This window comes from Nocardia colli (genome assembly GCF_008704205.1).
In the GTDB taxonomy this organism is placed as follows: domain Bacteria; phylum Actinomycetota; class Actinomycetes; order Mycobacteriales; family Mycobacteriaceae; genus Nocardia; species Nocardia colli.
Window position 1 is genome coordinate 172,382 of record NZ_VXLC01000016.1, and the last position, 114,490, is coordinate 286,871.

Below are 114,490 nucleotides of genomic sequence, written 5' to 3' on the forward strand. Positions count from 1 at the left end.
GAACTTGCGCTTTACTTCTTCGGCGCTGGTGGCCTCGGGGGTGCCTGAGCCGGTGGAACTATCAGATTCCGTCATCGCCGTCGTCTCCTCGTGGTGGCGGCCGGGAGTCCGCGCGCTGGGAGGCTGCGGTGCCGGCCGATTCGTGTCGAACGGTTCGACGTTAGTCGGGGGAGGGGGGTGATGTCAGTTCGATATCGGGGCGCGTCGGGGTGGCTGTGTTGCAACGCATAGGCAGGTCAGTCGAGGGGTTGGGCGGTGGTGCCGCCGAGGGGGAGCTGGGGGAGGCCGAGCTTGCGGTGGTCCCAGCTGCGGATGCGGTCGGGGACTACTCGGATGGCGGAACGCTTGTGCAGCATGGTTTCGACCATGGGGCGGACGTCTTCGCTGTAGGGGCCGGTGTAGCGCTCCCAGACGCTGACGCCGACGGCGAACAGTTTGTCGGGGTCGTCGACGATTTCGGCGTGGCCTTCGATGGCGACGCCGCGGAGCTGGTCGTAGGTCTGGCCGGCCTCGATCATGCAGGTGATGCGGGGGTCTCGGCGCAGGTTGACGGCTTTTTGCGATTTGGTTTTGGTTTCGAACCAGAGTTCGCCGTCGATGAGGGCGTACCACATGGCGGTCAGGTGCGGGGTGCCGTTGGGGCCGATGGTGGCCAGGGTGGCGACGCGGCTGCGCTCCAGGAACTCGCTGATCTCGGTGTCGGACATGACGATCTGTGCCCGTTGGTTGACTCCCATGGGCTCACTCTAGAACGTCATTTCTGTAACGTGTTATAGGCGCTTGTGTAGGGCTTCGGCGGCGGCGACGAGGTCTGCGGCCCAGCGTGCGCCGGGTCGGCGGCCCATGCGGTCGATGGGGCCGGAAACCGAGACTGCGGCGATGACGGTGCCGCCGGCGTCGCGGACGGGGGCGGAGACGCTGGCTACGCCGGACGCGCGTTCGGCGGCGCTCTGGGCCCAGCCGCGCTTGCGGACCTCGGTGAGGGCGCGTTCGCCGAAGACGGCGTCGGTGAGGATGGTGCGCTGCAGGTCGGCGTCGGCCCAGGCGAGCAGGACCTTGGCGGCGGAACCGGCGGTCAGGGGGAGTCGCGCGCCGACGGGGACGGTGTCGCGCAGTCCGACCGGCGGCTCCAGGGCCGCGACACAGATGCGCGCATTGCCGTCCAGGCGATACAGCTGGACGCTTTCGCCGGTGATCTCGCGCAACCGGGGCAGGATGGCCGACGCGGCCTCCAGGAGCGGATCGGTGGCCCCGGCGGCGAGCTCGGCGAGGGCGGGGCCGGGACGCCACATTCCGGTGTTGTCGCGGGCCAGCAGGCGATGCACTTCGAGGCCGACGGCCAGGCGATGTGCGGTGGCGCGGGGCAGGCCGGTGCGGGCGCAGAGCTCGTTGAGACCGCAGGGGTGCTCGGCGACGGCGTACAACACCGCCACTGCTTTGTCGAGGACGCCGATGCCGCTATGCTGTCTCATAGAACGATACTAGCGTCTCGGATGTTGGGAAATCCACTGCCACGGCGATCGCGGCGACGAATCTCCCAGGGGGCATCCGACCTCGCACATAGCCGAAAAACTTGTGCAGCCGCCGCGCTCCCAGCCCGGACCGCGACCGGATGCTTGTCGAAAGGTGATCCAGAAATGGCAGAGCCACGCACCATGGCCGAAAAGGTGTGGGAGCAGCACGTCGTCGCCCACGGTTCCGGTGAGGGCGTCGGGCGCGAACCCGACCTGATCTACATCGATCTGCATCTCGTGCACGAGGTGACCAGCCCGCAGGCGTTCGACGGGCTGCGCGCGGCGGGCCGTCCGGTGCGCCGGCCGGATCTCACGATCGCGACCGAGGACCACAATGTCCCGACGGCGGACATCGATAAGCCGATCGCGGACCCGATTTCGCGCACCCAGGTGGACACCCTGCGCCGTAACTGCGCGGAATTCGGTGTGCGCCTGCATCCGATGGGCGATCTGGACCAGGGCATCGTGCACGTGGTCGGCCCGCAGCTGGGCCTGACCCAGCCGGGCATGACGGTGGTGTGCGGGGACAGCCACACCTCGACGCACGGCGCGTTCGGCGCGCTGGCGATGGGCATCGGCACGTCCGAGGTCGAGCATGTCCTTGCCACCCAGACACTCTCGCTGCGCCCGTTCAAGACGATGGCGATCACGGTGGACGGCACGCTGGCCCCGGGCGTGACGAGCAAGGACCTGATCCTGGCCGTGATCGCGAAAATCGGCACCGGCGGCGGCCAGGGCTATGTGCTGGAGTACCGCGGCGAGGCGATTCGCGCCATGTCGATGGAAGCGCGAATGACCATCTGCAACATGTCCATCGAGGCGGGCGCCAGGGCGGGCATGATCGCGCCGGACGAAACCACCTATGAATTCCTCGAAGGACGCCCGCACGCCCCGCAGGGAGCCGACTGGACGGCCGCAGTGGCCGCCTGGGAAGCGCTGAAGACCGACGAGGGCGCGACTTTCGACGCCGAGGTGCACATCGACGCGGCCGAGCTGACCCCGTTCGTCACCTGGGGCACCAACCCGGGACAGGGCGCGCCCCTCGGCGAATCGGTGCCGGACCCCGCCCAGATCGCGGACGAGACGGCGCGCGAGTCGGCGGCGAAAGCGCTGCGGTACATGGATTTGGAGCCGGGCACTCCGCTTCGCGATGTGGCGGTCGACACGGTATTCGTCGGTTCGTGCACCAACGGACGCATCGAAGATTTGCGTGCTGTGGCCGAGGTTTTAAAAGGACGCCGGGTCGCGGACTCGGTGCGAATGTTGGTTGTACCGGGCTCTATGCGGGTTCGCGCCCAGGCCGAATTAGAAGGACTGGGTGAGATTTTCACCGCAGCGGGCGCCGAATGGCGGCAGGCGGGCTGCTCAATGTGCCTGGGAATGAATCCGGATCAGCTCGAGCCGGGCCAGCGCTGCGCCTCGACGTCGAACCGTAACTTCGAGGGCCGGCAGGGCAAAGGTGGCCGTACGCACCTGGTTTCGCCGCTCGTCGCGGCCGCAACGGCGGTGCGCGGAACCCTGTCCTCACCTGCGGATCTGGACTGACCGGACGCGATACCCCAACCGACTCAGGAGAATCAATGGAAGCCTTCACCGTGCACAAGGGGATCGGCGTACCGTTCCGCCGTTCCAATGTCGATACCGATCAGATCATCCCGGCTGTGTACCTGAAGCGGGTGACCCGCACGGGATTCGAGGACGGACTGTTCGCCGCGTGGCGTAACGATTCGGACTTCATTCTGAACAACGAGCCGTACAACCGGGGCAGCGTGCTGGTAGCGGGACCGGATTTCGGCACCGGATCCTCGCGTGAGCACGCCGTATGGGCGCTGTCGGACTACGGCTTTCGGGTGGTGATCTCGTCGCGCTTCGCCGACATCTTCCGGGGCAATGCCGGTAAGGGCGGCCTGTTGGCGGCTCAGATGTCACAGAACGATGTCGAAATGCTCTGGAAGTTGCTCGAGGAACAGCCCGGACTCGAATTGGTTGTGGACCTCGAGGCGCGCACCGTGACCGCCGGAACCGCCGTGTTGCCGTTCGATATTGATGACTACACACGGTGGCGTCTGCTCGAAGGATTGGACGACATCGGGCTCACGCTGCGCCGCAGCGACACCATCGCCGAGTTCGAAAACGCAAGGCCAGCATGGAAACCCACTACCCTCCCAGCACGTATTTCGCAGTCCTAAACACCCTTGGGTGTTAGCTGGATGGCACCGGGGCCGATAGCTGGACGTGTGCTAAACCACATGAATTTTGGCGTGGCACATAGACTCTTGCCCATTGTGGGTTTACCGTGGTACCTAGTCGGTCCGACGACGGGCCATTAGTCTGCGGAGGATTCAATGAACAAGGCGGAACTGATCGACGTTCTGACCGAAAAGTTGGGTACTGATAGGCGCACGGCCACCGCGGCAGTCGAGCATGTGGTCGACACCATCGTGCGCGCGGTGCACAAGGGGCAGAGCGTCACAATCACCGGATTCGGTGTGTTCGAACAGCGCAAGCGTGCGGCTCGAGTTGCCCGGAACCCGCGCACCGGCGAAACCGTCAAGGTGAAGCCCACTTCGGTGCCTGCGTTCCGTCCGGGCGCTCAGTTCAAGGCCGTGATCGCGGGTAAGCAGAAGCTCGCCCAGAGCGGTCCCGCCGTCAAGCGCGGCGTGAATGCCCCGGTGGCAGCGAAGAAGGCAGCCGCCAAGAAGACGGCGGCCAAGAAGACCGCCGCCAAGAAGGCCACCCCCACGAAGGGCCCGGCCAAGACCACGGCGAAGAAGGCTGCCAAGAAGGCACCCGCAAAGACCGCTGCTCGCAAGACGACTGCGGCCAAGGCGCCCGCCAAGAAGACGGCCGCCAAGTCCGCTGTGAAGAAGGCGCCGGCCAAGAAGGTCACGGCCGCCAAGAAGACGGTGGCCAAGAAGACCGCCGCCAAGAAGACGGTCGCCAAGAAGGCTCCGGCCGCCAAGAAGACCGCCGCCAAGAAGGCTCCGGCTCGCGGTCGCCGCTAGATACTGCGCCAGTACGGTATTGGCGCCGGATGACCGGCCGTAAGGCCCAATCATCCGCTGTACCGATCGAACACGGCCCCGGAAGTAAGCTTCCGGGGCCGTTTCGTATGTCTATACCCAGCTTTCAGCCGGGAACGATCAGGGCTTCACGAAGTCCGCGTTGAGCGACCGGTCCAGATGGTCGGCGGCGACCAGCCGGCCCTCGACGAAGGACAGCACCCACACACTGCCCTTGCGGTTGCGCGCGGACGGCAGCGTGATGCCGTCGCGCTCGGCCCACCAGTCGAGCAGATCGGGAATCACCTTGCCCTGACTACAGATAACGGGCACCCCGGTATCCGGCACCAGCTCGACGACCCGCTTGCGTGTCTCGTCCTGCGCTGCGGCATAACCGGTTTCGGACAGCAGCGGTTCCAGGACGATCTCCGCGCCGAGCTTCTCCGCCAGCGGCGTCACGGTCTGCACGCAACGCACCGGATCGGCCGAATGGATCCGAGATGCCCCGAACGCCAGCAGATTCGGCACCAGGGCCTGCGCCTGGGCCTGCCCGGACCGATCCAGTGGACGCAGCGGGTCCGGACCGGAGAAGCGGTCGCGCCGACCAGCTTTCGCGTGCCGGACCAGCAGCATCGTGCGGGTGTCGGCGGGCAGCCGGGTGAACGCGCGCAGTACCTGCCGATCCATCGGGTAGGACAACTGCTCCATCACCCGATCCAGCGGATACCAATTCAGCACGTCCACTTCGTCATTCGCGGTGAACGCGCCCCCGGCCACCTCGGCCGCCCAGTAGTCCACCCGCTTCAGCTTGCGGTGTCCCGGAACGGGATAGGTGACGTGGCCGAGGTAGCGACCGAGCGTGCAGTCCAGCCCGGTCTCCTCGCGCACCTCGCGGACCGCGGCGAGCACCGGCGTCTCACCGGGATCGAGCTTGCCCTTGGGCAGCGACCAGTCCTGGTATTTGGGGCGGTGCACGACCGCGATCTCCAGCGCGCCGTTCGCCGCCCGCCGCCACACCACCGCGCCCGCGGCGTGAATGTTGGCGGTAATACGGGGATCCCAGAAGGGACCCCCTTCCATCTCGTACCCCGTAGCACCACTCACTGCTGTTCGGGCCTCCGCAGGCGCATCAGGAACTCTTGGTGGTCACGGACTTTGACGTTGTCGTCGCCCGCCCGCTCGGGCCGGGCCAGCCAATTGCCCTCCGAGGTGAGTACCCAGCAGCGAGTGTCGGGATGCAACGCGGAGTCGAAAACCTGACCCAGTTGTTCGGTCAACCGAGGATCCTTCACCTGCGCCATGACTTCCACGCGCCGGTCGAGGTTGCGGTGCATCATGTCGGCGCTGCCGATCCAGTACTGATCCTGGGCCTGGAAGTGCATCACCCGCGAGTGCTCGAGGAAGCGGCCGAGGATCGACCGGACTTCGATGTTCTCGCTCATCCCCGGCACGCCGGGGCGCAGCCCGCAGATGCCGCGCACCACGATCTGTACCGGCACCCCGGCCAGCGAGGCCCGGTACAGCGCGTCGATGATCTCCTCGTCGACGATCGCATTGGCCTTCAACCGGATTCGCGCGTCCTTGCCCTGGGTGGCCAGCTCGGTCTCGCGCTGGATCCGCTCGATGATGCCGGCCCGCACGCCGTGCGGCGCGACAAGCAGGTTGCGGTAGTTCTCTTTTCGCGAGTAACCGGTCAGCGAATTGAACAGGTCGGTCAGGTCCGCGCCGATTTCCGGTGCGGCGGTGAGCAATCCGACGTCCTCGTAGAGCCGCGCGGTCTTCGGGTTGTAGTTGCCGGTGCCGATGTGGCAGTAGCGGCGGATGGTCGCGCCCTCGCGGCGCACCACCAGGCAGGTCTTGCAGTGCGTCTTGAGGCCGATGAGGCCGTAGACCACGTGCACGCCCGCCTGTTCCAGCGCGCGTGCCCATTTGATGTTGGCCTGCTCGTCGAACCGGGCCTTGATCTCGACCAGCGCGACGACCTGCTTGCCCGCCTCGGCCGCGTCGATGAGCGCGTTGACGATCGGCGAGTCACCGGAGGTGCGGTAGAGCGTCTGTTTGATCGCGAGCACCTGCGGGTCGGCGGCGGCCTGTTCGATGAACCGCTGCACGCTGGTGGAGAACGAGTCGTACGGGTGGTGCACCAGCACGTCGCCCTCGCGCAGCGCGGCGAACACGTTGCGCGGGGTCTCCCGCTCGCCGAACGCGGGCGGGGTGGCGGGGACGTAGGGCGCGTCCTTGAGGTTGGGCCGGTCGACTCCGTACACCTGCCACAGGCAGGACAGGTCGAGCAGGCCGGGCACCTGGATGACGTCGCCGGGATCGACATCGAGTTCGCGCAACAACAATTCGAGCATGTGCTCGGTCATGTCGTCGGAAACCTCCAGGCGCACCGGCGATCCGAAGCGGCGGCGCGCGAGTTCGCGTTCCAGGGCCTGCAACAGGTCCTCGTCGCGGTCCTCGTCGACCTCGAAGTCGGCGTTGCGGGTGATCCGGAACGAGTGTTGCTCAACCACTTCCATGCCGGGGAACAGCAGATCGAGGTGCGCCGCGATCAGTTCCTCCATGGGCAGGAACGCGGCGATGGTCGACCCGGCGTCGGTGCGGCGCACCCGGACGAACCGATCGACGTTGTCCGGCACCTTGACTCGGGCGAAGTGCTCGCCGCCGGTGGCGGAATCCTTCACCGTCACCGCGAGATTCAGGCTCAGGCCGCTGATGTAGGGGAACGGATGCGCCGGATCCACCGCGAGCGGGGTGAGCACCGGGAACACCTGATCCTGGAAGTGCCCCGAGAGGCGTTGGCGCTCATCGTCGTTCAGGTCGGTCCAGTCGATGATCGCGATGCCCTCGGCGGTCAGCGCGGGCAGCACGTCGTCCAGGAAGACGCGCGCGTGCCGTACGGCGATCTCCTGCGCGCGGGCGGCGATCAGTTCCAGTTGCTCGCCGGGCGAGCGGCCGTCCGCGGAACGCACCAGCAGGCCGGTCTCGGCGCGGCGCTTGAGGCCGGCGACCCGGACCATGTAGAACTCGTCGAGGTTCGAGGCGAAGATGGCGAGGAATTTGGCGCGCTCCAGCAGGGACAGCGACGCGTCCTCGGCCAGGGCCAGAACTCGGGCGTTGAAATCGAGCCAGCTCAACTCACGGTTGAGGTAGCGATCACGTGGCAACTGTTCGATGTTCGCATCGGTCGGCACCGGGGTCGCCGCGGGTGGCGGCGTCGGAAGCAACTGCTGCTTGACGGTCTCTGTCTCGCTCATGCCGTCACCTCGCTGGGGATCGACCCCGACACGCGCGATGCGCGCTGGCGGTTGGATAGCTCGCTTCGCTCACTCACGCCAACGATCATCCCCTACGAACCGGGTGGTGTGGAGCCCGACACTATGATTGACGTGAGCGTCACCGCACTCTGGCGATCTCCTAGCACACTCGGCGAACCGGCTGGTGAACGCGATCTGGCCAGCCAATGTCGTGCAACGCGACTCTGGTCGCATTCCCCGCGCCGAGCTCAATCGCCAGGTCCAGGTCGTCGGCCGTGTCGACATCGAGCCGTAAACCGGGCCAATCACCGGTCAGGTCGACCGCGCCGGCGGCGATGTGCTTGCCCGCCGAACCGGGGCCGAATCGCGGTTCCAGGCCGGCGACCGGGTCGCGGACAAGTAGCGCGGCGGTGCCGGTGCCCGCGTGATCGACCACGATCGAGCGCAGTCCGCGCGGCGCGACGCTCAGCACGTCGGCGAGTTCTTCCGGGCGCAACGCGGGCAGGTCGGCCTGCAACGCGAGCAGATCGACCGGTCCGTGCCGGTGCCGCAGCCCGGCCGCTGCATCGGCCAGGGCGCTGTTGAGCGGGTCGTGCTCGCCGATCAGCGGCTCGGGATGCACCGCGGCGCCCATCGACAGGGCCAGGTCGGCGACGGCCGGATCCGGGGTGACGACGGTAACCGAGACGATGTCCGGAACGGCCGCGGTGGCGGCCAGGGTGTCGGCGAGCATGGCGAGGACCAGCCGGGCCCGGTGTTCCGGGCGCAGCCGGTCGGCCAGTCGGCTCTTGGCCTGATCGAGGCTCTTGACCGCGATCACGGCATGCACGGCGTGCGGGCGCATGCGTCCAATCCTTCCATGGCATATTGGGCAGATGACGAGGGCGGCAGTACTGGGCGCGGGATCTTGGGGGACCGCGTTCGCAAAGGTCTTGGCGGACGCGGGAACCGACGTCACCATCTGGGCGCGACGAGCCGAGGTCGCCGAAGTACTGCACACTCACCATCGCAATCCGTCCTACCTCACCGATATTCCGCTGCCCCCGCTGGCGGCCACGCACGACCCGGCCGTCGCGCTCGACGGCGCCGACATCGTGGTGCTCGCGGTGCCGTCGCAGTCGTTGCGCGCGAATCTCGAAGAGTGGAAGGGCTTGATCGCCCCGGACGCGTCGCTACTCAGTCTGGCCAAAGGCATCGAGAACGGCACATTGCTGCGGATGAGTCAGGTGATCGGCGAGGTCACCGGGGCCGACGCGAGCCGGATCGCGGTGCTGTCCGGGCCGAACCTGGCGCGTGAGATCGCCGTCGGGCAGCCCGCGGCCACCGTGATCGCCTGTTCCGATGCCGAGCGGGCGGTCGCGTTGCAGCACGCCAGCGCCACCGGATACTTCCGGCCCTACACCAACACCGACGTGATCGGCTGCGAGGTCGGCGGCGCGTGCAAGAACGTGATCGCCCTCGCCTGCGGCATCGCCTCCGGAATGGGCTTGGGGGACAACACCGTCGCCAGCATCATCACCCGCGGCCTCGCCGAGATCATCCGGCTCGGGGTCGCGCTCGGCGCCGAGCCCGCCACGCTCGCCGGCCTGGCCGGGGTGGGCGACCTGGTCGCCACCTGCACCTCGCCGCTGTCGCGCAACCGCTCGTTCGGGCATGCGCTGGGCACCGGAGGTTCGATGGAGACCGCGCAGGCGGCGACGCACGGACAGGTAGCCGAGGGAGTGAAGTCGTGCACGTCGATTCGCGCGCTCGCGGTGAAACACGACGTCGACATGCCGCTGACCACCGCGGTGAACCAGGTCTGCCACGAGGGCATGGCGGTGCGCGAAGCGGTCGGCAATCTGCTCGGCCGACGGATCAAGCCGGAGTAGTCCCAGCGGTGTGGCGTGCGCGCCGCGACGGGTACGGTTCGGGGCATGAGTAACCGGATCCGGGTGGCTGTGGTTTTCGGCGGGCGGAGCAACGAGCACGCCGTCTCCTGTGTGTCGGCGGGCAGCGTGCTGCCGAATCTGGATCCGGAGAAGTACGACGTGGTGCCGATCGGCATCAGCACCGAAGGCGCCTGGGTGCTGGCCGATTCGAACGTCGCGGCGCTCGGTTTCCACGATCGCTCGCTGCCGTCGGTGGACAGCACCGGCACGGCGTTGACCCTCACCTCCGGCCCGAGCAACTCGGGTGCGCTTGTCGCACTCGACGATCCCGGCGCCGCGCTCGGCGGGGTCGACGTGGTGTTCCCGCTGCTGCACGGGCCGTTCGGTGAGGACGGAACGTTGCAGGGCCTGCTGGAGCTCGCCGGTGTGCCGTATGTCGGCGCGGGCGTGCTGGCCAGCGCGGCGGGCATGGACAAGGAGTTCACCAAGAAGCTCCTTGCGGCCGAAGGCCTGCCGATCGGCAGGCAGGTGGTGCTGCGGCGCGGCACCGACACATTGAGCGAGGCGGACCGGGCCGCGCTCGGGCTGCCGGTGTTCGTGAAACCCGCGCGCGGCGGCTCGTCGATCGGCATCACGAAGGTCACCGACTGGTCCGCGTTGGACGCGGCCATCGCCACGGCGCGCGCGCACGATCCCAAGGTGCTCGTCGAGGCGGGCATCGTCGGGCGCGAAGTCGAGTGCGGCGTACTGGAATTCCCGGACGGCCGGGTGGAAGCCAGTGTGGTGTCGGAGATCCGGATCCCGGAGGAGTCCACCACCGCGACGAACCCCGAGTTCTACGACTTCGAGACCAAGTACCTCGACGACGTCTGCGAATTCGACGTGCCGGCCAAGCTGGACGACGAGGTCTCCGACAGCATCCGCGAACTCGCGGTGCGGGCGTTCCGCGCGCTGGACTGTCAGGGGCTGGCCCGCGTCGACTTCTTCATCACCGCCGACGGCCCGGTGATCAACGAGATCAACACGATGCCCGGCTTCACCCCGATCTCGCAGTACCCGCGGATGTGGGAAGCGACCGGCATCGACTACCGGGACCTGGTGTCCACCTTGATCGAAACGGCGATCGCGCGCGGCACCGGACTGCGCTAGCGCCTCAGTTGGGCAGCGGGCCCGGGTCGAGCGGGGTGGCCGGGAGGGTGGCGGTGATGGTGTCGGAGACCGCTTGCAGCGGGGTCGGGCCGGAGCCGTCGGGGACGGTCAGCGCGATGTAGGTCTCGCGGTCGACGGCGAACCAGGTGCTCGCCTTGGCCGTTTGGTCGCGGGCCTCGAACCATTGGACGCCGTTCACGATCTGCAAGGCCGAGGCGCGGTTGAACTCGAGCGGGCGATCCAGGCCACAGCGCAGCACGATCGGATCGCCGCCGTCACTGCGCTGCCAGGCGCGGGTGGCCGGCGGGGAGGGCTCTACCAGCGTGGATTTGGTGTAGTCGCCGAGTTCGGTCGGCAGCGCGGGGAGCAGGTTGGTGCAGGCTGGTCCGCCCGCGGCGGGCGCGGGGACCGGGCCGAGGACCAGCGGTTCGCGTTCGACGGGGGCGCGGGCGGCGAGGATCGCGAGCACCAGCACGGTGACCACCAGCACGACCGGCAAGGCGACGGCGGTGGCGATGAGTGCGGGGGAGTACTGGCGAGTGCTCGGGGCCGAGTCGGTGCTCGGAGTGGCCGCAGGCTCGGTATCGGTAGGCGTTTCCGCCTCCGCGATCTGTCCGGCCGTCTCCTTCGCCGAATCGTGGTCCGACGATTCCGCCGCCATGCTTACCGATCCTTCCTGTCGCGCTGAACGGGCGGCGCCGTGACCGGCCCGATAGCAGTCGATTGCCCTGAAAAGGGTACCTTCGGGTCGTTTCCAGTCGGCAGCGCGTCTGAAAGGACCGGTCATCAGCGAGCACACGGGACCGAGGACGGTGCGTGAACTGGGCGAGTTCGCGCTGATCGAGCGGATCAACCGCGGCCGGGTCCAGGCGGCGAGCGTGCTGCTCGGCCCCGGCGACGACGCCGCGCTGGTCGCCGCGCCGGACGGCCGGTTCGTGGTGACCACCGACATGCTCGTGCAGGACCGGCACTTCCGGCTCGACTGGTCGAGTCCCGAGGACATCGGCCGCAAGGCGATCGCGCAGAACGCGGCCGATGTGGTCGCCATGGGGGCCTGGCCGAGCGCGTTCGTGGTCGCCCTCGGCTGCCCGGCCGATACTTCCCTGGACGTGATCGACGGCCTGACCGAGGGAATGTGGGCCGAGGCGACCCGGGCGGGTGCGTCCATCGCGGGCGGCGACCTGGTGCGCAGCCGCGATCTGGTCATCTCCGTCACGGCGTTCGGCGATCTGCGCGGTCGCGCGGCGATCACGAGAGCCGGTGCGCGCGTAGGGGACACGGTCGCGGTCGCGGGCCGGCTCGGCTGGTCCGGTGCGGGCCTCGCGATCCTCACCGCCGGCGCGGAATCCGGCGACTTCGCCGAAGCGCTTGCCGCGCACCGGGTTCCGCAGCCGCCCTATCCCGCGGTGCTGGATGCGCTCGATGTGAACGGCCTGAACGCGCTCACCGACGTATCCGACGGCCTGCTGGCGGATCTCGGCCACATCGCCCAGTCATCCAGTGTCGCTATAGATCTGGATTCGGCGGCGTTGCGCGACCCGGCGCTCGAGCGACTGGCCGCGCAAATGGATGCCGATGCGGCGCAATGGATTCTGACCGGCGGCGAGGATCACGCGTTCGCCGGCACGTGGTCACCGGACTGTGACCTACCCGCCGGCTGGGTGCCGATCGGGCGCGTGTGCGCCGGTCACGGCGTCACGGTCGACGGCGCACCCCGGCCGGGCAGCGCCGGCTGGGAATCGTTCGGTGGGGCGGGCTCGGCGGGCGCGAGCCAACCACGATAAGTTGTGCGGTCATGGGCGCGAAACCACTGTCGGAAATCATCGATCCGGGATGGGCGAAGGCACTCGAGCCGGTGGCGGAACGCATTTCCGCCATGGGCGAGTTCCTGCGCGAGGAGAACGCGGCAGGCCGCGGATATCTACCCGCCGGTGAGAACGTGCTACGCGCCTTCCAGCGTCCGTTCGACGCGGTGCGCGTGCTGGTCGTCGGCCAGGACCCCTACCCGACCCCCGGCCACGCCATGGGCCTGAGTTTCTCTGTCGCGCCCGATGTTTCGCCGGTGCCGCGCAGCCTGTCGAACATCTTCGCCGAGTACACCAAGGATCTCGGTCACCCGACGCCGTCCTGCGGCGACCTCAGCCCCTGGTCCGATCAGGGCGTGCTGATGCTGAACCGGGTGCTCACGGTAGCCCCCGGCCAGCCCGCGTCGCATCGCGGCAAGGGCTGGGAGGCCGTGACCGAGCAGGCGATTCGCGCGCTGGTCGCGCGGGACGAGCCGCTGGTCGCGATCCTCTGGGGTCGCGACGCGTCGACGCTCAAGCCGACCCTGGCCGAGGCCGAGATCCCCTACATCGAATCCGCGCATCCGTCACCGCTGTCGGCCTCGCGCGGCTTCTTCGGTTCCCGCCCGTTCTCCCGAGTGAACGAACTGCTCGACGAATTGGGCGCCGAACCGGTTGACTGGCGCCTGCCGTGAGCCGGCGTCTGTGTGTGAGTTACCTAGATTGATTCGAGTGAGGAGCTTTTCTATGCCCAACACCACCGTTCGCGGCGCACTGCGCGGCACCACCGCCACCCTGGCCCTCTGTGCTGCCCTTGCCGGTGGCGCCGCCACCGCGAGTGCGGCGGGCCTGCCGCTGGAGCCGGCCACCGAGACCAGCTCGGCGCCCGCGAACACCCCGTCGACGCAGATCGGCGAGGAATTCACGTCGAACGGCTCCTCCACCATCTCCTCCTCGGTCAACGCCAAGGTCGCCTGCCTGCTGCAGCGCACGCTCAGCGCCTCCGGCAAGTGGGACTGCTGACCGGAACCGGCGTTCGGGAGGCTCGCCCGCGAACCGTGACCGGTTCTATGCGATCCTCGGTTCGTGAGTAATGCGAACAATCTGCTCGACCCCGCGCCCTTACGGCTGCGCGGTTCGGGTGGGCTAGAGCTGGTCGCCGATCAGTTCGGCCCGGTCGACGGTCCGCTCGTCGTCTTTCTGCATGGCGGCGGGCAGACCAGGCACTCGTGGAAACAAACCGGCGCGAAGCTCGGCGCCGCCGGGATGCGCGTCGTCACGCTGGACGCGCGGGGACACGGCGACAGCGCCTGGTCCGCAGACGGCGACTACCGCCGCGACACCATGGTGCGCGACCTGCTGCTCGTGCTCGAACAGCTAGGTGCGCCCGCGGTCGTGGTCGGGGCGAGCATGGGCGGCATGACCGGCCTGCTCGCCACCGCCGTCCCCGGCGGCGAGGCGATCACCGCGCTGGTCCTCGTCGACATCGTGACCAGGCCCGAGCAGGCCGGGGTCGCGCGGGTGATCGACTTCCTCGGCAAGCACCGAGACGGCTTCGACTCGCTCGAACAGGTCGCCGACGCGGTCGCCGAATACCTGCCACACCGGCCGCGGCCGAAGAACACCGACGGCCTGCTGCGCAATCTGCGTCAGCGCGACGGCCGCTGGTATTGGCACTGGGATCCGGACATGCTGGCCCAGCGCGTCGAAGACCCGTCGGATATGACCGAACAGATGGAATCGGCGGCGCGCAAGCTGACGATTCCGGTGCTGCTGGTGCGTGGCATGCAATCGGATGTGGTGAGTTCCGAAGGAGCAGCGGCCTTTCAGGAGCTGGTGCCGCACGCGCAGCTGGTCGAGATCGGCGACGCGGCGCACACCGCCGCCAGCGACGACAACGACTCCTTCACCGACGCGGTCGCGAAATTCGTTGTGCAGACCGCGCCTTAGCAATTACGCGTAGTTCGGCTTGCGCTTCTCCACGAACGCGTCGACGCCCTCACGGCCGGTCGCGCCGTTGGCCGCGGCGGCGATCGCATCGCGTTCGCGGTCGAGCTGATCGCCGAGCGTCGACGAAGACGACAGCGACAGCAGCGTTTTGATGCTCGAGTAGGTGGAACGCGGTCCGGCGGCGAGGGCTCGGGCCAGGGTCAGCGCCTCGGCCTGTACTTCCTCGTCGGCGACCAGCCGGCTGAGGATGCCGAGCCGGACCGCCTCGTCGGCGTCCAGAATCGCGTCGGTGAGCAGGATTTCGCGGGCCCGGCCGAGTCCGACGATGCGCGGCAGCGTCCAGGACATGCCGCCGTCGGGGCTGAGGCCGATGCCGGGGTAGGCCGGGCGCAGCTTGGTGCCCGGCCCGCCGAGCGCGATGTCGGCCGCGCAGACCAGGCTCATGCCCGCGCCCGCCGCCCAGCCCTGCACGCCGACGACCACCGGCACCGCGGTCGCGTCGAGCGCGCGGACGAAGTGGTGCAGATCGGTGGCCAGGCCGTAGATGTGGGCGGCCCGGTCGGCCGCGGCCGCGAAGCCGCGCACGTTGCCGCCCGCGCAGAAGTTCGCGCCGGTGCCGGTCAGCAGGACCGCGCCGACCTCGGGGCCGATCGAGCGCAGCGCGGCGGTGCCCGCGACGATCCCGCCGAAGTCCATGGACGTGCCGTTGGCGGCGGTCGCGATGGTGATCTGCAGAACGCCGTCGACGGTGCTGACGTACCCGGCTTGCTCGGTGGAGGTCATGATCAGCACCCTATCGCGTGCACATGTCCGGCCCGGACGGGTGCGGGGGAGCCTGATTCTCAGTGCCAGGGGCCGGGCGCGCGCAGCATCCTGACCTCGATCGACGGCGAGAACGCCTCGACGCGACTGGTGCCGTCCAGCGCGAATCCGTGCTTGCGGTAAAAGGATTGGGCGCGCGGATTCTGCTCGAACACCCACAGCGAGTACTCCGCTGCCGGATCGACCGAGGCGTAGAGCAGGTCGCGGGCGACGCCCGTGCTGTACCAGTCCGAGCGGACGTAGAGCGCGTTCAGCTGGAGTGCGGGCTCGGGCGGATCGTCGAGGGTCGCGCCCGCACTGGCGAAGCCGATCACCCGGGTGCCGACGAGCGCCACCCACGTGCGTCCGGGGTGCCTGACCCGATTGCGCTCCCATTGCTCGGCCCGTCGATCGACGTCGAAGGCGTCGAGCACGTGCGCGGGCACCAGGTCGCGGTAGGCCTCTCGCCAGCAGGCGATGTGGCATTCGGCGAGACTGTAGGTGTGCTCGGCGGCAAGTGGGGCGATGCGCCAGTCGGACCTGGTCATGGGGTCCTTATCAATGACTACGCCCCGGACCACCCGTGATGGGTGCCGGGGCGTGCGTCAATTCTCGTACTCGGGTCGGCCGTGGCAATCAGCCGCGGACGACCTTGCCCGCCTTGAGGCAGGAGGTGCACACGTTCATGCGACGGGTGTTACCCGGCGCAACCTGGGCGCGAACGGTCTGGATGTTCGGGTTCCAGCGACGGTTGGTGCGCCGGTGCGAGTGCGAGACCGACTTCCCGAAGCCGGGGCCCTTGGCGCAGACGTCGCAGACGGCAGCCATAGTCGCGAACTCCTTCATGTCATGTGGAGGACCGTCGCCCGCGGGCAACATGTCCGGAAACAATGTTTGACGTACCCCTGCCGATGGACATCGGCCAGCGCAAACCGGCAACGGCCACGCGAGGCAACCCTGCAAGGGTAGCGGGACCGCCCCCGATCCACCAAACCGGGTGCGCTCCGGACGTAGCTGGAACACGTGGTGGGTACCAGCAGTATGTCAGTCTCGCCCGCTAACCTTGCGGGCGGTGCTGGTGGCGACAAGTAAAGGGGTGACGGGTGCCCGGAGTGCGGGATGTGATGGACGGCACGGCGTTGCTGCGCTGGGGCCGGGCCTGCCTCGACGGCTTGGCGAACCGGCGCGAGGAGATCAACGCACTCAATGTCTTCCCGATCCCGGATGCCGATACCGGTACCAATCTGCTGGCGACCATGCGGGCCGCGATGGATGCCGTGGCGGCGCGCGGTCCGGTGGACGCGCTGACGACGCACGATGTGGCGGCCGCGATGGCGCGCGGCGCGACCATCGGTGCGCGCGGGAACTCCGGCATCATCCTGTCCCAGGTCTTGCGCGGCATCGCCGAAGCGGTCCGGCACGAACCGTTGACGGCCACGACCCTGCGCGATGCCTTGAACCGCGCCTCGGTGTTGGTGCGCGAAGCATTGAGCGAGCCCATCGAAGGGACCATCCTCACCGTTCTCGACTGCGCGGCGGCCAGCGCGACCGCATGCCCGGACACCTCGCTCGCCGATGTGGCGTTGGCCGCGGCCGACGGTGCCGCCAAGGCGCTCGGTGACACGCCCTCCCAGCTCGGCGTGCTGCGTGCGGCCGGAGTGGTGGACGCGGGCGCGCGCGGGCTCGTCGTACTGCTGGACAGCCTGGTCGCACTCACGCTCGGTGAGATCCCGATCCGGCCGGAGTACCACCCGCCCGACCCCGTCGCCGTGCGCTCCGCCGAGGGCAATGCCGAAACCGGTTCGGCGGAACCGCAATACGAGGTGATGTACCTGCTCGCCGACACCGACCAGGACCGGATGGCGCGGCTGCGCACCCGGCTCGCCGAACTCGGCGACTCGGTGGTGGTCGTCGGCGACGGCGATCGATCTTGGTCCGCCCACGTGCACTGCGCGGACGCGGGCGCGGCGGTGGAGGCCGGTCTCACCGCCGGAAAGCTCAGCGGAATCCGCATCGAGAGCTTCGCGCCGGCCAAGCACGCGACGCCGCACGACATGACCCCGGGACACCTCGTCACGCACACGACGATGGACTCGGAGAAGGAAACCGACGGACCCGCCGACCGTGGCATCCTGGCCGTGGCCGCCGGTGACGGCGCCGCCGAACTGTTCGAGGACGCCGGCGCCGTGGTGCTGGCCGGCGACGGCGTGGTGACCGCCGCCGCCCTGCTCGCCGCGATCCGCGCCATGCCGAACCGTGAGGTCCTGGTCCTGCCCAACGGCGCGCTGCCCGCGCACGACCTGGTCGCGGTCGGTGTCGCCGCCCGTGACGCGCATCGCGACGTCCTCCTGCTGCCGAGCGCGTCCATGGTCCAGGGCTTCGCCGCGCTGGCCGTGCACGACCGCGGCCGGATCGCCGTCGACGATGCCTTCGCCATGTCCGAGGCGGCCGCGACCACCCGGTGGGGTTCGCTGCGCGCCGCACCGGAGCGCGCGCTCACCATGGTCGGAACCTGCGAAGCGGGCGACGGCCTCGGCCTGGTCGGCCACGATGTGGTGGTGATCGACCACGATGTGCGCGCGGCGGGCCTGACCCTGCTGGATCGGATGCTCGCCTTCGGCGGCGAACTGGTCACCCTGCTGATGGGTGCGGCGGCGCCGGACGGCCTGGCCGGCGAACTCGCGGCACACATCGGCGAAAGCTTTCCCGGCGTGGAGGTCACCGTGTATTCCGGTGGGCAGCACGGGGATCTGGTGCAGATCGGAGTGGAGTAGATGGCGACCCTGAGTGATCGGCTCGACCATATTCTCGGCGTGAAGGCGGCGGGTTCGCTGGTCGACGCGTTCGACATGCACACGGTGGAGGACCTGCTCCGGCACTACCCGCTGCGTTACGCGACGCAGGGGCAGCCGCTCACCGAGGAGGAGCCGGAGGACGGCACGCACATCACCGTGATCGGCCGGATCACCAAGGCCGAGCTGCGGCCGATGCGCAACCGGCGCGGGTCGTTGCTGAAGGTGGTGCTGGACACCGGATCCGGCACCGGCCGGGGCGTCGACGTCACCTTCTTCAACGGAGACAAGGTGAAATACGTTGTCCGGGAGGGTCTTCGGGCGATGATGTCGGGCACGGTCAGCTACTGGCGGCCGGGCCAATGGAACCTGAACCATCCGGGCTACCTGATCCTGCCGGAGAACGACGACGAGTCGGTCGGCGCGGTGAAGACCGTGCGCGGCGGCGGTGACCTGCGCGGGCTCGCGCAGAGCGCGAAAGGCGCCGAGGGCGTGGACACCTCGTTCATGGAACGCGAGTTCATCCCGGTCTACCCGGCCACCGCGAAGGTGCAGAGCTGGGACGTGCTCGCCTGCGTGCGCCAGGTGCTCGATCAGCTCGATCCGATCGACGACCCGCTGCCGGACGACCTCCGGGCGGAGCGTTCGCTGCTGAAGATCTCCGACGCGCTGCGCCTGATCCACCTGCCGGAGCGCAAGACCGACATCGAACAGGCCCAGGAGCGTTTGCGTTTCGACGAGGCGCTGGCGTTGCAGCTGGTGCTCGCCGAGCGCAGGCACGAGGTGTCCGGCCGGGCCGCGCGCCCGTGTCCGCCGCGACCCGACGGCATCGCGGCCGAGTTCGAGAAGCGCCTGCCGTTCGAGCTGACCGCCGGGCAGAAGCAGGTGGTCTCGGAGATCTCCGCGGACATGTCGCGTACCCATCCGATGCACCGGTTGTTGCAGGGCGAGGTCGGCTCGGGCAAGACGATCGTCGCGCTGGAGGCGATGTTGCAGATCGTCGACGCGGGGCAGCAGTGTGCGCTGCTCGCGCCGACGGAAGTGCTTGCCGCCCAGCACTATCGGTCGCTGCGCGGGATGCTCGGCGATCTCGGTAATGCCGGTGAGCTCGGCGCGGGGGAACACGCGACCAAGGTCGTGCTGGTCACCGGTTCGATGTCCACCGCGACCAAGAAGGCCGCGCTGCTGGAGGCGATGACCGGCGAGGCGGGCATCGTCATCGGGACGCACGCGCTGATCCAGGACAACGTCGAGTTCTTCGACCTCGGCATGGTCGTGGTGGACGAACAGCACCGCTTCGGCGTCGAGCAGCGGGATGCGTTGCGCGCCAAGGCGAAAGCCGGCACCAGTCCGCACCTGCTGGTGATGACCGCGACGCCGATCCCGCGCACCATCGCCATGACCACCCTGGGCGATCTGGAGACCTCGACGCTCACCGAACTTCCGCGCGGACGTTCGCCGATCACCTCCAAAGTCGTTCCGCGCAAACAGCATCCGAACTGGGTCGACCGCGCGTGGGAGCGCATCGTGGAAGAGGTCAAGGCCGGTCGGCAGGCCTACGTGGTGTGTTCCCGCATCGGTGACGACGAGGAAGGCACCGGCAAGACGCGCAACGGCAAGGCGAAGGCCGCGGAGCCGGAGAAGGAGGGCCCGACCACGCAGGCCGCGCTCGACGTCTTCGAGATGCTGAGCGCCGGTCCGCTGTCCGAACTACGCGTCGGCCTGCTGCACGGGCGGCTGCCCGCGGACGAAAAAGACCAGGTGATGCGCGCTTTCAACGACGGCTCCGTCGACGTGCTGGTCTGCACGACCGTCGTCGAGGTCGGCGTGGACGTGCCGAACGCGACGGTCATGGTGATCGTCGACGCGGACCGCTTCGGCGTCAGCCAGCTGCATCAGCTGCGCGGGCGCATCGGCCGGGGCAAGCACCCCGGATTGTGCCTGCTCATCACCGATTCCGCGCCCAGCGGTTCGGCGATGGCCCGGCTGGACGCGGTCGCCGCCACCACCGACGGCTTCGAACTCGCCGTGCTCGACCTGCGCACCCGGCGCGAGGGTGACGTGCTCGGCGCGGCCCAGTCCGGCACCGCCCGCTCGCTGAAGCTGCTCTCGCTGCTCGACGACCTCGAAGTCATCACCGCCGCACAGGAACTCGCCCGCGAGGTGGTCGAGGCCGATCCCGGCTTGCAGAAGCATCCCGGCCTGGCGAGCATGATGCACGCCGCGGTCGACTCCGAACGCCTGGAGTACCTGGCCAAGTCGTAATCGACCGGCCCGCAGCCGAATCGGATCATCCGGTCGAGACGGCGGTGATGTGGGTGAGCGAACACCGCCAACCCTGCTCGGTCTCGACGAAGACGTCCGTCGTCCACTCGTCGGCGTCGAACCGCTTGCCTTGGAAGTGCGCGGTATTGGTGGCGCGCACGGTCAGTACCGCGACATTGCCGCGGTATTCGAACGTGGCGGCGTCGCTGGTTCGTTGCATCGCCGAGTGGCTGAGCGCACCGGTCTCGACCAGCGTGAGGAACCGCGCGGCCGGCGTGATCCCGTTTTCCGAGACCATGATCCAGTCGTCGGTCATGTAGTCGGCGATCCTGGCCGCGTCGTTGGTGACGATGGCCGCCATCCACTCGTCGAGAAGCGCCACGAGGCGGTCCTTGATCGTGTCGTCCGTGCCGGTGGGGTGTGTCGTTGCCATGATTCGCACGGTAAACCCGGTGGTGCGGCCGCGGCTTGGACGAATGGAATGCGTGAAGGCCGGGTACCCGCCTGCCCGGTGCCCGGCCTCCGGTCGCGTTATGCGGCAACAGGTTCGGCCGCCGGGGCCGCCGCGGTCTCGCCGCGTGAGTTGACGGTCCGTAAACCGATGACCGCCGCGCTGAGGGTGATGAACCCGCCGATCAGCAGTGCCAGCCGGAACCCGGAGGTCATCGCGTCCAGCGGCGGGTGTCCCGCGGTCAGCTGCGCCGCGGTGTGCGAGGTGGCAACGGCGGTCAGCACGGCCAGGCTCAACGCGCCACCGATCTGCTGCCCGGTATTGAGCAGTGCCGCGGCCAGTCCGGCCTGCTCGGCGGGCACGCCCGCGTTCGCGGCGGTGGTGTTCGCGACGAACACGACGCCCAGCCCGATCGACATGAACACCATCGGCGGCAGCACATCGACCAGATACGAGCCATCGGTGGAAATCCGCGACAGCCAGATCAACCCGAGCCCGGAGACCACCGACCCGACGACGATGAGCGGCCGCGTCCCGGTCTTGCCGATGATCTTCGCGGTCACCCCGGCGGCCGCACCGATGGTGAGGCTGATCGGCAGGTAGGCGTTGCCCGCCTGGAACTCCCCGAACCCCAGCACCTCCTGCAGGTAGAGCGTGACGAAGAAGAACATCGCGAGCATGCCCGCGGCCAGGGTCAGGTGGGTCAGGTTGGCCGCCGCGAGACCCTTGACCCGGAAGATCGACAGCGGAACCAGCGGATCCGACGTCACTCGCTCGTTGAACACGAAGCCGATCAGCAGCGCGACCGCCACGCCCAGTTGCAGGATCGTGCGCACATCGCTCCACCCGTACTCCGGCGCCTTCACCAATCCGTAGACCAGCAGCATCAGTCCGCCGGTCGCCAGCGCGGTGCCGAAAACATCGAAGCCGCCGCGGATTTCATTGCGCCGGTCGTTCGGCACCAGGAACGGGACCACGGCCGGCACGAGCAGGCACACCGGGGTGTTGACGTAGAAGACCCAGCGCCACCCGGGTCCCTCGGTCAGCACGCCGCCGAGGAAAACCCCGGCGGCAGAGGCGAGCCCGGCGGTGCCGCCCCAAACACTCAGTGCGGTAGTGCGATCGGATCCCACCCGGAAGCTGGTGGTCAGAATGGACAGGGCGGCCGGCAGCATCAGCGCCGCGCCGACCCCCTGCGCGAAGCGGGCGCCGATCAGCAGCCCGCTGCTCCCGGCCAGCCCGCCGATCGCCGACGCGACGCCGACCAGGATCGTCCCGGCGATCAGCACCCGCCGCCGCCCGAGCAGATCGGCCAGCCGGCCGCCGAGCAGCATCAGCCCGCCGTAGGTCAGCAGATAGCCGCTGGTGATCCATTGCAGCGTCGGTATCGACAGGCCCAGCTCGTGCTGGATGGTCGGCAGCGCGACATTCACGATCGAGCCGTCGACGAAGTCGAGGAAGGCGACCAGGCACAGCAGCGCCAGCGTGAGCTTGCCGCGGCGGGTCGCCAGAAACGACGGTGATTCGGTGGGTGCACTCACTCCGATGTCCTCTCTCGGTCCGGACGAGGTTTCATCCGTTGCCAACCCGAGAGCGCCGGGCCGGGCAGGACGTGACATGAGGAGAGCTGGATCACATTTCCCGCGCACGCGTCACTTTTCACCGGGCTGTCTCGCTCTCAGTAGCGACACCGGCACGAGGAGCGGCGATGATCGGCAACGTGGACGAGGACGCGACGAGCGTGTTCGCCGACCACCGGGAACTGCTGTTCTCCGTGGTCTACAACATGCTCGGCAGCGTCGCCGACACCGAGGACGTCCTGCAGGACACCTGGCTGGCCTGGGCCTCGCGGAATCGGGCGGACGGCACCGAGATCGAGCATCCGCGCGCGTATCTGGTGCGGGTCGCGGTCAACCACGCGCTCGGCCGGCGGGCCGCCATCAACCGCAGGCGCGAAACCTATATCGGCCCATGGCTACCCGAGCCGCTGGTCTCCGACGAGCCGACGGTCCCGGACGACGCGGTCGATTCGGCCCTGCGCGCCGAATCGGTCTCGATGGCGATGCTGGTCGTGCTGGAGACGCTCACCCCGCTCGAGCGCGCGGTGTTCGTGCTGCACGACGTGTTCGGCTATCCGCACGCCGACATCGCCGACATGCTCGGCCGCAGCACCGCCGCGATCCGGCAGCTCGCGCACCGTGCGCGCGAGCACGTCCACGCCCGCAGGCCGCGTCGCCAGGCCGACCCGTCGGTGCAGCGGAAGGTGACCGAGAAGTTCCTGGCCGCCCAGCTCGGCGGCGACCTGGCCGGGCTGCTCGCGCTGCTGGCGCCGGACGTGACGTTCTGGTCCGACGGCGGTGGCAAGCTGCCGGCGGCATTGCGCCCGATCCACGGCGTGCGCAAGGTGGTCCGGCTGATCACCAGTCCCGTTGTGCTCGGCGATGTTTCGGCCATGAACATCCGCTATCGATGGGTCAACGGCGATCCGTCGGCGGTGGTGTTCACCGGTGACGCGCCGCTGGCAGTGGTGGTGCTCGACATCGATCCGGAGACCGAGCAGATCCGCGGCATCTACGCCGTGGCCAACCCGGACAAGCTCGCCAGGATCGACTTGCCTTAGGGGCCTGTCGATTACCTGCCGGGTAATCGACACCGCGCACCGGGCGCGCGACGATCGCCGGGTGATCGAGGTCGGAATTCTGTTGCCGAGCCGGGAAACCGCGATGACCGGGCGGCACGACGCGCGGAGTCTGGTGCGGCTCGCGCTGCTCGCCGAGGAGGGCGGATTCGACTCGGTGTGGACCGGCGATTCGCCGTTGGCGCGTACCCGGGTCGATCCGCTCACCCTGCTCGCCGCCGTCGTGGCCGCGACCGCGCGGATCCGGGTGGGTACCGCGGCCTGGACCTCGACATTGCGGCATCCGGTGCTCGGCGCGCACTCGGCCGCCACCGTCGATCAGCTCGATCCGGGCAGGCTGGTGCTCGGTCTGGGCGCGGGATTTCCGTTACCGGAGAGCCGGGCCGAGTTCGAGGCGATCGGTGTTCCGTTCGACGAGCGGGTCGGGCGCTTGGACGAGACGGTGCGAATATGGCGCGCGGCCTGGGGCGGTGCGCCTGACTTCGACGGAAAGTACTGGCAGATAGCCGATCTGGCGCGTGCGCTGCCGGCCGCTACACCGAGCGGGCCACCGCTCTGGCTGGCAGGCAGTGATACGCCGAGGGTGCTGGCCCGGGTCGCGCGCCACTATGACGGCTGGCTGCCGTACCTCCCGGATCCTGCCGCGTATGCCCGTGCGTGGCAGACGATTCAGCAGCAGGCGACCCGCGCGGTGACTCCCGCGATGTACGCGACCATCGTGCTCGATGCCGACCCGGCGCGGGCGCGAGCTGAGCTGGAAGGTTATGTGCGCCAGTACTACCGCCGATCGCTGGCGGAAATGTCCACCATCCAAGCCTATTTCGGCGGCACCGCCGAGGACTGCGCCGAGTGGCTGACCCGTTACCTCGACGCGGGCGCCACCCACCTCGTCCTGCGGCTCGGTTCCCTGAACGTGCGCCGCCAGCTCGACCTGGTCGCCGAGCACCTGCTGCCCGCGTTGCGAGCGCGCGCCGCGGCGTGACTCGGTTCAGTGCCCGACGCGCGGATAGGGCAAATCGGTGCTGGTGTTCTCGGTGACGGCGAGGGGGCTGCCGATGTGCGGAAACGCGCGCTGCGGGCAGGACACCCGTTCGCACACCTTGCATCCCGCGCCGATCTGCACCGCCGTCGCCGGGTCGTCGAGCTGGAGTCCGGACGAATACACCAGCCGGTCCGCGTATTCGATGTCGCAGCCCAGGCCGATCGCGAAGTTCTTTGTCGCGGTGCCGAATCCGTGCGGCGCGGTCATCGCGGTGCGCGCGATCCACAGGTACCGCCGCCCGTCCGGCATCTCCGCGACTTGCGGCAGGATCCGGCCGGGATGCGCGAACGCCTCGTGCACCACCCACAGCGGGCAGCTGCCGCCGACCCGGGAGAAGTGAAAGGCGGTGGCGGACTGGCGTTTCGAGATGTTGCCCGCGCGATCGGTGCGGACGAAGAAGAACGGCACCCCGCGCTGCCCCTGCCGTTGCAGGGTGCTCAGCCGGTGGCAGATGGTTTCGAAGCCGACCTCGAAGCGCAGGGCGAGCAGGTCGATGTCGTAGTGCAGTTCCTCGGCCGAGCGCAGGAACCGCCCGTACGGCAGCACCAGCGCGCCGGCGAAGTAGTTGGCCAGTCCGACCCGGGCCAGGGTGCGGGATTCGCCGGTGAGCGAGGGAGTTTCGGCGAGCACCCCGTCCAGCTCCGTCCCGTACAGCAGGAACGCCAGGGTGGTGGCGATCTGAAAGGCGCGCTGCCCCGGGCGAAGTCGCCGGGCCAGGGTCAGCGTGCGGCTGTCCGGATCGTATTGCCGCTTCGGGATGGACGGGTCCGCGCCGTCGCCGCGGACCAGCACGGTGACCCCGGCGCGTTCCTCGGCGACCCGGGCGAGCTGGCGATCCAGCGAGCCGATGGTCAGCCCGGACTGCTCGAACAGCTGCTCGGCGGCGAGATCCAGCTGCGGGATGTGATTGTGGTGGTCGTAGAAGAAGTCCCGCACGTCCTCGTAGGGCATGGGCAGGCCGGGCGCGCCGGTCGGCGCGGATACCCGGGCGGAGAGCAGGTCGAGCTGGTCGGTGGCGGCACGCAGCCGGCGATGCATCGCGACGACGATCCGGGCCACGTCGGGCTGTCTGGTCGCCAGCTCCTCCACCTCGGTCAGCGGCGCGGTGTGCCCGCCCGCGGCGTCGATCAGCACCTCGTGCAGGTCGGACACGAGGCGGGCGTCGGAGTCCGCGGCGAAGAACTGGACGTCGAGGTCGAAGGTGGAGTTGAGTTTCAGCAGCACCGGGATGGTGAGCGGTCGCTGATCGCGTTCCAGCTGGTTGAGATAGCTGGGTGACAAATCAAGCGACTTGGCCAGCGCCGCCTGGGTGAGTCTGCGTTCCTCGCGCAACCGCCGAAGGCGCGCGCCCGCATACATCTTCCGCACGGAAAGATCGTAGACCTGGACATTCGCAATCATCGCAATATCGGCACTTCTTTCGTCCGGAAGTATGCCGCTGCGAGGTATTTTGCCGGAGATCGCGGCTGCGTAGCGTGCGAAGGGCGGTTGCCGGGGTTCGTTGACTGCCAAGGGGTTCCGAACCGAGCAATTGCTTGGTTCAATCGGGAGGGCGTTGCGCACTACGCGATTCGCCCGCCCCGCAGCAGAAAGTGAGCCCGCCCATGCCGACTCCCGACGAACTCGTCCGCGATATGTGCCGCAGCTGGTCCGACCCGGACCCCGACCGCATCGCGTCCTTCTTCGCCGAAGACGCCGTGTACCACAACATTCCGATGGAACCGGTGGTCGGCCGCACCGCCATCCGGGACTTCCTCACGGGCTTCCTGACCACGTTCGAGGGCGTCGACTTCGACATCCATCACCAGATCACCTCCGGCAACCTGGTGATGAACGAACGCACCGACACGCTCCGCACCGCGGGCCGGGCCATTCCGCTTCCGGTCACCGGCGTCTTCGAGGTAGCCGACGGCGCCATCGTCGCCTGGCGCGACTACTTCGACATGGCCGCCATCAACAGCGCGTTCAACCTGGAAGGCTGATCGGCTTTTCATCTGGGGAATCCGTAGCAACTGGTCGGAACCGAACCGCCGCGACACGCGTCGAAGGTGGATAGGGGCGATTCATGGAGTGGGTTCACTAGGTGCAAGGAGGGGTTGGGATGGATCGTTGTCCCGGGTGTCATACGGCGTGGCGACGAGGGCTGAGCTCCAGGTCGCGGCAGCAACCGGTCGCGCGGGCCGAAGAGCCGTGTGCGCGGTACATCTCGCGCAGGCGGCGGCCGAGTCTGCGACCGGAGCCCGAATCCGAGTGAGCTGCGGTTCAGCCCCCTCCGTGCGACGAAGGGGGCTGAACGTCAGCGAACCATCAGGGCGATCAGCGAACCGACGCCGCCGCGGCAACCATGTTGCGCAGTGACGCCTCCACCTCGACCTGACCGCGGGTCTTCAGACCGCAGTCCGGATTGACCCACAGCCGTTCGGCGGGAACGGCTTTCAGGGCCGCCCGCAGCGAGGTGGTGATCTCCTCCACGCTGGGCACCCGCGGCGAGTGGATGTCGTAGACACCCGGCCCGACGCCGAGATCGAAGCCCGCCGCGTTGAGGTCGTCGAGCACCTCCATGCGCGAACGGGCCGCCTCGATCGAGGTCACGTCGGCGTCCAGCCCGGCGATCGCGTCGATCACCTCGCCGAACTCCGAGTAGCACAGGTGGGTGTGCACCTGGGTGGCATCCGAGACGCCGGAGGTGGCGACCCGGAACGACTGCACCGACCAGTCGAGGTAGGCCTGCTGATCCGCCTTGCGCAGCGGAAGCAGCTCGCGCAGCGCCGGCTCGTCCACCTGGATGATCCGGATGCCCGCGGCCTGCAGGTCCACCGTCTCGTCCCGGATGGCCAGCGCGACCTGCCGCGCCGAGTCGCCGAGCGGCTGATCGTCGCGGACGAACGACCAGGCCAGGATGGTGACCGGCCCGGTGAGCATGCCCTTGACCGGCTTGTCGGTCAGCGACTGGGCGTAGCTGCTCCAGTCGACGGTCATCGGCGTCGGCCGCTTGACGTCGCCGAACAGGATCGGCGGCCGCACGCAGCGCGAACCGTAGGACTGCACCCAGCCCAGCTCGGTGGCGGCGAAGCCGTCGAGCTGTTCGGCGAAGTACTGCACCATGTCGTTGCGCTCGGGCTCGCCGTGTACCAGCACGTCCAGGCCCAGCTTCTCTTGCAGCGCAATCACATCGGCGACCTCGGCGCGCATCCGGCGGACGTACTCCGCCTCGTCGATCTCGCCCTTGGTGAACGCGGCCCTGGCCAACCGGATGGCCGAGGTCTGCGGGTAGGAGCCGATGGTGGTGGTCGGCAGCGTCGGCAGCTGGAGCCGCTCCTGCTGCAACACGCGGCGTTCCTCGGCGGGCGCGCGCCGGATCGCGTCCGGGCCGAGCGCGGCCAGCTTGGCCCGCACCTGCGCGTCGTTCAGGCGCGGGTCGCTGTGCCGGGTCGCCAATGCCGCACGGGTGTCGGCCAATTCGGCGCCGATCGCCTCGGTGCCTTCGGCCAGCGCGGTGGCCAGCAGCCGGACCTCGGCCACCTTCTCGGTGCCGAACGCCAGCCAGGAGCGCAGCCGCTCGTCCAGCTTGGTCTCCGCGGCCAGCGTGTACGGCACGTGCAGCAGCGAGCAAGAGGTCGAAACCGCCACCGACGCAGCCGAACCGAGCAGCGTGCCCAAGGTGGACAGCGCGGCGTCGAGGTCGGCGCGCCAGACGTTGCGCCCGTCGACCACGCCCGCCACCAGCAGCTTGCTCGCCAGCGCAGGCACGCCGGCCACATCGGAAACGGTTGTGCCGGAGGTGAAATCGAGCGCGATGCCCTCGATGTCGGTGCCCGCCAACGCGGTCAGCGCGGCGTCGGTGTGGCCGAAGTAGGTCGCGACCACGATCGCCGGACGCTCGGATGCCGCCGACAGCTCCGTGTAAGTGCTTCGTACCAGGGCGAGTTCGTCGTCGGTGAGGTCGGTGACCAGCACCGGCTCATCGATCTGCACCCAGCCGATGCCGGCCTCGGCCAGCTGCCGGAGCAGGTCGCGGTAGAGCGGAACCAGCTCGGCGAGCCGATCCAGCGGCGCACCGCCGGTGGCCTTGGCCAGCTTCAGGAAGGTGATCGGGCCGACCACCACCGGGCGGGCGGGCGCGCCGAGTTCCAGTGCCTCGCGCACCTCGTCGAGTAGCTTCTCCGGGTTCAGCGCGAACACGGTGTCCTGGTCGATCTCCGGGACCAGGTAGTGGTAGTTGGTGTCGAACCACTTGGTCATCTCCAGCGGTTCGACCGTCTCGTTGCCGCGCGCGGCGGCGAAGTACCGGTCCAGCGGATCGGCGATCCCGGCCACCCGCGGCGGCAGCGCGCCGAGCAGCAGGGCGGTGTCGAGCACCTGGTCGTAGTACGAGAAGGTGCCGACCGGGATCGAATCCAGGCCTGCGGCCAGTAATTCGGTGAGCTGGGCGTGGCGCAGGTCGCGCGCGACAGTATGGAGCTGTTCGGCGTCGATCTTGCCGGCCCAGTAGGCCTCGGTGGCCCGCTTGAGCTCACGCCGCGGTCCGACCCTAGGTAGCCCGAGAACCGTTGCGGTGAACGGTGTCTGATTTACAACAGTCACGTTGTCTCTCCAGTGCTGGTGTCGTAGGCCCTCGCCATACGGGCTCACGCGGCTACCGGAGATATGTCAGGAGATTCCGACAACAGAGCCCCGACACATCACGTACTGGTAGAACCGCGCGCCCAGATCCACGAGGCGGTGGCCGTCGGATACGGCGTACCCGACACGGCTGGCAGGTCTTCGGACTCACAGGCACCGGCCTCTCGGCCGACCTACTGGCCGTCGCTTCCCGGGTCTTGCACCCAGTGCGTGTGACGGCGGTCGTTCCTGCTTACCGCTGCGGGACAGTCCCGGATTCCCACCGGGTTCCCTCTCGCCCGTCCACCCTTTCGGGGCGGACGAACTCGGCTCCGCGACACGACGACGGGGCTCCATCTCGTACGCGCGCGGTGAACCAGCTGCACCGTCCAGCATAGGGGGCGCGACGGGACCGTGGTGCGGCCGGGCGGAGAAGGCGGCGAAGGCGGATCGTCCGGTCGCCACTGTCTGGTCATTTGTCCAAGTCTGTGAGGAACCCCACGGAAGTCTGGTGTAGCCCGAATTTCCGAAATATGTCTAAAGTTGTCACCCTCGGGGGAGGGCTCCGGCGTGGGGATCGAAAGCAGGAGTGCTTGTGGTGACTGAACGGTCGGTATCGATCGTCATTCCAACGTATATCGGGACGGTCCAGAGTCGTGACCTCCTGGATGTACAACTAGACGCCTTGACGCGTCAAGACTACTTGGGGGAATTCGATGTTCTGATAGCCGACAACGGCTCGCCTGTCAATGTGAGGGCTCATATTGAAAGCCACGCGGTGAGGGATCGGCTGAAGCTCCGATATGTTGACGCGTCAGGTGCCTCGGGTGCCGCTTTTGCGCGAAATGTCGGAGCCGCGCAGGCCACCGGCGAGACGTTGCTGTTCTGTGATCACGACGACCGTGCGCATCCGAATTGGATCAGCCGCATGATCGCGTTCCTGGACGAGGGCTACGACCTCACTTGTTCTGCGATCGAGGGCGATTCGCTCAACGCGGAGCACCCGCGGCACGTCGCCAACATCCCGGCGCCTGACCAATTCCAGCCGCCTGGCGTTTATGCGCCTGTGATCGTCGGGACGAGCATGGCGTGCCGCGCCGAGGTCTATCGTAAGCTCGGCGGACAAGACGTCAGCTACGTCGCGAACGAGGATCTGGAATTCGGCTGGCGCGCGCATCGGGAGGGGTATCGGCTCGGCTATCTCGCCGAGGCGCTCGTCGCCTATCGGTATCGCCAGGGGTTCCGGCCCGGCTATCGGCAGGGACGTAGCAGAGGTATCGGTTTGGCGCGGCTACATGGCGAATTTCCCGGGAATGGTTTACCGGAGATTCATCTGCCGGAAGTTATGTTACGGATGATTCGGCTTCCTTTTACCCGCGGATTAGTTCCCGAGGAGCGCGGATTGATGATCGGGCTAGCGGTCGGTCAGTTCCGCGGCGGGCTGCGGCACCACACGATGCACTGGATCTGAGGATGTGACGGCCCGATGAACGCATCTTCGCAACGCTGCTAGACCTCGTTGTGAAGATGCTTGCGAAGGGCCCTTCCGTGTCTGTGAGGGGGGCGGGTCCGGGTACCTTAGGCCAATGTTCACGAAAGTCTTGGTAGCCAACCGCGGCGAGATCGCCATCCGGGCCTTCCGTGCGGCCTACGAACTCGGCGTGGGGACGGTAGCCGTCTTCCCGTACGAGGACCGCAACTCGGTCCATCGGATGAAGGCCGCCGAGTCCTACCAGATCGGCGAGGAGGGACACCCGGTCCGGGCGTACCTGTCGATCGACGCGATCGTCGACGCGGCCAAGTCGGCGGGCGCCGACGCCGTCTACCCGGGATACGGCTTCCTGTCCGAGAATCCGGATCTGGCGGCCGCCTGCGCCCGCGAGGGCATCACCTTCATCGGTCCGTCCGCCGAGGTGCTCGAGCTCGCCGGAAACAAGGCGCGGGCGATCGCGGCGGCAAAGGCGGCCGGGCTGCCGGTGCTGCGCTCCAGCGCGCCGTCCGCGGACGTGGACGAGCTGCTCGCCGCGGCGCACGAGCTGGACTACCCGATCTTCGTCAAGGCGGTGGCCGGCGGCGGCGGGCGCGGCATGCGCCGGGTCGCCGACGCCGAGCACCTGCGCGAGTCCATCGAGGCCGCGTCGCGCGAGGCCGAGTCGGCGTTCGGCGATCCGACCGTCTTCCTCGAGCAGGCCGTGGTGAACCCGCGCCACATCGAGGTGCAGATCCTGGCCGACCAGCACGGCAACGTGATGCACCTGTTCGAGCGCGACTGCTCGGTGCAGCGCCGGCACCAGAAGGTGATTGAGCTCGCGCCCGCGCCGAACCTGGATCCCGAACTGCGCGAACGCATCTGCGCCGACGCCGTGGCCTTCGCCAAGGAGATCGGCTACAGCTGCGCGGGCACCGTCGAGTTCCTGCTGGACGAGCGCGGCAACCACGTCTTCATCGAGATGAACCCGCGCATCCAGGTCGAGCACACGGTGACCGAGGAGATCACCGATGTCGACCTGGTGCAGTCGCAGCTGCGCATCGCGGCGGGGGAGACCCTCGAACAGCTCGGCCTCAGCCAGGACACGGTCAGCATCCGCGGCGCCGCGATGCAGTGCCGGATCACCACCGAGGACCCGAACAACGGCTTCCGCCCCGACACCGGCCGGATCACCGCCTACCGCACGCCGGGCGGCGCGGGGATCCGCCTGGACGGCGGGGCCAACCTCGGCGCGGAGATCGGCGCCTACTTCGACTCGATGCTGGTGAAGCTCACCTGTCGCGGGCGCGACTTCCCCGCCGCGGTGTCGCGCGCCCAGCGAGCGCTGGCCGAGTTCCGAATTCGCGGAGTTACCACCAACATTCCGTTCCTGCTCGCGGTGCTCGACGATCCGGACTTCCGGGCCGGGCGGGTCACCACGTCGTTCATCGATGAGCGGCCGGAGTTGCTCAACCAGCGTGGTTCGGCGGACCGCGGAACCAAGATCCTGACGTATCTGGCCGATGTCACCGTGAACAAGCCGCATGGGGAGCGGCCGACGACGGTGTATCCGCATGACAAGTTGCCTGCCATTGATCTGTCGGTGGCGCCGCCGGACGGGTCGCGGCAGCGGTTGTTGCAGCTCGGGCCTGAAGGTTTCGCGCAGGCGTTGCGGGCGCAGAAGGCCGTGGGGGTCACGGACACGACGTTCCGTGACGCGCATCAGTCGTTGCTGGCGACTCGGGTGCGGACCAATGGCCTGCTCGGTGTCGCGGGGCACGTCGCGCGGATGACGCCGGAGTTGTTGTCGATCGAGGCGTGGGGTGGCGCGACTTACGATGTGGCGCTGCGGTTTCTGTATGAGGATCCGTGGGAGCGGTTGGCCGCGTTGCGCGAAGCGGTGCCGAACATCTGTTTGCAGATGCTGCTGCGCGGCCGGAACACGGTGGGCTACACGCCCTATCCGGAACAGGTGACCCGGGCGTTCGTGTCCGAGGCGACCGCGACCGGGATCGATATCTTCCGGATCTTCGACGCGCTCAACAACGTTGATCAGATGCGTCCGGCGATCGATGCGGTGCGGGAAACCGGTACCGCTATCGCCGAAGTCGCGATGAGTTACACCGGAGACCTGGCCAATCCGGATGAAACCCTTTACACCCTCGACTATTACCTCAAACTCGCTGAGCAGATGGTCGACGCGGGCGCGCACATCCTCGCGATCAAAGACATGGCCGGGCTCCTGCGCGCTCCGGCGGCGGCGAAGCTGGTGACCGCGTTGCGCTCGAACTTCGATCTGCCGGTGCATGTTCATACTCACGACACTCCGGGCGGGCAGCTGGCCACCTATCTCGCGGCGTGGCAGGCAGGTGCGGATGCGGTCGATGGTGCGAGTGCGGCGATGGCCGGAACGACCAGTCAGCCAGCGCTGTCCGCGATCGTCGCCGCGGCCGCGCACAGCGACTACGACACCGGGTTGAACTTGCAGAACGTGTGTGACCTGGAGCCGTATTGGGAAACCTTGCGCAAGGTCTACAAGCCCTTCGAGTCCGGGCTGCCCGCACCGACCGGACGCGTCTACACCCACGAAATCCCCGGCGGACAGCTCTCGAACCTGCGTCAGCAAGCCATCGCCCTCGGCTTGGGTGACCGGTTCGAGGAAGTCGAAGCGAAATACGCTGCCGCAGACCGACTGTTGGGCCGCCTGATCAAGGTCACCCCGTCGTCGAAGGTCGTCGGTGACCTCGCCCTCGCGCTGGTGGGTACCGGTGTCGACATCGAAGACTTCGCCGCCGACCCGGGCCGTTACGACATCCCGGACTCGGTGATCGGTTTCCTGCGAGGCGAACTCGGCACTCCCGCGGGTGGCTGGCCCGAACCGTTCCGCAGCCGCGCCCTGGCCGGACGCGGTGCAGCCAAACCGGAAACCCCACTCACCGCCGCCGACGAAGCAGGACTCGCGGGCACGTCGGCCGAGCGTCGCGCGACCTTGAACCGACTCCTGTTCCCCGCCCCGACAGCGGAATTCAACGCACACCGCGAAAAGTACGGCGACACCATGGGCCTGTCGGCCAACCAGTTCTTCTACGGCCTGCGCCACGGCGAAGAACACCGCGTCCAACTGGAGAAGGGCGTAACCCTCCTGATCGGCCTCGAAGCCATCTCCGAGCCCGACGAACGCGGCATGCGCACCGTCATGTGCATCCTCAACGGTCAACTGCGTCCCGTCGCCGTCCGCGACCGCTCCATCGCCAGCGAGATCCCCGCCGCCGAGAAGGCGGACAAGGGCAACGCCGGCCACATCGCCGCCCCGTTCGCCGGCGTCGTGACCTTGGCTGTCTCCGAAGGGGATTCGATCGCGGCCGGCGACACCGTCGGCACTATCGAGGCGATGAAGATGGAGGCCGCCATCACCGCGCCGCGGGCGGGCACCGTCGGCCGGGTCGCGATCGGTCAGGTGCAGCAGGTCGAAGGCGGCGACCTGCTGATCGAGCTGGCCGTGCGCGAGTCCGAATGACCCGGATCGTCGCCGGAACGGCAGGCGGGCGGCGGCTGCGGGTGCCGTCCGCCGGCACCCGTCCGACCTCCGACCGGGTCCGGGAGGCCGTGTTCAGCGCGCTCGACGCGCGGATCGACTTCGACGGTATCCGGGTGCTCGACCTGTACGCGGGCTCGGGCGCGCTCGGGTTGGAGGCGTTGTCCCGCGGCGCCGAGCACGCACTGCTGGTCGAGGCCGACCGCAAGGCGGCCGAGGTCGTGCGCGGCAACATCGCCGATGTCGGGCTGCCCGGCGCGGAACTGCGGGTCGCGACCGTGGCGAGCGTGCTGGCGCTGGGCGGTGCGGGCGAATTCGATCTGGTGCTGTCCGATCCGCCGTACGCGGTCGAGATCGATGCGGTACTCGGCGACCTGCGGGCACTGGCCGATGGCTGGTTGCGTCCCGACGCCCTGGTCGTCGTCGAGCGGGCCCGCCGATCGCCGGAAATCGAATGGCCGGCGGGCTATTCGGCGATGAAACCGCGCAGGTACGGCGAAACCCGCATCGAAATGGCGACTTTCGAGTAGCGGGTGTGGTCTCGAGCACCCTCCGTGCCGTGCGCGCGGTCTCGCACGATAGCGTCTGACCATGGCAGGAGCATTGTGCCCCGGGTCCTTCGACCCCGTGACCAACGGTCACATCGACGTCTTCGCGCGGGCCGCGGCCCAGTTCGACGAGGTCGTTGTCACCGTCAATATCAACAAGAACAAGCAGGGCATGTTCACCGTCGACGAGCGCATGGAGATGCTGCGCGAGGCGACCGCCCACCTGCCCAACATCCGGGTGGAGTCGTGGTACGGCCTGACCGTCGACTTCGCCAGGGAGCAGGGCATCACAGCCATCGTGAAGGGGCTGCGCGACGCGACCGACTTCGGTTACGAGATGCAGATGGCCCAGATGAACAAGAAGCTCTCCGGCGTCGACACCTTCTTCATTGCCACCAACCCCGCCCTCAGCTTCCTGTCCAGCTCATTGGTCAAGGAGGTGGCGACCTTCGGCGGCGACGTCACCGACATGCTCCCCCCATCCGTGCACAAGCGCCTGCTCGCCCGGCTGGCCGAGCGCAAGAGCTGACCCTGGACAACAATCAGCCCCGGTCCCAAAGGCATTGGGACCGGGGCTGATTCCCCTCACTCGACGAGGCTCAGAAGACCAGGCCGCGCAGGGCCAGGAAGCGCATGCCGCCGACGACCGCGGTGATGCCGAGGATGGCCGTCGCCTCCGCGGTGCCGCCGATGGTGGGCGCCCAGACGTCCAGGGCGGCCAGTCCGGCGGTGGTGATGGCGAGGCCGACCAGGGCCAGGCCGCCGCCCTCCCACTGCGCGGTGAACCAGCCGACTCGGCCGCTTGCGTGGAAGGTGAGCTGACGGTGCAGCTCGTTGGCGATCACGGTGCTGACGATCGAGCCGACCACATTGGCGACCAGCGGGCCGATGCCGTGCATCGCGAAGAACAGCAGCACGTAGGCGATATTGCTGGAACCGCCGACCAGCGCGAAGCGGATCAGCTGGGCGAAGGCGCGGTCGCCGCGCAGGTAGGCCATCAGCTGCTCGAACCGGGCCGACACCGGCGGTGCCGTCAGCACCGGGTATGGGCCTACCCACGGCATGAAGTAGCTGGTGGTGCTAACTCCCGCCGATCTCTGTAGATCCAGAACAGTCATGGTCTTTCCGATCGAACATGAGCCTTCGTTGGGGACAACAGCGACGGTGATCGCTTCCTTCCCACCGACTCTTGATAGGTTCCGCTGGTGCGATGTGTTCAGTATTTACTGAACATTCAGAACCTGTCAACACTCGGCGGACCGGCTGGGCCCTTCCCTCTGGCTTCCTCAATCCCGCGGTCCCGGTGGGGGCCACGCTCGGGATGAAGACCTTGTCGATCTTCCTATCGACGATAACACGAAGCGGAGACAGATCCTCCACTTGATTTGTGTGGCGTACGAGACACTGCGACGACACACCGGAGGGTGACTCGGCACAGGCCGTGATGAGGGGCACACTGGGGCTCGGCGGACAGTTCGCCATAGAGTCGTAGGAGAGTGGGGTAGTCAGCATGTATCGCGTATTCGAAGCCCTCGACGAGCTGGTCGCCATCGTCGAGGAGGCGCGTGGCATCCCGCCGACCCGCAGCTGCATCGTGCCGCGCGGCGACGTGCTCGAACTGCTCGACGATGTGCGCGACGCACTCCCGGGCGAGCTCGACGATGCCCAGGACGTGCTCGACATCCGGGACAAGATCGTCTCCGACGCCCGTTCCGCCGCCGAGGTCACGGTGACCAGCGCCAATGAGCAGGCCAGTCACACCATCGGCTCGGCGCGCGAAGAGGCCGACCGCATCCTCGCCGACGCGAAGGCGCACGCCGACCGGATGGTCGCCGAGGCGAGCGCGCACGCGGACCACCTGGTCAGCACCGCGCAGGCCGAGGCCGACCGGGTCGTCGCCGACGGCAACGCCGAGTTCGAGGCGGTCACCGGCCGGGCCCGGCTGGAATCCGAGCGAATGATCGAGGCGGGCAAGGCTTCCTACGATCGTTCCGTCGCCGACGGCGAGGCCGAGCGCGATCGCCTGGTCGCGCAGACCGAGGTGGTGCGCGCCGCGCACGCCGAATCCGCGCGGGTGATCGACGGCGCGCACGCCGAGTCCGACCGGATGCGCGAGGAATGCGACGTCTACGTCGACTCCAAGCTCGCCGACTTCGAGGAGACCCTGAGCAACACCCTGCGCACCGTCGGCCGCGGCCGGCACCAGCTCCGCTCCGGCGCGGGCGCTATCGACTACGCGGCCGACTACCGGCGCTGACCGGCTGCCGCATTTGGGTCGAGGAGGGCGCTCGCGTATCGTGGTGTGGTTGCCCATTCCCCTCGATAGTGAAGTGAGTTCGTGATGTCCGCCGGTTCCAGTTCTGCCCCGCGTAAAGGCTCGGCCCCGCGCCGAGAGCCCGACGCGGCCTTCGTGCTGGACGTTCGCAGCCTCGGCCGCAGGGCCGGGACGATGCGTGAGTTCCAGCGCACCATCACCACTGTCGAGCGGATCGGGCTCGATCTGGTCGCGGTACCGGTGGGTGCCGAGCTCGAACTCGACCTGCAATTGCAGGCGGTGTCGGAAGGCGTTCTGGTCACCGGAACGGCCTCCGCACCGATCGAGGGCGAGTGCTCGCGCTGCCTCGAGCCGTTCACCGACACGGTGAGCGTGTACCTCACCGAGCTGTTCGCCTACCCGAACAGCACGACCGAGCAGACCACCGACGACGATGACTCCTATCGCATGGTCGACGACACGATCGACCTCGAACCGGTGATCATCGACGCGGTCGGCATCGAGCTTCCGCTCCAGCCGCTGTGCTCGCCCGACTGCGCCGGACTGTGCGCCGAATGCGGCGTCCGGATGGCGATTGCGGGATCCGAGCACTCGCATGAGATACTTGACCCTCGCTGGGCCGGGCTGGCGAAATTCGCCACTGCATCGCCCGGCAACGGCAGCCCCGACCAGGGTGCGGCCACAGCAGCAGACCAGTCAGCCGAAATGGCAAGCAATATGACAGAGGAGAAGTAGTCGTGGCCGTTCCCAAGCGCCGGATGTCCCGTTCCAACACCAGGTCGCGGCGCAGCCAGTGGAAGGCCACCGCGCCGACCCTGATCACCTGCCCGAACCGCGCCTGCGGCGAGAAGACCCTGCCGCACATCGCGTGCCCCTCCTGCGGCACGTACAAGGGCCGTCAGGTCACAGCAGCTGTCTAACAGTTCAACCTGTCGTATTGACGTGACTGACGAACCCGACTCGTCCAGTGGACACGCGAGCTTGCTCGCGGCGCTCGGCGTCGAGGTGCAGCCGGAGCTGCTGCGCCTGGCGCTGACGCACCGGTCGTACGCCTATGAGAACGGCGGCCTGCCGACCAACGAGCGCCTGGAATTCCTGGGCGATTCCGTACTCGGCCTGAGCATCACCGAGCGGCTTTACCACGAGCACCCGGACAAGTCCGAGGGCGAACTGGCGAAGCTGCGGGCGAGCGTGGTGAACATGCACGCGCTCGCCGAGGTGGCGCGTCAGCTCGGCGAGGGCGGCCTCGGCGTGCACCTGCTGCTCGGCAAGGGCGAAGAGCTCACCGGCGGCCGGGACAAGCCGAGCATCCTTGCCGACGGCATGGAGTCGCTGCTCGGTGCGGTGCACCTGGAGCACGGCATCGACGTCGCGCGTGAGGTGGTGCTGCGGCTGTTCGCCGACCTGCTCGAGCGCGGTCCTCGGATGGGGGCCGGCCTCGACTGGAAGACCAGCCTGCAGGAACTCACCGCCGAACGCGGTCTCGGCGTGCCCAGCTACGAGATCACCTCGACGGGCCCCGATCACGACAAGGAATTCACCGCGACCACCGTGGTCGGCGGCCGGGCCTACGGCCAGGGCGTCGGTCGCTCCAAGAAGGAAGCCGAGCAGAAGGCCGCAGGCACCGCCTACCAGGCGTTGACCGCGGAATCCTGAATCGTGCCAGAACTTCCCGAGGTAGAGGTCGTGCGGCGCGGCGTCGCCGAACACGTGGTCGGCCGCGTCATCGAATCGGTCGCGATCAGCCATCCCCGCGCGGTGCGCAACCATCTGGAAGGCGCCGCGGATCTCGCCGCCCGGCTGACCGGCCTGAAGGTCGAGTCCGCCGAGCGGCGCGGCAAATTCCTGTGGCTCACCTTCGACGAGCCGGACACCGCGCTCGTCGTGCACCTCGGCATGAGCGGGCAGATGCTCGTGCAGGACGCCGACGCACCGGTGGAAAAGCACGCGCACATCCGCGCGAGCCTCAACGACGGCACCCAGCTGCGCTTCGTCGACCAGCGCACGTTCGGCGGCTGGGCGCTCGCGCCACTGGTCGAGGTGGACGGCACCCTGGTGCCCGAGCCGGTCGCGCACATCGCCCGCGACCCGCTGGATCCGCGTTTCGACGCCGAATCCGTGGTGGCCAGGATGCGGGCCAAGCAGGTCGACATCAAGCGCCTGCTGCTCGATCAGAGCGTCATCTCCGGCATCGGCAACATCTACGCCGACGAATCCCTGTGGCGGGCAAAGCTGCACAGCCTGCGCATCGCCTCCGGACTGTCCCGCCCGGCCCTGCGCACCCTGATCGCCGACGCGGGCGCGGTCATGGCCGAGGCGCTCGCGGCCGGCGGCACCTCGTTCGACGCGCTGTATGTGAACGTCAACGGCCAGTCCGGCTACTTCGAACGCTCGCTCGCCGTCTACGGCCGCGAAGACGAGCCGTGCCGTCGCTGCGGTGCGCCGATTCGGCGGGAAAAGTTCATGAATCGTTCCTCGTATTCTTGCCCGCGGTGCCAACCGAAGCCTCGCCTCCGTTAGCGAGGGCAAGCTACCTTTCTTGTAGGCGGTTCGGGAAGTGGGTCCGGCCGTGAAGGAAGGACACATGCGCAAGCTCACGTATTACGTAGCGTCGACCATCGACGGATACATCGCCACCGAAGAGGGATCGGTCGACTTCTTCCCGGTCGGCGGCGACCACGGGCCTGCGATCACCGCGCAATATCCCGAGACCCTGCCGACCAAGGTGCGGGAATCGATGGGGATCGACAAGCGCAATCGCTACTTCGACACCGTGCTGATGGGACGCAAGACGCACGACTTCGGCGTGCGCACCGGCACCTCCAGCCCGTACGCGCACCTGAAGCAGTACGTGGTCTCGACCACGCTGCCGGAGAACCCCGATCCCGACGTCGAGCTGATCGCGTCCGATCCGCTGGCGAAGGTGCGAGAACTCAAGCGCGACAACGGTCTCGGGATCTGGCTGTGCGGCGGCGGCGAACTGGCGCAGGAATTGCTGCCGGAGATCGATCAGATCTTCCTCAAGCTCTACCCGGTCCTGCTCGGCCGGGGTAAGTCGCTGTTCGGCTCCGGGCCGCGGCTGCCCGACGCGGCCAAGTTCCGGGTGATCACCAGCCGGGTGTTCGAGGACGGAGTGGCCTTCATGAAGTACAGCAGGATGCGATAACCGCTGTGGCGGACGACGATTCGATCGCCGCGGACCCGGCCGCCACGCCGGGCCCGGTGGAGGTGCTGCGCGAGATCGGCTTCTGGCTGGAACGCTCGCGCGCCGAAACGTATCGGGTCAAGGCGTACCGCCGCGCCGCCGATATCGTCGCCGAGCTGTCCGATGCGGAGCGCGACGCGCACCGCACCGCGCGCAGCTGGCGCGACATCGCCGGGATCGGGCCGAAGACGGCCGCGGTCATCGAACAGTCCTATTCCGGCACGGTGCCGCAGCAGCTGCTCGACCTGCGCAAGGCGGCCAAGCCGATCGGCGTGCCGGGCAAACCGCTGCGCGCGCGGCTGCGCGGCGACCTGCACACCCACTCGGACTGGTCCGACGGCGGCAGCCCGATCGCCGAGATGATGGGGGTCGCGGCCGCGCTCGGCCACGAGTACTGCGCGCTGACCGATCATTCGCCGCGGCTGACCGTCGCCAACGGGCTGTCCGCGACCCGGCTGCGCAAGCAACTCGACGTGATCGCCGAGCTCAACGACCGGCTGGCGCCGTTCCGCATCCTCACCGGCATCGAGGTGGACATCCTCGACGACGGCACCCTGGACCAGCAGGCCGACCTGCTCGCCGAGCTCGACATCGTGGTGGCCAGCGTGCACTCGCACCTGCGCGCGGACAGCGCGACGATGACCAAACGCATGGTCTACGCGGTGGCCGACCCCAACGTCGACGTACTCGGCCACTGCACCGGCCGGCTGGTCGAAGGCGGGCGCGGCACCCGCCCGGAGTCCACCTTCGACGCGGAACTGGTCTTCGAGGCGTGCCGGACCTACGGCACCGCCGTCGAGATCAACAGCAGGCCGGAACGCCGCGACCCGCCGTCGCGGCTCATCCAGCTGGCCGTCGAGATGGACTGCCACTTCGCCATCGACACCGACGCGCACGCCCCCGGCCAATTGGACTGGCAGGGTTACGGTTGCGAACGCGCCCTCGCCAACGGCGTTGCGGCCGAACGGGTGATCAACACCTGGCCGATGGTTGACCTGCTGGCCTGGACCCGATCGCCCGGCGCCTGATGGCCGCCGGGTTAACTGTTGCCGAATAGTCCTGCTGTTTCGGCGACTTCCGCCGCTCGCGGCTGAAAATGGTTGCCAGACAGAGTGTGTGGGGGTGGACTGACCGTTGGGCGACTTTCCGGTCGAGATCGTGCTGGCGCTCATCGGTATCGCGGTGCCGATCGGCGCGTTCCTGTACGAGTTCGTGTTCGTCGGGCGCAAGCGCCTCGGCTACCGCGTGCAGATGGACACGCCCGTCACGGGTGAGGTCGAGTCCGTGTTCCCCGGCGTGCTGCCGCAGCTGCGGCCCGCGCGCGACGGCGCGAGCCCGGATCTGAAGGATCTCTCGGTTGTCCTGGTGCGCATCGAGAACAGCGGCGCGACCACCATCGACACGAGCGACTATCGAGCGCCCGACCCGGCCCGTATCGGCCTGCATCTGCGGTTCCCGCAGCGCCTGGTGATCGGCATGGCGGTCACCGAACTCAGCGATCCCGGCCTGGCCGACAGCCTGGACGGCGACTCCGGCATCGCGGTGCGTGAGGACATGGCCGGGCACATCGGCGTCATCGATCTGCCCAAGGTGCCGCTGAATCGTGGTGAGCACTACAAGATCCTGGCCATCCTGCAACGCTCCGAGGGCGCGGGGGAGTACCCGGTTCCGGTGCTGACCGGCGGCATCAAGGGCGGGCGCATCCTCGAAACCCGAAGCCGGACCGGCGTTCCCCGAATGATGGTGGGGCTGACCGTCTTTCTGGTGCTGGTGATCGCGGTGCAGCTCATCGTCGCCGCACTAGAGCCCGATCCGACGCCACTGGAGTGCGCCGCGGGCAAGCTCACCGTGATCGGCTCGTCGGCGTTCGCGCCGGTCGTGCAGCAGGCCGCCGATCAATACGGGAAGCGTTGTACCGGGGCGGAATTCGCGTTCGGCTTCGAGGGCACCGAGCGCGGGCTGGACCGGCTGGCCGAAGCGGGCAAAGACAATTCGAGTCTGCTGGCGATCAGCGACGGACCGAAGGGCAGCGGGTATCCCGGGTTGGTGCAGCGACCGCTGGCATTGTCGCTGTTCAGCGTGATCGTCAACCAGGGCGTCGGGGTGCGCAACCTCGCCGACGCGCAGATCCGCGACCTGTATCTAGGCCGGATCGGCAACTGGCGCGACGTCGGGGGCCCCGATCTTCCGGTGGTGCTGGTGAATCGGATTCCCGGCTCGGGTACTCGGAATACGTTCGAGCGCAGGCTACTCGGCACGGGCCAGCCCGATCGGCCGCACGTGAGCTGCACCGCGATCAAGGGCACGACGATCTCCGCCGCGGCGCATTGTGACGTCCAGGTGACCAAGGACATGCAGAAGGCGGTCGGCGAAATCCCCGGCGCCATCGGCTATTCCGAGTCCTCCGAGGCGGTGGAGGCAGGTCTGCCGGCCGTCACGATCAACGGCGTCACCGCCGGCCGGGACGCGGCGATAGATCGCTCCTACCCGTTCTGGGGTGTCGAATACGCCTACAGCTACGGCGAACTGCCCGGTGACTCGCTGGCCGCCGCGTTCCTGCACTTCCTGGTCGACCAGACCGGCAAGGACGTGCTGCGCGCGCACGGCAACGCGCCGTGCGCCGAACTGCCCGATCCGGCCCGCTGCCTACCGGATTCCTGAGCCGCGTCACACTTCCGGTCGCCGTCTCGTCTTGGTGATGTAGGACAACACCGAGGAAAGGACGACAACGTGTCACGGATGAAGCTGGCCAAGGTTGCGCCGGAGCTGTATCAGGCGTGGTTCGCCGCCGAGGGCGCCATCCGCCGCGGCCCGCTGGACCCGGTGGTCCGGGAGTTGGTCAAGATTCGCGCCTCGCAGATCAACGGCTGCGTCTACTGCATCGATATGCACACCACCGACGCCCGGCTGGCCGGGGAAACCGAGAAGCGCATCTTCCAGCTCGACGCCTGGCGGGAGTCCGCGCTCTACACCGACGCCGAACGCGCCGCCCTCGCCTACGCCGAAGCGGTGACCAAGCTCGGCGACCACGGCGTCAGCGACGAGGTGTGGGCCGGCGTCGAGCAGCACTTCGACGAGGGCGCCGCGGCCGGTCTGGTGGCGGTCACCGCGATGATCAACCTGTGGAACCGCATCGGGGTTCCGTTGCGGATGCAGCCCGACATCGACTGATGCGCAAGCGCATTCGCGGACGGGCGACCAGACCCCGGTCGCCCTCAGTCCGTCGGCGGCAGGATCGGCCGGGTGAAGTAGTCCTCGACCGGCAGCGGCCCGGTGTAGCGGCGACACGGGCAGCGCACCCACTCCCAGGTGGCCGGCGCGATCGACCGGCGCTCCTCGGCGTGGCACTCGCCTGCCTGCGCGTCGTGGATGGCGAGGTCGTGTCCGCACCCGCATTTCGCCACGCTGCGCGGCGTTTTGCCGCCGATGGCCCCGCGGTGGCCGAATCGTCCGACTGCCCAGCCGGCGCCGAGGATTCCGGCGCCGACCGCCAGAGTGATGGGATCGAACATAGGTTAATTGTACGTATACGTATACGTATGCGCGGCTGATCGCCGAAGGGCCCCGATCTGTCGGTGGTATCGGCGAAGATGGCAGGTATGACGGAACTATCGCTGCGTGAGCTGAATCGAACCCTGCTGGTGCGTCAGATGTTGGCGCAGCGGGTCGCGATGACCCCGTTGGAATTGGTGCGCCATCTGGTGGCGGTGCAGGGGCAGGAACCCAATTGGCCCTACGTCGGGTTATGGACCCGGCTGACCGACTTCGCGCACGACGACCTGGCCGCGCTGCTGCGCGAGCGAAAACTGGTGCGTTCGGCCATGATCCGGCGCACCGTGCACCTCGCCGACGCGGACGACTTCCGCTGGCTGCGCCCCACGGTGCGCCCGGTCGTGCACGCCGCGTTGCAGGCGGCCTACTACCGCGACGAGATCGAGGGCATTGATCTGGACGAGCTCGCCGCCGCGGGCCGGGAGCTGCTGTCCGGCCGCATCCTGTCCCGCAGCGACCTCGGGCTGCGACTCGGCGAGCGCTTTCCGGACCGGCACACGCGCAGGCTCGCCGAGTCGGCGGAATTGCTGGTCCCGATGGTGCACAGCCCGGTCACCGGCGCCTGGGGCAAGTGGCGCAACCGCTCGGTGACCGTCGCCCTGGCCGACGAATGGATCGGCCGGCCGATGGCGACCGAGCCGCAGGCGGAAACCCTGATCCTGCGCTACCTGGCCGCGTTCGGCCCGGCCACGGTCGCCGACATGCAGGCCTGGGCCGGGGTCACCCGGCTCGCCGAGGTGGTCGACGAGATGCGTACCCGCCTGCGCGTTTTCACCGACGATCAGCATCGGGTGCTGTTCGACCTGCCGGACGCCCCGCTGGCCGACCCGAATCTGGCGGTGCCGGTGCGGTTTCTGCCCGCCTTCGACAACGCGCTGCTCGGCCACAAGGATCGGCGCCGGATCATCAGCGACGAGGATTACCAGCGGATCGCCAGGGAGGCGTCCGGGGGCGTGCCGATGTACCTGGTCGACGGCTTCGTGCACGGCCGGTGGTCCTTGGACGACAGCACGATTCGGGTTACCCCGTGGCATCCGTTGTCGGCGGCCGAGGCGGAGGAGCTGCGCGTCGAGGCCGAGCGCATGCTCACCTTCGTCGTCCCCGGTCAGGACGGAAAGGTCGTCATCGAAGGCTGAGCGAATATCCAGGCCCGTAGACAGATTCGATGGAAACTTGTAAAAGCCTCTCCCACCTGGCGATTACGGCTATTGATCAGCAACATATTTAACTGCATGGTTTGAGGGCACGTCGGTGAGGTACATCACTGGCGGCCCCCCTGATCGCGCGGCTAGCGACCAGGCCAACCAAGCCCTACGGACCGGCGGTGCAGCAACGCTTCACCTCCGCCGCGGTGGCCACCAGCTCGGCGCCCTGCGTGCGCTTCGAAGCGCTGGGTGTGCGCGAATTGCTCACGGTTGTGCCCAAGCAAATGGTTGTGTCCTGCACGGTGTGCCCTTTGGAAGGAGGGTCATGAGCGAGTTTCCCATGGCGGTTTCGCGCCAGGTTTCGACCTCGGACTTGCTGTCTATCGATCACAGCGGGTCCCGATTCCGCATCGCGATGGTTGTTCCGCCGTACTTCGATGTGCCACCCAAGGCATACGGAGGCGTCGAGGCCGTCGTCGCCGATCTGGTCGACTCGCTGGTGGCGAGAGGACACGAAGTGACCCTGCTCGGTGCGGGGGAGCCGGGCACCAAGGCCGCCAGGTTTATTCCGCTATGGGACGCCATCTGCCCTGAGCGGCTCGGCGAGCCGTTCCCGGAGGTGTTGCACGCGTTGCGGGCCCGCCGGGCGATCGAGAAGCTCGCTGCCGCAGGCAGTATCGACCTGGTGCACGAGCACACGTTCGCGGGCCCGCTGAACGCGCCGGCGTATAGGACCCTTGGCTTGCCGACCGTGGTCACCGTGCACGGGCCGGTCGAGGGCGAATGCCATGAGTACTACCGGGAAATGGGCGACGACATCTCGCTCGTGGCGATCAGCGACCGGCAGCAGGAGCTGGCTCCGGATTTGAATTGGGCTGGGCGAGTGCATAATGCTCTGCATCCCGAGGAGTGGCCGTTCCGTGCCGAGAAGGACGACTACGCGCTGTTCCTCGGCCGCTTCAACGAGTGCAAGGCGCCGCATCTGGCGCTGGAGGCCGCGCACGCCGCGGGCATGCCGCTCGTGCTCGCGGGCAAGTGCAGCGAGCCGCCCGAGATCAAATACTTCGAGGAGCAGGTACGCCCGTTGCTGACCGACCAGGACCACGTGTTCGGCCTCGCCGACGCCACGGACAAGCGAAAGCTGCTGGCGGGAGCGAAATGTCTGCTGTTCCCGATCCGCTGGGAGGAACCGTTCGGCATGGTGATGATCGAGTCCATGGTGTGCGGCACCCCGGTGGTCGCGTTGCGCGGCGGCGCGGTGGCCGAGGTGATCGTCGACGGGGTGACCGGTCGAGTCTGTGACGACCCGGCCGAACTCACCGCCGCCATCGCTGAGGTGCAGGCCATGGATCCGGCGGCATGTCGCGCGCACGTCGAGGCGAACTTCGGCGCCGACACGCTGGGCCGCGGATACGAACTGGTCTACCGCAAGCTGATGCGGGCGCAGAAGCGAAACGGATTGCGCCGGTACAAGGATCAGGCCATCCCGATGCCCGCCACGGCCAGCGGTCTCGCGTGACGGCGGATACCACCGCCGCGCTCAGCCCCGCTCCACTGAATTCCGGTGAGCCAACGGGATTCGGCGGGGCGGGCTCGGTGACGCTGGTGGAGGGCGGCACCTTCTGCCTGTCGAACCGGCTCGGCGATGTCGAGCCGGGCCGTCCGCACGGCCTGTTCTTCCGGGACGCGCGGGTCATCTCCCGGTGGGAGCTGCTGGTGGACGGCCATCTGCCGGAACCACTTTCGGTGCTCAGCCCGGAGGCGTTCGCGGCGCGGTTCGTGCTGCGCAGACCACCGACGGCCGGGCTGGCCGACAGCACGCTGTTGGTGGTGCGCGAGCGGATCGTCGCCGACGGCATGCACGAGGTGCTGACGCTGGAGAACATGGGCCGCGAGCCCACGGCGGTCACCCTCGAATTGCATGTCGACGCGGACTTCGTCGACCTGTTCGCGGTCAAGGAGGGGCGGGCCGGCAACGGCCGGTCCGAGGTGACGGTGGCCGAGGGCGAGCTGCTGTTCCATGATCGGGTCGATCGGATGCGCGGGCTCTCGGTGTCCGCGACGATCGAACCCACGGTATTGCCGGGCACGTTGATGTGGCGGGTGGTCGTGCCCGTCGGCGGGAGCTGGCAGACCGAGATCACCGCGCAGCCCACGCTCGGTAATCAGCGGTTCCAGGCGCCGCTGGCCCCCGGCGAGCACTATGGGGTCAGCGCTCCCGGCCGCAAGATCGCCGCCTGGCGGCACACCGCCACCGACATCGGGGCGTCGCTTCCGGAGCTGAGTCAGGTGCTGCGGCGCACCGAAAGCGACTTGGGCGCCTTGCAGATTCACGACGACTCCGGTGTGAACAGACCGTTCGTCGCGGCCGGCGCGCCCTGGTTCATGACGCTGTTCGGCCGCGACAGCCTGCTCACCGCGTGGATGGCGTTGCCGCTCGAGGTGGACCTGGCGCTCGGCACGTTGCAGCAATTGGCGGAACTGCAAGGGCAGACGGTGAATCCGCTGACCGAGGAGGAGCCGGGGCGGATCATGCACGAGATGCGTCGCGGCCCGGCGGGCGGGCTGGTGCTCGGCGGCAACATCTATTACGGAACCGTCGACGCCACACCGCTTTTCGTGATGCTGTTGGCCGAATGCCTGCGCTGGGGCGCGGATCCGGCGGCGATCAGCGAGCTGCTGCCCGCGGCCGACGCGGCGCTGGACTGGATCAGGGACTACGGCGATCGGGACGGCGACGGGTTCGTCGAATACTGCCGCGCCACCGATCGCGGCCTGGTCAACCAGGGGTGGAAAGACAGCTGGGACGGCGTCAACGACCTGGAGGGCCACGTCTCCGAGGCGCCGATCGCGCTGTGCGAGGTCCAGGGTTACGTGCATGCCGCGCTGCTGGCCCGCGCCGAACTCGCCGACGCCTTCGACGACCCGTCCCGCGCGGCCGAACTGCGCGATCAGGCGGCCGAACTGCGCGGCAAGTTCGCCGAACAGTTCTGGCTGCCCGAGCGCGGGTGGTATGCCATCGCACTCGACAAGGGGAAGCGTCGCGTCGACGCGCTGACCAGCAATGTGGCGCACTGTCTTTGGTCCGGCATCGCCAGTGACGTGCACGCCGCCGAACTGGTGCAACGACTTTCGGGACCGGAGATGGACAGCGGCTTCGGCCTGCGCACCCTGTCCTCGGACATGGGCGCCTACAACCCGATGAGCTACCACTGCGGCTCGGTGTGGCCGCACGACACCGCCATCGCGGTGGCCGGCCTGCTGCGCTACCGGCACGTGCCCGGCGCGGTCGACCTCGCGACCCGCCTCGCCACCGGATTGCTCGACGCCGCAGCGGCTTTCGACGGCAGACTACCCGAGCTGTACTGCGGGTTCCCGCGCTCGAGATTCCCGGCCCCGGTGCCCTATCCGACCTCTTGCTCACCGCAGGCCTGGGCGAGCGCGGCACCGCTGCTGCTGGTGCGGGCGTTCCTCGGCCTCGACCCCGACGTGCCCAACCGCACGATCACCGTGCGCCCGCTGGTGCCGCCGGAGTGGGGCCGAATCACCTTGTCCGCCTTGCGTCTCGGGCCGATCACCGTCGATCTCGAGGTAGAGGGCGCGCAGGTCACCGCCGCCCGCCTACCCGACGATTGGCAACTGGTCACCAGATGAATACCTTCATTTCGGTCATGCTGTTCACGCGGATAGACGACGCAGGCTGGAGGCGCACCATGCAGACATCGCTGGATATGCGGGACCTGTGGAGCTCACAGCACCGCGACTGCACCATCGAACCCCTCGACCTGGACATGGACCTCGCCCAGTTCGTCCGCAGCACCCACGCCGGCCACGGCCCCGACTGCTGCCAATACCTGGCCGCCTCGGCGTACTACTTCGACCACGCCGAAGTGGGCTGACGCCAACGTTGGCCGGTCGAGTCTGCGGTCAAGCGTGACGAAAGTCTGACGCTGCGGCGTGGTCAGCCCCGCGCGGAGCCTGGACCAGGCACGATCGGGGCATGACGTCAGCTCCAGCGAAAGTGATCGTGGTTGTCGCCCGGGCCGGGCGGCTGTCGAAAGGGCAGGGGTGAGTGGCGTGCGGGTGTTGCTGACCGGGGCTGCCGGGTTCATCGGGTCGCATATTCGGCGTGCGCTGGACGCTGCGGGACACGAGGTGATTTCGCTCGATCTGATGGTGTCCGCGGCGCACGGTCCGGCTGCATCGACTCCCGACGGCATCGAGCGGGTGGATGTTCGTGATGGAGCGGCGCTCGATGGGGTGCTGCGTGGCGTCGATGTGGTCTGTCATCAGGCCGCGGTGGTCGGTAACGGAGTGAGTGCGCAGGATGCGCCTGCCTATGCGAGTCATAACGACTTCGGGACCGCGGTCTTGCTGGCGGCGATGGATCGGGCCGGGTGTCGTCGGCTGGTGCTCGCGTCCTCGATGGTCGTGTACGGCGAGGGCCGGTATCGCGGCGAGCGTTGCGGCGCAGTCGAAGTCGGTGTTCGCCGGATCGAGGACCTGGATGCCGGGATGTTCGAGTACCGCTGTCCGGACAGCGGCGAGATACTCACCTGGGACTCCGTGCACGAGGATGCGCCGTTGCGCCCGCGCAGCTTGTACGCGGCGAGCAAACTCGCGCAGGAGAATTACGCTTCGGCCTGGGCCGCGGTGACGGGGTCGTCGGTGACCGCTCTGCGCTATCACAACGTCTACGGCGACGATATGCCCAGGGACACACCCTATTCCGGGGTCGCGGCGATCTTCCGGTCCGCGCTGGAGGCAGGGCAGCCGCCGCAGGTGTATGAGGATGGCGGGCAGACAAGGGATTTCGTGCACGTCACCGATATCGCCGCGGCGAACCTCGCCGCGGTCGAGCAGCCGCTGCCCGGTTTCGTCCCGCTCAATGTCTCCTCCGGACGTCCCATCACGATCCGGGAGGTCGCGGTCACGCTGGCCGCGGCGCGCGGCGGGCCGGACCCGGTGGTGACCGGACGCTATCGGCCCGGCGACGTGCGACATGTGGTCGCGGATCCGGACAAGGCAAGGCGCGCTCTGGGTTTCGCCGCGCGAGTGGATCCGGTCACCGGTCTCACCGAGTTCGCGTTCGCGCCGCTGCGCAGCAGCGCGGGGGTGTGCGCGCCGACCTTGTGATCAGTTGCCGGACAGGGGCAGGCGAACCTCGAAACGGCTACCCGTAGGCCGATTCTCGGCGGTGATATCGCCGCGGTGCGCCTCGACCAAGCCGGCGGCGATCGCCAATCCCATTCCGCTGCCGGTGGGTACGCCGTCCGCGGCGACCGGCGAACGGGCCGCGGTGCCGCGGTAGGCGACCTCGAAGATGCGCGGCAGATCCGCCTCGGCGATGCCGGGCCCGGTGTCGTCGACCCTGGCCCACGCCTGACCGTCGGCGGCGCCCGCCGAGATGGCGACCTCGCCGCCGGGCGGGGTGTGCGCGATGGCGTTGGACACCAGGTTGGTCAGCACCCGGCCGAGCGCCTGATCGTTGGCCGCCACGACGATTCGGGAATCCGGCTGCTCCGCCCGCAGTTCGACCTGCGCGCGTTCGGCGGTCGGGCGGTTCGCGGCGAGCACCTCATCGATCAGCTCGCGCAGATCGACCGGTTCCAGCTCGAGTCGCAGCGCCCCCGCGTTGATCTTCGACATCTCGAACAGGTCGTCGACCATCCGGGAGAGCCGGTTGGTCTCGATACCGATCTGCTCGGCATAGGAGGCCACGTCGGCCTGCCCGCTGACCACACCGTCCGACAGCGCCTCGGCCATCGCCCGAATCCCCGCCAACGGGGTACGCAGATCGTGGCTCACCCAGGCGACCAGCTCACGCCGTGACTTTTCCGACGCCCGTTCCTGCTCACGGATCTGTTTCTCCCAGACCATCTTTCGCGCCTGCTCGCGGCCGAGCAGGACCGCGGCGGGCACAGTGACCGCCGCGACGATACCGAGCACCACCGCGGTGCGCTGGAGCTGCTCGGTGAACATCAGGCCACTGACGCCGATGACGCCCGCGAGGGTGGACAGCGTCGGAATCAGCACCAGCACAGCCATACTCGTGGTCACCGAGCGATTACTGGTGGCGCGCAGGATCACCGCGCCGATCAGCACCACCGGCAGCGAGCAGGCCAGCGAGTACAGGATCAGCTGGGTGGTGTCCTCAGGCATCGACGGCTCCGTTTCCCGGTTCGGTTCGCGCCCAGGCGTATCCGCGACCCCACACCGTTTCGATGCGGTGGCGGGCGCCGAGTTTCGCGCGTAATCGCTTGATGTGCACGGTGACCGTGGACAGGTCGCCGAAGTCCCAGCCCCACACCTGGGCGAGCAACTGCTCGCGGCTGAACACCTGCTGCGGATGCTGGAGCAGGAAGACCAGCAGATCGAACTCGCGGGGCGTGAGGTCCACCGGAGCGCCGTCCACCAGCGCGAGCCGGAAAGCGGGCCGCACCTCGATCGCGCCGTCGCGCAACGCCGGTGGCGCGTCGTCGCGCACCACCTGCGCGCGCCGCAGCACCGACGCGACCCGCAGCGCGAGCTCGCGGGGGCTGAACGGCTTGGTGACGTAGTCGTCGGCGCCCGCCTCCAGCCCGAGTACTCGGTCGTCCTCGTCGCCGAGCGCGGTGAGCAGGATGACCGGCGTCTGCGGGCGCGGCCCCGAGCGGATCGCGCGGCAGATCTCGATGCCGTCCGGCGCGGGCATCATCACGTCGAGCACGGCCAGGTCGATCTGCTCGTCCGTGTCCGCCAATGCGGCCAAAGTGGCTGGGCCGTCGGCGGTTTCGCGGACGGTCAGCCCGTCGCGTTCGAGGTAGCGCCGCACCACGTCCCGGACGACGGGATCGTCGTCGGCGATCAGGATGGTCATCGTTTCACCAATTCGTCAGGATCGAGTGGGCCAGCACCAGGGTGCCGAGGCCCTGCACCGCGAGCCAGCCGCGGGCGGTGGACCGGGGTAGGAACGCGGTGGCGGCGAGCAGCCACATATCGAACGGTAACCAGATGCGTTCGGTTTCCGCCTTACTCAGCCCGCTGATGTCCGCGGCCAGGATCGCGCACAGGGCCGCGGCCACGAGCAGCGCCGCCGGATCGAGGGTGCGCAGCACCCGCGGGGACACCGCGCGATGCAGCGCAGCGGCGGTCGCGAGGCCGACCGCACAGACCGTCGCGGCGAGATTGCCCCACCACCAATACGCGTACGACCGATTCTTGGCGACGCCTTGGTAATAGCGTTCTACCACCAGGTGATAGCCGTCGAGCCACCAGAATCCGGACAGTGTGAAGGCAGCGACGACCACCAAAGCGCCGGCCAGCGCGGGCAGCAGCGGCCGGACGGTCCGGCCCGCGATCAGGACGGCCACCGCGGGTATCGCCATCAACGTCAATCCATAACTGAGGTAGATGCCGAAGGCGAACAGCATCCCCGCCGCGACCGCCGCGACCTGACTGCCCGCGGGCCGAGCGGCGAGCGCGAGCAATGCGACCGCCCACGCGGTGACGCCGGCGAACATCGCGTCGGCGGAGACGGCGATCCAGACCGCGGCGGGCGCCAGGGTCAGAAACGGTAGGGCGGCTCGCGCCCGATCCTCGGCGCCGAGCGCGCGCAGCGCGACCGCCACCGCGACCACCGCGCTGGTGCCGATCAGCATGCAGGCCAAGGCCGCCCAGGTACTGCCACCGAGACCGATACGATCCAGCAGCACGAAGAACAGCAGTGCGCCCGGCGGATGTCCGGATACGTGGGTGGTCCACGAGTCCGGCTGGAAATCGAGGATGCGATCGGAGAATCCGCGCAGCATCGCGCCGATGTCGGTGACGCCGCCGACCTCGTGCAGGTATTCGTTCGGATCTTTGAACCGGTCGGTGAAGCCGCGATGCCAGCCGTCGACCATGGCCAGCGCGAACGTCCAGCCGACCGCGGTGACCCACGCCAGCGCCAGCAGCCGCCGCCAGGTCAACCGTTGGGCCAGCGCCGGACCTTGCACGGCAATGAAGGCCGCGATGACGATGGCAGGACCGGTGCCCCAGCCGATGTGCGGAACCCAGGAACCGAAGATCGGCGCGGCGGCCGCATAGAGTTTGCTGGTCCATTGCGCACTGGCGATTCTCGGGATGATGAACGCTGTCGCGACCAGTGTGGCGGCGAGGCCGGCACTGATCAGGTCACCGCGGACACGGACACGCGGCTGGGCTGCGACCTCGGAGACGTCATGCACGGCTATCACGATAGGTGGACCATCGGGCGGTTACCGCTGTTCCGACCGCTTTTTCTGACGACGTCACTGTTTCGTCACAGGTTTTTCGGCCGTGCGGGGACTCCGACGGCTTAGCGTCATTCTCGTGACTCGAACCCAGGGTGATCCGGACGGAGTGACCGTGGTGATTCCGTGCCGAGACGAAGCTGATGCGTTGCCCGATGTGCTTGCCGCCATCCCCGCGGGGTACCACGCGCTGGTCGTGGACAACGGATCGACCGACCAGACGGCGGCCGTCGCCCGCGCTCGTGGCGCCACGGTGGTGCACGAGGGCAGACCGGGCTACGGCGCCGCGGTCCAAACGGGCATCGCGGCGGCGCGCACCGACCTGGTCGCGGTGCTCGACGGGGACGGATCGATGGATCCCGGCGAGCTGCCCCGCCTGGTCGAATTGGTCCGTGGCGGAGCCGATCTCGCGGTCGGACGCCGACGCCCGACGCGCGCCGGGGTCTGGCCTTGGCACGCGCGGCTCGGCAATCTGCTGATCGCTCGTCGGCTGCGGCGCAAATACGGTCTGCCCGTGCACGATATCGGCGCGATGCGAGTGGCGCGGCGCGGGCGGATGCTGTCGCTCGGGCCGCTGCACCTGCGTTCCGGGTATCCGCTCGAGCTGCTCGTCGGTGCCGCGGGCGCCGGTTGGCAGGTGGTCGAGCGGGACATCGCCTATCGGCCACGAGCCGGGGGAGTGTCGAAGGTTTCGGGGTCCTGGATCGGGACGGCGCGGGCCACCAAGGATTTCCTGGCGGTGCTGCGATGAGTCCCTGTGCCGCAACGCTGTTGGTGATCGCCAAGGCGCCGATCGCCGGGTTCGCCAAGACTCGATTGACCCCGCCGTTGACGCCGCGGGAAGCCGCGCGGGTGGCCGCCGCGGCACTGCTCGACACCCTCGATTCGGTGCTGCGTAGCGACGTCGCCCATCGGGTGGTCGCGTTCACCGGAGACCTGGCAGCCGCCGAGTGCAGTCGTGAATTGTCTACCGCGCTGGCTCAATTCGAGGTGATCCCGCAGCGTGGCGACGGCTTCGGTGCGCGGCTCGCCAACGCCCATGCCGACGCCGCAAGGTTCGGTGCACCGGTTCTCCAGATCGGCATGGACACACCGCAGATCGGGTCGGAGGTGCTGACGGCGGCCGCGGTCGAACTCGTCGAGGGGGAGACCGCACTGCTCGGTCCGGCGGACGACGGCGGCTGGTGGGCGCTCGGTCTACCGAGTGCACAGCCTGCCCGGGTACTCGCCGACGTTCCGATGTCTACCGATCGGACCGGGGCGCTCACTCGGAAGGCAGTGCAGGACTGCGGATATCGGGTCGATCTTCTGCCGCAGTTCAGCGACGTCGACACCTTTGCCGATGCGTTGCGAGTAGCCGCGGAGTCCAGCGGCCGCTTCGCCCGCACCTTCGACGAGCTACGCGACCGCGGGTTGGTGCTGCGATGAATTGCCTGGATCCCATGGGTTTCGCGGGTCGTGTTCAGCGTGGGGCAGTCCAGTCGTCGCGGCGGAACAGCGGCCGCCCGCCGCGCGCATGGTCTGGTGTGATCAGGACAGTTTGCGACGCCGTTACGCGACCAGGGATTGGTGCTGCGACCGAGTGGGCCGCCTCAGCTGGGTTTGTGCGTCGGGTGCGCATTGTCGGCGGCCTTGCCTGCGTGGATGCGGTAAATAACCGACGCGAGCACGGGCTGGTGTGGCGATGATCGGCGCGGATTTCGACATCTTCGATCGTGCGCTGGCCGGTGAAAGATGTTGGATGCGTGCGGCGGACGGCACCCGGCACCGGTTGCCGACCCGGCGATGGCTCGGGCTCGCCGGCGGTGACAGTGGGGCCGATCGGGCGCTCACTCGCTGCTGCGACGGGCCGACTTTAGATCTGGGTTGCGGACCCGGACGACTGGTCGCGGCCCTGCTGCAACGCGGGGTGCTTGCGCTCGGCGTAGATATCTCGCCAACGGCGGTGGCTATCACCAGGTTTCGTGGTGCGCCCGCGTTGCGGCGGGATCTGTTCGGGCCGTTGCCGGGCGCGGGTCGGTGGTCGTACGCACTGCTGGCCGACGGCAACATCGGGATCGGCGGCGACCCGAGGCGGATCCTCGCGCGCACCGCGGAACTGCTCGCGCCGAATGGCCTGGCGATCGTCGAATTCGGGCGTCCCGGTAGCGGTTCGGTGACCCGGCAGATGCGGCTGGAGTCCCGGTCACGAGTCGGGTCCTGGTTTCCGTGGGCCTCGGTGGGGATCGATCACGCGGAATATCTCGCGCACGCCAGCGGGTTCCGGGTGCTGAACACCGCCGAGGTCGGCGGCAGGCACATCGCCTGGCTGCGCCGCCATCGCGCTGCGGCGGTGATCGCATGACCGGCCGTGTTGCGTTCGGTCGCCCGGCTACCTTCGGTGGTGTCCGATGAGCTTGCACGAAACCATCGAGCGCAGCAGGACTTCCGCGGCACGGTGGTTCCACGTATCCGACGCCCGTGGCCCCGAGGTGGCCAGCCGGGTGGGCATCGCGCTCGGCTCGGCCATCCTGATCTGCTTCGTCACCGGCCTGCTGAGCCACTGGATCCAACACCCGCCGACCTGGTTCTGGTGGCCCGCCCACCCGGTATGGCTGTACCGCCTCACCCAAGGCCTGCACGTCATCTCGGGCGTATCCGCGATACCACTACTGCTGGTGAAGCTGTGGGCGGTCTACCCGAAACTGTTCCAGCGCCCCGTGATCGGCTCACCACTGCGCATGCTGGAGCGCGGATCGATCGCCCTCCTGGTCGGCGCGATCATCTTCGAACTGTCCACCGGCCTCCTGAACATCGCCCAGTACTACCCCTGGAAGTTCTTCTTCCCCGCCGCCCACTACGCAATGGCCTTCGTCGCAATAGGCGCACTGGCAGTCCACCTGGCAGTAAAACTCCCGATAATCCGAGACGCGTTAACCCGCCCACTCGACTCGGACCGGGCCGACGCCACCGCCACCATCAACGGCAACACCACTGCCACCACCGCCGCAGGCACCGCAAGGACCACCGTCGCCGCCACGGCCGCCCCCGACGGCGACGAGACCGCCACTGCCACAACCAACCACGACGTCAACGCCAACGCTATCGCCCACACGGCCGCGGTCGGCAGTATGGCCGCCGCCGCTGGCGACGCGGGTGCCGCGGATGCCCCTGGTGATGTGGGTGCCGCTGACGGCACGGCCGCTGCAGGCAATACGGCCGCCCCTGGCGACACGGCCGCCGCAGGCGATACGGGCGCCCCTGGCGATACGGATGCCGCTGGCGGCACAGGCGCTGCTGGCGGCACGGGTGCCGCTGGCGACATGGGCGCTGCTGGCGACGCGGCCGCTGCAGGCAATACGGCCGCTCCTGGCGATACGGATGCCGCTGCCGGCACAGGCGCTGCTGGCGACACGGGTGCCGCTGGCGACATGGGCGCTGCTGGCGGCGCGGGCGCTGCTGGCGATGCGGGCGCTGCTGGCGACGCGGCCGCTGCAGGCAATACGGCCGCCCCTGGCGATACGGATGCCGCTGGCGGCACAGGCGCTGCTGGCGATACTGGTGCCGCTGGCGACACGGCCGCCTCTGGCGGCATGGGTGCTGCTGGCGATGCGGGTGCTGCTGGCGATGCGGGTGCTGCTGGCGGCGCGGGTGCTGCTGATGGCACGGCCGCTGCTGACGGTACGGCCGCCTCTGGCGATACGGGTGCCGCTGGCGATACTGGTGCCGCTGGCGACACGGCCGCCTCTGGCGATACTGGTGCTGCTGGCGGCACGGCCGCGGCTGACGGCACGGGCGCTGCAGGCAATACGGCCGCCCGTGGTGACATGGCCGCCTTAGGCGATACGGGCGCGGCTGGCGACACGAGTGCGGCTGGCGACATGGGCGAGGCTGACGGCACGGCCGCTGCTGGCAATAAGGCCGCCCCTGGCGACATGGCTGCCTTAGGCGATACGGGTGCCTCTGGCGGCATGGCCGCGGTTGGCGACACAGCCGTCGCCTACGACGCGGCCGCAGCCACCGATGTGGTCGGTGCTCGTGTTTCGCGCGGTGCGCATCGCTACGTCGGTAATCGTGTCGATGGCGCTGGGCGGAGGCATGTTTCGCGGCGGACGGTGCTGACCGCGGCGTGGGTTTCGGCGGGTGTGACGGGGTTGGCGGTTGCTGGTCAGACTGTTCCGTTTCTGCGTTGGGCGGCGGTGCTTGCGCCGCGTAGTGGGGAAGGGCCGCAAGGGGTTCCGGTCAATCGGTCGGCCAAGGCGGCGGGTGTGGTCGAGTTGGCGCGGGCTGCGGATTATCGGCTGACCGTGGCGGTCGGGGATCGGCGGCGCAGCTTCAGCCGGGACGAACTGCTGGCTATGCCGCAGGTGCATGCTCGGCTGCCGATCGCTTGTGTCGAAGGGTGGAGTGCGTCTGCCGACTGGTCCGGCGTTCGGTTGCGGGATCTGCTTGCCGCCGTCGGGTCCTATCCCGGTGGCGACGTGCGCTTCCGTTCCTTGGAGACCAGTGGCATCTATGCCGGTTCGGTTCTGCCGCAACGGCATGTCGTGGACCCGGACACGCTGGTGGCGCTCGCCTTGAACGGTGAAACGCTCGACGTCGACCACGGCTACCCGTGCCGGCTGATCGCGCCGAGCCGTCCCGGAGTACTGCAAACGAAATGGCTTTCGACGATCGAGGCACACGCATGAACGCGATCAGAATCCTGCTACTACTGGCCGGGCTGTGGCTCGGCTGGTACGGCATCTCCTTGCTGCTCGACTTCCCGCGCGCCGACCTGTGGTCGGTCGCACTGTGGTTCGCCGCCGGAATCCTGTTGCACGACGGGGTATTCGCCCCGCTCTGTGCCGCCGTCGGCGTGACCGCTCGCCGCATTCTGCCCGGAACCTGGTGGGGACCGATGGCCTGCGGGGCGGTATGCACGGTGGTGCTGGTCGCGATCGCCGCCCCCGTCATCGATCGCGGACACGCCATGCCGGACAACCCGACGGTCCTCGACCGGAACTACCCACTCGGTCTCGCCGTGGCGCTCATCCTGATCTGGGCACTGGTAATCGCCGCCGCGGCAGTAAGACTCGCCGACCATCACCGATCCCGCGCCGAAACCCCGAGGAGCACACCATGACCACCTACGACGACCTGCGCGCAGTGTTCATCAACTGCACGCTCAAACGTTCGCCGGAAGTCAGCAACACCCAGGGCCTCATCGATATCAGCGCCCGCATCATGGAAAAGAACGGCGTGCAGGTCTCCCACATTCGCGCGGTCGACCACGACATCGCCTTCGGCGTGTGGCCGGACATGACCGAACACGGCTGGCCCACCGACGAATGGCCCGCACTGCAACGCCAGGTGATGGCCGCCGACATCCTGGTGATCGCCGGCCCGATCTGGCTGGGCGACAACAGTTCCGTCACCAAACAGGTCATCGAACGGCTCTACGCGAACTCCTCGATCCTCAACGACCGCGGCCAATACGCCTACTACGGCCGGGTCGGCGGCTGCCTGATCACCGGCAACGAGGACGGCGTCAAACACTGCGCCATGAACGTCCTCTACAGCCTCCAGCACCTCGGCTACACCATCCCGCCGCAGGCCGACGCGGGCTGGATCGGCGAGGTCGGCCCCGGCCCCTCCTACCTCGACCCCGACTCCGGCGGCCCCGCCAACGACTTCACCAACCGCAACACCACCTTCATGACCTGGAACCTCCTGCACTTCGCCCGAATGCTCAAGGACGCCAACGGCATCCCCGCCCACGGCAACCAACGCTCCGAATGGGACGCCGGCTGCCGCTTCGACTTCGAAAACCCCGAATACCGCTGACCCCCTTACCGAACGGGACATGGCGGCGGAGAAGTGCGAGTGGTCGCACGGTCATGTCCCGTTCGGGCGGTGTTCATCCTGCCGGTCTTGATGCTGGTGCAATTCGTCCGGTCGATCGACCTGAGTGACGTGGAATCGGCTGGGCCGCGGCGGTGGGAGCCGGTCGTGCCGCAGAGCAGGCGTACGGCGGGGAGCCGGGAACGTCGTGCTGCCCGCGTCGATGCCGAACGCGCCGCGCTGCGGTCGAAGAACGCGGCGGACGAGGACTGAATACGCGCCGGGCGTCCGGTCCGGTGAGCGGACCCGGTGGCGGCCGACCTTGGTGTAGCCCTCCGTCGCGGTCGTACGATCGAGACGTGGCTATCGCTCAGTTGAGTCTGATCACTTTGAACTGTGCCGACAAGGAGGAGCTGGCGGTGTTCTGGGCCGCGTTGCTCGGAGGGGAGATCGTTTATCGTGCAGATGATTTGGCCGTAGTGCAGACCGAACGGGGGTCGCTGTGCGCGCTGAAGGTACCCGACTATCGGCCGCCGACCTGGCCTGGCGGCGACACCCCGAACAACATCCATTTCGAACTCAAGGTCGACAACATCGAGGACGCGCAGAAGGCGGCCGTGGAGCTGGGCGCCCGCGTCGCCGAGGTCCAACCGGATCCGAACACCTGGCGGGTGCTCCTCGACCCCGCCGGCCACCCGTTCTGCCTGGTCCCGCACGCCCCGTTGCTCCCACTGGGCCCCCGCCCCGAGAAGGACGACGCCTGAATTACTGTTCAGCGGCGCATCACGGCCGGTCGACCGAGTTCTCGGAGCTTCGAAACCAGCGAGGGCCGGTGACGTGACGTCACCGGCCCTCGTCGGACTTGCTCAGCTCACCCGCGGAGCGGGTACTTCTGGTCGAGATCGAGGTTCAGCTGGACTACGTTGACCCGCGGTTCGCCGAGGAAACCGAGGTCGCGACCGCTGGTGTGCGCGTCCACGAGTGCCCGCACCTGATCCGCAGAGATGTTGCGGGCCATGGCAACTCGCGCGATCTGGAGGTCCGCGTACCTGGGCGAGATGTGCGGGTCCAACCCGCTACCACTCGCGGTGACTGCATCGGTAGGCACCGGGGTGTCGACGGAGGCATCACCGAAGATCGGGACGATCCGTCCGGCCGAGTAGTCCTCGCCGGGCTTGGCGCACTCGACCTGAACACCCTTGTAGGTGGACAGGAACGGCGTCGCCGGGCACGCCTCGTTGACGCTCACCACCTGGGTGGGATGCGAGACCTCACCGGTGGCGTCGCGCGGCCCGATCACCGAGAGCACCGCGCCGACACCATCTTTGGTGCAGAACGGGCGGGCGCCGTCGACCCCCTCACGGTCGCCGACCTCCTTGCTGCGCCCGCACACGGTGGACAGCAGGCTCAGCTTCACCTTGGCCGGATCGGCATCGAGCGTATCCACGATGCTTTCCGGGCCGAGGTTGCTGGCCGCGGTGGCCATCGGGTCGTAGCCGGAGCTGCCCGCCGCGGACGGCCTGCTCTGGAAGTACTGCACCAGCGCCTTGCCGTCCGGATCGGTGAAGGACTGCCCGATCAGCCTGGAGCCCACCGTCTTTCCGTCGACCGTGATCAACGAGCCGTCCGCCTTGTCGTGCAGGCCGGGTATCTGAGCGACCGCGAAAACCGCCAGGGGATAGACGATTCCGGTGATCACGGTGAGCACGAGCAGCGCCCGCAACGCGGCGAAGTGCTGCCGGATCCAAGTTGAAAACTGCATGTCAGGACATCCCAGGGAGGAGTTGGACGACGAGGTCGATGATCTTGATGCCGATGAACGGCGCGATGATGCCGCCGAGGCCGTAGATCAACAGGTTGCGGCTCAACAACTTCGACGCGTTGGACGGCGTGTAGTTCACCCCGCGCAGCGACAGCGGGATCAGCGCCACGATGATGATCGCGTTGAAGATGACCGCGGACAGGATCGCCGACTGCGGGCTGTGCAGCCGCATGATGTTCAGCGCGTCCAGCCCGGGGAACAGCGCGATGAACAGCGCGGGCAGGATGGCGAAGTACTTGGCGATGTCGTTGGCGATGGAGAACGTGGTCAGCGCACCGCGGGTGATGAGCAGCTGCTTGCCGATCTCCACGATCTCGATCAGCTTGGTCGGATCGGAATCCAGGTCGACCATGTTGCCGGCCTCTTTGGCCGCCGAGGTGCCGGTGTTCATCGCGACCCCCACGTCGGCCTGGGCCAGCGCCGGTGCGTCGTTGGTGCCGTCGCCGGTCATCGCGACCAGCCGGCCGCCGTCCTGCTCCTTCTTGATCAGCGCCAGCTTGTCCTCCGGCGTGGCCTCGGCGAGGAAGTCGTCCACGCCCGCCTCGTCGGCGATCGCCTTGGCGGTCAACGGATTGTCGCCGGTGATCATGACGGTGCGGATGCCCATCCGGCGCATCTCGTCGAAGCGCTCCCGCATGCCCTGCTTGACCACGTCCTTGAGGTGGATGACGCCGAGCAGCCGCGCGGTGCCGTCGCTGACCTCGCCGACCACCAGCGGCGTGCCACCGGAGGCGGAGACGCCGTCGACGGTCACGCCGGCCTCGCTGGGCACGTTGCCGCCCTGTGCGCGAACCCATTCGATGACCGCGCTGGCCGCACCCTTGCGCAGCTGGTGCCCGTCGTGCAGGTCGACGCCCGACATCCGGGTCTGCGCGGTGAACTCCACCCAGGTCGCGCCCTTCAGCTCGCCGGGCGTGCGCTCGCGCTTGTTGAACGCCTGTTTGGCGTACACGACGATGGAGCGTCCCTCGGGCGTCTCGTCGGCGAGGCTGGACAGCTGCGCCGCGTCGGCCAGCTCGTCGGCCGAAATGCCGGGCATCGGAACGAATTCCGAGGCTTGGCGATTGCCGAGGGTGATGGTGCCGGTCTTGTCCAGCAGCAGCGTGTTCACGTCGCCGGCCGCCTCGACCGCGCGGCCGGACATGGCGAGCACGTTGCGCTGCACGAGCCGGTCCATGCCGGCGATGCCGATGGCCGAGAGCAGCGCGCCGATGGTGGTCGGGATGAGGCACACCAGCAGCGAGACCATGACGATCCCGGTGATGCCGTTGACGTCCAGCGCCGAAGTGTCCGGCACGCCAGGGTTGTTCGCCTTGGAGAAGATCGCCAGCGGCTGCAGGGTGACCACCGCGAAGACGAAGATGATGGTCAGCGAGGCGAGCAGGATGTTGAGCGCGATCTCGTTCGGCGTCTTCTGCCTGCTCGCGCCCTCGACCAGGGCGATCATCTTGTCGATGAAGCTCTTGCCGGGCTCCTGGGTGATCTTGACGACGATCCGGTCGGACAGCACCGTGGTGCCGCCGGTCACCGCGGAGCGGTCACCGCCGGATTCCCGGATCACCGGCGCGGATTCGCCGGTGATCGCCGATTCGTCCACGGAGGCAATGCCTTCCACGACATCGCCGTCACCGGGGATGACCTGTCCGGCCTCGACCACGACGTGGTCGCCGCGTTGCAGTTCCGGTGCGGCGACACCCTCCTCGACGACCTGACCGCCGGGCGTCCAATTCACCAAACGCCGTGCGACGGTGTCGGTCTTGGCCTTGCGCAACGTGTCCGCCTGCGCCTTGCCGCGGCCCTCGGCCACGGCTTCGGCGAGATTGGCGAAGATCACGGTGAGCCACAGCCACACCACGATCGCCCAGGCGAAGAAGGTGGGATCGGCGATCGCGAGCACGGTGGACCAGACGGCGCCGAGCTCGACGATGAACATCACCGGATTGCGCCACATGGTGCGCGGGTCCAGCTTGCGCACCGCGTCGGGCAGCGAGGTCAGCAGCATCTTCGGATCGAGCGCACCGCGCGGTACCCGGCCGGACTTCTGCGCCAGCTGCCTCTTCGACTCGTTGAACTCGTCCGGAACAGTGACTTCGGTAGTGGGACTGGTCATTTCAGTGGATTCCTTCAGCGAGCGGCCCGAGCGCGAGTGCGGGCAGGAAGGTGAGCGCGACCAGGATCACGGTGGTGCCGACGACCATGCCGATGAACTGCGGCCGGTGCGTCGGCAGTGTGCCGATCGACTCGGGGGTGTTGCCCTGCTTGGCCAGCGAACCGGCGAGCGCGAGCACGAAGATGATCGGCAGGAACCGGCCGAAGACCATCGCGAGGCCGAGCGCGGTGTTATACCACTCGGTGTTGCCGGACAGGCCGGCGAACGCGGAGCCGTTGTTGTTCGCCGCGGAAGTGAAGGCGTACAACACTTCCGAGAGCCCGTGCGGTCCCGTGTTGGCCATCGAGGCGCGCTGCCCGGGCATGGCCATCGCGATCGCGGTGCCGATCAACACGATCAGCGGGCTGACCAGGAAATAGGAAGCGGCGAGCTTGATTTCGCGCGGCGTGATCTTCTTGCCGAGGTATTCCGGTGTGCGCCCGACCATCAGGCCCGCGACGAACACGGTGATCACCGCGAGGATGAGCATGCCGTAGAGCCCGGAACCCGTTCCGCCCGGCGCCACTTCGCCGAGCTGCATGTTGAACATCGTCATCATGCCGCCGAGGCTGGTGTAGGAGTCGTGGAACGAGTTGACCGCGCCGGTGGAGGTCAGCGTGGTCGCGCCGGAGAAGGTCGCGGAATCGGCTACGCCGAAACGGGTTTCGACGCCCTCCATGGACGCGCCGATCGCGGTCGGCACGGTGCCGTGATGCGCGAGCTGGAAGACATTGCTCAGCGTCACACTGATCAGCGCGATCGTGCCCATCACCGCGGCGATGGCCACGCCCTGCTTCTTGCTGCCGACCATCCGGCCGAAGGTGCGCGGCAGGGAGAAGCTGACGATCAGGATCAGGAAGATCTCGATCCAGTTGGTCCAGGTGGTGGGGTTCTCGAACGGGTGCGAGGAGTTGGCGTTGTAGAAGCCGCCGCCGTTGGTGCCGAGCTCCTTGATCACCTCCTGGCTGGCCACCGGGCCGCCGGTGATGGTCTGCTCGGTGCCGTTCAGCGTCTGCGCGACCTGGTCGTGCAGGTGGAAGTTCTGGATCACGCCGCCCGCGACCAGCACGATCGCGAACACGAACGCGATCGGCAGCAGGATGCGGAGGGTGCCGCGCACCAGGTCGACCCAGAAGTTGCCGAGATCGCCGGTGTGCCTGCGGGCGAACCCGCGCACCAGCGCGACCGCGACGGCCATGCCGACGGCGGCGGAGACGAAGTTCTGCACCGCGAGCCCGGCCATCTGCACCAGGTGGCCCTGGGTCGACTCACCGGAGTAGTTCTGCCAGTTCGTGTTCGTCACGAAGCTGACCGCGGTGTCCCAGGCCAGCGCCGGGGTCATCTCGGTGCCGGGATCGTTCAGGTGCAGCGGCAGCTTGCCCTGGAGCAGCTGCAGGAAGAAGAGGAACAGAATGCTGACCGCCGAGAACGCCAGCACACTGCGGGCATACACGCCCCAGGTCTGTTCCACTTCCGGCTGAACGCCGATGGCCTTGTACAGAACGCGCTCCGCGCGCGAATGCTTGGTGTTGTTGTAAACCCGGTACATGTAGTCGCCGAGCGGCACATGCACCAGGGCGAGCGCGATGATCAGGGACGCGATGAACGCGATCCCCGCCGTAGTCGTGTTCACCTAGAACCTCTCGGGGAAAAGCAGCGCCGCGACCATGTACACCGCGACGGAGATGGCGAGAACCAAACCGATCAGGTTCGCGATCACAGCTTCTCCACCCCTCGCTGGATCAGCCCCAGCAGGGCGAAGATCGCCACGGTGAGCACCGTGAACACCACGACAGACATGATTAACCAACCTCCATCAAGCGCTCGTGTTGTGGAGCGCGCCTTGGCGAGTCAAGTCTTCTCTCAGGCGCTAGCCGAGGTTGTTTACGACTCCTTTGCGCGGCGAATGGTTGCCTTTGCGTTTCGTTTACACCCCGGCTTCGGATAGCTGAAAGGATGCCGTCAAAGAGTGCGGCGGAACCGTCAACACACCGTAAAGATCGGCGCGATCTTCATATGCAGGGGTAGTAGTGGAGGGCCGGCCAGGCGGACCACCTCCAGCGCAACCGGTTGTTCGTATCGGTTGGAGAGAGGATCGAAATGTCGGCTGTCGCCGTTGCCGTCATCGTCGGATTCGTATGTTGCGCGCTGGTCATCCGCGCGCTGGGGGCGAGAGGCGAGGACCGGCGCGTGCAGAGCGTTGTCGAGGACGACCGGGTGCCTGCTTGGCGCACCGCCGATCGGGCGTCGTTCGATGCCTGAGGATCGGGCGCACCGCGCCGATACGTCCGCGGGGTACTCGGATCAGGGCTCGCGACGCGCAATGATGAACGAGTGAAACGCGGGCAACTCCGGATCTACCTCGGTGCCGCGCCGGGTGTCGGCAAGACCTACGCCATGCTCGGCGAGGCCCACCGGCGGATCGAGCGCGGCCGTGACGTGGTGGCCGCGGTAGTCGAAACCCACGGGCGGGCCAAGACCGCCGCCCTGCTGGAGGGCATCGAGCGGATTCCACCGAAGCTGGTGGAGTACCGCGGCACCGAGCTGCCCGAGCTCGACGTCGAGGCGGTGTTGCGCCGGCATCCGACGGTGGCGCTGGTCGACGAGCTGGCACACACCAACGCGCCCGGCGGCAAGCACGAAAAGCGTTGGCAGGACGTCGAAGAACTCCTCGACGCGGGCATCGACGTGATCTCCACGGTGAACGTGCAGCACCTGGAAAGCCTCAACGATGTGGTCGAGCAGATCACCGGCATCCAGCAGCGCGAGACCGTGCCGGACGCCATCGTGCGCGGCGCGGATCAGGTCGAGCTGGTCGATCTGACCCCGGAAGCGTTGCGGCGCAGGCTGTCCCACGGCAACGTGTACGCGGCGGACAAGGTGGACGCTGCGCTGCGCAACTACTTCCGTCCCGGAAACCTCACCGCACTAAGGGAATTGGCGCTGCTGTGGCTGGCCGATCAGGTCGACGCCGCGCTCTCGAAGTACCGGGCCGATCACAAGATCACCGATCTGTGGGAGGCCCGCGAGCGGGTCGTCGTCGCGGTGACCGGGGGACCGGAGTCGGAGACGGTGGTGCGCCGGGCCAGCCGCATCGCGAGCAAGGCCAGCGCCGAACTGGTCCTGGTGCACGTCGTGCGCGGCGACGGGTTGGCCGGTGTGTCGACCGAACGGTTGAACCGATTGCGGGAACTGGCAGGCAGTTTGGACGCCTCGCTGCACACCATCACCGGCGACAACGTGCCGACCGCGCTGCTGGAATTCGCCCGCGAGGTGAACGCGACCCAGCTGGTGCTGGGCACGTCGCGCCGCTCGCGGTGGGCGCGGATGGTCGACGAGGGCATCGGCTCCACGGTGGTGCAGCAGTCGGGCAAGATCGACGTGCACATGGTCACGCACGAGGAAGCCCATCGTGGCCTGCGCAAGGGTTCGCTCATGCCGCGCCAGCCCATCCGGGCCTGGCTCGCGGCGGTGCTGGTGCCGTCGGCGGTGTGCGGGCTCGGCGTCGCGTTCCTGGACGGATACCTCCAGCTCGGCGGGCTCAGCGCGGTGTTCTTCATCGGCGTCGTCGCGGTCGCGTTGCTCGGCGGCATTGTCCCCGCGGCCTTTTCGGCGCTGCTGTCCGGGCTGCTGCTGAACTGGTTCTTCGCCGATCCGCGCTACAGCCTGACCATCGCCGAGCCGGACAGCTTCGTCACGGTGGTGGTGCTGCTGTTTGTCGCGGTCGCGGTGGCGGCGCTGGTCGACGTGGCCGCGAAGCTGACCCGGCAGGCGCGCAAGGCCTCGCAGCAGGCCGAACTGCTGACCCTGTTCGCCGGTGCCGTGCTGCACGGCGCGGACCTGCCCAATCTGCTGGAACAGGTCCGGGAGACCTACGGCCTGCGCGCGGTCGGCATGCTGTGCGGCGAGCAGGTGGTCGCGGCGGTGGGCCAGAACCCGCCGGAGCGCGCCGCCGACGCCGAGACGGTGATCCAGGCCGGGGACGCGTCGAGCCTGTTGCTGCTGGCCGGGCGTCCGCTGGCCGCGGCCGACCGGCCGGTGCTCAACGCGGTCGCCAACCAGGCGGCCGGGCTGGTCCGGCAATCCCGGCTCGCCGAGGAGGCCAGCGCCGCCGCCGCGCTGCTCGAGGCGGACCGGTTGCGCCGGGCGCTGCTGTCCGCGGTGAGCCACGACCTGCGCACCCCGCTGGCCGGGGCCAAGGCCGCGGTGTCCAGCCTGCGCAGCGACGACATCGAGTTCTCCGCCGAGGACACCACCGAATTGCTGGAGACCATCGAGGAATCGGTAGATCAGCTGACCGCGCTGGTCGGCAACCTGCTCGACTCGTCCCGGCTGGCCGTCGGCGTGGTGAAACCGCAGCTGCAACGGGTGTACATGGACGAGGTGGTGCACCGGGCGCTGGTCAGCGTCGGCATGGGCGCGCGCGGGTTGCGGCGCGCGGCGATGGATCGGGTGAAGGTCGAGGTCGGTGACGTCTCCGTGCGCGCGGACGCCGGACTGCTGGAACGCGTCGTGGCCAACCTGATCGATAACGCACTCCGGCACGCGACCCGTGACACGCCCGTTCGGGTCACCGCCGAACGCGAGAACGACCGCATCTCGATCGCGGTCGTCGACGTCGGTCCCGGCGTGCCGCCGGGCACCGAGGAACAACTCTTCGAGCCGTTCCAGCGGCTCGGCGATCGCGACAACACCACCGGGGTCGGGCTCGGCCTGTCCGTGGTGCGCGGTTTCGTCGAGGCGATGGGTGGCACCGTGCACGCTGAACCGACACCTGGCGGAGGATTGACCATGATCGTGGACCTGCCTGCCGACGAAACGGAAGCGAGCAGCTGATGATGGACACATCGACAGTGGGAGCACCGCAGCCCCGGACCACACAGGAAGCCGTGATGACCGACAAGAAGCAGGATGCCCCGGCGATCAAGGTGCTGGTGGTCGACGACGAACCGCAGATCGTGCGCGCGCTGCGGATCAATCTGTCGGTCCGCGGCTACGAGGTGATCACCGCGGGAACCGGCGGCGCCGCGCTGCGTGCGGCCGCCGACAAGCACCCCGACGTGGTCATCCTCGATCTCGGGCTGCCCGACATCGACGGCATCGAGGTGCTGGCCGGGCTGCGCGGCTGGACCTCGGCGCCGGTGATCGTGCTCTCCGCGCGCACCGACTCCGCGGACAAGGTCGAGGCCCTCGACGCCGGCGCGGACGACTACGTCACCAAGCCGTTCGGCATGGACGAACTGCTGGCCCGGCTGCGCGCCGCGGTCCGGCGCGGCGCCGCCGACACCGACTCCTCCGACCCGGTGGTGGTGACCTCGTCGTTCACCGTCGACCTGGCCGCCAAGAAGGTGACCAAGAACGACGAGACGGTGCACCTCACGCCCACCGAGTGGGGCATGCTCGAGATGCTCGTGCGCAACAAGGGCAAGCTGGTCGGGCGCAAGGAACTGCTGCGCGAGGTGTGGGGACCGTCCTACGCGACCGAAACCCATTACCTGCGCGTCTATCTGGCCCAGCTGCGGCGCAAACTCGAGGACGATCCGTCACACCCCAAGCACCTGCTGACCGAGGCGGGGATGGGCTACCGGTTCCAGGAGTGAGTGGCCGTGATCGCCCCGCCCGCCGGAATGCCCGACCGCCCGCGCCGTGTTGGCAGGCGTGAGCGGACTTCCGACGAGAAATGGCAGGATCGACCCATGGCTGAACAGACACCCGCGACCGCGGCATCACAACCGACCGAACTCTGGGTCGAGCGCACCGGGACGCGGGCGTACACCGGTCGCAGCTCGCGCGGCGCCGAAGTCTTGATCGCGTCGCAGGGCGTGCCGGGCGCTTTCACCCCCGGCGAGTTACTGAAGATCGCGCTGGCCGGTTGCTCCGGATTGAGCGCCGACTTCTCCATCGCACGCAAGCTCGGCGACTCCTTCGACGCGACCATTCGGGTGGCCGGCGACGCGGACCGGGAGAACGAGCTGTACCCGCAGCTGGACGAGACGTTCCAGCTCGATCTCAGCGAACTGGACCAGGAGGCACGGGAGCGTTTGCTGGTTACCGTGCAGCGCGCCATCGACAAGGCGTGCACGGTCGGCCGGACGCTGGAGGCGGGGACGAAGGTGACTTTGTCCTTCGATATCGAGGCCTGATGGGCCAGGACGCTGAGCTATCCCGGCTGAGCGCATGGGTGCACGGCCGCGTCCAGGGCGTGGGATTCCGCTGGTGGACGCGGTCGCGCGCCTTGGAACTCGGGTTGAGCGGGCATGCCACGAACGCGCGCGACGGGCGGGTGCACGTCGTCGCGGAGGGGCCGCGAGACGACTGCGCGCGGTTGCTGGAACTGCTACGTTCCGGAGATACACCTGGTCGGGTGACCTTGGTTGTGGAAAGCTGGGAGCCCGCGCGGGGTGATATGACCGGATTCGAGGAGCGGTAGCGGTGGGCCGGGATAGGACGAGGACTCGACTGTGAGCACGAACGATCCCGGTGACGAGCGTCCGGGGAACGGAACCGGCGGCGCGGCGGAGCAACCGTCCGGTGCGCCCGCCCCGCAGGCCGGTGGTCCGGCCGAGTCCGCCGCCGACCATCCGGCCGCGCCGGCTGTCTCTCCGGAAGCACCCCGAGCAGATCCGCCGCGGCGCGGCAGCGTGCAGCGGCAGGAACCCGGCATCACCCAGCCGCGCCCCCCGACCGTGGCCGAGGCGCGGGCCAGGGACAAGGCGCGCAAGCGGGCCGAGGAAGCGCAGCAGGCGGCGGCCGCGGCCGACGTGGCGAAGAAGCGCACGCGCAAGCGGGTGATGATCGGCGGGGTCGCGATCGTCGGCGTCGCGGCGCTGGTCGGCGGCGGCTATCTCGCCTATCGGGCGATCAGCGCGCCGGACAAGGTCACCGCGTCGTGTGTGAAGACCGAGAACGGTCAGGACATCGTCGTCGACGACAGCTATTGCGGCGACGGGCGGCGGGGCTTCGTCAGCGACGGCGGCATCAACCCCGGCCTGATCATCCTCGGCGGCGGCCCGCAGTACCGCTACTACTACGGCGGCACCCCCACCATCGGCAAGCCGCCGACCGGCGGCACCACGGTGAAACCCAAGAGCGCGGAGATAAAGACGAAGAGCGGCACCACGATTCAGCGTGGCGGGCTCGGCAGCAAGAGCACCGGCGGAGGGTCCTAGTGCGGCGAGTGCGCAGTACGCCCCGGCCGGATTGGCAGCAGATCACCGAGAGTCAGGGCCTGGTCTACGGTGTGCCCGGCCGCGACGCCGGCGGTCAGCCGCGTCCGTACTGGGACGAGTCGGTGTACTACGAGTTCGAGATGGACGAAATCCTCGCGCTCGAAGCCGATGTCGAGCTGTTGCATTCGATGTGCCTCAACGCCGTCGAACATGTCGTGCTCACCGGGCGGTTCAAGGATTTCGGTCTGCCCGAATGGAGTTGGGGCCCGATCGCCGAATCCTGGCGGCGCAGTGACCCTTACGTCTACGGGCGGTTCGACCTGCGCTACGACGCGCGTCGACCGGCGAAACTGCTGGAGTACAACGCGGATACGCCGACCTCACTGCTGGAGGCGGCAATTGTGCAGTGGCACTGGCTGACCGCGCTCTACCCCGGCGGCGATCAGTGGAATTCGTTGCACGAGAAGCTGGTCGAGCGCTGGACCGAGCTGCGCGACATCCTGCCGACCGCGCAGCTGCACTTCAGCTGGTCCGGCGCGGACGCGACCGGTGAGGACAACGTCACCACCGCGTACATGCAGGAGACCGCGGCCGAGGCCGGGTTCGACACCATCGCGTTGCCGATCGAAGAGGTCGGATTCGATACGGAGCTGGAACGTTTCGTCGATCTGGCCGAGGCGCCGATCGAGGCCATCTTCAAGCTCTACCCGTGGGAGTGGGCGCTCGACGACGACTTCGGCAAGCGGGTCGTCGGCAGCCTGCCGCAGACCATGTGGATCGAACCGCTGTGGAAGACGTTGCTCAGCAACAAGGCGATCCTCGCGGTGCTGTGGGAGATGTACCCGGGACATCCGAATCTGTTGCCCGCGTACCTGGATCAGCCCAACGAGCTCACCGAATACATTCGCAAGCCGAAGCTCGGCCGCGAGGGCGCCAACATGACCATCGTCGGCGCCGGCCTGGAAACCGCCACCGGAGGCATCTACGGCGAAGAGGGCTACGTCTACCAATTGCTGGATCCACTACCGGAATTCGACGACATGCGCCCCGTGCTCGGCGCCTGGATCGTCGGCGACACCGCCGCCGGACTCGGCATCCGGGAGACCGCCGGACTGATCACCGACGACGGCTCCGCCTTCGTCCCGCACCGCATCGCCCAAAACACCCCGGAAGGACCATGATGACCACCGTCGCCCTCGAATCGGGGTACTGGAGCTCGCTCGGCGAGGGCGTGGGAGCGATCATCCTCTACGCCCTCATCGGTCTGGTGCTCATGCTCGTCGGGTTCTACGCCATCGACCTGACCACGCCGGGCAAGCTGCGCGCGCTGGTCGTCGCGGGCAAGCCCAACGCGATCATCGTCACCGCCGCGGGCATGATCAGCATGGCCTTCATCGTCGTCCTCGCCATCCTCGCGGTCGGCACCGGCGGCAAGCTCTCCGAAGGCCTCATCGCCGCCCTCGTCTTCGGCCTCGTAGGCATCATTGCCCAGGTCGTCTCGGTCCGCGTCATCGAAAAAGCCCTCGGCATCGACATCGGCGCCGCCCTGCACGCCGACACCTACACCACCGAAGTCCTGGTAGTAGCCGCCGCCCACTTCGCCCTCGGCCTCGTAGTAGCCTTCGCGATCCTGTAGGCGTCTCGTCGATCAACCGGCGGTCATGGCTGGTCGCCGAGGGTGCCGAACCACTGCACCATGAGCAGGTGTACCTCTCGTGCGCGGTCGTCGATGAGATAGACCAGCTGTCCGGCGTGGGCAGGCCCAAATGTCCAGCGCCGGACCGCCCCATCGGGGTTGTCGGCGTTTTGCGGTTGGCCTGCCCACGGCGTCAGCTCGAGGACGCTGAGGATCTCGGCGAATTCGCGTAGCACCTCGGTGGGAAGTGCGGCGATCTGTTCGGTTGTGTCGGTGTCGGGGACGATGAGGTACACGTGGCGTGGTACCTCAACCTGCCTGCAACCGGTGCGCCAGCAGCACGCGGACGTCGTCGATCGACACATCCGTCGTGCGGCCGCCGTCGGCTTGGATCCGCGCGGCTTTGTCGAGCATCCGTTGATAGGAGCCTGGCTCGCGGAGCTCCATGACGGCGGTGTGCTGCCATTTGTTGAGCAGCGCGTGGACGTCTTCGAGGGTGTGGGATTCCTTGGCCTGTTCGAGGACCAGATCCCATTCGCGGTCGAATTCGGCGCGTAGTGCGGGGGTGAGGGCCGCCCGCAGCGCTTTGGGTTCCGCGGCGGGCACGGGGGTGTTTGCCGGGTGGGAATGTGGGGCGGCCATGGTTTTCACGATAACCGGTGGGGGTGACAATGTCGCAGACCACAGCCCTGTTCATCGAACATCACCCCGCGTGCCACGCATCTCACCTGCCGTCGGCGATCGAGTCGGAATGGGAATCGGGTTCCTGGTGGCGGGGGTCCAGTGGTGGCGGGTGAGGGTGGCGATTGTGAGGGCGGTTGCGGCTAGGGCTGTGCTGGTCCATGGGGCGGAGGTGGGGGTTTCGGTTGTGGTGATGGCTAGGGCGGCTAGGGCTGGGCCGGTGGCGGCGCCGATGTTCAGTGCGGTGGTGGCGAAGGCGCCGCTCAGGTGCGGGGCGGTGGGGGTTGCGGCGGTGACTATCAGGCTGATCCAGGTGGAGCCGACGGCGAATGCGGTGGCGCCGGCGATGGTGGTCATGATCAGGATGCCGGGTAGGGAGTGGGCGATCAGTGCTGTGATGGTCCAAATGAGTGGTAGCGCAATGGATCCGGCGGTGACGATGATGTGTGCGTGGCGGTCGGTGTAGCGGCCGCCGAGGGTGACGCCGAGGAATGATCCGATTCCGAACAGGGCCAGCACTATTGGGGTCCAAGCCGGTGCGGCTCCGCCGATGTCGGTGGTGATGACGGCCAGGTAGGTGAAGGTGGCGAAGGTTGCCGCGTTCACGAAACCGCCGAGGATCAGCGCGACCCGGACCCGCGGCAGGCCTAGCGCCCGCCATTCGGCCCAGAGGGAGCCGCCGGCTGATCGCTGCGTCCGTGGCATCGGTCGGACCAGAAGCCAAGTACCCACCAGCGCAGGGACACTCACCACGACGACCGCCCAGAATGCCGAGCGCCAGCCGAGGGTTTGGCCGAGGAAGGCTCCGGCGGGGACGCCGGCGATGCAGGCCAGGGTCACGCCGGACAGGATGATCGAGGTGGCGCGGCCGACGCGGTGCGGGCCGGCGAGGGTGGGCAGGGCGGCGAGGGCGACCGCGAGGAACCCGGCGTTGGCCACCGCGGCGACCACCCGGGTGGCGAGGAGGACCGCGAATGTCGTGGTGAGCGCGCCGACGACGTGGGCGGCGATGAACAACGACAGGCATCCGGTCAAGGCGTGCCGGGCGGGCCAGCGACCGGCGGTCATCGCCATCAGCGGCGCGCCGATGATCATTCCGACGGCGAACAGCGAGGTCAGTAACCCGGCCGAACCGAGGGACACCCCGATGTCGGCGGCGATGGGCTCGATGAGCCCGGACAGCATGAATTCCGAGGTGCCCTGGGCGAATACGGCGAGACCCAAGACGAAAATGACAACAGGCATACAAAGACTCCAGACTCTGTTCGACACCGAGCCACCCCTCCGGCGCAGCACGCGACAGCGGAGAGGAGGCGGAGCTGATATCGCCCGCAACGGGGCGACGCGCAGAGTCGAACGACCTGGCGGGCAGGTCGTTTCGCGAATGGCGAGGGGACGCCACCTGGTCGTTCGACAGGTGGCTAGAGTCTGGACGCCTCTGGAGAAGTCACGCGCGACACCATAGCAACGGCACCGCGCGTGACCGCAAGGGATTTAGTGGCCGCGGGCGATCCAGTCGGCGAGCGAAGGCTTTTCGGCGCCGATGGTCGTGGTGTCGCCGTGGCCGGTGTGCACGGTGGTTTCGTCCGGGAGGGTGAGCAGGCGATCGCGGATGGAATCGATGATGGTGCCGAAGTCGGAGTAGGAGCGGCCGGTGGCGCCGGGACCGCCGGAGAAGAGGGTGTCGCCGGTAAAGAGCGCGGCGGCCTCGGGGAGGTGCAGGGATACCGAGCCGGGGGAGTGCCCGGGGGTGTGCAGGATGTCGATGTCGGTGCCGCCCACGGTGATTCGAGGGGTATCGGCGAGCGACCGGTAGTCGACGTCGGGGTGGGTCATCCGCCAGAGCGGATCGTCGGCCGGGTGCAGCAGGATCGGGGCGTCGAGGCGGGTGCTCAATTCCGGTGCGACGGTGACGTGGTCGTTGTGGCCGTGGGTGCACAGGATCGCGACGACGTTGCGAGAGCCGACCGCCTCGGCGATCGCGTCCGCGTCGTGCGCCGCATCGATGACGAGGACGTCCTGGTCGTCGCCGAGCAGCCAGACGTTGTTGTCGACGTCCCAGGTGCCGCCGTCGAGGGAGAAGGTGCCGGAGGTGACTACGCGATCGATCTTCACCGGACCACCACCGAGCGGAGTACCTCGCCGGCGTGCATCGCGGTGAACGATGCTTCGACTTCGTCGAGCGAAATGCGTTCGGTGACAAAGCGTTCCAGCGGCAGCCGACCTTGCAGGTGCAGGTCGACCAGCATCGGGAAGTCGCGCTCGGGCAGGCAGTCGCCGTACCAGGAGGACTTCAGCGCGCCGCCGCGGGAGAACAGATCGATCAGCGGCATCTCGATGGTCATGTCCGGCGTGGGCACGCCGACCAGGACCACGGTGCCGGCCAGATCGCGGGCGTAGAACGCCTGCTTCCAGGTTTCCGGGCGGCCGACCGCCTCGATGACCACGTCGGCGCCGAAGCCGTCGGTGTACTCCTGGATCTTCTCGACCACGTCCTCGGCGGTCGCGTCGATGGTGTGGGTCGCGCCGAAGTCGGTGGCCCAGGCCAGCTTCCGGGCGTCCCGGTCGACTGCGATGATGGTCTTCGCACCGGCCAGCCGCGCGCCGGCGATGGCGGCGTCGCCGACGCCACCGCAGCCGAGCACCGCGACGGTGTCGCCCCGGGACACGTTGCCGGTGTTCATGGCCGCGCCGATGCCCGCCATCACGCCGCAGCCGAGCAGCCCGGCCACCGCGGGGTCGGCGGCGGGATCGACCTTGGTGCACTGTCCTTCGTGCACCAGCGTCTTGTCGACGAACGCGCCGATGCCAAGCGCCGGGCTCAGCTCGGTGCCGTCGGTGAGGGTCATCTTCTTGCTCGCGTTGTGGCTCGCGAAGCAGTACCAGGGGCGGCCGCGCTTACACGCCCGGCATTCGCCGCACACGGCGCGCCAGTTCAGCACCACGAAATCGCCGACCTCGACGTGCGTGACCGCGTCGCCGACGGTTTCCACGATGCCCGCGGCCTCGTGCCCGAGCAGGAACGGGAACTCGTCGTTGATGCCGCCCTCGCGGTAGTGCAGATCGGTGTGGCAGACGCCGCAGGCCTGCACCCGCACGATCACGTCGTGTGCACCGGGATCGGGAATCACCACGTCGACGATCTCGACCGGCGCACCCTTGCTACGGGCGATGACACCGCGCACGGTTTCCGACACCTATGCCTCCTGGGAGATTTCGTCGACGCGGAACCGGAGCGCCCGCGAGCTGAGCACCGTCCATACTGCCGCGCCCGCGGTGGCGACACCAGCGCCGGGTCTGCTCGGCCGGTCGAGGGGTTGACATTCCACAATGGAGGGTGCATTCTTTAGGTTATATTCCACTATGGAGGGTGGAACCGTCGACAAGGAACTTCAGATGGAAATCTCGACCGGTACCCGCGCCTCGAACGCCGAACGCGAGAAGGTGGTGCGCCTGCTCGCCCGGCACATGGAGGATGGGCGGATCGACCTCGCCGAATACGACCAGCGCACCGCTCAGGTGTACGCGACCACCACCACCGACGATTTGCAGCTGGTGCTCTCGGACCTGCCGAAGCTGCCGAAAGCACCTGCCGGCAAAGCTGATTCGCGGTCGCGCATCCCGATCTGGCAGAAGATCGAAGGCACCAGCTGGCTCGGGGTGAGCGTGCTCGTCCTGTTCATCTGGGGCGCGATCTCGCTCAGCGTCGGCGAATTCACCTACCCGTGGCCGATCTGGGTGATCGGGCCGTGGGGTGCGGTGCTGGTGTTCCGGATGCTGACCGGGTTCGAATCCGGCAAGTACTCACGCCACCTGGGCTGAGGATGCGTTGGCCGGCAACGGCTTACGGCCAGGGCGGGGTAGCGCTGTGCGATGACGCGTGGCGGCCGCCCGGATTCGGCGGCGGGCTCGACCGGGGGCGGCGGCGGGCGGGCGGGTTGTACTCGTCGGGCTCGTCGTCCCACGGCCGGGGGTATTCGTCGCGCGGCCTCGGCGGGGGAGGTGCCTGCCGCTGACGCGGCATGGACCGCTCGGGCCAGGACGGCTCGGCGGTCGGTGCGGGTCGCTGCCCGGGCGGCGAAAGTTGTTCGTACCGGCCCGCTTCCGCGTAATCGTGGGGAACCGCCGAACTGCCTCTGCGCTGTAGCGGCAGCTCGGGGTCGCCGAGGCGCGAATCATAATGCGGCTGTGCGGCTTCCCGGCGGTACGCGGGCGGCTCCGGCGAGCGTTGCTCCAGTTGCGCCTGGATGGCGTCGAGCCGCTGGCGTCGAGCCCACACCTCCGCCGGATCCTCGTAGGGCACTTGCGCAGGCTCGGCGTGACCCGGCCACTCGCCGGCCGGCTCCGCGGGCTGAGACCGTCTGCGCCGCTCGAGCGGGGGCCGCGCGCTGTCACCTCGAACCGGCCAGTGTGGTGCGGGGTCCGCATACTGCGGTGCCGGATCGTCCTCCCACTGCGGCTGCGCCGGTTCTGCGTAAGCCGATCGAGTTGCCCCGAAGTCTTCGTACTCCGACCGAGCCGCGCCGTATTCCTGTTGGGCGCGTACAGGATCCGGTGCCTCGTGTGGCGCCCAGCCAGGCGCGGGCTCTTCGTATGAGTGCCGAGTTGCGGCGGCACTGTCCGGCGCCGAACGCGCCGGTTCGGCGGAAGGCCAGTGCACGCGTGCAGATTCCAAATCCACATATGGCGTCCGCACAGGTTCGATCGGACGACGTCCCGAACGCGCTGGTCCTGAATCTTCGTAATCCGTCCGGGTCGGTTCGGCGTCCGCGCGCCGGAATCCGGCGGGCGCGACCGAGTCTCGTCGTGCGGGTGCGGGCCCTTCGTTGGGCGAGTACGCGGATTCTGCGTCGTATCGAGACCGGCCGCGCGAGACCGAGTCTCGCCGTGAGCGTGCCGATTCGGGCTCGTCATAGGGCGACTGTGCAGGTTCGGCATCGTCGTATCGAGACCGAGGCCGCGAGATCGGATCTCGTCGTGAGCGTGCTGGCTCCGGTTCGTCGTAAGGCGACTGGGCCGCTGCGGAGTCCGCGTGTCGGGATCGTCCCGAGGTGACCGGATCGCGCCGCGAACGCGTAGGCACGGCGGGGATGGGCGACGACTCTTCGTCGAGGGGTTCGGCATTGCGCCGCTCGCGCTGGGAGCGCTTGGACGGCAGCTCTTTTCGGTGTGATCGAGCCGAAAGGGGCTGCTCGCGCCGAGGTGTCGGGCGGGGGAGGCCGGGCTGCATGACCGGGAGTTCGCGGGTTTGCTGAGTGGCGCTGACACCCTTCTCGCGGTAGGTCGCGGGAATGTCATGGGAACGCAGCCAGGCGCCCGGATCATGCCGTCCGTGCCGATCCAACTGCGGGACAACCTCTTCGAGCAGTTCGAGAATGTCCCCTTCGTCGTCCCCGAGCGCTTCGAGGATCGTCGGGAAGGTGTCGGGATGGAAGACCCACATCCATTCGTACGGCGGGTAGGTGCCGCCGAGATCGTGCCCGTGGAAGATCAGATCACCGGAGCGGGCGATCTTCGCGCGCATCGACCAACCCTCGGATTCGACCAGGAACTCCCGGCTGCCAACACGATCGGCAGCGGGTTCGTCGTCGCCGCGGATCAGGCCGGATATCCACCGGCTCTTGCGCACCAGGTCGAGGGCTTGCGCGCCGCGGTCCCGGCGCGCGACCGCCGGTACCTCCGGGGCTCGCCGCGCGCGAACCTCCGGCTCGTCGTCGTCATCGGGATAGTCGATCAGCTTGACCTCGAACCAGGCCACCCCCAACCCGGCGGCCAACAACCCACCCGCGATCGCGACCTCGACCCACTTGTCCGCGAGCACCGCGCTCTTGCTGTTTTCACACGCGTAGAGAAACAGCAGACTGCCGCCGACCAGCGCCGCGATTCGGGCAAGCCGGAACGCCGTGTAGGTCCCGGCTGGGGCTGGCATCCTGTGGCGCTCCAAACATTCCCGCTGGCGAATCAGCATGGATCGTATGCGGCGACGTCGCCGGGCGGCAGGGCGTGCGGCGAGTCCGTCGGTCTATTGGTGTAACGGTTCCGTTGAGGTCGATGAAGATGCCCGAGTTCGTTACCTGCGAGCATCTGCACGCCCTGTCCGGGCGCGCTATCGTCCTGCGTGCGGTGGGCGCGTCGGTCGCGGCACGGGATCGGGTGCGGTAGACACTGAGTACGCGTCCGGCAAACCTCGGGCACATCGAAATACCCGGGATTGCGGGATGACTCGATAACCTACGTGTGTCGCCGAAGCACCGCTCGGTCACGGGGGCCTGTCCCGCGTTGGGGGTATTCGACACCCGACGGATACCATGGCTGGTCGCCCGCGTCTGCTGACCAGGCAGAACCTGAACGGTGTGCGCGATGGGCAGCTTGCCGAACCGACGAAGGCCGCCAATCGGAAACGGAAAGGTCGTCGAACTTGCATCTCAAGAGCCTGACGTTGAAGGGCTTCAAGTCCTTCGCGTCCGCGACGACGCTGCGATTGGAACCGGGTATCACGTGTGTGGTCGGTCCGAACGGATCCGGCAAGTCCAACGTGGTGGACGCGCTGACCTGGGTCATGGGCGAGCAGGGCGCGAAGGCGCTGCGCGGCGGCAAGATGCAGGACGTGATCTTCGCGGGCACCGCGGGCCGGGCCGCGCTCGGCCGCGCCGAGGTCACCCTCACCATCGACAACTCCGACGGCGCGCTGCCGATCGACTACGCCGAGGTGTCCATCACCCGGCGGATGTTCCGCGACGGCGCCGGTGAATACGAGATCAACGGCAGTTCCTGCCGGCTGATGGATGTGCAGGAGCTGCTCAGCGACTCCGGCATCGGCCGCGAGATGCATGTCATCGTCGGTCAGGGTCAGCTCTCGGCCATTCTGGAATCGCGCCCGGAGGATCGCCGCGCGTTCATCGAAGAGGCCGCGGGCGTGCTCAAGCACCGCAAGCGCAAAGAGAAGGCGGTGCGCAAGCTCGACGCCATGCAGGCCAATCTCGCTCGCCTCACCGACCTCACCACCGAACTGCGCCGCCAGCTCAAGCCGCTCGGCCGGCAGGCCGAGGTGGCCCGCCGCGCGCAGACCGTGCAGGCCGACCTGCGTGACGCGCGGATGCGCCTGGCCGCCGACGACCTGGTCACCCGGCGCGGCGAGCTGGAGAGCCAGCAGAGCAAGGAGGCCTACGCCCGCGAGCAGCACATCAACGTGCAGAGCGAACTCGACGCCGCCAATGCCGCACTGGCGCAGCAGGAATTCCAGCTGTCCCGGCTGACGCCCAGCGCCGAGGCCGCCGCGCAGATCTGGTTCCAGCTCTCCGCGCTGGCCGAACGGGTCAACGCCACCATCCGCATCGCCCAGGACCGCGCCCGGCACCTCGACACCGAGACCCCGGTCGGCAGCGGACGTGACCCGGATCAGCTCGAGGCCGAAGCCGAGCGAGTGGAGGCCGAGGAGGCCGAGCTGCGCGAGGCGGTCGAGATCGCGACCGAGACCCTCGAAGCCGCGCGCGACGCACTCGCCGAACGCGAGCAGTCGGCCAAGGCCGCCGAGCAGGCGCACCTGGCCGCCGTGCGCGCGATCGCGGACCGCCGCGAAGGCGTGGCCCGACTGGTCGGCAAGGTCGACACATTGCGCACCCGCGCACAGTCATACGACGGCGAGATCGCCCGCCTGACCACCTCGATCGCCGACGCCAGGCAGCGCGGCGACGCCGCGCAGGCCGAATTCGACACGGTGCAGACCGAACTCAGCGAGCTGGACGCCGGCGAGGCGGGCCTGGACGCGCAGCACGAGCACGCGGTGCAGGCGCTGGCGCTGGCCGACCAGCGGGTGACCGAGCTGCGCGAGCAGGACCGCGAGGCGAGCAAGCGCGTCGCGTCGCTGTCGGCGCGGATCGAGGCGCTCGGCATGGGCCTGGCTCGCCGCGACGGTGCCGCCTGGCTGGTCGAGCATCGGTCGCAGGGTCTGCTCGGCCCGCTGTCCGGACTGTTGCGCGTGCACGGCGGATTCGAAGCAGCGGTCGCCGCCGCGCTCGGCCCGCTCGCCGATGCCGTCGCGGCGGACACCGGCGAATCGGCGCACGACGCGATCCGCGCGTTGAAGGACGCCGACGGCGGACGTGCCGCACTGGTCTTCGGCGCCGACGGCGGCAGCCGACCGCAACTCGGCTCGCTGCCAAGCGCCGCGCGCTGGCTGACCGACGTGGTCGAGTGCCCGGACACCATGCGCGGCGCGATCACCGCACTCACCGCGGGCATCGCCGTGGTCGACGACCTGGCCGCCGCCCGGGCAGTCGTCACCGCCCGGCCGGACATCCGCGTGGTCACCCGCGACGGCGACCTCACCGGATCCGGTTGGCTGCTCGGCGGTTCCGACCGCGCGCCGAGCCAGCTGGAGATCCAGGCCGACATCGACGGCGCCAAGACCGACCTGGTCGCGGCGCAGCGCCGGGCCGAGGAACTCGAGGCGGCGCTGTCCGGCGCGCTGGCCGAACAGACCGATCGCAAGGACGCCGTCGACCAGGCGCTGCTCGCGCTGCACGAATCCGACCAGTCGCTGGTCGCCATCTACGACCGGCTCGGACGGCTCGGCCACACCGCCCGCACCGCGCAGGGCGACAGCGAGCGGCTGCTGGCCCAGCGCACGGAGACCGAGGCGAGCCGCGAGGAAGCGCTCACCTCGCTGGCCGAGATCGAGGACCGGCTGCGCAACGCCGAACTCGAACAGTCCGAGATCGACTCCGACGGCACCTCCGCGGGCACCGAGACCGCGGGCCGCGAACGCGAGGAGGCCGCCGCCGCGCTGGCCGAGGCGCGCTCGATGGAGGTGGAGGCGCGGCTTTCGGTGCGCACCGCCGAGGAACGCGCGGAATCGGTTCGGGGCAAGGCGGATTCGCTGCGCCGGGCCGCGCGCGCCGAACGCGAGACCCGAGCCCGCGCCGAACGCGCGCAGGCCTCGCGCAAGAAGGCCGCCGAAGTCGCTGCGGCCGTGGCCGAATCCGGCGCGCGCGTCGCCGCAGAGCTGGAAAAGGTTGTCGCCGAGGCGGGTACCCGCCGCGACGACCTGGTCCGCCGGCGCGGTGAAGCCGCCGCGCAGGTCGAGCAGGTCAAGGAGCGGGTGCGCGCGCTGTCCACGCAGCTGGCCCAGCTGACCGACGCGGTGCACCGCGACGAAGTGGCGAAAGCCCAAGCGGCGCTGCGCATCGAACAGCTGGAGACCACCATCTCCGAGCAGTTCGGCATCGCGCTCAACGACCTGATCGCCGAGTACGGCCCCGACGTGCCGCTGCCGCCGACCGACCTGGAATGGCAGGAGTACGAGCAGGCCAAGGAGCGCGGCGAACAGGTCACCGCACCCGCGCCGATGCCGTACGACCGGCCCACTCAGGAACGCCGCGCCAAACGCGCCGAGAAGGACCTCACCACCCTCGGCAAGGTGAATCCGCTTGCGCTGGAGGAGTTCGCGGCGCTCGAGGAGCGCTACAACTTCCTGGCCACCCAGCTCGAAGACGTCAAGAGCGCGCGCAAGGACCTCCTGGAGGTGGTCGCCGAGGTGGACGCGCGGATCTTGCAGGTGTTCACCGAGGCGTGGGAGGACGTCGAACGGGAGTTCGTCGGCGTCTTCGCGAAACTGTTCCCGGGCGGCGAGGGCCGCCTGATCCTCACCGACCCGTCCGACATGCTCACCACCGGCATCGAGGTGGAGGCCAGGCCGCCGGGCAAGAAGGTCAAGCGGCTCTCGCTGCTCTCCGGCGGCGAGAAGTCGCTCACCGCAGTGGCTTTGCTGGTCGCCATTTTCCGCGCCCGCCCGTCCCCGTTCTATGTGATGGACGAGGTCGAGGCCGCGCTGGACGACACCAACCTGCGCCGGCTGATCGGCCTGTTCGAGCAGCTGCGGGAGAAGAGCCAGCTGATCGTCATCACCCACCAGAAGCCGACGATGGAGATCGCCGACGCCCTGTACGGCGTCAGCATGCGCGGCGACGGCATCACCCAGGTCATCTCGCAGCGCATGCGCGGGCAGAACGTCGCCCCGGCCCCGGTAAGCGCCGCCAGCTGAGCTCGCCGCACCATATTTGATTTCCCGCACCGAGAATTGCATGCGAATTTCGGTGCGGGAAATCAAGAGTGGTGCGGGTGTTAGTGCGGGGTGGGTACCTGGTCGCTGTCGAGCAGCGACTTGATCTGGGCGGCACCGGTTTCGGCCAGCCAGGTGTCGAACGTGCGCAGGCCCGGGTGGATCTCGCGGACGGCGGCGATGTCGGCGCGCCAACCACCGGTCGCGCGCATCAGTCGCCAGGTGTGTGCGATCGAGTCGCCGAGTTCGGCGGCGGCCGCCTCGTCGAGTTCCTGATAGCTGACCGGGTGGCCGGTGGCTTCGCTGATCGCCGCGGCCGCGGTCGGTGGCGTCAATGCGTCGCCCGCGAGTTCGAGGGTCTTGCCGTGCAGGCGATCCGGATCGGCGAAGGCCAGGGCCGCGATGTCGGCGATGTCCGCCAACGCGATGACTTTCATCGGCTGATCGGCGGGAAACAGGTGCCGGTGCACGCCGTCGACGATGCCGTCGACCGGGAAGCCGCGCATCAGATAGTTCTCCATGAAGCGCACCGGGCGCAGCAGGGTGTAGCGGGCGCCACTGGCCGCGATCGCCTCCTCGATGCGGTGCTTGCCGCTGGCGCCCCAGGTGTTGTCGCCGCTGAACGAGGCGATGCCGGTGAACACGATCTGTTCGACGCCGGCTTTGCGGGCCGCGTCGACGAGGGCCGTGCCGCGCTGCGCTTCGAGATCGACATCCCAGCCCTGCGGGCCGTGCGCGGCCGGCGGCACCGCGAAAAGTGCTGTGGCACCGGCGAGTGCGGCGGGCAGGGTGCCGGGGGCGTCGAAGTCGCCGACCGCGAGTTCCGCACCCGCGGCGGCCAGGGCCCGCGCGGCGGGCGCGTGCGGATCGCGGACCAGCGCCCGCACCGCCCGGCCGTCGGCCAGCAGCCTGCGGGCGGTCGCGCCGCCCTGCTTGCCGGTGGCGCCGGTGACGAGGACGAGGTTGTGCTGAGGGGACATGCGTGCCTTCTCTGTCGATAGAATCGGGTCGGGCAACCCGTATTTCGGACCATACGGGTGCACTGACCCGGTTCACCAGGTCAGGCAAGAGGAGGGCGTAACGAAATGACCGCAGCAGTCGACGCCGCACCCGGCACCGCGGCGCGAGCCGACGCCCGGCGCAATCGCGCGCTGGTGCTGGCCGCCGCCCAGCGGGCGTTCGCCGAGCACGGACCATCGGTCTCGCTGGCCGAGGTGGCCCGCCGGGCTGGGGTCGGCGCGGGCACCGTCTACCGGCACTTCCCGACGAAATTCGATCTGCTGGAAGCGGTTATGCAGCAGCGCGTCGATCGGCTGGCGAAGCTGGCGGCGGATCATCTCGATGCCCCGGATCCAGGTGCGGCGTTCTTCGGCTTCTGCACCGAGGTGGTGGCGTCGACGCCAGGCAACGAGGCGTTGTGCGAGCTGATGCAATCCGACGATGGCTGGCCGCGTGCCTTGCTGATGAGCGCCGGAGCGCGTTTCCACAAAGCGCTGGGTGGACTACTGCTCGCCGCGCAGCGGCAGGGCACGGTGCGCGCCGATATCGAAGTGGCCGATGTCCTGGCGATATTCACCGGATGCGTTGCCATCCAACGGCTTCAGCAATCCACGGGACGGATCGATCGCGCGGCAGCGATTGTCCTCGACGCTATGCGCGCCACACCGGGCGTAACGAATCGTATCGTCGGCGCGGATGCTCGTAACGAATCCTCGGATCGTAACGAAACCGGCGAGCATCGTTGCCCGGTCTGCGAAGCGACAGTCCGGCACACCGGAACCGGCCGTCGCGCCCGCTACTGCTCGCCCGCCTGCCGCCAGAAGGCGCACCGCCAACGCGCCGCGGCCCGGCGATCATGATCAACGGGACCTGGTGGCGGCAGCAACCGCGAGTCGCCGCCGTCATGTCCCGATGATCATGAAGGGTTCGGCGGCAGCGTGATCTGAATCGCATTGTGCGAGGACGAGATGGAATGGCGCAAAAGCGCCGTGGGTCGAAACCGGACGTATCCGGGACAGGTCCGGTCGGCAGCCGCGGGCGCACGGCGCGGGCTGCCGCCGGGCGATGGGCGGTATTACAGCAGGTCACTCACGTCGTTGGGCACGTCCACGGCGTATTTACGCAGGATGTCCATCGAGATCACTTCCAGGGCGTTTTCGTGCGTTGCGGCCAGCACCACGGGTGCGGCGACACCGTCCTCATGCGCATGCAGCCACCGCACGGCCACCACGCACCACCGGTCTCCTGGTTGTAGCCCCGGGAAGTTGTTCTCCGGGCGCGGCGTACTCAGATCGTTGCCGATGGACGCCTGGTGTTCCAGGAATTCGGCCGTGACGACGGTGCACACGGTGTGGCTACCGAGATCCTCCGGCCCGGTGCTGCAGCAGCCGTCCCGGTAGAAGCCGGTGAGAGGATCGGTGCCGCACTCTTCCAGCGGCCCCCCAAGCACGTTTCGATCGGTCACGTCGCCGATCCTATTGCCACCTCGCGAGAAGTTCCGCAGGACAAGAAATCTCGGGGGTTGTGTCTCGGCCCCGGGGCGGCGTGGTAAAGCAGGCCGCTCGGTTCTGCAAGGATGGGCGCGTGAGTTCCGCAGCCTGGATCCTGATCGCCGTCGCCGCCGCTTTACTGCTGGTGGTGCTTGTTGTCGGATTTGTCCGGTACAAGCGCTCCCGGGTATCGCTGACGCCGCCACCCGCCGACAAAGAGCTGACCGACAAGTCGGGTGGATACTCGGCGTCGGGCGGATTCAGCTTCAGTCAGGGCGGGACCGCGACGAAGGAACCGCAGCCGATCGAGCGCACCGACACCGACGGGCAGCCGCACGTCGGTGACGACGCGGCCATCCCGCGGGACGCGCCGAAGCGCGGGATCACGAATGTCGCGCTGCCGGAGACCGATGTCGTCGAGCCGCCGGAGGCCGAATCCGCCGCGGACGTAGCGACTGCGTCCGCGGGAACGGACACAGCCGAGTCGATAGAGACCGGCACGACTGCGGACGTCGCCGAATCGACCACCGCACCGGCGGAATCCGGCGCAGCGCCGACCGCATCCGACACCGCGGCCGCCGAGCCGGATGCGCCTGCCGAGCCGGGCATCGCGCCGACCACGGGCACAACCCCGGCCGGAACGCCCACGCCTCTCAGCGGAACCGACCTCGCTCCGACCGGAGCCCCCGACACCGCCGCCGGCGCCGAAACCCCCGTACCGCTCGAGGACATCGACCCCACCGCCGGCCGCCTGGTCCGCCTGCGCGGCCGCCTGTCCCGCTCGCAGAACGCGGTCGGGAAGAGCTTGCTCGGCCTGCTCGGCGGCGGCGACCTGGACGACGAGTCCTGGGAAGAGGTGGAGGACACCCTGGTCCTCGCCGACCTCGGCACCGCGAGCACCGCCGCGGTGGTGGCGCGACTGCGCCAGGAGATGGCCTCGCGCAGCGTCCGCACCACCGACGACGCCCGCGCGGTCCTGCGCGACGTGCTGATCGAGGCGCTGCGCCCGGAACTCGACCGCTCGATCCGCGCCCTGCCGCACGCCGACCATCCGTCGATCCTGCTGGTCGTCGGCGTCAACGGCACCGGAAAGACCACCACCACCGGCAAACTCGCCCGCGTGCTGGTCGCCGACGGCCGCCGCGTGTTGCTCGGCGCGGCCGACACCTTCCGTGCCGCCGCCGCCGACCAGTTGCAGACCTGGGGTGAGCGGGTCGGCGCCGACACCATCCGCGGCAAGGAGGCCGCCGACCCCGCCGCTGTCGCCTTCGACGCGGTGAGCGCGGGCATCGAGCGCGGCGTGGACGTGGTGATGATCGACACCGCGGGCCGCCTGCACACCAAGACCGGCCTCATGGACGAGCTGGGCAAGGTCAAGCGGGTAGTAGAGAAGAAGGCCGCCGTCGACGAGGTCCTGCTGGTGCTCGACGCCACGGTCGGCCAGAACGGCCTGACGCAGGCGCGGGTGTTCGCCGAGGTGGTCGACATCACCGGCGTGGTGCTCACCAAGCTCGACGGAACGGCCAAGGGCGGCATCGTCTTCCAGGTGCAGCACGAGCTGGGCGTGCCGGTGAAGCTGGTCGGCCTCGGCGAGGGCGCCGATGATCTGGCGCCGTTCGAGCCGGGCGCGTTCGTGGACGCACTGCTCGGCTGAGTCGATATTCGGATCGGTGCGAAATCCGCATTAGATGGGACGAATTATCGAGTCGCTCGAGTGCGTCGCGGAATTCGCTGCGGCATCCGTTGTGTTTGCGGTGAAAGGCACCGCAAACGGAATGTTTGCTAGCTCTACTCGTCGGTAACCGCATATCCCTTTTGTCCGAAGCTAGCCTCCGATCAGCTCGGAAAGTCGCGGTGTAAACCACGAAACGTGGAAGCAACACAACTGGCCCATCCGTTCACGCAGGTGAAACACGCCAGCTCTGTGGATGAAACACCGAGTGAGGACCCTTCTGTGCAGGTCCATTTGCCGGAGTCGGCAGGGCCCGAGATGAGGAGGACTTCAAGGTGGCTTTTCCCCTTACCGGTGCACCGGACACTGGTGACACCGCATGGATGCTGGCGAGTTCAGCACTTGTGTTGTTGATGACGCCCGGTCTGGCATTTTTCTACGGCGGCATGGTCCGTTCGAAGAACGTGCTGAACATGATCATGATGAGTGTCAGTGCCATGGGATTGATCGGCGTCCTGTGGTCGCTGTACGGATACTCGACGGCATTCGGCGACAACAAGTTCGGCGTGATCGGTGACCCCGCGCAGTTCTTCGGACTGAAGGGTCTGATCGGTGGCAACTCGGTTGCCGAGGTCAAGGACGCCAGCGGCGCGGTCACCACGGCGGCGGTGAACATTCCGCTCGCCGGCACCATTCCGATGAGCGTGTTCGTCGCCTTCCAGCTGATGTTCGCCATCATCACGGTTGCCCTCATCTCGGGTGCGGTCGCCGACCGCCTCAAGTTCGGCTCCTGGCTGCTCTTCGCGGGCATCTGGGCCACGGTGGTCTACTTCCCGGTCGCGCACTGGGTCTTCGACTTCGACGTGAAGGACGCGGACGGCACCGTCGTGCACGAGGGCGGCTGGATCGCGAACAAGCTGCTCGCGGTCGACTTCGCCGGTGGCACCGCGGTGCACATCAACGCCGGTGCGGCCGGTCTCGCGCTGGTGCTGGTGCTCGGTAAGCGCAAGGGCTGGCCGACCACCGCGTTCCGCCCGCACAACCTGCCGTTCGTCATGCTCGGCGCCGGTCTGCTGTGGTTCGGCTGGTTCGGCTTCAACGCGGGTTCCGCGGTGACCTCGGGCGGCCTGGCCGGTTCGACCTTCATCACCACCACCTTCGCGACCTGCGCGGGCATGCTCGGCTGGCTGCTGGTGGAGAAGTTCCGCGACGGCAAGCCGACCTCGCTCGGCGCGGCCTCGGGTGTTGTCGCTGGTCTGGTCGCCATCACCCCGTCCTGCTCCTCGGTCAACGTGCTCGGCGCGCTGGTCATCGGCGTGGTGGCCGGCGTGCTGTGCGCCCTCGCGGTGGGTCTGAAGTTCAAGTTCGGCTTCGACGACTCGCTCGACGTGGTCGGCGTCCACCTGGTCGGCGGCATCGTCGGCACCTTGATGGTCGGCCTGGTCGCCACGCCGGAGGCGGGCGCGGGCAAGACCGGCCTGTTCTACGGCGGCGGCATCGATCAGCTGTGGCGGCAGGCGGTGGGTGCCGGTGCGGTACTTGCCTTCTCCTTCATCGCCAGCCTGATCATTGCCTATATCGTGAAGTTCACCATTGGGCTGCGAGTCAGCGACGAAGCCGAGGCAGTGGGCTTGGACGAGTCCGAGCACGCGGAAACCGCCTACGATTTCGCCGCGCTGGGCAGCACGGCACGTTCGGCCGTCAAGGAGGCATGACGAACATGAAACTGATCACCGCAATCGTCAAACCGTTCACACTCGAGGACGTCAAGACCGGGCTCGAGCAGGCGGGCGTGCTCGGCATGACTGTCAGCGAGGTGCAGGGTTACGGCCGCCAGAAGGGCCACACCGAGGTCTACCGCGGTGCGGAGTACTCCGTGGATTTCGTGCCCAAGGTTCGGGTCGAGGTGGTCGTCGACGACGCGTCCGTGGACAAGGTCGTCGAGGTGATCGTCGAGGCCTCCCGCACCGGCAAGATCGGTGACGGCAAGGTCTGGGTGACTCCGGTCGACACGATCATCCGAGTGCGGACCGGCGAACGCGGTACCGACGCTCTGTAACGAATATCGATCGAGCGGCGGCCCCGCCTCCTACCGGAGCACCGGTCGGGGCGGGGCCGCAGCGTATGGATGGGTGGTGGGTTGTGGTCAGCGAGCACGGCGAAGTCAACGGCGGCAAGGTATCCAATGGGGCGGCCGACCTGGTCCGCGCTCGAACGCAATTGCTCGACGGCGGCATGCCACGCAACCCACGGCTCGACGCCGAATCCTTACGACAGGCCCTGGTCGATCTCTATGAGCTGTGGCTCACCAGCAAGGGCACCGAGCTCGGCATCACCAGGGACAGCGGCCTCGCCGTGGTCGCGGTCGGCGGACTCGGGCGCGGGGAAATGCTCCCGTACTCCGATCTGGATCTGGTGCTGCTGCACGACGACGTCGACCCGGCCAGGGTCGCCGAGGTCGCCGACCAGCTCTGGTACCCGCTGTGGGACGCCCACATCAAGCTCGACCACAGCGTGCGGACCGTCCCGCAGGCGCTGCGGGTGGCGTCCGACGACCTGATCGCCGCGCTCGGCATGCTCGAGGCCAGGCACATCGTCGGCGACCAGGACCTGAGCAACCTGCTGATCGGCGGGGTGCGCCGGGAGTGGCGGACCGGGATCCGGTCCCGGTTCGACGAGCTGATCGCCCAGGCCGAGGCGCGCTGGCAGCGCAGCGGCGAGATCGCGCATCGCGCCGAACCCGATCTGAAGAACGGGCGCGGCGGGCTGCGCGACATCCAGTTGCTCGACGCGCTGGCCATCGCCCAATTGACCGATGCCATGCCGGGACTCGGTCCGGAGGTGCCCGGAGGTGGCCTGAAACAAGCACATCGGCGATTGCTGGATGTTCGCACGGAGTTGCACCGGGTCGCGGGCCGCGCCCGTGACCAGCTGCGGGCTCAGGATGCCGACGAGATCGGCGCGGCGCTGCGGGTCGGCGATCGCTTCGATCTGGCCCGCACGCTGAGCGATTCCGCGCGGACGGTGAGCTACTCGGTGGATGTCGGATTGCGTACCGCGGCAAACGCTTTGCCGCGGCGCGGACTGGCCCGCCTGCGCCGCATGCCGGTGCGTCGACCACTCGATGAGGGGGTGGTCGAGCACGCGGGGGAGGTGGTGCTGGCCAGGGACGCGCGGCCGCAGCGCGACCCCGGCCTCATCCTCCGGGTGGCGGCCGCATCGGCACAGACCGGGCTGCCGATGTCGGCCACCACGCTCAATCGACTATCCGAGGACGCGCCCGAGCTGCGCGAACCTTGGCCCAAGGACGCGCTCAACGACCTGCTGGTGCTGCTCGGTGCGGGCCGCGGCGCCATCGACGCGATCGAGGCGCTGGACCGAACGGGCTTGTGGGGCAGGCTACTTCCGGAATGGGGCGCCGTGCGCGACCTGCCGCCGCGCGACGCCCTGCACACCTGGACCGTCGATCGCCATCTGATGGAGACGGTGTCCTACGCCAGCGCGATGAGCACCCGCGTGGCCCGGCCGGACCTGCTGGCGCTCGGTGCGCTGCTGCACGACATCGGCAAGGGACGGGCCGGCGACCACAGCGTGGTCGGGGCCGAACTGGCCACCCATATCGGCCGCCGGCTCGGCCTCTGGCCCTCGGACGTACGCACCCTCAGCGCGATCGTCCGGCATCATCTGCTGCTCCCGGATACCGCGACCCGGCGCGACCTCGCCGACCCCGCCACGGTCCAGCACGTCGTCGACACGCTCGGCGGCGATCCGGAACTCCTGGAACTCCTGCACACCCTGGCCGAAGCGGATTCGCTCGCCACCGGCCCCGGCGTGTGGGGTGACTGGAAGGCCTCGCTGATCGGCGACCTCGTCCGGCGCTGCCGTCTGGTCATGGCCGGCGGCGAATTGCCGACGCCGGAGCCGATCGCGCCGGAACTCGTCGCCAAGGCCAAGGCGGGCGGCGTGCACGTCGAATTGAAGCCGGGGGAGGGCAAGTACACCTACACGGTCACCGTGATCGCGCCCGACGCCGCGGGCCTGCTCTCCGACGCCGCCGGGGTACTCGCGCTGCACTCGCTGCGGGTGCTCTCGGCCTCGCTCGGCGTCGAAGGCGATTCCGCCATCGACACTTTCGTGGTGTCGCCGAAGTTCGGTGACCCGCCGGATGCCGGACTGTTGCGCCAGGAACTGATCCGCGCCATCGCCGGTGACCTGGACGTGCCCAGCGTGCTCGCGAAGCGCGAACGGGAAGCGGGCGGCATCGGGCCGAGCCAGTTCGCGCAGGCGCAGCCGCGCGTGCTCTGGTCCGGCACCTCGGTACCGGGGCAGGTGCTGCTCGAACTGCGCGCCGAGGATCGGATCGGCGTGCTCAGCCGGCTCGCCGCCGCGCTCGAGGACTCCGGCGCCGATATCCGCTGGGCCAAGGTGGTGACCATGGGCTCGGCCGTCGTCGACACCTTCTGCCTCGACCTCGGTTCCGCGGACAGCCCGGACCGCCGGGCCGACCTCGAAAAGGCGATCCTGGCGGTCGTGCCGCGCCCGGCGCCGAAGAAGCCGGAAGCGGGCATGCCCGGACCGGAGATCATCGGTTCCTGACCTTCGCTACCGAGTAACCAATCTGTTGCACATGATTTGCTGGAACCCATATCTCGAGGCTCCCTCACGTTCTAGTATCAGAGCGTCTGGCTATCGCTAGCATGAGGGGAGCACGTCGGTGGCAATTGAAGTTGTTTCGGCGTCGATGATGACGAGCGACGAGACCACGCACATGGCGCGGTGCGTCGGCGGGGATCTCTGGGTCGTTTCCTGGCTACCGGGTCGGACCTTGACCGGACAACAGGCAGTGACCGCCATGACCATCGCCTCCACGGTCGCCAACTCGCGCATCCCCACCACCACGGAATGGGCCATCCTCGACGACCTGGCGCTCGAGCTGGGATTGACCGCCCGCGAGGCGGTCTACATGGTGGCCAAGGAAAATCACGACTATCGCAAGACGGCCAAACCGCGGCGACGTTCGCTCGAATAAGATCTGCTGTACAGCGTGGGAAATCCGGCGACCGGGAGCGAAATGGCCCGGTCGCTTTCCTGCGCGTTCATCCCCATGCGCGGACAGGTCGGCTATCCCATTACCCTGGGAGGCAATTGACGTCCCCCGAGATCAGGAGCGCGATCGGTGTTCGAATCCCTGTCCGACCGGCTTACCGGTGCCCTCAAGGATCTGCGTGGTAAGGGGCGTCTGTCACCGGCCGACATCGACGCCACCTGCCGGGAGATCCGGCTAGCCCTGCTCGAAGCCGACGTCGCGCTGCCCGTGGTGCGCGGTTTCATCGCCCGGATCAAGGAGCGCGCCAAGGGCGCCGAGGTCTCCGCGGCGCTGAATCCGGCGCAGCAGGTCGTCAAGATCGTCAACGAGGAACTCGTCGGCATCCTCGGCGGCGAGACACGCCGGCTGACCCTGGCCAAGAACCCGCCGACCGTGGTCATGCTCGCCGGTCTGCAAGGCGCCGGTAAGACCACCCTCGCAGGCAAGCTCGCCAAATGGCTGAAGGGACAAGGACATCAGCCGTTGCTGGTGGCCTGCGACCTGCAGCGTCCCGGCGCGGTCACCCAGCTCCAGGTGGTCGGCGAGCGCGCGGGCGTGCCCGTGTTCGCGCCGCACGGCGGCACCTCCATCGGCGGCGGCGAGAACGCCCTCGGCGTCTCCGCGGCCGACCCGGTCGAGGTCGCCCGCGGCGGCATCGAAGAGGCCCGCAGCAAGCAGTACGACGTGGTCATCGTCGACACGGCCGGTCGCCTCGGCATCGACGAAGAACTGATGCGCCAGGCCGCCGGCATCCGCGACGCCGTGCAGCCGGACGAGACGCTGTTCGTGCTCGACGCGATGATCGGTCAGGACGCGGTCGCCACCGCGCAGGCCTTCCGCGACGGCGTCGGCTTCACCGGCGTCGTGCTCACCAAGCTCGACGGCGACGCCCGCGGTGGTGCGGCGCTGTCGGTGCGCGAGGTGACCGGCGCGCCGATCATGTTCGCCTCCACCGGTGAGAAGCTCGAGGACTTCGACGTCTTCCACCCGGACCGGATGGCCAGCCGCATCCTCGGCATGGGCGACGTGCTCAGCCTGATCGAGCAGGCCGAGCAGATCTACGACCAGGAACAGGCCGAGGAAGCCGCCCGCAAGATCGGCAGCGGCGAGATGACGCTCGAGGACTTCCTCGATCAGATGCTCGCCATCCGCAAGATGGGCCCGATCGGCAACCTGCTCGGCATGCTCCCCGGCGCCGGGCAGATGAAGGACGCGCTCGCCGCCGTCGACGACAAGTCGCTGGACCGGGTGCAGGCCATCATCCGCGGCATGACGCCTGCCGAGCGGGACAACCCGAAGATCATCAACGCTTCACGCCGCTTGCGCATCGCGAACGGCTCCGGCGTGCAGGTCTCCGAGGTCAACCAGCTCGTCGACCGGTTCTTCGAAGCCAAGAAGATGATGGCGATGATGGGCAGGCAGATGGGCATGCCCGGGTCCCGCCGGAGCAACAACAAAAAGGGCAAGAAGGGGAAGAAGGGTGGGCGCGGACCCACGCCGCCGAAGGTGCGCGGTGGGTTGCCCGGGATGCCCGCGGGAATGCCCGGGTTGCCGGCCGGAATGCCGGACATCTCGAATATGCCCGCCGGTTTGGACCAGTTGCCGCCGGGCCTCGAAGGTTTCGACCTGTCGAAGCTGAAGTTCCCGAAGAAGTAAGGCTTTTCGAACCCGCCCCGCACCAATCGCCGGTGCGGGGCGGCGTTCGTTCACGGCCCCGCGCACGTTCTGTCGTCTCGCGCACGGACCCGCCCGCAATTTCGTGCGCGGCAGGAAGTTCTGTACGCGGCAGTCGATTTCGTGCGCTGCGGTCAAGATACGACGCGGCGTCGAGTGGTTGGCTCGAGCCAGACGTTCACGGCGCCGCATGGGCAGCGGGTGTAGACGATCGTGCCTTCCGAGGTGCGGTGGCGCGAAACGGTGGTGCCGTGATCGGCCGCGCCGCACTGCCGGCAGCCGCGATGTGCAATGGATTCGGTCGGCGGCGTCGCGAAAGTGGTCATGTCTGGAATGGTCGCCGCAGATTATGTTCGAATCCAGCGAAAGATTTCGCACCAGATCGTGTTGAATCTATGCATGATCGACCCTCGCCTGCACACCCTGCGGATGTTGCGGGAACACGGAACGGTGACCGCCGCGGCCACCGCGCTGCACCTCACCCCCTCCACGGTGTCGCAGCAATTGCGTTTGCTCGCAAAGGATTTGGACGTGCAACTGCTCGAGCAGGTCGGCCGCCGGGTCCGCCTGACCTCCGCCGCGCACACCCTGCTCCGGCACGCCGACGAACTGTTCGCCCAAGCCGAACGGGCCAAGGCCGAACTCGCCGCCCACCGCACCGGCATCACCGGCGTGCTCCGGATCACCGCCATGCCGACGGCCCTCGTCGCGCTGGTCGCCCCCGCGGCCGCCCGGCTGCGCGACGCCAACCCGCTGCTGACGGTCGAGATGAACGAGGACGAGAGCAGACACTGCTTCGACCTGCTGCTCAGCGGCGACAGCGACATCGGCGTGCTGATCCCGGCCCCCGGCGGCCCCGCCCTCGACGACCCCCGCTTCGAACAACATCAGCTGATCGACGAGCCCCAAGACCTGCTGGTCCCGGTCGGTCACCGGCTCGCCGAATGCCGCAGCGTCACCCTGACCGAGGCCGCCGAGGAACCCTGGGTCGGCGCCCCGGCCCGGGTCGCCCACTGCCACTTACTGCTCGGCGCCTGCGCCGCCGCCGGCTTCCAGCCCCGCATCAACCACCGCGGCGTCGACTGGCTCGGCATCTCCGCCATGGTCGCCCACGGCTTCGGCGTCAGCCTCATCCCCCGCCTCGCCACCCTCCCCACCGACCACGCAGTCGTCCGCGTCCCCCTGCACGGCGACTCAGCCCCCACCCGCCGCCACATCATCTGCATCCGCCGCGGCAGCGCCGCCCAACCAGCCATCGCCGCCGGCCTAACCGCCGTGCGCGAAGTCTGCCGGGAACGCAACGACATCGTCATGGTCTCCGCCGACTAGTCCACCGCCTCCGAGTTCCCGCGCATACCGTGTTCCGCCGCGCACGAATTCGCCGACTGTCTCGTGCCCGCACGCGGATCCCGTGCGCGGCAGGTGGCGGCCTGCCGCTATGCGGGGCTGTGCCGAGGACGAAGCGACGCCACGCTCGTCGAAGCTGACCAGCCCGCGGCCACCGAGGCCTGCGCACGTTGTGTTCTGCTGCGCGCGGATTCGCTAGCTGGATTGTGCGCGGCGGGGGAGTGGGTGCGCGATGTGGTGACCTTTCTTGCTGCGTCCGAGGACGCGGCCGGTCGTGGTGGAGCGGGCCGTGTACTGCCGCGCGGTGGGTTCCTCGCGCGTGTTGTGTGTGGGTGCGCGCGAATTCGCTAGCTGGATTGTGCGCGGCCGGGAAGTTGGTGCGCGGCGTGGCGGTCGACCTGCTGCGGTGCGGGAACGCGACGGTGTCACCCCTGGTCGGAGGCGAGTCCGCTGAGGGTGAGCCGTCGGCTGTGGTTCGCGCTTGTTGTGTTCTGGTGCGCGCGGATTTGCTAGATGTTTTGGGTGCGGCGGGGGAGGCGGTGCGCGGCGTGGTGGGGGTGCCGGGCGGTGCGTGACGGTCGGGGGGATGGGCGTTAGGTTGGAGGCAGCCGACGACGTCCAGGAGGTTGCTGTGCATCTGCGAGGGGTGGTTCTCCCCGGAGAGGATGTTCGCGATGTTTGGGTGCGGGATGGGCTGGTGTCGTTCGAGCCGGTGCCGGGGGCCGAAACGCTGTGTCGCACAGGGTGGATCGTGCCGGGGCTGGTCGATGCGCACTGCCATGTCGGGATCCGGTACGGCGGGGGAGACGAGGATCGGGACGGGGCCATCGCGCAGGCCGAGACCGAGCGGGATGCGGGTGCGCTGCTGCTGCGCGACGCCGGTTCGCCGATCGACACCCGGTTCATCGATGACCATGCGGAACTGCCGCGCATCATCCGCGCGGGCCGCCACATCGCCCGCCCGCGCCGCTACATCCGCGAGCTGGGCATCGAGCTCGACGACGAGCGCGACCTGCCGGAGATCGTCGCCGAACAGGCCCGCTTCGGCGACGGCTGGGTGAAGATCGTCGGCGACTGGATCGACCGCTCCGTCGGCGACCTGCGCCCGCTCTGGAGCGACGCCATCCTCAAAGAGGCCATCGACGCCGCGCACGCCAACGGCGCCCGGGTCACCGCCCACGTCTTCGGCGAGGACGCCCTGCCCGGCCTGATCGACGCGGGCATCGACTGCCTCGAACACGGCACCGGCCTCACCGACGACACCATCGAGATGATGGTCGAACACGGCACCGCCCTGGTACCGACCCTGGTCAACATCGACACCTTCCCCGAAATCGCCGACAGCGCAGGCAAATTCCCGACCTACGCCGCGCACATGCGCGACCTGCACCGCCGCGTCCGCAGCACCGTCGCCAACGCGCACGACGCGGGCGTCCCCATCTTCGCCGGCACCGATGCGGGCGGTTCCATCCGCCACGGCCGTATCGCCGACGAGATCACCGCCCTCGGCGCCGCGGGCCTGTCCACCCACGACGCCCTGGGCGCCGCCTCCTGGAACGCCCGAACCTGGCTGGGCCGCCCCGGCATCGAACCCGGCGCCCCCGCCGATTTCGTTGTCTACCAAGAAGACCCACGCACCAATCCGGAAATCCTGAATACCCCGTACGCCGTAATCCTCCGCGGCCGCCTCTACGCCCACCGCGATCCGGTCACCGGCCACCGCTGAAGATCCGCGCCCCACGTCGGCGGTTCGCGCTAACGGTCGGGGTTCGCGCCCATACCCGGGATGCGCGCCCACGTTCGAGATCCGCACCGGCTGTGGGCCCAATTCTCGGGCGGATCCCGAATGCGGGTGCAGGTCTTGCATACGGTGGTGCGCATGGGTGAGCGCTCGGCGGGCGCGCGTATCGTCGGGCGGTATGAGCATTCGTCTCGGTTATCAGATGCCCAACTTCAGTTATGGACAGCCGGTTTCCGAGCTGTTCCCCACGGTGGTCGCGCAGGCCAGGGAGGCTGAGGCGGCGGGGTTCGACACCGTGTTCGTGATGGATCATTTCTATCAGCTGCCGGGGCTCGGTGAACCGGGCGATCCGATGCTGGAGGCATACACCGCGCTGTCCGGCATCGCCGCGTCCACCGAGCGAATTCAGTTGTCCGCGTTGGTGACCGGCAATACCTATCGCAATCCGGCGCTGACCGCGAAGACCGTCACCACGCTCGACCTGGTCAGCGCGGGCCGCGCGGTGCTGGGCATCGGCGCGGGGTGGTTCGAGCTCGAGCACCAGTCCTACGGCTTCGAATTCGGCACCTTCACCGATCGTTTCGAGCGGCTCGACGAGGCGTTGCAGATCATCCAGCCGATGCTGCGCGGCGAGCCCGTCACCTTCGACGGCAAGTGGTACCACACCGACAACGCGATCAACGAGCCTCGGCTGCGCGACGACCTGCCCATCCTGCTCGGCGGGTCGGGGGAGAAGAAGACGTTCGCGCTGGCCGCCCGCTTCGCCGACCACCTCAACATCATCTGCAACGCCTCGGAACTGCCGAAGAAGATGGCGGCGCTGCACCAGCGGTGCGCCGAGGTCGGCCGCGATCCGTCGACCCTGGAGGTCAGCTACCTGTGCTTCCTGATGGTCGACGAGGACGGCGATCAGGCGCGCAAGGAACAGCGGGATCTGCTGCGCGGCATCGGGGTCGACGTGGACGCGCTGTCCGCCGAGGAACGTGCGCAGAGCATCGCCGATCGCCAGTTCGTCGGCTCGCCCGATGAGGTAGCCGAACAGTTGCAGACCCGGGTCCTCGATCACGGTGTGCAGGGCATCATCGTCAACATGGTCACCAACGGGCATCAGCCCGGCGCGGTCGATCTCGCCGGACGTACCCTCGCGCCGCTGGTCCGATGATCGTCGAAGCCCTGAAAACTGTTGGGGCGCGAAAACTTCAACGCTCGATAGAATCGGCCTTGTGACGACGACCACATCACGGCGCGCGTCCTACGGCTTCGACGCGCCCCCCGTCATGCTCATGCTCGGTGTCCTCGCGGTCGGCTTCCTGCTCGCCGCGGTGGCAAACGCACTGGTCGGCAACATGATTCCGGCGTGGCTGACCTTGCTGGTCGGCCTGGTCATGGCCGCGCAGTTCGGGCTGTTCCTGCACGCGACCCGCCGCGGCAAGTTCCGCGCGTGGGACGCGCTGCTCGACGATCTCGGATTACGCGGGGACGAGCGGCTGCTCGATCTGGGGTGCGGCCGGGGCGCGGTGCTGCTCGCCGCGGCGAAGCGGCTGCCGGAGGGGCGCGCGGTGGGCATCGACCTGTGGCGTTCGGTGGACCAGTCGGGCAACAACATGGCCACCACCGAACGCAACGCGGTCGCCGAAAACGTCGCCGACCGAATCGAATTGCACACCGGCAACATGACCGCGCTGCCGTTCCGCAACGACGAATTCGACGTGATCGTCTCGAGTCTGGCGATTCACAACATCAAAGCGTCCGCGGGCCGGGCCGCCGCGGTGCGTGAGGCGCTGCGCGTGCTGCGTCCCGGCGGGCATCTCGTGCTGGTCGATATCGGCCGGACCGGCGAATACGAGACCACCCTCACGGCCAACGGCGCCCAAACCCTCACCGCCCGTTCGCTCGGCTGGCAGCTGTGGTGGGGCGGCCCGTGGACGAAGACCCGCGCCCTCACCGCCGCGGCCCCGTCCGGTTAGGAGTTCTGCCCGGACCGATGAATTCGGCCTACCCGTCGCGTCTTCTCCCACAGAGGTTTCCGGGTCTCGTTCGAGGAGATGCGCGGGTACTGGCCGAAGCAGAGCGACGACACCACCGGCGTCACCGAGCACCTGAACGAGTCGGCGAAATACGTCGTGTCCAGCTGGTCCACGCACTCGCCGCCACCGACCTGGTCGACGAGTACCGGCTGTTCGTCTATCCGGTGGTCGAGGGCAAGGGCCGGCGATTGTTCACCGATGCCCTGCGGATTCCGGCGCTGCGACTCGTCGAGACGCGCCCGTTCGCCTCCGGGGTGGTTCTGCTGCGTTACCGCAGTTCATAGCGCTCAAGCGAAGGCGTGCAAGATCGCGTGGACGATCCCGCGCAGCGCGCGGAACACCCCCGTGACGACAACCTCGCCCGCGATTTCCGAACCGACCTCACCCAAGGTCTCTCGAGTGGTGCTCTGCTTGCGCCGGTCACGGCGGAAGATCCCCATGCCTCGTTTATAGCCGCGCGACGCCGGTTCGCAACCGGATCGGCGACGCGATTTCAGGTGAACGCCGCCCGTCTGGCAGAATGAACAACCGTCCTTCCGGACAAGTGTCAGCCCGTCTCCGGTTACGTACCGCGCGGCGGTCACACACTCCATGCGCTAAACCGGGCTCGCAGACCGTGCGGGTCGCTGAATTGCGCCGTGACCAGACTACGAAAGAGGCAGAACAAGCATGGCTGTTCGCATCAAGCTCACCCGCTTGGGCAAGATCCGCAACCCCCAGTACCGCATCGTCGTCGCCGACGCGCGGACCCGCCGGGACGGCCGGGCCATCGAGTCCATCGGCCTGTACCACCCGAAGGAAGAGCCGTCGCTCATCGAGATCGATTCCGAGCGCGCTCAGTACTGGCTGGGTGTCGGCGCGCAGCCGACCGAGCCCGTCCAGCGTCTGCTGGAGATCACCGGTGACTGGCAGAAGTTCAAGGGTCTGCCGGGCGCCGAGGGCACGCTGAAGGTCAAGGCCGAGAAGGCGTCCAAGCTGGACCTGTTCAACGCCGCGCTGGCCGCCGCGGACAACGCCCCCACCGGCGATGCCACCACCCCGAAGAAGAAGGCCGCCAAGAAGGAAGAGGCCGCCGAGGCGCCCGCCGCTGAGGCCGCCGAGTAATGAGTGCAGTCGTCGCCGATGCGGTCGAACATCTTGTTCGCGGCATCGTCGCGAATCCCGATGACGTCCGCGTCGAGCTGATCACCGGCCGCCGCGGACGCACCGTCGAGGTGCACGTGCACCCCGACGACCTGGGCAAGGTGATCGGTCGCGGCGGTCGTACCGCGACCGCACTGCGCACCCTCGTCGCCGGCATCGGCGGCCGGGGTATCCGGGTCGACGTGGTCGACACCGACCAGTAGATGGAACTTGTCGTAGGACGGGTCGCCAAGTCGCACGGCGTGCGCGGTGAACTGGTCGTAGAGATCCGCACCGATGAGCCGGAGGCCCGGTTCGCGCCGGGCAGCACGCTGCGCGGGCGACTGGCGCGATCCACGGAAGTCCGCGATTTCACCGTGGAGTCGGCCCGAGAGCACTCGGGCCGGCTTCTGGTGTTTCTCGCCGGCGTCGCCTCCCGGGACGCGGCCGACGCCTTGCGCGGCACGCTGTTCGTGGTGGACAGCGACGACCTGCCGCCCGGCGACGACCCGGACGAGTATTACGACCACGAACTCGAGGGCCTGACCGTTCGGCTGCTCGACGAAACCGTGGTCGGCACCGTGCGCGAAGTGCTGCATTCCGCTGCGGGAGAACTGCTTTCGGTGAAAGCCGCCGACGACGGCCGGGAGATCCTGATCCCGTTCGTCACCGCCATCGTGCCCACCGTCTCGCTCGCGGACCGGCTGATCGTCATCGATCCGCCCGAAGGACTCCTCGATCCGGAATGAGGTCGCCGTGAAACTCGATGTGGTCACGATCTTTCCGGAATATCTCGAGCCGCTGCGAACCGCGTTGCTGGGCAAGGCAATCGACAAAGGTTTGATCTCCGTCGACGTGCACGATCTGCGGGGTTGGACGCACGACGTGCACAAGTCCGTCGACGACTCGCCGTACGGCGGGGGACCCGGCATGGTCATGAAGCCGACCATCTGGGGCGATGCGCTCGACGAGGTCTGCCCGGACGACGCGCTGCTCGTCGTCCCCACGCCTGCCGGTGTGCCGTTCACGCAGGAAACCGCACAGCGCTGGGCCACCGAGGATCACCTCGTGTTCGCCTGCGGGCGTTATGAAGGCATCGACCAGCGCGTCTTCGACGACGCGGCCCGGCGCGTTCGCGTCGAAGAGGTCAGCATCGGCGACTACGTCCTGATCGGTGGCGAGGCGGCCGTCCTCGTCATGACCGAAGCCGTGGTCCGCCTTCTGCCCGGTGTTTTGGGCAATCAGCAATCGCACCAAGAGGATTCGTTCTCCGACGGCCTCCTCGAAGGCCCCAGTTACACCCGGCCGGTCACCTGGCGCGAGCTCGAGGTCCCCCCGGTGCTCCTCTCCGGCGACCACGCGAAGGTCGCCGCCTGGCGTCACGAGCAATCCCTCGCCCGCACCCTCGCCCGCCGCCCCGACCTCCTCCCCGACGCGGATCGCTGACCACACGCACGCCTTTTGATTTCCCGCACCTGAGATCGCATGCGATTCTCGGTGCGAGAAATCAAAAGGCGTGCGGCTTCATGGGAGCAACCCGTGCCGGCGAGCCGCGACCACTGCCTCGTGGCGCGAGTGCGCGTCCAGCTTGGTCATAGCGTTGCGCAGGTAGCTCTTGACCGTCTCCGCGCTGAGTGAAAGACGTTGGGCGGCTTCCTGATTGGAACACCCGAGCGCGATCTGGGACAGCACGTCCAGCTCTCGACGGGACAGGTGCGGCGCATCGGGCAGGGGGTCGCCGACCATGACTCGGATAAGCCGTTCGCAGACGGTGTGCAGGCGTGTGCGAAGCAGATCGTCGCCCGCGGAACGAGCCATGCCGCGAAGCTCGGCGTGAATGTCGCGCAACTCCTCCGATACCGCGGGCACCCCCTCCGGCGTGGGCCTGGCCGCCTCGAGCAGCCGCAGCCGACGGTCCACCTCGTCCCGGATGCCGATCTCCCCGGCGAGCCGGCGACCGGCCTGCATGACCAGATCGGCGGTGCGGTCGCCGACCGGACTCGCGCTGCGGGTAGCGGCGTAGAGGACCGCGCGGGAGCGTTTGTCCACGACCACCGGCACGGCGACGATCGACCGGAGTCCCTCGCCCGAGACCGGTCCGTCGTAGTGATGGGTGATGGAAGAGGTATTGACGTAATCGGTGACCGAGGCGGGCCGCCCGGAATCGATCACGCGACCGCCCAGGCCGGAGGTGCGCAGCACGGTCAGGCCGCGTAGCCCGTTGGTCAGCGTGCCGACGAACTCCGACAGCAGCAGCGCATCGTCGTGCACTTCGCCGCCGAACGTCACCGGCACCCCGGCCGCGCTCGCCACCCAGCGGATTTCGGCGCGCAACGCATCGGCATCGCGCGGACGCAGCAGTGCGGTGTGGGTCATGGGACTCACCCCTTTTCGGGGGTAGTAGCGAACTCGGTGTGACCCACATCCTATTGGGTGAGCTGGATCACGATGAGGAGTGGCGAGATGGGTACCGACCTGAAACCCCGGGTGCGCGAACTGCTGGACATGTACGACCGCCCCGAGGCGTCCGCGGCGGAGCTGCTGTGCGACCGGCACCCGGCGGGCGCGATCGCGTTCACGATCGTCGAGCGGGACCTGTCCTCGATCGACCTCACCTACGGCGAACTGCGGGAACGGTCGACCCGATTCGCCATCGGGCTGGCCGAACTCGGGATCAAGCAGGGCGACCGGGTCGCGACCCTGATGGCGAAGTCGACCGATCTGGTGGTGGCGCTGCTCGGGATCTGGCGGCTCGGCGCGGTGCACGTTCCGCTGTTCACCGCGTTCGCGCCGCCGGCCATCGCGTTCCGGCTGGAAGCGAGCGGCACGTCGATCGTCATCGCCGACGCCGACCAGGCGCCGAAGCTGGCCGCCGGTCCCGACATGCCCGCCGACGCGCCGTGGCAGGTCATCGTCAGCGGCGATTCACCCGAGGGCACGCTGGGCATGGTGGACGTGCACGCCGACCACGCGCCGACCCCGCCGGCGGTGGCGGTCGGCGGGGACGGACTGATGGTCGAGCTGTTCACCAGCGGCACCACCGGAACCCCGAAGGGCGTGCCGATTCCGTTGCGCGCGATCGCGGCGTTCCAGGCCTATCAGGAGTTCGCGCTGGACGTCCGCCCCGACGACGTCTTCTGGAACGCGGCCGATCCCGGCTGGGCCTACGGCCTGTACTGGGCGATCATGGCCCCGCTGGGCAGCGGCATCCGCAGCATCCTGTTGCACGCGCCGTTCTCGCCGACGCTCACCTGGCAGGTGCTCGATCGGTTCGGCGTCACCAACTTCACCGCCGCCCCGACGGTGTACCGCGCGCTGCGCTCGGACCCGAACGCGCCGGCGCTGCACCACCCGCTGCGGCGCGCGTCCTCCGCCGGTGAACCGCTGACGCCCGAGGTCGTCGCCTGGTCGCTGGAGCACTTCGGCGTCGCGGTGCGCGACCACTACGGGCAGACCGAGCACGGCATGCTGATCTGCAATTCCTGGCACGAGGCGCTCGACGCCGACGTCCCGGCCGGCTCGATGGGCCGCGCGCTGCCCGGCTGGACCTGCGCGGTGCTGTCCGACAACGCGGACACGGTCGCGCCGATCGGTGAGCTCGGCCGGGTCGCCATCGATACCCAGAACAGTCCGCTGATGTGGTTCCTCGGCTACCTCGACGCCCCCGAACGCACCGCCCAGCGCTATACCCCCGATGGCCGCTGGTACATCACCGGCGACGCCGGCTCGCAGGACGAGAACGGTTGCTTCCGCTTCTCCGCTCGCGACGACGACGTGATCATCATGGCCGGTTACCGGATCGGCCCGTTCGAGGTGGAGAGCGTGCTGGTGCTACACGATCTGGTCGCCGAGGCGGCCGTGGTCGGCATGCCGGACGAACTGCGCGGCGAGGTGCTGGAGGCGTTCGTGGTGTTGCGCGACGGTTCCCGGATCGGCACCGCGTTGGAGGCCGAGTTGCAAGAGCTGGTGAAGAAGAAGTTCGCCGCGCACGCCTACCCGCGCACGGTGCACTTCGTGACCGAGCTGCCGAAGACGCCGAGCGGCAAGGTGCAGCGATTCGTGCTGCGGCAGAAGGGAAACCGGTGATGTCGGACCCGAGCTACGCGTCAGGCACCTCGGACACCCCGCTGCTGGGCGACACCATCGGCGGCAATCTCGATCGCGCCGTGGCCGCCTTCCCGGATCGGGAAGCGTTGGTGGACAAGGCTTCCGACCGGCGCTGGACCTACCGCGAACTCGGTGCCGCGATCGACGCGCTGGCCACCGGCCTGGCCGCGCGCGGCATCGGCAAGGGCGACCGGGTCGGCATCTGGGCGCCGAACTGCGCGGAGTGGTTCTTCGTGCAGTATGCGACGGCGAAGATCGGCGCGATCCTGGTCAACATCAACCCCGCGTACCGCACCAGCGAACTGGAGTACGTGCTGCGCCAGTCGGGTGTGCGGATGCTCGTCGCGGCGGCGGAGTTCAAGACGTCGAACTACGTCGCGATGATCGAGGAGGTCCGGCCGAACTGCCCGGCGCTGGAGCAGGTGCTGGTGCTGGGCACTTCGGACTGGGATGAGTTGGCGCGCACGGCGATCGACGCGGAACGCTTGGCCGGGTTCGCGGCCGAGTTGTCCATCGACGATCCGATCAACATCCAATACACCTCGGGCACAACGGGTTTCCCCAAGGGTGCCACGCTGAGCCATCACAACATCCTGAACAACGGCTTCTTCGTCGGCGAACTGTGCGGCTACTCCGAACAGGACCGGATCTGCGTGCCGGTGCCGTTCTATCACTGCTTCGGCATGGTCATGGGCAACCTGGCCGGCACGAGTCACGGTGCGGCGGTGGTGATTCCGGCGCCGGCCTTCGACCCGGCCGCGACGCTGGCCGCGGTCGAGTCCGAGCGCTGCACCTCGCTCTACGGCGTGCCGACCATGTTCATCGCGTTGCTCACCGAATTGGATTCCGCCACACCGGATCTGTCCAGCCTGCGCACCGGGATCATGGCCGGCTCGCCCTGCCCGGTCGAGGTGATGAAGCGGGTGATCGACCGGATGGGCATGCACGAGGTGTGCATCTGCTACGGCATGACCGAGACCTCGCCGGTCTCCACCCAGACCCGCCGCGACGACGGCATCGACCGGCGCACCGCCACCGTCGGCCGGGTCGGCCCGCACCTCGAGGTCAAGATCGTCGACCCCGCATCGGGTCTCACGGTGCCGCGCGGCGAGCCGGGTGAACTCTGCACCCGCGGCTACTCGGTGATGCTCGGCTACTGGAACGACCGGGCCAAGACCACCGAGGCGATCGACACCGCCCGCTGGATGCACACCGGCGACATCGGCGTGATGGACAACGACGGCTACCTGGCGATCACCGGCCGGATCAAGGACATGGTCATCCGCGGCGGCGAGAACGTCTACCCGCGCGAGATCGAGGAGTTCCTCTACACCCACCCCGACATCCTGGACGCCCAGGTGATCGGTGTGCCCGACCCGAAGTACGGCGAGGAGTTGATGGCCTGGGTACGGATGCGTGACGGCGCGACCGCGTTGGACGCCACTGCGGTTCGCGAGTTCTGTGAGGGGAAGCTCGCGCACTTCAAGATCCCGCGCTACGTGCACGTGGTGGACGATTTCCCGATGACCGTCACCGGGAAGATCCGCAAGGCCGAAATGCGCGAACTGTCCCGGGCACTCCTGGGGCTGGTCGACGAGACCTGACATCGGGTGCCCCGATTACTGGCGGCATGTGACCCGTTGGCGTCCCACCTAGGGTGGGACAAGGTCATTTCGTCGGGGATCTGGTTTATCTGGTCGCGAAAGGTCTTACATGCAAATCGGTTCGTTTTCACGTGTCGTGTCTTGTGTTATCGCCAGTGCCGCACCACTTCTCGTCTTGGCACCGGCCGCCGTCGCTCAGCCGGGCAGCCCGTACAGTTGCTCGGGTCTTTTTCTGACCAGTGATGGTTCCGCGGAAGTGGAATCGTGCATTTATGCGGAGAACGGAGTGCCGCGGGCATTCGGTGGACTCAATATCAAAAATGATTCCATCAACGAAAAGAATTGCACGATGGTCGTGACGGTCGTGGATAAAGACGCGTTGGCCAACGGGGGCACCAATGAGCAGGTCGCGACCAGCGGCCCGTTTCCGTGCTTCAACGGACGGTATCCCTCCCCGCCGTTGACGGTGGACGCGGTGTTCGCCAAGCCGGGGCATCGGTATGTCAGCTTCACCGCCGTCACCAAGAACGGTCAGACGTTCAGCCCTGTCTACAGCCCGGAACTGGTCCTGTAGTAGGCGATTCGGCACATGCGTAAGAACTACCGAACCCGGTCGAGCGTGCTCGGCCGGGTTCGGCGCGTCCGGAGGTACGGATGGCCGGACCGGTCGGACCAGCGGATGATGCGGCACGCGCGACCCGGTTCCGCCGGGTGTGGGCCCCTTGTCGGGCGGTCCCGGTAGTGTCTCCGGACGTGACGACAGCGCCCGAGACTGTAAGTGCAGAGTCCGACCCCGCCGTGCTCCCACCCGCGACGTCCTCCGGCGTCGCGAGTCAAGCCAGCGTGAACCGTCGCATCGCCGACGAGCTCGCGGTGCGGGAGAGCCAGGTGCGTGCGGCCGTCGAGCTGATCGACGGCGGCTCGACCGTGCCGTTCATCGCGCGATACCGCAAGGAGGTCACCGGCGGTCTCGACGACGCGCAGCTGCGCCTCCTGGACGAGCGTCTGCACTACCTCCGCGAACTCGACGAGCGCCGGGGCGCGATCCTCGAATCCATCCGTGGCCAGGGCAAACTCGACGACGCGCTGCACCAGCAGATCATGCTCGCCGAGACCAAGGCCCGGCTCGAGGACATCTACCTGCCGTACAAGCCGAAGCGGCGCACCAAGGCGCAGATCGCGCGCGAGGCGGGTCACGAGCCGGTCGCCGACGCCCTGATCAACGACCCGACCACCGATCCCGCGCAGTACAACGCCGAGCAGCTCGACGGCGCGCGGTCGATCCTGGTCGAACGCTTCGCCGAGGACGCCGACCTGGTCGGTGAGCTGCGCGAGCTGATGTGGAACCGCGGTCAGGTCAAGTCGACGGTGCGCCCGGGCAAGGAGGAAGCGGGCGCCAAGTTCGCCGACTACTTCGAGTTCGACGAGCCGTTCACCAAGCTGCCCTCGCACCGCATCCTCGCGCTGCTGCGCGGCGAGAAGGAAGACGTGCTGTCGCTGCATCTGGAGCCGGACACCGAAGAGCTCGAACCGGGTGAACGGTCCATCTACGAGGGCCGGATCGCGATCAAGTTCAACATCGCCGACAAGGGCCGCGCCGCCGACACCTGGCTGCTGGACACCGTGCGCTGGGCTTGGCGGACCAAACTGCAAGTGAGCCTCGGCATCGACACCAGGATGCGGCTGCGGCAGGCGGCGGAGAAGGACGCGGTCGACGTGTTCGCGGCGAACCTGCGCGACCTGCTGCTCGCCGCGCCCGCCGGTACCCGCACCACGATGGGCCTCGACCCGGGCTACCGGACCGGCGTGAAGGTGGCCGTCGTCGACGCCACCGGCAAGGCGGTCGCCACCGAGGTGATCTACCCGCACAAGCCGCAGGGCCAGACCGAGAAGTCCCTCGCGGTGCTCGGCGCGCTGGTCGCCCGGTTCGGCGTGGAACTCATCGCCATCGGCAACGGCACCGCCTCGCGCGAGACCGATGCCCTTGCCGCCGAACTGATCTCGCGCATTCCGGAGAACAAGCCGACCAAGATCGTGGTGTCCGAGGCGGGCGCCTCGGTGTACTCCGCTTCCGCGTACGCCACCCAGGAACTGCCGGACATGGACGTGTCGCTGCGCGGCGCGGTGTCCATCGCGCGCCGGCTCCAGGATCCGCTCGCCGAGCTGGTGAAGATCGATCCGAAGTCGATCGGCGTCGGCCAGTACCAGCACGACGTGTCCGAGACGCTGCTCGCCCGTTCGCTGGGCGCGGTGGTCGAGGACGCGGTGAACGCGGTCGGCGTCGACGTCAACACGGCCTCGGTGCCGCTGCTCTCGCGGGTGTCCGGCATCGCCGGCTCGGTCGCGGAAAGCATTGTGGCGCACCGCGATCAGAACGGCCCGTTCCGCAGCCGGACCGCGCTGCTGGAGGTGCCGCGGCTCGGGCCGAAGGCGTTCGAGCAGTGCGCGGGCTTCCTGCGGATCCGCGGTGGCGACGATCCGCTGGACACCTCCTCCGTGCACCCCGAGGCGTACCCGGTGGTCCGCCGGATCATGGAATCCACCGGCCGCGACATCACCGAGGTCATCGGCAACACCACCGTGCTGCGCGCGCTGCGGGCCGACGAGTTCACCGACGAACGCTTCGGCGTGCCGACCGTCACCGACATCATTACCGAACTGGAGAAGCCGGGCCGCGACCCGCGACCGGAGTTCAAGACCGCGGAATTCGCCGCAGGCGTGGAGAAGGTCGCCGACCTCGAACCCGGCATGGTGCTCGAAGGCGTCGTCACGAACGTCGCGGCGTTCGGCGCGTTCGTCGATATCGGCGTGCACCAGGACGGACTCGTGCACGTTTCGGCGATGTCGCACAACTTCGTCAAGGATCCGCGCGAGGTGGTGAACACCGGCGACGTGGTCAAGGTGAAAGTGCTCGAGGTGGACGTGGCGCGTCAGCGCATCGGTCTGTCGCTGCGCCTGGACGACGAGCCGGGGCCCGCGGTGAAGGGCGAGCGGGGCGAGAACCGCCAGCGTGGTCAAGGTGACCGCAAGGGCGGCGCGCCGGACCGGCAGAATGGTCAGGGTAAGAACCAGCAGGGCCGCAATCAAGGACAGCGCAATCAGAGTCAAGGTCAGAACCGCGGCGGCGGCAACCAGCGCCGCAACGCTCCCGCACCGAGCGGATCGATGGCGGACGCTCTGCGCCGGGCAGGTTTCGGACAGTAGGTCAGACGGAGGTTTCAGGCGGCCATGCGACGATGGCTCAGTGAGGATGTGATCGCGCAGGGCCGGCTGCCGCTGCTGTGCTTCCTTCTAGGGTTCATCGTCGGCTTCCTGTTGATCCGGCTCAGCGTCCGGATGATCCGCAAGCAGGTGCGCTGGTGGCCGGGGAACGTGCGGTCCGGTGGAGTACACATCCACCACATGGTGTTCGGGGTGATCCTCGTGCTGGTGTCCGGCGTCGGCATGGTCACCCTGTACCAGACCGCCGACGTCACCACGGCCTCCGTGCTCGCCGCGTTGTTCGGGGTCGGTGCGGCGCTGACCCTGGACGAATTCGCGCTGATCTTCTATCTGCGCGATGTGTACTGGGAAGAGCAGGGGCGGACCTCGGTGGACGCGGTGTTCGTCGCGCTCGCGGTCACCGGGTTGCTGCTGCTGGGGTTTCATCCGCTGTGGTTGCTCGACATCAACGACTTCCGTAGCGACCCGAGCATCGAAGTCCGGGTGTTCGTCGTCTTCTTCGCGGTGGTGAACCTCGCGCTCGCCGCGATCGTCATCGCCAAGGGGAAGATCTGGACCGGGTTGTTCGGGATGTTCTTCCTGCCGCTGCTGTTCGTCGGCGCGTTGCGGTTGAGTCGGCCCGGCGCGCCCTGGGCTCGCTGGCGGTATTCGGATCGGCGTCGGCTGATGTATCGAGCGATCGTCCGCGAGCGGCGCTACCGCCGCCCGGTCATCCGCGCCAAGATCTTCGTGCAGGACCTGGTCGCGGGTAAACCGGATGTCGAACACGTCCGCACCGCCACCGAGGCCGAGCTGACGCGCACCGTCGTCCCCGCCCCACCGGCACCCCACCGCCACCACCTCTCCCTGTTCCCGTCGGACCACGAACCCGAACCGGTAGCCAACACCCCGGACCGCGACTGAGCGACCCGCCGCGCGCGAGTTGTGCTGCCGCGCATCGTTCGGTGCATTGCGCGCGAATTCACCGGCAATTCCGTGCGCTGCCAGCGAAGCGGTGCGCGCCGGCCGGGAGCCCGTGCGCCAACTGGCCCGGTGAAGCGTGTCGGCGACATGTAGCGGATCACCGCACCACCACGGTCATCGACGCTCGCGCACGCATCGGGCCGCCCGCACATGAATTGTCCTGCCGCGCGCGCCGATCGGTGCACTGCGCGCGAATTCGCTAACGATTCTGCGCGCGGCGAGCGAACAAGTGCGCGGCGGCCGGGGCTCGTGTGCGTGGATCGAGTTGTCTTGCTGCGCATCGTTCGGTGCGCGGCGCGCGAATTCGCTGACGATTACGTGCGCGGCGATCGAAACGGTGCGCGGTAGGAGACAAACTAGAGCGGCTGTCGGTCCGGTGGGCGTCGGACCTTGTGTGCGAGTGGCTCGCTGCGCAGGGATTGGCTCGCTATGCGACGCGCGTGGGATCGCCCGCGATTTCGTGCGCGTTGTGGTGGGTGGCGCGCGTTAGGGGGTCGGAAGGGGGAGGGTGGCAAGGCGAGTTCGGTCGGCGAGCAAGTCGATCGCGGTGATCTTGTCGTCGGCGACGCTGAAGGCGATGACGGACATCGGGCTGCCGTCGGCCGTACTCAGCAGGCCCGCAACGCCATTGACCACGGCATGCATGACATCGTATTGGCTGGCGAACCGGTGGAATGTGTCCAGTAGTCCGGCGACGGCGGACGCACCCCGGATCACCTGGATGCCACCCACGCCCGCGTCGGCGCGCAGCACCACATCGGGGTCGAGCAGGGACAGCAGCGCGTCGAAGTCGCCGTCGCGGGCGGCGGCGAGGAACGCGGTGACGGCCCGACGCTGGCGGGGGAGGTCCGGGTCCAGCCTCGGGGTACCGCCCTGGACGCGACGGCGCGCACGGCTCGCGATCATCTTCGCGGCGCCGGGCGTCTTGCCGAGGATCGGCGCGATCTGGTCGTACGGCAGGGCGAACATGTCGTGCAGCACGAACGCGAGCCGCTCGGCCGGATTCAGCGACTCGAGCACCACCAGCAGCGCGATGCCGACCGAATCCGCGAGCAGCGCCTGCTGTTCCGGATCGGTGCCGTCGTCGAGGCGGACCACCGGGTCGGGCAGCTGCTCCTCGAACGAGTCCTCCCGGCGCGCTCGGCGCGAGCGCAACACGTCCAGGCACACCCGGCTCACGGTGGTGGTCAGCCAGCCGCCGAGATTCTTGATGCCGTCGGTATCGGTGCGGGCCAACCGCAACCACGCCTCCTGCACGGCGTCCTCGGCCTCGGCCGGCGACCCGAGCATCCGGTAGGCCACCGCGACCAGATGCGCGCGATGCGTCTCGAACCGGTCGGCCAGGTATTCGTCCACGTGGTCTCCTCCGCGTTGTCGTCCCACAGTGATGACGAATCGCGGGCGCACGATGTGACAACTCGCGGCCTGTTACCTCTTCGCCGCCCGCTCCGTCAGAGAGGCAACTACGACGGAAGGAACGAGTCATGAACACCGGTAAGAAGGACCTCGCACGGCGCGTTGCCTACCTGGGAGCCACCGGGGTCGTGCTCACCGAATCGGTGGTCGGCTCCTATTGGGATGTCGCCCGGATTCCCTATGTCCGTGAGGTTTTCGATCGGCTCGAATATCCGATGTATTTCGCGACCATGCTCGGCGTCGCCAAAGCAGCGGCGGTGGCCGCGATCGTGCTGCCCGGCCATCCGCGCGCCGAGGAATGGGCTTATGCCGGACTGACTTTCGTCTACGGCGGTGCGGCAGTATCGCATCTCGCGGCCGGTGACGAGTCGAAAGCCGCGATCGGTCCGTTGGTGTTCGCCGGGCTCAGCCTGGCGTCCTGGGGGTTGCGGCCACCCAGCGGCCGGCGTAATCCACTGGCGCTGTTGCGTCGTTCGGCAGCCTGAGACCGGGCAAGGAGGACAACCATGAACGACGTACAGGGCACTGTCGCACCGGGATTCGAAGCGGTGCGCGACGAGTTCGCCGAGGTCGTGGCCGAGGAGAACGGCGAATCCGGTTCGCAGGTGGCCGCTTTCGTGCACGGCCGACCCGTGGTCGACCTCTGGGCTGGTCCGCAGGTGACCGGCGAAACGCTGACCGGCCTGCTCTCCTCGACCAAAGGTGCGGCGACGCTGGTCGTGGCACTACTGGTGCAGGACGGAATGCTCGACCTGGACCGGCCCGTCGCGGCCTACTGGCCGGAGTTCGCCGACGCGGGCAAGGTCACGATCACCTTGCGGCAGGTACTCACCAACAAGTCCGGCGTGATCGGGGTAGACGGTGGCTTCACCCTGGCCGAACTCGCCGACGACCGGCTCATCGCGCGACGCGTCGCCGGTCAGCGCCCGTTCTTCCGGCCGGGAGTCGTGCAGGGCTACGGCGGGTTCGTCACCTTCGCCATCGTCGGCGAGGCGATTCGCCGCCTGACGGGCAGTTCGATCCAGGAGCTGTTCGAGGAACGCATCAGGGTCCCTTACGATCTGGACCTCTATCTCGGATTGCCTGCGGCACTGGAGGATCGGTATCTGGAGATCCTGCCGTGGTCGGCCACGTCGGAGATGCGAACGGCATTCGAAGCGAACTCACCTGGTCCCCATAGCATTCCGGGTATCTCGTACAATCTCAACGCCACCGGATTCACCCCGGACGATGTGCTTTCCCTGCCCAACAATGCTGATCTGCGAGCGAACGGCCCCGCCTCGATGGGCGGTGTGGGCAGCGCGCGTGGCTTGGCGACGATGTATGCGGCGGCGATGTCCGAAATCAACGGCCGTGCAGCACTATTGAAGCCCGATACGCTCGCCGTGTTCACGACCGTCCAGACTTCCGGTCGCGACTTGGTCCGCGGCGACAACGCGCCCTACCTGGTCGGGTTCGAAGCCAAGGGTCTCGGCTATCCGTTCCTCGGCGCAAATGCCTTCGGCCACACCGGCGCCGCCGGTTCCGACGGCTTCGCCGACCCGCACAGCGGCCTGGCCTACGGCTACACCCGCCGCCGAGCCGCCTTCGCCTTCAACGCGGCGGAAAACGAGAGACTGGCCTCGGTGTTGCATCGCGCCGCTCGAAACATTCAGGGCTGAAAGGCAATTCGCCGCGAGGGTGGTGCGACGGCGTCGTCCGGTGCCAGCGCAACGTGCATGCACGCGGCGATCAACGCGGTCTCGGCGATCGCACAGAGCATCGCCTGCGCCAGCGGCGCTCCGGGGTCGGCGGTCACCAGGTCGAACCACAGGTCGATGACCGCCGCACCGGCCACCGCCGACGCCACCAGTCGCGCCCGGGAGTCGTTGCGGCGCAACAACCCCGTGGTCAATCCGCACCCGGCGGCCAGGAAAAGATCCAGGCCGACCCACGCCGACGACCAGTTCCGCACGTGCGCGGTACTGGGCAACGTATTCCAGAGAATCGCGGCCCACGGCACGAGCGCGAGCGCGCCGGCCGCGATCAACCAGCGCGCCTGGTCGCGGACCGATCGGGTTCGAGAAGGGAGGAGAGCTGTCATTCGCATGACGGCCACGCTACGTCCGCAAAGATCTCTTTGCAAACATTTCTTTGCAAAGAAACGTTTGCTATCCTTCGGCCCATGGCACCGCGCAGAAGCGACGACATGACCAGCGCCGAGCGCACCGCGCTCTACCGCACGCTCGCCCACCCGCTGCGCGGCCGAATCCTCGACTACCTGGGCAAACACGGCGAAGCGAACTCGGCGACCCTGGCCGAGGTGCTCGACGAGAGCACCGGCAGCACCAGCTACCACCTGCGCAAGCTGGCCGAACTCGGCCTCATCACCGAGATCGCGGAGAAGTCGACGGGTCGCGAGCGCTGGTGGAAGTCGCTGCCGTTCGAACACACCACGCCCGATCCGGCGAGCATGGAGCCGGCCGAGTACGCGGCCGCCGAACATCTCGGCCGGCTGAAGTCCGGACGCGACATCGAGCTCTACCTGCGGGCGGTGCGCGAATGGGCGGGCCCGGACGGCTGGGCGCAGGTGCAGCGCACCGGAACCTACATGACAAAAGACCAGGTGGTAGCGTTCGTCGCGGAGTACAAGGCGTTGCTCGCCCGGTACGGCGCCGCCCGGGAGGACGCCCCCGAGGGCGCGCAACCGATGAGCGTCCGCCTCTTCGCGGTACCCGAGGCGCCGGCCTGATCCGGGGGCCGATTTTTCCGGCGACCCGCTGATCTGGCACAATACTCAGGTTGCCCTGGGCGAGTTGTGCACCAGGCGCATCCCCTTGAATCGGAGCATGAACCGGCCGAGCACGCGAAGTGCCGCCAGGGTCCTCTGTTCGCGCGAACCCATAAGGATGGAAATGAACACCCTTGACTTCGTCGACGAGAAGTCGCTGCGCAGCGACGTCCCCGACTTCCGGCCGGGCGACACCCTCAATGTGCACGTAAAGGTCATCGAAGGCTCGAAGGAGCGCATCCAGGTCTTCAAGGGCGTCGTCATCCGACGCCAGGGTGGTGGCATCCGCGAGACCTTCACGGTCCGCAAGGTGTCGTTCGGTGTCGGCGTGGAGCGCACCTTCCCGGTGCACACCCCGAACATCGACCACATCGAGGTCGTCACCCGTGGTGACGTCCGCCGCGCCAAGCTGTACTACCTGCGCGATCTGCGCGGCAAGGCCGCCAAGATCAAGGAAAAGCGCTGATCTAGCTTTTCGCACGACAGAGCGTCTGGTAGCCCGGCCGCGGAACTCAGTTCCGCTGCCGGGCTACTGTTTTCGGTGTGACAGACCACAGCGCGTCCTCGACGGAATCGGCCGACCACGGGGGAGGGCGTCGCGGCAGGTGGCGGCGGGCGAAGAAGCAGCGGCCGTTCTGGCAGGAACTGCCGATCCTCATCGTGATCGCCGCGGTCATCGCCGCGTTGATGGTCAACTTCGTGGGGCGTCCGTATCTGATTCCGTCGGAGTCGATGGAGACCACGTTGCACGGCTGTGCCGGATGCACGGGCGACCGCATCTACGTGCAGAAACTGAGCTATTACTGGGGTGATCCGCAGCCGGGCGACGT

111 protein-coding genes, 2 pseudogenes and 1 riboswitch (2 of these 114 cut by a window edge) are annotated in these 114,490 nt (G+C 68.2%); of the genes and pseudogenes, 77 read left to right on the forward strand and 36 right to left on the reverse strand.

Annotated elements, in window-relative coordinates; all coding sequences use genetic code 11:
- The 3 genes from F3087_RS30200 to F3087_RS30210 form a co-directional block, all read right to left on the reverse strand.
- Positions 1-75 carry the beginning of a DUF5302 domain-containing protein gene (locus tag F3087_RS30200; protein WP_150405480.1) on the reverse strand. 132 nt of this gene lie to the left of the window's left edge, so only the first 75 of its 207 coding nucleotides appear in the window; its start codon is at positions 73-75; its stop codon lies off the left edge, out of view.
- A gap of 161 nt (positions 76-236) precedes the next feature.
- Entirely contained in the window at positions 237-737 is a 501-nt protein-coding gene (locus F3087_RS30205; RefSeq protein WP_150405481.1) for a pyridoxamine 5'-phosphate oxidase family protein, read from the reverse strand.
- 33 nt (positions 738-770) lie between these two features.
- Complete coding sequence (locus tag F3087_RS30210; RefSeq protein ID WP_150405482.1) at positions 771-1,472, reverse strand: IclR family transcriptional regulator; 702 nt, start codon at positions 1,470-1,472, stop codon at positions 771-773.
- A gap of 165 nt (positions 1,473-1,637) precedes the next feature.
- On the opposite strand from F3087_RS30210, the gene leuC reads away from it, so the two are divergent.
- The 3 genes from leuC to F3087_RS30225 all read left to right on the forward strand — a co-directional run bounded on the left by leuC (position 1,638) and on the right by F3087_RS30225 (position 4,519).
- Positions 1,638-3,059, forward strand: coding sequence for a 3-isopropylmalate dehydratase large subunit (leuC, locus tag F3087_RS30215; protein WP_150405483.1), 1,422 nt, complete (start codon positions 1,638-1,640; stop codon positions 3,057-3,059).
- A 35-nt stretch (positions 3,060-3,094) separates the two neighbouring features.
- Entirely contained in the window at positions 3,095-3,703 is a 609-nt protein-coding gene (leuD, locus tag F3087_RS30220) for a 3-isopropylmalate dehydratase small subunit (protein WP_150405484.1), read from the forward strand.
- Positions 3,704-3,859: 156 nt separating this feature from the next.
- Positions 3,860-4,519, forward strand: coding sequence for an HU family DNA-binding protein (locus F3087_RS30225; RefSeq protein ID WP_150405485.1), 660 nt, complete (start codon positions 3,860-3,862; stop codon positions 4,517-4,519).
- A gap of 138 nt (positions 4,520-4,657) precedes the next feature.
- On the opposite strand, the gene F3087_RS30230 is transcribed toward F3087_RS30225, so the two are convergent.
- The 3 genes from F3087_RS30230 to cofC form a co-directional block, all read right to left on the reverse strand.
- Positions 4,658-5,596 carry an NUDIX hydrolase gene (locus F3087_RS30230; RefSeq protein ID WP_150405486.1) on the reverse strand — a complete coding sequence of 313 codons (939 nt, stop codon included), beginning with the start codon at positions 5,594-5,596 and terminating at the stop codon, positions 4,658-4,660.
- A 20-nt stretch (positions 5,597-5,616) separates the two neighbouring features.
- Entirely contained in the window at positions 5,617-7,776 is a 2,160-nt protein-coding gene (locus F3087_RS30235; RefSeq protein WP_150405487.1) for an RNA degradosome polyphosphate kinase, read from the reverse strand.
- A 160-nt stretch (positions 7,777-7,936) separates the two neighbouring features.
- Positions 7,937-8,620, reverse strand: a complete 684-nt coding sequence (gene cofC / locus F3087_RS30240; RefSeq protein ID WP_150405488.1) for a 2-phospho-L-lactate guanylyltransferase — start codon at positions 8,618-8,620, stop codon at positions 7,937-7,939.
- Positions 8,621-8,651: 31 nt separating this feature from the next.
- On the opposite strand from cofC, the gene F3087_RS30245 reads away from it, so the two are divergent.
- Both F3087_RS30245 and F3087_RS30250 read left to right on the forward strand, forming a co-directional pair.
- Positions 8,652-9,647 (forward strand): NAD(P)H-dependent glycerol-3-phosphate dehydrogenase, encoded by a 996-nt coding sequence (locus F3087_RS30245; protein WP_150405489.1) that lies wholly within the window; start codon positions 8,652-8,654, stop codon positions 9,645-9,647.
- A 45-nt stretch (positions 9,648-9,692) separates the two neighbouring features.
- Entirely contained in the window at positions 9,693-10,796 is a 1,104-nt protein-coding gene (locus F3087_RS30250; RefSeq protein WP_150405490.1) for a D-alanine--D-alanine ligase family protein, read from the forward strand.
- Positions 10,797-10,800: 4 nt separating this feature from the next.
- Here the strand turns inward: F3087_RS30250 and F3087_RS30255 are convergent, their stop codons facing one another.
- Positions 10,801-11,457 (reverse strand): DUF3515 domain-containing protein, encoded by a 657-nt coding sequence (locus tag F3087_RS30255; protein WP_150405491.1) that lies wholly within the window; start codon positions 11,455-11,457, stop codon positions 10,801-10,803.
- A gap of 151 nt (positions 11,458-11,608) precedes the next feature.
- Between F3087_RS30255 and F3087_RS30260 the strand changes: the two genes are divergently transcribed.
- The 4 genes from F3087_RS30260 to F3087_RS30275 all read left to right on the forward strand — a co-directional run bounded on the left by F3087_RS30260 (position 11,609) and on the right by F3087_RS30275 (position 14,530).
- A complete protein-coding gene (locus F3087_RS30260; protein ID WP_150405492.1) occupies positions 11,609-12,580 on the forward strand; it encodes a thiamine-phosphate kinase in 972 nt (323 codons plus the stop codon).
- An 11-nt stretch (positions 12,581-12,591) separates the two neighbouring features.
- Positions 12,592-13,275: a uracil-DNA glycosylase gene (locus F3087_RS30265; protein WP_150405493.1), complete on the forward strand. Its 684-nt coding sequence runs from the start codon at positions 12,592-12,594 to the stop codon at positions 13,273-13,275.
- A 52-nt stretch (positions 13,276-13,327) separates the two neighbouring features.
- Positions 13,328-13,603 (forward strand): hypothetical protein, encoded by a 276-nt coding sequence (locus F3087_RS30270; RefSeq protein WP_150405494.1) that lies wholly within the window; start codon positions 13,328-13,330, stop codon positions 13,601-13,603.
- Positions 13,604-13,666: 63 nt separating this feature from the next.
- The gene (locus F3087_RS30275; RefSeq protein WP_150405495.1) at positions 13,667-14,530 is read left to right on the forward strand and encodes an alpha/beta fold hydrolase; all 864 of its coding nucleotides are present in this window, start codon (positions 13,667-13,669) and stop codon (positions 14,528-14,530) included.
- A gap of 3 nt (positions 14,531-14,533) precedes the next feature.
- On the opposite strand, the gene F3087_RS30280 is transcribed toward F3087_RS30275, so the two are convergent.
- The 3 genes from F3087_RS30280 to rpmB all read right to left on the reverse strand — a co-directional run bounded on the left by F3087_RS30280 (position 14,534) and on the right by rpmB (position 16,159).
- Entirely contained in the window at positions 14,534-15,313 is a 780-nt protein-coding gene (locus tag F3087_RS30280; protein WP_150405496.1) for an enoyl-CoA hydratase/isomerase family protein, read from the reverse strand.
- Between the two features lie 59 nt (positions 15,314-15,372).
- On the reverse strand, positions 15,373-15,879 hold the full coding sequence (locus F3087_RS30285) for a GNAT family N-acetyltransferase (RefSeq protein WP_150405497.1): 507 nt from the start codon (positions 15,877-15,879) through the stop codon (positions 15,373-15,375).
- Positions 15,880-15,967: 88 nt separating this feature from the next.
- Positions 15,968-16,159 carry a 50S ribosomal protein L28 gene (gene rpmB, locus F3087_RS30290; protein ID WP_011210730.1) on the reverse strand — a complete coding sequence of 64 codons (192 nt, stop codon included), beginning with the start codon at positions 16,157-16,159 and terminating at the stop codon, positions 15,968-15,970.
- Between the two features lie 296 nt (positions 16,160-16,455).
- Here rpmB and F3087_RS30295 point away from each other — a divergent pair, with 296 nt between their 5' ends.
- On the forward strand, positions 16,456-18,105 hold the full coding sequence (locus F3087_RS30295) for a DAK2 domain-containing protein (RefSeq protein WP_150405658.1): 1,650 nt from the start codon (positions 16,456-16,458) through the stop codon (positions 18,103-18,105).
- A complete protein-coding gene (gene recG, locus F3087_RS30300) occupies positions 18,106-20,388 on the forward strand; it encodes an ATP-dependent DNA helicase RecG (protein ID WP_150405498.1) in 2,283 nt (760 codons plus the stop codon).
- Between the two features lie 25 nt (positions 20,389-20,413).
- Here the strand turns inward: recG and F3087_RS30305 are convergent, their stop codons facing one another.
- Positions 20,414-20,821 (reverse strand): nuclear transport factor 2 family protein, encoded by a 408-nt coding sequence (locus tag F3087_RS30305; RefSeq protein ID WP_150405499.1) that lies wholly within the window; start codon positions 20,819-20,821, stop codon positions 20,414-20,416.
- Positions 20,822-20,919: 98 nt separating this feature from the next.
- Positions 20,920-22,380 carry an MFS transporter gene (locus F3087_RS30310; protein WP_223885455.1) on the reverse strand — a complete coding sequence of 487 codons (1,461 nt, stop codon included), beginning with the start codon at positions 22,378-22,380 and terminating at the stop codon, positions 20,920-20,922.
- Positions 22,381-22,547: 167 nt separating this feature from the next.
- On the opposite strand from F3087_RS30310, the gene sigJ reads away from it, so the two are divergent.
- The gene (gene sigJ / locus F3087_RS30315; RefSeq protein WP_150405501.1) at positions 22,548-23,459 is read left to right on the forward strand and encodes an RNA polymerase sigma factor SigJ; all 912 of its coding nucleotides are present in this window, start codon (positions 22,548-22,550) and stop codon (positions 23,457-23,459) included.
- Between the two features lie 61 nt (positions 23,460-23,520).
- The gene (locus F3087_RS30320; protein WP_223885456.1) at positions 23,521-24,459 is read left to right on the forward strand and encodes an LLM class flavin-dependent oxidoreductase; all 939 of its coding nucleotides are present in this window, start codon (positions 23,521-23,523) and stop codon (positions 24,457-24,459) included.
- A gap of 6 nt (positions 24,460-24,465) precedes the next feature.
- Here the strand turns inward: F3087_RS30320 and F3087_RS30325 are convergent, their stop codons facing one another.
- Positions 24,466-25,887: a short-chain fatty acyl-CoA regulator family protein gene (locus tag F3087_RS30325; protein ID WP_191094212.1), complete on the reverse strand. Its 1,422-nt coding sequence runs from the start codon at positions 25,885-25,887 to the stop codon at positions 24,466-24,468.
- 236 nt (positions 25,888-26,123) lie between these two features.
- On the opposite strand from F3087_RS30325, the gene F3087_RS30330 reads away from it, so the two are divergent.
- Positions 26,124-26,501: an SgcJ/EcaC family oxidoreductase gene (locus F3087_RS30330; protein ID WP_150405502.1), complete on the forward strand. Its 378-nt coding sequence runs from the start codon at positions 26,124-26,126 to the stop codon at positions 26,499-26,501.
- Between the two features lie 334 nt (positions 26,502-26,835).
- Here F3087_RS30330 and metE read toward each other — a convergent pair whose 3' ends face one another.
- Positions 26,836-29,103, reverse strand: a complete 2,268-nt coding sequence (gene metE / locus F3087_RS30335; protein WP_150405503.1) for a 5-methyltetrahydropteroyltriglutamate--homocysteine S-methyltransferase — start codon at positions 29,101-29,103, stop codon at positions 26,836-26,838.
- Between the two features lie 154 nt (positions 29,104-29,257).
- Positions 29,258-29,467: riboswitch (cobalamin riboswitch) on the reverse strand.
- Between the two features lie 252 nt (positions 29,468-29,719).
- Here metE and F3087_RS30340 point away from each other — a divergent pair.
- From F3087_RS30340 to coaD, 4 genes are all read left to right on the forward strand, one after another.
- Positions 29,720-30,592: a glycosyltransferase family 2 protein gene (locus F3087_RS30340; RefSeq protein WP_191094213.1), complete on the forward strand. Its 873-nt coding sequence runs from the start codon at positions 29,720-29,722 to the stop codon at positions 30,590-30,592.
- A 115-nt stretch (positions 30,593-30,707) separates the two neighbouring features.
- The gene (locus F3087_RS30345) at positions 30,708-34,106 is read left to right on the forward strand and encodes a pyruvate carboxylase (protein ID WP_150405505.1); all 3,399 of its coding nucleotides are present in this window, start codon (positions 30,708-30,710) and stop codon (positions 34,104-34,106) included.
- A complete protein-coding gene (gene rsmD, locus F3087_RS30350) occupies positions 34,103-34,654 on the forward strand; it encodes a 16S rRNA (guanine(966)-N(2))-methyltransferase RsmD (protein ID WP_150405506.1) in 552 nt (183 codons plus the stop codon). The genes F3087_RS30345 and rsmD overlap by 4 nt, the downstream gene beginning before the upstream one ends.
- A 61-nt stretch (positions 34,655-34,715) precedes the next feature.
- On the forward strand, positions 34,716-35,201 hold the full coding sequence (gene coaD / locus F3087_RS30355; protein WP_150405507.1) for a pantetheine-phosphate adenylyltransferase: 486 nt from the start codon (positions 34,716-34,718) through the stop codon (positions 35,199-35,201).
- A 70-nt stretch (positions 35,202-35,271) separates the two neighbouring features.
- Here coaD and F3087_RS30360 read toward each other — a convergent pair whose 3' ends face one another.
- Complete coding sequence (locus tag F3087_RS30360) at positions 35,272-35,790, reverse strand: GtrA family protein (RefSeq protein WP_150405508.1); 519 nt, start codon at positions 35,788-35,790, stop codon at positions 35,272-35,274.
- A gap of 392 nt (positions 35,791-36,182) precedes the next feature.
- Here F3087_RS30360 and F3087_RS30365 point away from each other — a divergent pair, with 392 nt between their 5' ends.
- From F3087_RS30365 to F3087_RS30405, 9 genes are all read left to right on the forward strand, one after another.
- On the forward strand, positions 36,183-36,929 hold the full coding sequence (locus F3087_RS30365; RefSeq protein WP_150405509.1) for a DivIVA domain-containing protein: 747 nt from the start codon (positions 36,183-36,185) through the stop codon (positions 36,927-36,929).
- A gap of 84 nt (positions 36,930-37,013) precedes the next feature.
- Complete coding sequence (locus F3087_RS30370; protein WP_150405510.1) at positions 37,014-37,682, forward strand: YceD family protein; 669 nt, start codon at positions 37,014-37,016, stop codon at positions 37,680-37,682.
- Positions 37,683-37,684: 2 nt separating this feature from the next.
- Positions 37,685-37,867 carry a 50S ribosomal protein L32 gene (gene rpmF, locus F3087_RS30375; RefSeq protein WP_014987105.1) on the forward strand — a complete coding sequence of 61 codons (183 nt, stop codon included), beginning with the start codon at positions 37,685-37,687 and terminating at the stop codon, positions 37,865-37,867.
- Between the two features lie 22 nt (positions 37,868-37,889).
- Positions 37,890-38,603, forward strand: coding sequence for a ribonuclease III (gene rnc / locus F3087_RS30380; RefSeq protein WP_191094214.1), 714 nt, complete (start codon positions 37,890-37,892; stop codon positions 38,601-38,603).
- Positions 38,604-38,606: 3 nt separating this feature from the next.
- Positions 38,607-39,467, forward strand: coding sequence for a bifunctional DNA-formamidopyrimidine glycosylase/DNA-(apurinic or apyrimidinic site) lyase (mutM, locus tag F3087_RS30385; RefSeq protein ID WP_150405512.1), 861 nt, complete (start codon positions 38,607-38,609; stop codon positions 39,465-39,467).
- A gap of 64 nt (positions 39,468-39,531) precedes the next feature.
- Positions 39,532-40,113: a dihydrofolate reductase family protein gene (locus F3087_RS30390; protein ID WP_150405513.1), complete on the forward strand. Its 582-nt coding sequence runs from the start codon at positions 39,532-39,534 to the stop codon at positions 40,111-40,113.
- 5 nt (positions 40,114-40,118) lie between these two features.
- Entirely contained in the window at positions 40,119-41,180 is a 1,062-nt protein-coding gene (locus F3087_RS30395) for a PHP domain-containing protein (protein ID WP_150405514.1), read from the forward strand.
- 106 nt (positions 41,181-41,286) lie between these two features.
- On the forward strand, positions 41,287-42,813 hold the full coding sequence (locus F3087_RS30400; protein ID WP_150405515.1) for a PstS family phosphate ABC transporter substrate-binding protein: 1,527 nt from the start codon (positions 41,287-41,289) through the stop codon (positions 42,811-42,813).
- 78 nt (positions 42,814-42,891) lie between these two features.
- Positions 42,892-43,323, forward strand: coding sequence for a carboxymuconolactone decarboxylase family protein (locus F3087_RS30405; RefSeq protein ID WP_150405661.1), 432 nt, complete (start codon positions 42,892-42,894; stop codon positions 43,321-43,323).
- Positions 43,324-43,367: 44 nt separating this feature from the next.
- Here F3087_RS30405 and F3087_RS30410 read toward each other — a convergent pair whose 3' ends face one another.
- Positions 43,368-43,664, reverse strand: a complete 297-nt coding sequence (locus tag F3087_RS30410; RefSeq protein WP_150405516.1) for a hypothetical protein — start codon at positions 43,662-43,664, stop codon at positions 43,368-43,370.
- Between the two features lie 87 nt (positions 43,665-43,751).
- On the opposite strand from F3087_RS30410, the gene F3087_RS30415 reads away from it, so the two are divergent.
- The 5 genes from F3087_RS30415 to F3087_RS30435 all read left to right on the forward strand — a co-directional run bounded on the left by F3087_RS30415 (position 43,752) and on the right by F3087_RS30435 (position 49,985).
- Positions 43,752-44,840, forward strand: a complete 1,089-nt coding sequence (locus F3087_RS30415; RefSeq protein WP_150405517.1) for a winged helix DNA-binding domain-containing protein — start codon at positions 43,752-43,754, stop codon at positions 44,838-44,840.
- A 424-nt stretch (positions 44,841-45,264) separates the two neighbouring features.
- On the forward strand, positions 45,265-46,368 hold the full coding sequence (locus tag F3087_RS30420) for a glycosyltransferase family 4 protein (RefSeq protein ID WP_150405662.1): 1,104 nt from the start codon (positions 45,265-45,267) through the stop codon (positions 46,366-46,368).
- The gene (locus F3087_RS30425) at positions 46,365-48,503 is read left to right on the forward strand and encodes an amylo-alpha-1,6-glucosidase (RefSeq protein ID WP_150405518.1); all 2,139 of its coding nucleotides are present in this window, start codon (positions 46,365-46,367) and stop codon (positions 48,501-48,503) included. The genes F3087_RS30420 and F3087_RS30425 overlap by 4 nt, the downstream gene beginning before the upstream one ends.
- 59 nt (positions 48,504-48,562) lie before the next feature.
- Positions 48,563-48,748: a hypothetical protein gene (locus tag F3087_RS30430; protein WP_150405519.1), complete on the forward strand. Its 186-nt coding sequence runs from the start codon at positions 48,563-48,565 to the stop codon at positions 48,746-48,748.
- A 169-nt stretch (positions 48,749-48,917) separates the two neighbouring features.
- Complete coding sequence (locus tag F3087_RS30435; protein ID WP_150405520.1) at positions 48,918-49,985, forward strand: NAD-dependent epimerase/dehydratase family protein; 1,068 nt, start codon at positions 48,918-48,920, stop codon at positions 49,983-49,985.
- On the opposite strand, the gene F3087_RS30440 is transcribed toward F3087_RS30435, so the two are convergent.
- Genes F3087_RS30440 through F3087_RS30450 form a run of 3 tightly spaced genes read right to left on the reverse strand, consistent with a single transcriptional unit; the run spans position 49,986 to position 53,056 of the window.
- Positions 49,986-51,011, reverse strand: a complete 1,026-nt coding sequence (locus tag F3087_RS30440) for a sensor histidine kinase (RefSeq protein ID WP_150405521.1) — start codon at positions 51,009-51,011, stop codon at positions 49,986-49,988. It abuts the gene before it with no gap.
- Positions 51,004-51,708 carry a response regulator transcription factor gene (locus F3087_RS30445; RefSeq protein ID WP_150405522.1) on the reverse strand — a complete coding sequence of 235 codons (705 nt, stop codon included), beginning with the start codon at positions 51,706-51,708 and terminating at the stop codon, positions 51,004-51,006. The genes F3087_RS30440 and F3087_RS30445 overlap by 8 nt, the downstream gene beginning before the upstream one ends.
- A gap of 4 nt (positions 51,709-51,712) precedes the next feature.
- Positions 51,713-53,056 (reverse strand): hypothetical protein, encoded by a 1,344-nt coding sequence (locus F3087_RS30450; protein ID WP_150405523.1) that lies wholly within the window; start codon positions 53,054-53,056, stop codon positions 51,713-51,715.
- Positions 53,057-53,180: 124 nt separating this feature from the next.
- On the opposite strand from F3087_RS30450, the gene F3087_RS30455 reads away from it, so the two are divergent.
- The 9 genes and pseudogenes from F3087_RS30455 (at position 53,181) to F3087_RS30495 (ending at position 59,667) form a co-directional block, all read left to right on the forward strand.
- A complete protein-coding gene (locus F3087_RS30455; protein ID WP_223885457.1) occupies positions 53,181-53,852 on the forward strand; it encodes a glycosyltransferase family 2 protein in 672 nt (223 codons plus the stop codon).
- Positions 53,849-54,529 (forward strand): TIGR04282 family arsenosugar biosynthesis glycosyltransferase, encoded by a 681-nt coding sequence (locus tag F3087_RS30460; protein WP_150405524.1) that lies wholly within the window; start codon positions 53,849-53,851, stop codon positions 54,527-54,529. The genes F3087_RS30455 and F3087_RS30460 overlap by 4 nt, the downstream gene beginning before the upstream one ends.
- 256 nt (positions 54,530-54,785) lie before the next feature.
- Positions 54,786-55,445: a methyltransferase domain-containing protein gene (locus F3087_RS30465; protein WP_150405525.1), complete on the forward strand. Its 660-nt coding sequence runs from the start codon at positions 54,786-54,788 to the stop codon at positions 55,443-55,445.
- Positions 55,446-55,491: 46 nt separating this feature from the next.
- Positions 55,492-56,031, forward strand: a pseudogene (locus F3087_RS30470) (molybdopterin-dependent oxidoreductase); the annotation flags it as partial.
- Between the two features lie 1,020 nt (positions 56,032-57,051).
- Complete coding sequence (locus F3087_RS30475) at positions 57,052-57,771, forward strand: molybdopterin-dependent oxidoreductase (protein WP_317983943.1); 720 nt, start codon at positions 57,052-57,054, stop codon at positions 57,769-57,771.
- Positions 57,768-58,205, forward strand: a complete 438-nt coding sequence (locus F3087_RS30480; RefSeq protein WP_223885458.1) for a hypothetical protein — start codon at positions 57,768-57,770, stop codon at positions 58,203-58,205. Before F3087_RS30475 ends, F3087_RS30480 begins: the two co-directional genes overlap by 4 nt.
- Entirely contained in the window at positions 58,202-58,906 is a 705-nt protein-coding gene (locus F3087_RS30485; RefSeq protein WP_150405527.1) for a flavodoxin family protein, read from the forward strand. The genes F3087_RS30480 and F3087_RS30485 overlap by 4 nt, the downstream gene beginning before the upstream one ends.
- A gap of 69 nt (positions 58,907-58,975) precedes the next feature.
- Positions 58,976-59,176, forward strand: a complete 201-nt coding sequence (locus F3087_RS30490; RefSeq protein ID WP_150405528.1) for a hypothetical protein — start codon at positions 58,976-58,978, stop codon at positions 59,174-59,176.
- Between the two features lie 86 nt (positions 59,177-59,262).
- Positions 59,263-59,667 (forward strand): VOC family protein, encoded by a 405-nt coding sequence (locus F3087_RS30495; protein WP_150405529.1) that lies wholly within the window; start codon positions 59,263-59,265, stop codon positions 59,665-59,667.
- 107 nt (positions 59,668-59,774) lie between these two features.
- On the opposite strand, the gene F3087_RS30500 is transcribed toward F3087_RS30495, so the two are convergent.
- From F3087_RS30500 to F3087_RS47520, 4 genes are all read right to left on the reverse strand, one after another.
- Complete coding sequence (locus F3087_RS30500) at positions 59,775-60,665, reverse strand: potassium-transporting ATPase subunit C (protein WP_150405530.1); 891 nt, start codon at positions 60,663-60,665, stop codon at positions 59,775-59,777.
- A gap of 1 nt (position 60,666) precedes the next feature.
- A complete protein-coding gene (kdpB, locus tag F3087_RS30505) occupies positions 60,667-62,727 on the reverse strand; it encodes a potassium-transporting ATPase subunit KdpB (protein WP_223885481.1) in 2,061 nt (686 codons plus the stop codon).
- A 109-nt stretch (positions 62,728-62,836) separates the two neighbouring features.
- Positions 62,837-64,507, reverse strand: coding sequence for a potassium-transporting ATPase subunit KdpA (gene kdpA, locus F3087_RS30510; protein ID WP_150405531.1), 1,671 nt, complete (start codon positions 64,505-64,507; stop codon positions 62,837-62,839).
- Positions 64,508-64,594 (reverse strand): potassium-transporting ATPase subunit F, encoded by an 87-nt coding sequence (locus F3087_RS47520; protein WP_223885482.1) that lies wholly within the window; start codon positions 64,592-64,594, stop codon positions 64,508-64,510.
- Between the two features lie 380 nt (positions 64,595-64,974).
- Between F3087_RS47520 and F3087_RS46105 the strand changes: the two genes are divergently transcribed.
- The 8 genes from F3087_RS46105 to F3087_RS30550 all read left to right on the forward strand — a co-directional run bounded on the left by F3087_RS46105 (position 64,975) and on the right by F3087_RS30550 (position 71,679).
- Positions 64,975-65,136, forward strand: a complete 162-nt coding sequence (locus F3087_RS46105) for a hypothetical protein (protein ID WP_191094215.1) — start codon at positions 64,975-64,977, stop codon at positions 65,134-65,136.
- A 72-nt stretch (positions 65,137-65,208) separates the two neighbouring features.
- Positions 65,209-67,710 (forward strand): sensor histidine kinase, encoded by a 2,502-nt coding sequence (locus F3087_RS30520; RefSeq protein ID WP_150405533.1) that lies wholly within the window; start codon positions 65,209-65,211, stop codon positions 67,708-67,710.
- Between the two features lie 56 nt (positions 67,711-67,766).
- Entirely contained in the window at positions 67,767-68,474 is a 708-nt protein-coding gene (locus F3087_RS30525) for a response regulator (protein ID WP_150405534.1), read from the forward strand.
- Between the two features lie 96 nt (positions 68,475-68,570).
- Complete coding sequence (locus F3087_RS30530) at positions 68,571-69,017, forward strand: OsmC family protein (protein ID WP_150405535.1); 447 nt, start codon at positions 68,571-68,573, stop codon at positions 69,015-69,017.
- On the forward strand, positions 69,017-69,304 hold the full coding sequence (locus F3087_RS30535) for an acylphosphatase (RefSeq protein WP_150405536.1): 288 nt from the start codon (positions 69,017-69,019) through the stop codon (positions 69,302-69,304). The genes F3087_RS30530 and F3087_RS30535 overlap by 1 nt, the downstream gene beginning before the upstream one ends.
- Positions 69,305-69,335: 31 nt before the next feature.
- Positions 69,336-70,043: a hypothetical protein gene (locus F3087_RS30540; RefSeq protein WP_223885459.1), complete on the forward strand. Its 708-nt coding sequence runs from the start codon at positions 69,336-69,338 to the stop codon at positions 70,041-70,043.
- Positions 70,043-71,224, forward strand: a complete 1,182-nt coding sequence (locus F3087_RS30545) for a glutathionylspermidine synthase family protein (protein ID WP_150405537.1) — start codon at positions 70,043-70,045, stop codon at positions 71,222-71,224. Before F3087_RS30540 ends, F3087_RS30545 begins: the two co-directional genes overlap by 1 nt.
- Entirely contained in the window at positions 71,224-71,679 is a 456-nt protein-coding gene (locus tag F3087_RS30550; RefSeq protein WP_150405538.1) for a DUF350 domain-containing protein, read from the forward strand. Before F3087_RS30545 ends, F3087_RS30550 begins: the two co-directional genes overlap by 1 nt.
- Positions 71,680-71,702: 23 nt before the next feature.
- On the opposite strand, the gene F3087_RS30555 is transcribed toward F3087_RS30550, so the two are convergent.
- The 5 genes from F3087_RS30555 to F3087_RS30575 all read right to left on the reverse strand — a co-directional run bounded on the left by F3087_RS30555 (position 71,703) and on the right by F3087_RS30575 (position 75,557).
- A complete protein-coding gene (locus F3087_RS30555) occupies positions 71,703-71,975 on the reverse strand; it encodes a hypothetical protein (protein ID WP_150405539.1) in 273 nt (90 codons plus the stop codon).
- Between the two features lie 13 nt (positions 71,976-71,988).
- A complete protein-coding gene (locus F3087_RS30560) occupies positions 71,989-72,321 on the reverse strand; it encodes a DUF6247 family protein (RefSeq protein ID WP_150405540.1) in 333 nt (110 codons plus the stop codon).
- A gap of 51 nt (positions 72,322-72,372) precedes the next feature.
- Positions 72,373-73,605: a Cmx/CmrA family chloramphenicol efflux MFS transporter gene (locus F3087_RS30565; RefSeq protein WP_150405541.1), complete on the reverse strand. Its 1,233-nt coding sequence runs from the start codon at positions 73,603-73,605 to the stop codon at positions 72,373-72,375.
- A gap of 249 nt (positions 73,606-73,854) precedes the next feature.
- Positions 73,855-74,475 carry an MBL fold metallo-hydrolase gene (locus F3087_RS30570; RefSeq protein WP_223885460.1) on the reverse strand — a complete coding sequence of 207 codons (621 nt, stop codon included), beginning with the start codon at positions 74,473-74,475 and terminating at the stop codon, positions 73,855-73,857.
- Complete coding sequence (locus tag F3087_RS30575; protein ID WP_150405542.1) at positions 74,472-75,557, reverse strand: S-(hydroxymethyl)mycothiol dehydrogenase; 1,086 nt, start codon at positions 75,555-75,557, stop codon at positions 74,472-74,474. The genes F3087_RS30570 and F3087_RS30575 overlap by 4 nt, the downstream gene beginning before the upstream one ends.
- Positions 75,558-75,756: 199 nt before the next feature.
- Here F3087_RS30575 and F3087_RS30580 point away from each other — a divergent pair, with 199 nt between their 5' ends.
- The gene (locus F3087_RS30580; protein ID WP_150405543.1) at positions 75,757-76,182 is read left to right on the forward strand and encodes a DUF1707 SHOCT-like domain-containing protein; all 426 of its coding nucleotides are present in this window, start codon (positions 75,757-75,759) and stop codon (positions 76,180-76,182) included.
- A gap of 22 nt (positions 76,183-76,204) precedes the next feature.
- On the opposite strand, the gene F3087_RS30585 is transcribed toward F3087_RS30580, so the two are convergent.
- Positions 76,205-78,289: a hypothetical protein gene (locus tag F3087_RS30585; RefSeq protein ID WP_150405544.1), complete on the reverse strand. Its 2,085-nt coding sequence runs from the start codon at positions 78,287-78,289 to the stop codon at positions 76,205-76,207.
- Positions 78,290-78,778: 489 nt separating this feature from the next.
- Here F3087_RS30585 and smc point away from each other — a divergent pair, with 489 nt between their 5' ends.
- The gene (gene smc, locus F3087_RS30590; RefSeq protein WP_150405545.1) at positions 78,779-82,402 is read left to right on the forward strand and encodes a chromosome segregation protein SMC; all 3,624 of its coding nucleotides are present in this window, start codon (positions 78,779-78,781) and stop codon (positions 82,400-82,402) included.
- An 80-nt stretch (positions 82,403-82,482) separates the two neighbouring features.
- Here smc and F3087_RS30595 read toward each other — a convergent pair whose 3' ends face one another.
- The gene (locus F3087_RS30595) at positions 82,483-83,400 is read right to left on the reverse strand and encodes an NmrA family NAD(P)-binding protein (protein WP_150405546.1); all 918 of its coding nucleotides are present in this window, start codon (positions 83,398-83,400) and stop codon (positions 82,483-82,485) included.
- Positions 83,401-83,505: 105 nt separating this feature from the next.
- On the opposite strand from F3087_RS30595, the gene F3087_RS30600 reads away from it, so the two are divergent.
- Positions 83,506-84,279 carry a TetR/AcrR family transcriptional regulator gene (locus F3087_RS30600; RefSeq protein ID WP_150405547.1) on the forward strand — a complete coding sequence of 258 codons (774 nt, stop codon included), beginning with the start codon at positions 83,506-83,508 and terminating at the stop codon, positions 84,277-84,279.
- A 215-nt stretch (positions 84,280-84,494) separates the two neighbouring features.
- On the opposite strand, the gene F3087_RS30605 is transcribed toward F3087_RS30600, so the two are convergent.
- Positions 84,495-84,884 carry a DUF2237 family protein gene (locus F3087_RS30605; RefSeq protein ID WP_040737431.1) on the reverse strand — a complete coding sequence of 130 codons (390 nt, stop codon included), beginning with the start codon at positions 84,882-84,884 and terminating at the stop codon, positions 84,495-84,497.
- A 119-nt stretch (positions 84,885-85,003) separates the two neighbouring features.
- Between F3087_RS30605 and ftsY the strand changes: the two genes are divergently transcribed.
- The 6 genes from ftsY to ffh all read left to right on the forward strand — a co-directional run bounded on the left by ftsY (position 85,004) and on the right by ffh (position 93,323).
- A complete protein-coding gene (gene ftsY / locus F3087_RS30610) occupies positions 85,004-86,563 on the forward strand; it encodes a signal recognition particle-docking protein FtsY (protein WP_150405548.1) in 1,560 nt (519 codons plus the stop codon).
- 353 nt (positions 86,564-86,916) lie between these two features.
- Positions 86,917-88,296 carry an ammonium transporter gene (locus F3087_RS30615; RefSeq protein ID WP_317983940.1) on the forward strand — a complete coding sequence of 460 codons (1,380 nt, stop codon included), beginning with the start codon at positions 86,917-86,919 and terminating at the stop codon, positions 88,294-88,296.
- Between the two features lie 5 nt (positions 88,297-88,301).
- Complete coding sequence (locus F3087_RS30620) at positions 88,302-88,640, forward strand: P-II family nitrogen regulator (RefSeq protein ID WP_040737447.1); 339 nt, start codon at positions 88,302-88,304, stop codon at positions 88,638-88,640.
- 65 nt (positions 88,641-88,705) lie between these two features.
- Complete coding sequence (locus tag F3087_RS30625) at positions 88,706-91,177, forward strand: [protein-PII] uridylyltransferase (protein ID WP_150405549.1); 2,472 nt, start codon at positions 88,706-88,708, stop codon at positions 91,175-91,177.
- Positions 91,178-91,295: 118 nt separating this feature from the next.
- Positions 91,296-91,610 carry a hypothetical protein gene (locus tag F3087_RS30630; protein WP_223885462.1) on the forward strand — a complete coding sequence of 105 codons (315 nt, stop codon included), beginning with the start codon at positions 91,296-91,298 and terminating at the stop codon, positions 91,608-91,610.
- 147 nt (positions 91,611-91,757) lie between these two features.
- Positions 91,758-93,323 (forward strand): signal recognition particle protein, encoded by a 1,566-nt coding sequence (ffh, locus tag F3087_RS30635; protein WP_150405550.1) that lies wholly within the window; start codon positions 91,758-91,760, stop codon positions 93,321-93,323.
- A gap of 152 nt (positions 93,324-93,475) precedes the next feature.
- Here the strand turns inward: ffh and F3087_RS30640 are convergent, their stop codons facing one another.
- The gene (locus F3087_RS30640; RefSeq protein ID WP_150405551.1) at positions 93,476-93,667 is read right to left on the reverse strand and encodes a hypothetical protein; all 192 of its coding nucleotides are present in this window, start codon (positions 93,665-93,667) and stop codon (positions 93,476-93,478) included.
- A gap of 73 nt (positions 93,668-93,740) precedes the next feature.
- Between F3087_RS30640 and F3087_RS30645 the strand changes: the two genes are divergently transcribed.
- The 5 genes and pseudogenes from F3087_RS30645 to F3087_RS30665 form a co-directional block, all read left to right on the forward strand.
- On the forward strand, positions 93,741-94,670 hold the full coding sequence (locus F3087_RS30645) for a LysR family transcriptional regulator (RefSeq protein ID WP_150405552.1): 930 nt from the start codon (positions 93,741-93,743) through the stop codon (positions 94,668-94,670).
- 604 nt (positions 94,671-95,274) lie between these two features.
- A complete protein-coding gene (locus F3087_RS30650; RefSeq protein WP_191094216.1) occupies positions 95,275-96,414 on the forward strand; it encodes an amidohydrolase family protein in 1,140 nt (379 codons plus the stop codon).
- A gap of 193 nt (positions 96,415-96,607) precedes the next feature.
- Complete coding sequence (locus F3087_RS30655; protein ID WP_150405554.1) at positions 96,608-97,591, forward strand: LLM class F420-dependent oxidoreductase; 984 nt, start codon at positions 96,608-96,610, stop codon at positions 97,589-97,591.
- Positions 97,592-97,652: 61 nt separating this feature from the next.
- Positions 97,653-98,396: a class I SAM-dependent methyltransferase gene (locus F3087_RS30660; RefSeq protein ID WP_223885463.1), complete on the forward strand. Its 744-nt coding sequence runs from the start codon at positions 97,653-97,655 to the stop codon at positions 98,394-98,396.
- Between the two features lie 60 nt (positions 98,397-98,456).
- Positions 98,457-98,740 (forward strand): annotated as a pseudogene (locus F3087_RS30665) (dihydrofolate reductase family protein); the annotation flags it as partial.
- 3 nt (positions 98,741-98,743) lie between these two features.
- Here the strand turns inward: F3087_RS30665 and F3087_RS46110 are convergent.
- The gene (locus F3087_RS46110; RefSeq protein WP_191094217.1) at positions 98,744-98,896 is read right to left on the reverse strand and encodes a hypothetical protein; all 153 of its coding nucleotides are present in this window, start codon (positions 98,894-98,896) and stop codon (positions 98,744-98,746) included.
- A 229-nt stretch (positions 98,897-99,125) separates the two neighbouring features.
- Between F3087_RS46110 and rpsP the strand changes: the two genes are divergently transcribed.
- Genes rpsP through trmD form a run of 4 tightly spaced genes read left to right on the forward strand, consistent with a single transcriptional unit; the run spans position 99,126 to position 101,024 of the window.
- Entirely contained in the window at positions 99,126-99,560 is a 435-nt protein-coding gene (gene rpsP / locus F3087_RS30670; RefSeq protein WP_150405555.1) for a 30S ribosomal protein S16, read from the forward strand.
- A complete protein-coding gene (locus F3087_RS30675) occupies positions 99,560-99,802 on the forward strand; it encodes an RNA-binding protein (RefSeq protein WP_011210690.1) in 243 nt (80 codons plus the stop codon). The genes rpsP and F3087_RS30675 overlap by 1 nt, the downstream gene beginning before the upstream one ends.
- A complete protein-coding gene (gene rimM, locus F3087_RS30680) occupies positions 99,803-100,327 on the forward strand; it encodes a ribosome maturation factor RimM (protein WP_150405556.1) in 525 nt (174 codons plus the stop codon). It abuts the gene before it with no gap.
- A 7-nt stretch (positions 100,328-100,334) separates the two neighbouring features.
- Positions 100,335-101,024: a tRNA (guanosine(37)-N1)-methyltransferase TrmD gene (trmD, locus tag F3087_RS30685; RefSeq protein WP_150405557.1), complete on the forward strand. Its 690-nt coding sequence runs from the start codon at positions 100,335-100,337 to the stop codon at positions 101,022-101,024.
- 78 nt (positions 101,025-101,102) lie between these two features.
- On the opposite strand, the gene F3087_RS30690 is transcribed toward trmD, so the two are convergent.
- Positions 101,103-101,954 (reverse strand): helix-turn-helix transcriptional regulator, encoded by an 852-nt coding sequence (locus F3087_RS30690; RefSeq protein ID WP_150405558.1) that lies wholly within the window; start codon positions 101,952-101,954, stop codon positions 101,103-101,105.
- A gap of 87 nt (positions 101,955-102,041) precedes the next feature.
- Between F3087_RS30690 and F3087_RS30695 the strand changes: the two genes are divergently transcribed.
- From F3087_RS30695 to F3087_RS30715, 5 genes are all read left to right on the forward strand, one after another.
- Positions 102,042-103,664: an AMP-binding protein gene (locus F3087_RS30695; protein ID WP_150405559.1), complete on the forward strand. Its 1,623-nt coding sequence runs from the start codon at positions 102,042-102,044 to the stop codon at positions 103,662-103,664.
- Positions 103,664-105,289, forward strand: coding sequence for an AMP-binding protein (locus F3087_RS30700; RefSeq protein ID WP_150405560.1), 1,626 nt, complete (start codon positions 103,664-103,666; stop codon positions 105,287-105,289). Before F3087_RS30695 ends, F3087_RS30700 begins: the two co-directional genes overlap by 1 nt.
- 349 nt (positions 105,290-105,638) lie before the next feature.
- Positions 105,639-105,863, forward strand: a complete 225-nt coding sequence (locus tag F3087_RS30705; RefSeq protein WP_150405561.1) for a hypothetical protein — start codon at positions 105,639-105,641, stop codon at positions 105,861-105,863.
- Positions 105,864-106,042: 179 nt separating this feature from the next.
- Entirely contained in the window at positions 106,043-108,493 is a 2,451-nt protein-coding gene (locus tag F3087_RS30710) for a Tex family protein (protein WP_396897591.1), read from the forward strand.
- 24 nt (positions 108,494-108,517) lie between these two features.
- Positions 108,518-109,414, forward strand: a complete 897-nt coding sequence (locus F3087_RS30715; protein WP_150405562.1) for a hypothetical protein — start codon at positions 108,518-108,520, stop codon at positions 109,412-109,414.
- A gap of 546 nt (positions 109,415-109,960) precedes the next feature.
- Here F3087_RS30715 and F3087_RS30720 read toward each other — a convergent pair.
- A complete protein-coding gene (locus F3087_RS30720) occupies positions 109,961-110,830 on the reverse strand; it encodes a sigma-70 family RNA polymerase sigma factor (protein ID WP_150405563.1) in 870 nt (289 codons plus the stop codon).
- Between the two features lie 128 nt (positions 110,831-110,958).
- Here F3087_RS30720 and F3087_RS30725 point away from each other — a divergent pair, with 128 nt between their 5' ends.
- Complete coding sequence (locus tag F3087_RS30725) at positions 110,959-111,375, forward strand: DoxX family protein (RefSeq protein ID WP_150405564.1); 417 nt, start codon at positions 110,959-110,961, stop codon at positions 111,373-111,375.
- Between the two features lie 21 nt (positions 111,376-111,396).
- Positions 111,397-112,551 (forward strand): serine hydrolase domain-containing protein, encoded by a 1,155-nt coding sequence (locus F3087_RS30730; protein WP_150405565.1) that lies wholly within the window; start codon positions 111,397-111,399, stop codon positions 112,549-112,551.
- Here F3087_RS30730 and F3087_RS30735 read toward each other — a convergent pair.
- Positions 112,542-112,979 carry a hypothetical protein gene (locus tag F3087_RS30735; RefSeq protein WP_150405566.1) on the reverse strand — a complete coding sequence of 146 codons (438 nt, stop codon included), beginning with the start codon at positions 112,977-112,979 and terminating at the stop codon, positions 112,542-112,544. The two genes, F3087_RS30730 and F3087_RS30735, sit on opposite strands and share 10 nt — an antisense overlap.
- A gap of 75 nt (positions 112,980-113,054) precedes the next feature.
- Here F3087_RS30735 and F3087_RS30740 point away from each other — a divergent pair, with 75 nt between their 5' ends.
- The 3 genes from F3087_RS30740 to lepB all read left to right on the forward strand — a co-directional run.
- Positions 113,055-113,621, forward strand: coding sequence for a winged helix-turn-helix domain-containing protein (locus F3087_RS30740; RefSeq protein WP_150405567.1), 567 nt, complete (start codon positions 113,055-113,057; stop codon positions 113,619-113,621).
- A gap of 163 nt (positions 113,622-113,784) precedes the next feature.
- On the forward strand, positions 113,785-114,126 hold the full coding sequence (rplS, locus tag F3087_RS30745) for a 50S ribosomal protein L19 (RefSeq protein ID WP_029893064.1): 342 nt from the start codon (positions 113,785-113,787) through the stop codon (positions 114,124-114,126).
- 77 nt (positions 114,127-114,203) lie between these two features.
- A protein-coding gene (lepB, locus tag F3087_RS30750) for a signal peptidase I (protein ID WP_150405568.1) crosses the window boundary here: on the forward strand, positions 114,204-114,490 show its 5' portion. It continues 487 nt past the right edge of the window; 287 of the gene's 774 nt are visible here — the first part of the coding sequence; its start codon is at positions 114,204-114,206; its stop codon lies beyond the right edge, outside the window.

Bases quoted from the DNA above. Each gene is read 5' to 3' on its own strand.
- F3087_RS30205 (WP_150405481.1), bottom strand. From the start codon at position 737: ATGGGAGTCAACCAACGGGCACAGATCGTCATGTCCGACACCGAGATC.
- F3087_RS30210 (WP_150405482.1), bottom strand. From the start codon at position 1,472: ATGAGACAGCATAGCGGCATCGGCGTCCTCGACAAAGCAGTGGCGGTG.
- leuC (WP_150405483.1), top strand. From the start codon at position 1,638: ATGGCAGAGCCACGCACCATGGCCGAAAAGGTGTGGGAGCAGCACGTC.
- leuD (WP_150405484.1), top strand. From the start codon at position 3,095: ATGGAAGCCTTCACCGTGCACAAGGGGATCGGCGTACCGTTCCGCCGT.
- F3087_RS30225 (WP_150405485.1), top strand. From the start codon at position 3,860: ATGAACAAGGCGGAACTGATCGACGTTCTGACCGAAAAGTTGGGTACT.
- F3087_RS30230 (WP_150405486.1), bottom strand. From the start codon at position 5,596: ATGGAAGGGGGTCCCTTCTGGGATCCCCGTATTACCGCCAACATTCAC.
- F3087_RS30235 (WP_150405487.1), bottom strand. From the start codon at position 7,776: ATGAGCGAGACAGAGACCGTCAAGCAGCAGTTGCTTCCGACGCCGCCA.
- cofC (WP_150405488.1), bottom strand. From the start codon at position 8,620: ATGCGCCCGCACGCCGTGCATGCCGTGATCGCGGTCAAGAGCCTCGAT.
- F3087_RS30245 (WP_150405489.1), top strand. From the start codon at position 8,652: ATGACGAGGGCGGCAGTACTGGGCGCGGGATCTTGGGGGACCGCGTTC.
- F3087_RS30250 (WP_150405490.1), top strand. From the start codon at position 9,693: ATGAGTAACCGGATCCGGGTGGCTGTGGTTTTCGGCGGGCGGAGCAAC.
- F3087_RS30255 (WP_150405491.1), bottom strand. From the start codon at position 11,457: ATGGCGGCGGAATCGTCGGACCACGATTCGGCGAAGGAGACGGCCGGA.
- F3087_RS30265 (WP_150405493.1), top strand. From the start codon at position 12,592: ATGGGCGCGAAACCACTGTCGGAAATCATCGATCCGGGATGGGCGAAG.
- F3087_RS30270 (WP_150405494.1), top strand. From the start codon at position 13,328: ATGCCCAACACCACCGTTCGCGGCGCACTGCGCGGCACCACCGCCACC.
- F3087_RS30280 (WP_150405496.1), bottom strand. From the start codon at position 15,313: ATGACCTCCACCGAGCAAGCCGGGTACGTCAGCACCGTCGACGGCGTT.
- F3087_RS30285 (WP_150405497.1), bottom strand. From the start codon at position 15,879: ATGACCAGGTCCGACTGGCGCATCGCCCCACTTGCCGCCGAGCACACC.
- rpmB (WP_011210730.1), bottom strand. From the start codon at position 16,159: ATGGCTGCCGTCTGCGACGTCTGCGCCAAGGGCCCCGGCTTCGGGAAG.
- F3087_RS30295 (WP_150405658.1), top strand. From the start codon at position 16,456: ATGGACGGCACGGCGTTGCTGCGCTGGGGCCGGGCCTGCCTCGACGGC.
- recG (WP_150405498.1), top strand. From the start codon at position 18,106: ATGGCGACCCTGAGTGATCGGCTCGACCATATTCTCGGCGTGAAGGCG.
- F3087_RS30305 (WP_150405499.1), bottom strand. From the start codon at position 20,821: ATGGCAACGACACACCCCACCGGCACGGACGACACGATCAAGGACCGC.
- sigJ (WP_150405501.1), top strand. From the start codon at position 22,548: ATGATCGGCAACGTGGACGAGGACGCGACGAGCGTGTTCGCCGACCAC.
- F3087_RS30330 (WP_150405502.1), top strand. From the start codon at position 26,124: ATGCCGACTCCCGACGAACTCGTCCGCGATATGTGCCGCAGCTGGTCC.
- F3087_RS30345 (WP_150405505.1), top strand. From the start codon at position 30,708: ATGTTCACGAAAGTCTTGGTAGCCAACCGCGGCGAGATCGCCATCCGG.
- rsmD (WP_150405506.1), top strand. From the start codon at position 34,103: ATGACCCGGATCGTCGCCGGAACGGCAGGCGGGCGGCGGCTGCGGGTG.
- coaD (WP_150405507.1), top strand. From the start codon at position 34,716: ATGGCAGGAGCATTGTGCCCCGGGTCCTTCGACCCCGTGACCAACGGT.
- F3087_RS30360 (WP_150405508.1), bottom strand. From the start codon at position 35,790: ATGACTGTTCTGGATCTACAGAGATCGGCGGGAGTTAGCACCACCAGC.
- F3087_RS30365 (WP_150405509.1), top strand. From the start codon at position 36,183: ATGTATCGCGTATTCGAAGCCCTCGACGAGCTGGTCGCCATCGTCGAG.
- F3087_RS30370 (WP_150405510.1), top strand. From the start codon at position 37,014: ATGTCCGCCGGTTCCAGTTCTGCCCCGCGTAAAGGCTCGGCCCCGCGC.
- F3087_RS30390 (WP_150405513.1), top strand. From the start codon at position 39,532: ATGCGCAAGCTCACGTATTACGTAGCGTCGACCATCGACGGATACATC.
- F3087_RS30405 (WP_150405661.1), top strand. From the start codon at position 42,892: ATGAAGCTGGCCAAGGTTGCGCCGGAGCTGTATCAGGCGTGGTTCGCC.
- F3087_RS30410 (WP_150405516.1), bottom strand. From the start codon at position 43,664: ATGTTCGATCCCATCACTCTGGCGGTCGGCGCCGGAATCCTCGGCGCC.
- F3087_RS30415 (WP_150405517.1), top strand. From the start codon at position 43,752: ATGACGGAACTATCGCTGCGTGAGCTGAATCGAACCCTGCTGGTGCGT.
- F3087_RS30420 (WP_150405662.1), top strand. From the start codon at position 45,265: ATGGTTGTTCCGCCGTACTTCGATGTGCCACCCAAGGCATACGGAGGC.
- F3087_RS30430 (WP_150405519.1), top strand. From the start codon at position 48,563: ATGCAGACATCGCTGGATATGCGGGACCTGTGGAGCTCACAGCACCGC.
- F3087_RS30440 (WP_150405521.1), bottom strand. From the start codon at position 51,011: ATGCCTGAGGACACCACCCAGCTGATCCTGTACTCGCTGGCCTGCTCG.
- F3087_RS30445 (WP_150405522.1), bottom strand. From the start codon at position 51,708: ATGACCATCCTGATCGCCGACGACGATCCCGTCGTCCGGGACGTGGTG.
- F3087_RS30460 (WP_150405524.1), top strand. From the start codon at position 53,849: ATGAGTCCCTGTGCCGCAACGCTGTTGGTGATCGCCAAGGCGCCGATC.
- F3087_RS30465 (WP_150405525.1), top strand. From the start codon at position 54,786: ATGATCGGCGCGGATTTCGACATCTTCGATCGTGCGCTGGCCGGTGAA.
- F3087_RS30475 (WP_317983943.1), top strand. From the start codon at position 57,052: ATGGCCGCGGTTGGCGACACAGCCGTCGCCTACGACGCGGCCGCAGCC.
- F3087_RS30480 (WP_223885458.1), top strand. From the start codon at position 57,768: ATGAACGCGATCAGAATCCTGCTACTACTGGCCGGGCTGTGGCTCGGC.
- F3087_RS30485 (WP_150405527.1), top strand. From the start codon at position 58,202: ATGACCACCTACGACGACCTGCGCGCAGTGTTCATCAACTGCACGCTC.
- F3087_RS30500 (WP_150405530.1), bottom strand. From the start codon at position 60,665: ATGCAGTTTTCAACTTGGATCCGGCAGCACTTCGCCGCGTTGCGGGCG.
- kdpB (WP_223885481.1), bottom strand. From the start codon at position 62,727: ATGCTGCTGACCTCGCTGCCCGACGCGGTGCGCAAGCTGGACCCGCGC.
- F3087_RS46105 (WP_191094215.1), top strand. From the start codon at position 64,975: ATGTCGGCTGTCGCCGTTGCCGTCATCGTCGGATTCGTATGTTGCGCG.
- F3087_RS30525 (WP_150405534.1), top strand. From the start codon at position 67,767: ATGACCGACAAGAAGCAGGATGCCCCGGCGATCAAGGTGCTGGTGGTC.
- F3087_RS30530 (WP_150405535.1), top strand. From the start codon at position 68,571: ATGGCTGAACAGACACCCGCGACCGCGGCATCACAACCGACCGAACTC.
- F3087_RS30535 (WP_150405536.1), top strand. From the start codon at position 69,017: ATGGGCCAGGACGCTGAGCTATCCCGGCTGAGCGCATGGGTGCACGGC.
- F3087_RS30550 (WP_150405538.1), top strand. From the start codon at position 71,224: ATGACCACCGTCGCCCTCGAATCGGGGTACTGGAGCTCGCTCGGCGAG.
- F3087_RS30560 (WP_150405540.1), bottom strand. From the start codon at position 72,321: ATGGCCGCCCCACATTCCCACCCGGCAAACACCCCCGTGCCCGCCGCG.
- F3087_RS30565 (WP_150405541.1), bottom strand. From the start codon at position 73,605: ATGCCTGTTGTCATTTTCGTCTTGGGTCTCGCCGTATTCGCCCAGGGC.
- F3087_RS30580 (WP_150405543.1), top strand. From the start codon at position 75,757: ATGGAAATCTCGACCGGTACCCGCGCCTCGAACGCCGAACGCGAGAAG.
- F3087_RS30585 (WP_150405544.1), bottom strand. From the start codon at position 78,289: ATGCCAGCCCCAGCCGGGACCTACACGGCGTTCCGGCTTGCCCGAATC.
- F3087_RS30595 (WP_150405546.1), bottom strand. From the start codon at position 83,400: ATGTCCCCTCAGCACAACCTCGTCCTCGTCACCGGCGCCACCGGCAAG.
- F3087_RS30600 (WP_150405547.1), top strand. From the start codon at position 83,506: ATGACCGCAGCAGTCGACGCCGCACCCGGCACCGCGGCGCGAGCCGAC.
- F3087_RS30620 (WP_040737447.1), top strand. From the start codon at position 88,302: ATGAAACTGATCACCGCAATCGTCAAACCGTTCACACTCGAGGACGTC.
- F3087_RS30625 (WP_150405549.1), top strand. From the start codon at position 88,706: ATGGATGGGTGGTGGGTTGTGGTCAGCGAGCACGGCGAAGTCAACGGC.
- F3087_RS30640 (WP_150405551.1), bottom strand. From the start codon at position 93,667: ATGACCACTTTCGCGACGCCGCCGACCGAATCCATTGCACATCGCGGC.
- F3087_RS30645 (WP_150405552.1), top strand. From the start codon at position 93,741: ATGATCGACCCTCGCCTGCACACCCTGCGGATGTTGCGGGAACACGGA.
- F3087_RS30650 (WP_191094216.1), top strand. From the start codon at position 95,275: ATGGGCGTTAGGTTGGAGGCAGCCGACGACGTCCAGGAGGTTGCTGTG.
- F3087_RS30655 (WP_150405554.1), top strand. From the start codon at position 96,608: ATGAGCATTCGTCTCGGTTATCAGATGCCCAACTTCAGTTATGGACAG.
- F3087_RS46110 (WP_191094217.1), bottom strand. From the start codon at position 98,896: ATGGGGATCTTCCGCCGTGACCGGCGCAAGCAGAGCACCACTCGAGAG.
- rpsP (WP_150405555.1), top strand. From the start codon at position 99,126: ATGGCTGTTCGCATCAAGCTCACCCGCTTGGGCAAGATCCGCAACCCC.
- F3087_RS30675 (WP_011210690.1), top strand. From the start codon at position 99,560: ATGAGTGCAGTCGTCGCCGATGCGGTCGAACATCTTGTTCGCGGCATC.
- rimM (WP_150405556.1), top strand. From the start codon at position 99,803: ATGGAACTTGTCGTAGGACGGGTCGCCAAGTCGCACGGCGTGCGCGGT.
- F3087_RS30690 (WP_150405558.1), bottom strand. From the start codon at position 101,954: ATGACCCACACCGCACTGCTGCGTCCGCGCGATGCCGATGCGTTGCGC.
- F3087_RS30695 (WP_150405559.1), top strand. From the start codon at position 102,042: ATGGGTACCGACCTGAAACCCCGGGTGCGCGAACTGCTGGACATGTAC.
- F3087_RS30700 (WP_150405560.1), top strand. From the start codon at position 103,664: ATGTCGGACCCGAGCTACGCGTCAGGCACCTCGGACACCCCGCTGCTG.
- F3087_RS30705 (WP_150405561.1), top strand. From the start codon at position 105,639: ATGGTCGTGACGGTCGTGGATAAAGACGCGTTGGCCAACGGGGGCACC.
- F3087_RS30715 (WP_150405562.1), top strand. From the start codon at position 108,518: ATGCGACGATGGCTCAGTGAGGATGTGATCGCGCAGGGCCGGCTGCCG.
- F3087_RS30725 (WP_150405564.1), top strand. From the start codon at position 110,959: ATGAACACCGGTAAGAAGGACCTCGCACGGCGCGTTGCCTACCTGGGA.
- F3087_RS30730 (WP_150405565.1), top strand. From the start codon at position 111,397: ATGAACGACGTACAGGGCACTGTCGCACCGGGATTCGAAGCGGTGCGC.
- F3087_RS30735 (WP_150405566.1), bottom strand. From the start codon at position 112,979: ATGCGAATGACAGCTCTCCTCCCTTCTCGAACCCGATCGGTCCGCGAC.
- F3087_RS30740 (WP_150405567.1), top strand. From the start codon at position 113,055: ATGGCACCGCGCAGAAGCGACGACATGACCAGCGCCGAGCGCACCGCG.
- rplS (WP_029893064.1), top strand. From the start codon at position 113,785: ATGAACACCCTTGACTTCGTCGACGAGAAGTCGCTGCGCAGCGACGTC.